Genomic DNA, 106,151 nt, shown 5'->3' on the forward strand with positions numbered 1-106,151 from the left:
CTCGCGATCAGGCGCGCCACGGCGTCGGGATCGGAGGAGATCGACGACGTCGAGGGCTCTTCCCGGCCAGGCTCGAGCACCGCGACAGAGATTGTTTTCTTGTGAACATCCAGACCGAGGTGGATCAGGTCCCGACGCTCCTGCACACTGGACATGACGACCGGCTCCTTCGTATGTGGCACCTTCCGCTCCAGAGTGGATGACCCACGCGAGATGCGAAACGGGCCGGCCGTTCCATGCTGACTGAGCACCTCCCGGGCGCGACAATGGCACGGATGATCGAGCGCAGGCCTGACGACGTGCCGGTCGGCAACTGGGTCGACCAGCTGATCCGCGCCGCCCAGGAACGGGGCGAGTTCGACGACCTGCCGGGCGCCGGCAAGCCGCTGCCGGACACCGGCCCGCTCGACGAGGACTGGTGGGTCAGGCAGAAGATCCGCAGCGAGGACCTGCCCGCCGACGTCCTGCTCCCGCCCGCTCTGCTGCTGCGCAAGGAGGTCGCCGCGCTTCCGGAGACCGTCCGCGACCTGCCCACCGAGGCGGCCGTGCGCGAGGCGGTGCGGGAGGTGAACCTGCGCGTGGCGGCCTGGATCCGCACGCCCACCGGCCCCGTGGTGCCCGTCGTGCCCGCCGACCCCGACGTCGTGGTCGCCGCCTGGCGCGCCGTCCGGGAGGCTCCGCCGTCGCCCGGGCCCGACGACGGGGCGCCTGACGACGGGGCGCCCGACGACGCACGCCTCGACCAACCCGGGAACGACGGCGCGCGCCCCGACGAGCTGGCCTGCACCGGCGGGGCCGCCGCGCCGCCCGGACCGTGGTGGCGGCGCCTGCTGCGCCGGCGCTGGCACGACGCGCCCGGGCGCGACGTTTGAGGGGCACGCCTGCCCCGGTTCCACGGCGATGTCGGTGGCCGGGGATACGTTCGGCACCATGCGGATCCTGCACACCTCGGACTGGCACCTGGGGCGCACCCTCCACGGGGTCGACCTCACGGCGCACCACGCCGCGTTCCTCGACCACCTCGTCGAGGTCGTGCGCGCCGAGCGGGTTGACGCCGTGCTGGTCGCCGGGGACGTCTACGACCGCGCGATCCCCCCGGTCGAGTCGGTCGAGCTGCTGTCGCAGACGCTGGCCCGGCTGACCGAGCACACCCGCGTCGTGCTCACCCCCGGCAACCACGACTCCGCGACGCGCCTCGGTTTCGGCGCCGGGCTCTTCCGGGACCGCCTCGCCGTCCGTTCGCGGGTGGCGGGCATCACCGAGCCGGTCGAGCTGCCCGACCGCGACGGCTCCTCGGGCGCGCTCGTCTACGCCCTGCCCTACCTCGACCCTGACCTCACGCGGGACGCGCTCGCCGAGCCGGACGACGACGGCGCGCCCGTCCGTCCCGCCCGCTCGCACGAGGCGGTGACCGCGGCGGCCCTCCGCCGCGTCCGCGGCGACCTCGTTCGGCGCCGCGCCGACGGCAGCAGCCGGGTCCCGGCCGTCCTGGTCGCTCACGCCTTCGTCACCGGCGGGGCCGCGAGCGAGTCGGAGCGGGACATCCGCGTGGGCGGTGTGGACCAGGTTCCCTCGGGCGTCTTCGGCGCGCCCGACGAGCTGGACTACGTGGCGCTGGGGCACCTGCACGGCCCGCAGCGGGTGGGTCGCGAGGGCCTCGACCCGGTGATGCGCTACGCCGGCTCACCGATCGCCTTCTCCTTCTCCGAGGCCAACCACCGCAAGTCCACCGCCCTGGTCGAGCTGGGGCCCCGGGGCGTGCGCGAGGTCGAGCTGGTCGAGGCCCCGGTGGCGCGTCGCCTCGCCGACGCGACCGGCACGCTGGAGGAGCTGACAGGGCGCGCGTTCGACCACCTCGTCGACCACTGGCTGCGGGTGACGGTGACGGACGACGTCCGGCCCGAGCAGATGTGGGCGCAGGTCGCCCGCCGGTTCCCGCACGCCCTCGTCGTCCAGCACTCCCCCGCGCAGGCCCGTGCCCGGTCCGCGGCGTCCGCCGTCGGGCCGCAGCAGGACCCGCTGGAGGTCGCCGCCCAGTTCCTCGAGGCCGCCGGCGGCCGACCCGCCCGTCCCGACGAGCTCGCGGTGGTCCGCGCGGCCTACGAGTCCGTCCTCGCTGCGGAGAGGAGCGCCTGATGCGCATCCACCGGCTCACCCTGCAGGCCGTCGGGCCGTTCCCGGGGAAGCACACCATCGACGTCGACTCGCTCTCCGCCAACGGGTTGTTCCTCCTCGAGGGGCCCACTGGCGCCGGCAAGTCCACGATCATCGACGCGGTGGTCTTCGCCCTCTACGGAGGCGTCGCCGGCGGGGAGTCCTCGGACGACCGTCTGCACTCCGACCACGCCGCTCCGGACGCCGAGCCCTTCGTCGAGCTGACCTTCTCCACCGGGGCCGGTATCTACCGCGTGTGGCGCTCCCCGAGGTACGAGCGGCTCAAGAAGCGCGGAGGCGGCACCACGACGCAGAACGCGCGCGCCAAGCTGTGGCGCCTCGGCCACGTCGAGGACGAGGGCGAGCCTGTCTCCGCCCACGTGCAGGAGGTCGGCACCGAGCTCGGGCGCATCGTGGTGCTCGACCGTGCCCAGTTCACCCAGACCGTCGTCCTGCCCCAGGGCCAGTTCGCCTCCTTCCTGCGGGCGAGGCCGGAGGACCGCCGTACCGTCCTGCAGGACGTGTTCGGCACCGAGATCTACGACCGGCTCCAGAAACGGCTGGCCGAGATGGCCCGCATCGCCCGCACCGACCTCGACCGCGCGACGACGGAGGTCACGGCAGCCGCCTCCACCTTCGCGGCGTGCCTGGAGCCGGCCGCGCCCGAGGACGTGGACGCCGCCTCGGCGCCGGTCTCCCGGGAGGTGGTGCTCGAGCGGGCCGCCGAGCTGGACGCTGCCGCGCTGACCACCACGGCCGAGGAGGCCTGCGCGCGGGCCGACTCCCGCGCCGAGGAGGCGGCGCACGCGCGGGCGGCCGCCGCCGTGGTCGAGGCGACGGCGCGAGAGCGGCTCGACGCCGAGCGGAACCTCGCCGAACGCCTGCGCCGGCGTGGCGCGCTGCTCGTCGAGCATCGCACGCTGCAGACCGCCGACACGGCGGTGCGGGCCGACGCCGAGCGGCTGGAGCTGGCACGGGTCGCGGCGGGCGTCGTCCCGGTCCTGGAGGCTCACGAGCGTGCGGCCGCCCGCGTCTCCCGGGCCGCCGGTCACCGCGGCCGTCTGATCGAGGAGATCCGCACAGGGCCGCACCAGGACCTGACGGAGCTGCGCGGACCCGACGACCTGCGGGACGGGCACGACGCCGCCACCACGGCGCTCGGCGCCCTCGCCCAGCTCGTCGACCTCGAGGCCGACCTTCCGCGGCGCCGGTCCGAGGTCGAGGCCGCGCACCGTGCGGCCGACCGGGCGAGAGACCGGGCCGGCGAGCTCGAGGCCGCCGTCGCCGCACGCCCTGCCGCCCGCCAGGCCCTCGAGGAGGCGCTGGACCAGTACCGCGACGCCGGGGCAGGCCGTGAGCGGGCGCTCGCCCAGACCCGCCGCGCCCGCGAGTGCCTGACCGCGGCCACCGGCGCCGAGGCCACGGCGAGCCAGGTCGCTGTCGCCGAACGAACCCTCACCGCGGTCGCCGGCCGGGCCGCCGCCGCGCTCGACGCGGAGCACGCCGTCCGGCTCCGTTGGGTCGCCGGGATGGCGGGCGCGCTCGCCGGCCGGCTCGTGCCCGGCCAGCCGTGCGCCGTCTGCGGTGCCACCGACCACCCGCATCCCGCCCGGCCCACGCCCGAGCACGCCACCGACGACGAGGTCGCGGCGGCCACGGCGGCTCGGGAGGACGCCGACGCGGAGCTCACCCGGGCCCGTGCGCTCCTGGCCGCGCTCGCCGAGAAGGCCGCGGCACTGCGCGAGGCCGCGGGCGGCCTCGCCGCTGCCGAGGCGCGGGTCAGGCTCGCGACCGCCGAGTCGGAGCTCGCGGCCGCCGAGGCCGCCATCGTGCGCAACGCGGTGCTCGAGCAGGAGCTCTCCGACCACGAACGCGAGACGGCGTCGCTGCAGGAGCGCCTCGCCGAGCACCGGTCGACGGCAGCTTCGCTGCGCGAACGGTGCGAGCACCTGGTGCATCAGCTCGCCACGGACGAGGCACGGTGCGCGCAGGGCCGGGGCGCCGCCGCGTCGGTGGCCGCGCGCGCGGAGGAGCTGCGCGGCCGTGCCCGTAACGCCCGCGCGTTGCTCGAGGCGACCACGGAGCTCCTCGCCGCACAGGAGGCCCACCGGGAGGCCGAGGACAGGCTGGAGACGGCGCTCGCGGACGCCGGGTTCCCGGACGCCGAGGCCGCACGCGCCGCGGTGCTGCCCGCCGACGAGCAACGCGTGCTGGACCAGCGGGTCCAACGGCACCGCAACGACGTCGCCCGGGTGGCTGCCGGGCTCGCCGAGGAGGAGATCGCCGCGCTCACCGGCGCAGAGGCCGCCGACGTCCCCGGGGCACAGGCCGCCCACGCCGCAGCCATGGCCGCCCTGACCCGGGCCGCCGGCGCCGCGAGCGAGGCGGACCTCCGGTGCCGCCAGACCCGCGAGGCGGCCGACGAGCTGCTCGGCGCGCTCGCCGCCCACGCCGAGGGCGCGCGGCGCGCGGCGCCGGTGCTCCGGGCCGCGGCGCTCGCCACCGCCGGAGAGGGCAACACGATCGACACGACGCTCGCGACCTACGTGCTCCTGCGCCGCTTCGAGGACGTCGTGGCCGCCGCGAACGACCGGCTGTCGCTGATGTCGGACGGGCGGTACACCCTTGAGCGCATCGACGAGCGGGAGGGCGGGCAGCGGTCCCGCAAGGCCGGGCTCGGGCTACGGGTGCGCGACCACGTCACCGACGTCCCCCGCGACCCGCACACGCTCTCCGGCGGCGAGACCTTCTACGTCTCCCTGTGCCTGGCGCTGGGACTGGCCGACGTCGTGCGCTCGGAGGCTGGTGGGGTCGAGCTCGGGACGCTGTTCGTGGACGAGGGATTCGGATCGCTCGACCCCGGCACGCTCGACGCCGTGATGACCGAGCTCGGGCGCCTCCGCGAGGGCGGACGCTCGGTCGGCATCGTGTCGCACGTCGCCGACCTCAAGGACCGCATCCCGGAGCGGATCGAGGTCCGCCGGCTGCCGTCGGGGGCCTCGACACTCACAGTTCGCTGCTGAGCGGCGCGGCCGCAGCTGTCTACCTAGCGCTCGGCCGCCAGCTCGGCGCGCAGGTCGGCCAGCTCCACGACGTCGTACCAGAGCAGGTCCCGCTCGGCCGCGCGCTCGAGCGCGTCGTCGTCGCCGGACGCCGCCGCCCGGACGTCGTCGGCGGCCTCCGGCTCGTCGACGTGGAGCGCGACGACATCGCCCCAGGGCACCGTGCTCACGAGCTCCACGGCCGTGGGCAGCTGTTCCTCACCCAGGACCTCAGGCACCTGGACGGCTGCGTCGGCGACGTCGGCGACCACCACGACGCGACGCGGTACGGACCCGTCGGCGGCGATCAGCCGCACGGACTCGTCCGCGGCGGCGAGCGTGGCGGTCATCTCCAGCCCCTCCTCGTCCTCGTCCGGCAGCTCGGCGCGCAGCGCGGGTGTCACCGCGTGGCCCCAGCGCGGTGCGATCCCGGCGGGATCGTGCAGATCGGTGGCGGTCGCGGGGAGGTAGAGGCGCATGGGGGTCAGTGTGTCAGGCGGTTCAGCGGACGAGGACGGGCAGTGCTATGCCGCGCCGCCTGACACGCCGCGGACGCTCGCTGCTGAGCCGCTGCGCGAGCTGTTCGACCGCCCGCCGCGCCGGTGAGGTCGGCGCGACCTGGGTGAGGGTGCGGCCCTGGAGCACCGCCCTGTCGAGGGCAGGGCGGTCGTCGGGCACGACGAGCGCATCGGCCACACCCGCGAAGCGGGCGAGCGCCTCGTGGACCGACTGCGCCGGGGCGGACCCCGCCGCGGAGGCGCGCACCCGGTTCACCACGACCACCCGGCGGGCGCCGGGGCCCATGACGTCGGCGTCGGTCAGCTCGCCGAGAGCCATCACGAGCCGACGCATCCCCACCGGCTCTCCCGCCCCGACCACCACGACGACGTCGGCGGCGGCCAGCGCCGAGGAGGTCGCCTGGTGCCGACGGGGACCGAACGACCCGTCGTGGTCCTCGTCCAGCGTCGCGCCGGTGTCGACCACCGTCCACGGGGCCGCCGCACGGGCAACGTCCCAGACCACCTCGAGCGCCGACGGCGGCAGCTCGCGCCACCGGTCCGCGCGGGTGAGCCCGGTCATCACATGGATGTTGCCGTCCACGACGGGGCACAGCCGGGTGAGCGTGGCCGTGTCGAGGCGGCCGTTGAGCGCCTGGCGCGACACCGCGGCCACGGCCGAGGAGTCGTCCAGGATGCCCAGAACCTGCGTCACCGACGGGGCTTCGGTGTCGGCGTCGACGAGCACCACGGGGCCGGAGAGGGCGGCAAGCTCGGCGGCCAGCGTGACGGCCAGGGTGGTCCGACCGGGCGCCCCGGGCGGCCCCCAGATCGCGACCAGCCGGCCCGGCGGGCCCGCGCGCCCACCGCCGTCGGCGGCCGCTGCGCCGGGAAGCCCCTCGCCCGCTCCCTCGCCACCCGGGACAGGAGGGGGCTCACCGAGGCTCGCGCCGCCCGGTGGAGGGGCGGCTTCACCGCCCGGGGCGTCGGGCCAGCCGGTGACCGCGGCACCGGCCGTGGCGGCGCGGCGCGCCGCTCGTCGGCCCCTCGCCGCGGGCTCGTCCCGTTCCGTGGGTGGAGCGCTGCCCGGGCTCGCCACCACGTCCTCCTCGGGCGCGGGCGTCCGACGTGCGAGCGCGGTGACCGTGTCCGCCAGCGCCGCAGCACCCGTCGTCGCCGGCTCCACCCGGTCCGGGCCCAGCGCCGTGCACCGCTCCACCTGGTCCGCCGCGGCGACGAGAACCGTGCGCACCCCGGCGTCCCGGAGTCGCGCCACGACCGCCCGGTCCACCCCCGGCATCTCGGCGTCGAGCACGGCGACCGCGCCCAGCCCCGCAGCCGCGGCGGCGAGCACCTCAGGGACGTCGGCGCACCGGCGCACCACTCGCACGCCCGAGCCCGGGGAGTCCAGCAGCCTCACGACCTCGCTCTCCACCTGGCCGTCGAGCGCGAGCAGGACCCCGACGCTCACGTCGCGTCCCCCTTCTCGTCCACGGCGGCCGCCTCCTGGTCCGCCGTGGCTGCGCCGGCTCCGACGAAGGTCGGTACGGCGACCAGCTGCCCGTCGGTGGAGACTGCGGCCAGGACGTCGGGCAGGTCGAGGCGCGGGACCAGGAGCTCGACGGAGGTTCCCGTGGCGCCGCTGAGCACGGAGTCGTCCTCGACGACCTCCGCGACGACCAGCTCGGCCGCGAGGAGCGCCGGCTCGGGCGCTGCCGCGGCGGACTGCCCGACGCCGCCGATCGGGGCGGGAGGGGCGAGCCACAGGTCGACGACGGCGCCCGCAGCCAGATCGGCGGGGACCGCGAGGCCCAGCGGCACGACGACGGGCCGCAGGTCCACCGAGGCGGCGTCACCGACTGCCGACCTGGGCACCAGCTCGCCGGCGCCGACGGTCCTGGTGACCACGGCGCCGTCCGGGACACCGTCCGCGACGAGGTGGTACAGCCCTTCGTCCTCGCCCAGGCGCACCTCGCGGACGCTCAGCACGTCCGCCTCCACGGGGTCGCCCGGCGTCAGGGCCTCGCCGGCGGCGTACACCTGCACGGTGGCGGCGGCGTCCCGGACCGCCCAGGTGCCCAGCGCCACCGCCGCGGCCACGAGCAGGACGCCCACGCCGAGGCGCGGGTCCCGCCAGGTCGGACGACGCAGTCGACGCGCCTGCGGCAGCTCTTCCGTGTTCATCCACGCCCCCTGCTTGCTCACGACCCCATCGTGCCGTCGGCAGCATATTGCCGGAGGAGTCCGTCCACAGGAAGCCTCTGGTGCCACCGCGTCCGGAGCGGGTGGTGCGATGATGGGGCCATGGCGCAGCGATTCCTGACCCTCGCGGACGTGGCCGAGGAGCTGGCGGTCTCCGTCGCCCAGGTCCGGGTCCTCGTGCGCTCCGGGGAGCTGCGGGCCATCCAGGTCGGCGGACGCAACCAGTGGCGGGTCGAGGCCTCCGCGCTGGAGGAGTACATCCAGGAGCAGTACGCACGCACCCGCGCCCGGATCCAGGCCGAGCAGAACGGCTGACGGGTCGCGTCTTCGTTGACGTCCCCTCTCCGTCGGCCTGCGCTCAGACAGGCGCGCCACGGACTGACGGCTCAGCGCACGAACTGACGGCTCAGCGCGCCGCGGACTGACAGCTCAGGCGGTGCTGACGAGCGTCACGGCCGCCAGTGCCACCGTGATCGTCCCCGACCCCGACGCCTCCGGGCGCAGATCCACGTGGTCCGACCCCACCCGGGTGAGCCAGCCGGTGTAGTCCCCGGCGTCGCACGACACCCGGACGGGCGCCCCCTCCCGGGCCAGCGCGCGCAGCACGTGCGTGATGCGCAGCCGACGCTCCACCGTTCCCGCCTCGGGCGCCACGGGTCCGAGCGGCCATGCGGCCTGCACCGCCTCGACGGGGACGAGGAGCCGTCGCTCACGGTCGTCCCCCAGCAGCAGCCACTGCGGCGCCGCGTCCAGGATCCGCCCCGCCAGGTCGGCGCCCGAGCGCAGACGCAGCCGAACGTCCTGCCCGAGCTGCGCCCGCAACCGGTCGGCGAGCACCGTCCCGCCCATCTCCGCCTCGGCGAGCTCGGCGACGAGCATCTCGTCGTCCGCGCGCTCCGCCGCCTCCAGCTGACCCTGCAGGTCCTCGAACAGCGCTTCCCACCGCATGAGCGCACGGTACCGGACGTCCCAGAACGGATATCGCTCGCACCGCCGGGCGCCCGGACGGGAGGCAGCGGCCCCGGCGTCCACAGACGCGCACGACGGGGTTTACAGATCCGGCCGGGCTCCAGTAAACCTACGTCGTGATGCATCAAGCATCATCAAACGACATGATCAAGCAACACTGGGGGCAATCATGCGCGATGACATGCCGGGCACAGGTCTGGGCCCGCTGGTCAGCCTCGTCGCCACCGTCGCACTGAGCTCCTGGCTCGCAGGCCGTGCGCTTGCCGCCGGCGTCGCCCTCGCAGACTCCCCGGGACGCGCGGCGGACGTGCCCGACGCCGTCGCCGTCCTGCTGCTCTGGACCGGGTGCGCGGCAGCGGCCTGGTACGCCCTGACCTGCGGGCTGGCCCTCGTGATCCGTCTGGGACGGGCCGCCGGTGCGACGACGTCGGGCCTGGAGCGCACCGTGCGGCGATGGGGCTTCCCGGTCCTGCGCCGGGCGGTGCTCACGACGGTCGCCGCCGGCGCCGGGCTGAGTCTGTCTGTCGGTGCGGCGGGGGCGTCGACGGCAGGCGCCGAGCCGGGCCTGCCGGAGGATCTCGGCTGGGGCGCCGACGTCGTCTCCGAGCAGCCGGCCGAGGTCGGGGCGCAACTCGGCGAGGCCGCCCGATCGAGCCTTCCGATCGCTGTGGAAGCGGACGGCGGCGCGGGCGCCGTGCCGCCGCTCCGGCGACCGTCCGGCGCTCCAGGCGGTTCAGCCGCCACTGACGACGAGGTCGGCGGCACGGCCCCCGCGCACGACGCCGTGACGACCGCAGAGGCGGCCGGCGAGGCCGCCCGGGTCGCCCTGGAAGCGGCCCGCACCAGTCATGCCACGGGTGCCGTCACCAGTCATGCCACGGGTGCGCCCGGCACAGGCCATCCAGCGGGTGCGCCCGGCACGAGCCTGGGCGAACCGACGCCCCGTGCAAGCTCCGGCCCCGGCATTCCCGAATCCCCTCCCTCACCCGCGGCGGCGGCACGTACCCCCGCGCTCGCCGACGAGCACGACTCACCGAGCGACGCCGGCACCTACCGGGTGCGCCCGGGCGACTCGCTGTGGTCCGTCGCCGCCGCGCATCAGGGCGAGCACGCCACGACGGCGGAGGTGGCGCAGGCGTGGCCCGAGTGGTACCGCGCCAACCGCCTCCAGATCGGCCCGAACCCGCACGTCATCCATCCCGGCCAGCTGCTGCACGTCCCCGACGAGGAGGCATCATGAGCACCACCACCCTGACCCGTCCACCGGTCCCGGGCAGGACGCGAGCCGGCGTCCGGACGCCCACGCACGGTCCGGGCATCGCCGCTGCGCCGCGCACGTCGGTCGCGCACCCCTGGGACCGGGTACGGTTCGCAGGGCCGGCGACGACGTCGAACGCCGCGGACCACGACCACGCGGACGAGCCCGTGGACCTCGACGGCCTGCCCGACCCGGGCCAGTGGGCGGGGGCCCTCGTCCGTTCGGCGGTGGAGGCGTTGTGCGGGCTCCGCCCGTCGGCGCAGCTCGCGCGCTGGCTGTCGGCCGAGCTCTACGAGTCCCTGGCGCGTCGGGCCGGACTGGCGGTCCGGATCCTCGGGCGCCCAGCCGTCGCACGGCGGGCGATGGTCAGGCGCGTGCATGTCTGCCAGATCGTGCCCGGCGTCGTCGAGGCCTCCGTGGTGGTGCACGACGGCAACCACCTCCGCGCGGCGGCGGTCCGCCTCGAGGTTCGGCGCGGCCGCTGGCGTGCCACCGCGCTCGAGATCGGCTGAGCGGGTCGCGTACGGCGGCGTCAGCCGTGGTCCGGGGCAGGCCCGCACGGCTCGGGAAGACCGAAGGCCACACCCCCGCGGGGATGTGGCCTCAGGCACCCGAAGCGGCGATCCGCGTCAGAGCCCCTTGAACATCTGGTCGAAGGACGGGACGTCGTCGTAGAGGTCGGCGAGGCCGGCGTTCTGCCGGGCGGCGACCTTCTCCGCGAGCTCGCGCCCGGCGCGGCGGATGCGCGAGGGCAGCGGGTTGACGGTGTCCGCCTCGCCCGCCCAGTCGTCGGTGGCGGCGAAGACCGAGGTGGTCGCGACGTCGGCGCGCAGGTAGGTGAACAACGGCCGGACGGAGTACTCCAGCGCCAGGGAGTGGCGCGGGGTACCGCCGGTGGCGCCCAGCAGGATCGGCATGTCGGTCAGCGAGTCCTTGTCGAGGATGTCGACGAAGGACTTGAACAGCCCCGAGTAGGTGGTGGTGAACAACGGGGTGACGAGCACCAGCCCGTCCGCCGCGGTCACCTTCTCCAGCACCTCGCGCAGCGCGCCGGTGGGGAACCCGGTGAGCATGGCGTTGACGATCTCGTGGGCCACGTCGCGCAGCTCGACGTTCTCCACGGTGGCGCTGACGCCACGGGCCTGAAGCTCGGCGACGGCGGCCTCGGACAGCCGGTCCGCCAGCAGCCGGGTCGACGACGGCTGGCCCAGCCCCGCCGAGACGGCCACGATGGTGCGCTCGCTCATACGTTCTCCTCGTTACTCAGGTCGGTGTCGTGCACGTCGCGGGGCGGCCGGGCTCAGAGCCCGAACGCCGCTCCCTTGGTCACGGCGTCCGCGGCGGCGGCGTCGTCCTCGGCGGTCTTGCCGGTCCACTTGTCCTCGCCGGCGACGTGGCCGCCGGTCGAGGTGCCCGCCTGGCGGGCCTTGGCGACCCGGTCGGCGTGGCTGGGCGGGTCGGACGGCACGTGCGCGGGGCGCTTGGCGTCGTTCTCCTTGCGCAGCGCGGGGACGATCTCCTCGGCGAGGATGTCGATCTGCTCCAGCACGGTCTTCAGCGGCAGGCCGGCGTGGTCGATGAGGAACAGCTGGCGCTGGTAGTCCCCGACCTCCTCGCGCATCGCGGCGTAGCGGTCGATGATCTCCTGCGGGGAGCCGACCGTCAGCGGCGTCTCGGCGGTGAAGTCCTCCATGGAGGGCCCGTGGCCGTAGACCGGCGCATTGTCGAAGTACGGGCGGAACTCGGCCTTGGCGTCCTGGGAGTTCTTGCGGGCGAAGAACTGCCCGCCCAGGCCGACGATCGCCTGGTCCGCCTGGCCGTGCCCGTAGTGCTCGAAGCGCTGACGGTAGTAGCTCACCATCCGCTTCGTGTGCGACATCGGCCAGAAGATGTTGTTGTGGAAGAACCCGTCGCCGTAGTAGGCCGCCTGCTCGGCGATCTCCGGCGAGCGGATCGAGCCGTGCCAGACGAACGGCGGGACGCCGTCGAGCGGGCGCGGGGTGGCGGTGAAGCCCTGCAGCGGGGTGCGGAACTTGCCCTGCCAGTTCACCACCTCCTCCTCCCACAGCCGGCGCAGGAGCGCGTAGTTCTCGATCGCGAGGTTGATGCCCTGCCGGATGTCCTTGCCGAACCAGGGGTAGACCGGGCCGGTGTTCCCGCGCCCCATCATCAGGTCCATCCGGCCGTCCGAGATCACCTGGAGCATCGCGTAGTCCTCGGCGATCTTCACCGGGTCGTTCGTGGTGATCAGCGTCGTCGCGGTCGACAGGACGATGTTCTGCGTCGTCCCGACGAGGTAGCCCAGCATCGTCGTCGGCGAGGACGCCACGAACGGCGGGTTGTGGTGCTCACCCGTGGCGAAGACGTCCAGCCCTGCCTGGTCCGCGTGCTGCGCGATCCTCAGGATCGCCCGCACCCGCTCGGTGTCGTCGGGCGTGCGCCCGGTCGTCGGGTCAGTCGTGACGTCACTGACCGTGAAGATTCCGAACTGCATGGTGCGACCTCTCGGATGGTTGATGCATTTGCATGTACATCGGTCCCAACAGCAGGACCAAGGTCTCTATTCCGTCTCGGTGGCATCGCGGCGTGGCCTCCGACACAGCTCGCCGCGGACGACGGCGGAGGCCCGCCCTGCGGAGCAGGAGCGGGCCTTCGTCGTGCGTCATGTCGTCACCGTCAGCTCTGCTTCCGCGCCGCCTTCGCGGCGGCCCGCCGGGCCTCGCGGTTCTGCGCGCCGGCGGACTCGCCGTCCTGCTCGGCCGCGACGACGGCCGGGCCGGACGTCGGGTTCCCGTCCAGGGCCGACGCGGAGTAGCTGAGCCTGGTGGGCCGCTCGGGCGCCTCGAGCCCGAGGAGGTCCGGCTCGACAGCTGGCGCGGCGGCCGCCGGGGCGGCCTTGCGAGCCGTGGCACCGACCGCGGCGCCCGCCGCCGTCGTCGCCGCCGAGGACGCCGTGACGACGGGCCCGGCCGGGGCCTCCCGCTCCTCGGGCGGCTTGACCTCGAGGTTGAACAGGTAGCGGACCGACTCCTCCTTGATGGCCTCGTTCATCGCCTGGAACAGCTGGTAGCCCTCGCGCTGGTACTCGACGAGAGGGTCGCGCTGAGCCATCGCCCGCAGCCCGATGCCCTCCTTGAGATAGTCCATCTCGTAGAGGTGCTCACGCCACTTGCGGTCCAGCACCGAGAGCACCACCCGGCGCTCCAGCTGGCGCATGACGTCCTCGCCGAGCTCGCTCTCACGAGCCTCGTAGGACAGGCGCATGTCGGACTGGAGCTCCTCGATCAGCATCTCCGCCGACACACGGGTGGCGTTCCCGGCCTCGGCGACGATGTCCTCCGGGGTGATGGAGACGGGGTAGGTGTTCCGCAGCTCGTTCCACAGCCCGTCGAGGTCCCAGCTCTCGGGCGTGCCCGCGGCGGTGTACTCGCCCACGAGCCCGGTCACGACGTCGTCCATGAAGCTCTTGATCTGGTCCTCGAGGTCCTCGCCCTCGAGGACCCGGCGGCGCTCCTCGTACACGACCGTGCGCTGACGCGAGAGCACGTCGTCGTACTTCAGGACGTTCTTGCGGATCTCGAAGTTGCGGGCCTCGATCTGGCCCTGGGCGCTCTGGATGCCCTTGGAGACGAACTTGTGCTCGAGCGGCATGTCGTCCGGGTAGGAGGCGGAGTCCATGACGCGCATGGCCAGCCCGGAGTTGAACAGCCGCATGAGGTCGTCCTCGAGGGAGAGGTAGAACCGCGACTCCCCCGGGTCCCCCTGACGGCCGGAGCGGCCGCGGAGCTGGTTGTCGATCCGGCGGGACTCGTGCCGCTCGGTCCCCAGGACGTACAGCCCGCCCAGCTCGACGACCTCGTTGTGCTCCGCCGCGACCGCCTCCCTCGCGGCCGTGAGAGCCTCGGGCCACGCGGCCTCGTACTCCTCCGGCGTCTCCGACGGGTCGAGCCCGCGCTCCTTCAGCGCGGCGATCGCGATGAACTCGGCGTTGCCGCCCAGCATGATGTCGGTACCGCGCCCGGCCATGTTGGTCGCGACCGTGACGGCGCCCTTGCGACCGGCCATGGCGACGACGGCGGCCTCCCGCTCGTGCTGCTTGGCGTTGAGCACCTGGTGCGGGACGCCCTTCTTCTTCAGCAGCGAGGAGAGCAGCTCGGACTTCTCGACGCTCGTGGTTCCCACGAGCACCGGCTGGCCCTTCTCGTGCCGCTCGGCGATGTCCTCGACGATGGCGGCGTACTTCTGCTTGACGCCCTTGTAGATGTAGTCCGACTGGTCGATGCGCTGCATCGGCCGGTTCGTCGGGATCGGGACGACGCCGATCTTGTAGGTGCTGGAGAACTCGGCCGCCTCGGTCTCGGCGGTACCGGTCATGCCGGAGAGCTTGTCGTAGAGGCGGAAGTAGTTCTGCAGGGTGATCGTGGCGAGGGTCTGGTTCTCGGCCTTGATGGCCACGCCCTCCTTCGCCTCGATCGCCTGGTGCATGCCCTCGTTGTAGCGACGCCCGGCCAGCACGCGCCCGGTGTGCTCGTCGACGATGAGGACCTCGCCGTTCTTGACGATGTAGTCCTTGTCGCGCTTGAACAGCTCCTTGGCCTTGACGGCGTTGTTCAGGAAGCCGATCAGCGGGGTGTTGAGAGACTCGTAGAGGTTCTCGATCCCGAGGTAGTCCTCCACCTTCTCGATGCCGGGCTCGAGCACGCCGATCGTGCGCTTCTTCTCGTCGACCTCGTAGTCCTCGTCGGGCTGGAGGCGGGTGACGAGGCGCGCGAACTCGGCGTACCACTTGTTCACGTCGCCGGAGGCGGGCCCGGAGATGATCAGCGGCGTGCGGGCCTCGTCGATGAGGATCGAGTCGACCTCGTCGACGATGGCGAAGTGGTGGCCGCGCTGGACCAGCTCCTCGACCGACCACGCCATGTTGTCGCGCAGGTAGTCGAACCCGAACTCGTTGTTCGTGCCGTACGTGATGTCGGCGGCGTACTGGGCGCGGCGCTCGTCCGGCGTCTGCCCGGAGAGCACTGTCCCGGTGGTCATCCCGAGGAAGCGGTACACCCGCCCCATCAGCTCGGCCTGGTAGCCGGCCAGGTAGTCGTTGACGGTGACGACGTGCACGCCCTTGCCCGTCAACGCGTTGAGGTAGCTGGGCAGGGTGGCCACGAGCGTCTTGCCCTCACCGGTCTTCATCTCGGCGATGTTGCCCAGGTGCAGCGCGGCGCCGCCCATCACCTGGACGGTGTAGTGGCGCTGACCCAGGGTCCGCGAGGACGCCTCCCGCACGGTGGCGAACGCCTCGGGGAGCAGGTCGTCGAGCGACTCCCCGTCCGCCAGGCGGGCCCGGTAGCGGTCGGTCTCCTCGCGCAGCTCGGCGTCGGAGAGGGACGAGAAGGAGTCCTCAAGGGCGTCCACCTGGGCCGCCATGGCGGAGAGCTTCTTGAGGACGCGTCCCTCGCCCATCCGGAGGATCTTGTCGAGGATCGCAGGCACGCAGCACTCCTGATCGTTCGTCTCCGCCGCGGCGTCCACCACGGCGGGGGCCACCCACGGCAGGGCGCACCCGGGACCATCGTAGGCGCAGCCGTTCCCGACGTGCGCGCACGGTCCCCGCAAGGGCTGGCCCGGACGGCACAGGCGGGCCTGGACGGCCACGCCGGTCGAGGGGCGGGCGCCGACGACCCCACCGGGGGGAGGCGGGCGCCGAGGGCCCCGCCGCTCGAGGGGCGGGCGTGTGCGGGCGTGCGGGCGTGCGGGCGTGCGGGTCAGGGTGGCGCGCGGCGGGCCAGGTCACCCACCAGGTCCCCGCCGGCGTCGGGGTCGACGACGACGTCGCCCAGCCCGAGCCAGGCCGCCATCTCGCCGAGCTCGGCCGCGAGGTTCACGACGACGACGTCCCGCGCCGGCCAGGCGCCCGCCCCGGTCCGGGGGAGGCCGGGGACGTCGTCGGGGAGCTCGGCGTGCGCCGCGCGGACCCGCAGCACACCCTCGCGGCGCTCGGCCTTGAGGTCGACGCGGGCGACAAGGTGCTCGCCGAGCAGGAACGGCAGCACGTAGTAGCCGTGCGTGCGCCGGGCGGGCGGGGTGTAGATCCCGATCCGGTAGTGCATTCCCCACAGGTCCAGGAGCCGGCGGCGCTCGAAGACCAGCGGGTCGAAGGGAGCGAGGAGGGCGCGCGCCGTCGTGCGGCGCGGGACGCGGGCGCCGGCATGGAGGTAGGCGGCGCGGTTCCAGCCGTTCACCCGCACCGGGAGGAGTTCACCGGTCTCCACCAGCTCGGCCACCGCGCGGGCCGCGCGGTCCGTGCGCAGCCGGAAGTAGTCGGCGAGGCACCGGACGGACCCAACACCGTGGGCGCGGGCGCCGATGCGCACGAGCTCGCGCACGGCGTCGTCCTCGGCGGGCACGGGTGCGGCGAGGACGGCGGACGGCAGCACCCGTTCGGTGAGGTCGTAGGCGCGCTCGAACTGGCTGTTGCGGTGCGCGGTCGTCACCTCGCCGACCTCGAAGAGGTGCTCCAGCGCGTGCTTCGCGGGGGTCCAGTTCCAGCCCCAGTGCTCTTTGGGGCCGGTCTCGTGCCCGAGCAGGGCGTGCAGCTCGCTCGCGGTGACCGGGCCGTGGTCGGCGACGAGGCCGCGCACGGCCTCGACCAGGCCGGGGTGGAGCGCAAGCTCCCGCCCCCAGTGGTTCCGCTCCCGGTGCTGCTCCATCCGCCAGCGCAGCAGCTGGTAGGTGCGCGGCGGCACGTAGGACGCCTCGTGGGCCCAGTACTCCACGAGCCTGCGCGGCGCCCGGCCGCTGGCGCGGTCGAGGAGCGCGGTGTCGTACGGACCGAGCCGGGAGAACACTGGCAGCAGGTGGGCGCGGGCGAGGACGTTGACGGAGTCGATCTGGAGCAGGCCGACCCGGTCGACCACCCGCTGAAGATGGGCCATGGTCGCCGTGCCCGGGGCCGGCCGGGGGCGGTCGAGCCCCTGTGCGGCCACGGCGACGCGCCGGGCCTGGCCGGCGGTCAGGGTGGCGAAGGGCCGGGCGGCGGCGACGTCCTCGGCGGGGCTCACGGCCACCATCCTGCCGTGCCCCACCCACACCGCCGCCCGCCCGCACCGTCGCTCACCAGGCTCACGACCGCGGCCGCCTATCCCGCCGCGGCCCGCAGGTCCTCCACCAGCGCGTCGAAGGCCTCGTCCCAGCCGGGCTTCCCACGCAGGCGGAGCACCGCCGAGGGATGGGTCGTGACGACGACCCGGGCTCCGGCCCCGCCCTCGAGCGCCCGTCCCCGGACCTCCCCGACGCGGACCTCCCGTCCCAGCACCGCGCGGGCGGCGGTCGCGCCGAGGCAGACGATCATGGCCGGGCCCACGGCCGCGAGCTCGGCCTCGAGCCAGGGGCGGCAGGCCTCGACGTGGGCGACGCCCGGGGTCTTGTGGATGCGCCGCCTGCCACGCTCGGTGAACCGGAAGTGCTTGACGGCGTTGGTGAGGTAGACGGCGGTGCGCTCGATGCCGGCGGCGGTTAGTGCGTCAGCGAGGACGTCGCCGGCCGGGCCGACGAACGGCTCGCCGGTCCGGTCCTCCCGGTCCCCGGGCTGCTCCCCCACCAGCACGATCCGTGCCCGCTCGGAGCCGACGGAGAACACCACCTGGGTCGCGCCGGCCCACAGCTCGCAGCCGCGGCAGCCGGGGGCGGCCCGGCGCAACGCGTCGACGTCTCCCGCGGGCGGCACCCACCGCTGCGCGCCCGGCCGCTCGGGTCCGGTGGCCATCACACCTCCGTCCGCTCGAGGTCCGCGAGCCGTCCGGCGAGCGCGATGGCGTCGACGGGCGCCCGGACCTTCACGTCGTTGTCGAAGTACACGTAGACGTCCCGGCCGCCCTCGTGCCAGCGGCGCACGCGCGCCGCCCAGGCGTCGAGGGCGGCGTCGTCGTAGCCGCTGACGTACAGCTCGACGTCCCCGTGGAGCCGCACGTACATGAAGTCCGCGGTGGCCTCCTCGATCAGCGGCCACCGCCCCGCGGTGTCCGCCACGACGACGGCGACGCCGTGCGCGCGCAGCAGCTCGAGGAAGGCGCGGTCGCGGAAGCTCTCGTGCCGGACCTCCACGGCGTGCCGCAGCGGCCGGTCCTCGCCCGGGTCGGTCCAGGCGGGCGCCTTGAGCCGGTCATCGTGCCCCTCGGCGAGGCGGGCGGCCGCCGAGGTGCTGCGGGGCAGCCTGCCGAGGAAGTCGTCGAGCCGCCCGGCCTCGAAGCCGAGGTTGGGCGGCAGCTGCCAGAGCACCGGGCCGAGCTTGTCCCGCAGCGCGAGGACGCCTGAGGCGAAGAAGTTGGCGAGCGCGGTCTCGACGCCGGCGAGCTTCTTCATGTGCGTGATGAAGCGGCCGCCCTTGACGGCGAAGACGAAGTCCGGCGGCGTCTGGTCGTACCAGGCGCGGAAGCTGTCGGGCCGCTGCAGCGAGTAGAACGACCCGTTGATCTCGACCGTGCGCAGGCGCTCGGCGACGTACTCCAGCTCCCGGCGCTGCACCAGACCCTTCGGGTAGAAGGTGCCGCGCCACGGGCGGTACCGCCACCCCGAGATGCCGACCCGGACCGTCATCTGCCGGAGTCTAGGAGCGGTGCTCCCGCGCGGCGAGGCGGGCGGGGAGCGGCGGCCCGGGCCGGGCGCGGACGCGAGCCGGGGCGCGGAACGCGAGCCGGGCGCACGGCGCGAGCCGGGCGCACGGCGCGAGCCGGGCGCACGGCGCGAGCCGGGCGCCGGACGCGAGCCGGGCGCACGGCGCGATCGGTGCCCGGACATGGCGGGGCCCACCGTCGCGCGGCGACGGTGGGCCCCGGTCGGCTCAGCGGTTCGCGCCCGCGGCGATCGGCTCGGTGACGTGGTTCGTGGCCTCGGTCCCGGCGACGACCGTGTCGAGGCGGATGACCCCGTACGTCCAGCCGTGGCGGTGGTAGACCACGCAGGGCTGGCCGGTCTCGTCGTCGATGAAGAGGAAGAAGGGGTGGCCGACGAGCTCCATCTCGTACAGCGCCTGGTCCACGGTCATGGGCCGCGCCTCGTGCAGCTTCTGGCGCACGACGACGGGCGAGTCGCCCAGCTGGGCCTCCACGCTCTGTCCCGGCTCGGTGGGCGGGACCGGGCGCTCCGGCGGCTGGTCCTCGTCCGCCTCCCGCGTCGTCAGGACGGGGGCCTCGACCGGTGCCGGGGTGGCGTAGCGGTGGTGATCCTTCCGTCGGTCGCGCGTGCGGCGCAGGCGCTCGAGCAGCTTGCCCGCGGCGACGTCCAGGGCGCCGTAGAAGTCTGAGGCCTTGGCTTCCGCACGGATCACCGGTCCCTTGTCACGCACGGTGATCTCGATCTTCTCCGCCTGGTCCGCCTGGCGCGGGTTGCGCTCGTGAGTCAGCTCGACCTCGACCCGCTGCGCGCGTGGGGCGAACTGCTCGATCTTCGTGAGCTTGTCCTCCACGTGGGTGCGGAACCGGTCGGTGATCTCGGTGTTGCGGCCCTTGACGACGATCTCCATGGTGGCCTCCCTAGGTCCTGGGGAACACGGGGGCGACAGTCGCCCCCGATCGACTTCGTTGGTGCCCGCACTCAGCCGCGGGCGAAGGAATGAGTGACCACCTCCCCCGGGCCGGACCGGGTCCGCGCCGCTTCGCGCGTGTCCTGCAGTCCGAACGTGTCCTCCATGACCTCACGCTAGTCGCAATTGCCGTGGAGTGACACGTCCAAGGTCCTAGAGCGTCGGAGCCCTGCGGTGGCGTGCGGGCGAGGGGGTGGACGCCAGCGTGAGGGCGCCGACGACGGGGGTGCCCCGGGCCCGCAGGGCGGCCGCGCTGGCGGCCAGCGTGGCGCCCGTGGTGACGACGTCGTCCACGAGGACGGCGACGGTGCGCGGGGGCAGGGAGGCCAGGGCGACGACGGTGCCGTCCCGGTTCGCGACGCGGCCCCGTGCGCCGATGCCGGCCTGGTGGGCGCGTCCGCCGCGCCGCCGCAGCAGGTCCGCGACCACGACCCGGCCGACCCGGAGGCCGGGCGGCGGGCCGTCGCGCCAGCCGGCGGCCAGGCCACGGGCGACGGCGTCGGCGAGGTCGGCCACCACCAGCCGTCGGGCGAGCCTGCGGCGCCACCCGGAGGGAGCCGGGACGACGGCGACCTCGACCTGGTCGTTCCCGGTCGCCGTCGCGCCGGGCGGGGGCTCCCCGGGCCGGAGGAGATCGAGCAGGTCCTCGTCGCCGGACCAGGTGCGTGCCGCCGCGCGGGCCGCGGCCAGGACGGCAGGGGCGACGTCCCGGCGGCGGTGGTTCTTCCAGCCGAGCACGATCGCGCGCAGCGGGCCGCGGTAGGCGCCGAGCGACCAGGTGGGCAGCACGGGCAGCGTGCCACCGCCGGCGAGCAGGGCGGCATCCTCCTCGCAGCGCGCGGGCGGGCGTCGCAGCAGCTCCCCGCACCGGTCGCACAGCACCACGTCCCAACGGCCGCACCCGGCGCACTCCACTGGCAGCACCAGGCCGGCGGCCTCGGCGAGCGCGGCACGAACATCCACACGGGGCATGCTGCCGGACGCCCACCGGGACGCCCGAGAGCGCCGGGCCACGCTGTGGAGGCGCGGCCCAGCGTGTGGACGGTCAGCCGGACGGGACTGTCAGCCGGGAAGTGTGGCGGCCGGGCAGCACGGTCAGCCCGGCAGGGCCGGGTCCGACACCGGGCCGAGCCAGGCCCGCCAGCCGGCGCCGTTGCGCTCGTACAGCCGCCCGTCCTCCGTGGCCACCACCAGGGACCTGTCGCCGCGGCCCGCGGTGAGCGAGACCGCTCCGTCGACCGTCGGCAGCCGCGTGGCCGGCCCGCCCAGCGGCAGCAGGTGCACGCTGGGGACCGGCTCGGCCTGGGTGGTGCCCAGCACCGCGACGGTGCTCTCGTCGATCCAGGCCACGTCCACCGCGTCGGTGAGTCGCTCCCCGAACCGCACCGGCTCGGCGAGCGCGCGCGGCGTGCCGTCCGCGTCGCGCACCACGGCTGCGACGTCCAGCACCGGGGTGCCGGCCACCTCCCACACCACCACCACGCGAGCGGCCTCCCGGGAGAGGCGCAGGGCCCGCACGGTGCCGTTCTGCAGCCACGGTGCGTCGACGTCCACGAACTCGCCGCCCGGGTGCACGGCACGGAACCGCCCGTCCGCGCGCGCGGGGGTGGTCCAGGCCCACCCGTGCCGATCCACGGACGGGGCCACGAGGTCGGTGCCCTCGACCAGGACGAACGGCTGCGCGTCGCCGGCGGGCGCGGAGACGAGACGGTCGGGCCCGTCCAGGAGCACGGTGGTGGGCGCGGTCGTCTCGTAGCCCACCGCCGGGTCGTGCGGCGACAGCTGCGCCAGCTGCTCGCTCCCCGGCCGGGGGACGACCTCGCCGCCGATCACGTCGGCGAGCGTGCCGTCGCTGATCACCGTCATCGGGTTGGGCACGTAGGGGTAGACCGGCAGGTCCGGCACCGGCTCCTCGAGCTCGAACGGCGCGCCCGCCGCGGTGATCTCCACGTCGTGGACGTCCGGGTCGTGCTGGAGGGTCCGCTCCATCTGGGCATACAGCAGCGACCGCGCCTCGGCCTCCGCCGCCAGGAGGTCCGCCGAGAGGTCCACGCGCGCGACGCCCTCCGCGACCTGGACCGACTCCACCGTCATCCGCGTGCCCACCGGGACCGTCGTTCGCACGCCCGGGGCCAGCCACGACGAGGGCCCCTCGAGCAGCGCCCGCACCAGCGACGTCGCAAGGTTCTCCTGGGGGAACCAGCGCACCTCGGGGACGAGGGCGCTGAGGTCGGGGGTCAGGAAGTACACCGAGCTCTGGTTGTAGACGGACTGGAAGTTGGCCGCCGGGAGAAGCACGCCGTCGTCGAGCTCGATGATGCGCCACTCGCCCTCGCCGTCGCGGGCCAGGGTGAAGTCCGCCTGGATCGTCGTCCCGGGGGCGGCCTCGCTGTAGCGGCCCGCGGAGTCCAGGGACGCCTCCGCGGTGACGCTGAGCCTGACCCCGCCGTCGCCGGCACGGCTGTACTGCGGGGCCGGCGCGTCGGAGTAGATGCGGACCTGCTCCAGCGGCTGCCAGGTGCCGACCGCGGGGCCGGCGAGGAACTCGCGGGCGACGACGAAGCCGTCGGAGTATCCGGCCCAGGACGCGGTGAGGAACCCGTCGACGATCTCCTCCGGGGAGGCCCCCGGCTGCGGGCCGCTCGCGAAGAACCCGATGCCCTGGGGGGCGGGGAGGTCGGGGTCCGAGGCGGTGACCGGGCCGGAGCGGGGCAGGGCGGCGCAGCCGGCGAGGGCGAGCGCGAGGACCAGCAGCGCGAGCACGGCGCGGGGCAGGCGAGCGGCGGCGGTGGTCATCGGGCGTCCTCCGTCAGCCTCGGCAGGGCCGCCGGGCCGCCGGAGCCGGTGAGCTCGTGCGTCGTCGTGACGGAGCGGTCCTCCAGCTCGGGGGAGATCGGGACGGGTGACCGACCGGCCACCGCCCCGGCCCGCCGCGGCAGCGCGAGGAGGAACGCGGCACCGACCCCGGGGCGCCCCCAGGCCTGCAGGGTGCCGCCGTGCAACCGGGCGTCCTCCATGGAGATCGCCAGGCCGAGGCCGGTCCCGCCGGTGGTGCGGGCGCGAGCCGGGTCGGCGCGCCAGAACCTGTCGAACACGTGCTCCGCGGCCTCCTCGTCCATGCCGACGCCGTGGTCGAGCACCCGCACGGCGACGGTGGAGGCGTTCATCCCGATGGTGATGTCGATGGGCCGGCCCTCGCCGTGCTCGATCGCGTTGGAGAGGAGGTTACGCAGTACGCGCTCCACCCGCCGCGGGTCGACGTCGGCGGTGCACGGCCGGTCCGGCGCGTGCACCCGCACCTCGGAGCCCTTGGCGTCGGCGAGGATCGCGTTGATCTCGACCACGCGCGTGACCAGGTCGCGCACGTCCCGCTCCTCGACGTCGAGGACGGCGGCGCCGGCGTCGAAGCGGGAGATCTCCAGCAGGTCGGCGAGCATGGACTCGAACCGGTCGAGCTGGGCGTGCAGCAGCTCGGCGGAGCGCCGGACCGCGGGGTCGAAGGAGTCCTTGGCGTCGTGGATCAGCTCGCCCGCCATGCGGATCGTGGTCAGCGGCGTGCGCAGCTCGTGGGAGACGTCGGAGACGAAGCGCTGCTGCAGCCGCGAGAGCTCTTCCATCCGCTCGATCTGGCGCTGCAGCGAGGCGGCCATCTCGTTGAAGGACTGCCCGAGCAGGGCCAGCTCGTCGCGCCCGCGCACGTCCATGCGTTCGTCGAGCATGCCGTCGGCCAGCTTCTCCGCCGTGAACGCGGCCTGCTTGACCGGCCGCAGCACCCAGCGGGTGATCACCCACGTCATGCCGCCGAGGAGCACCACGAGGGCGACGGCGCCGACCGCAAGCACCCGCAGCACCAGGGAGATCGTCTCCTCCTCCGGGCCGAGCGTGTAGACGAGGTACATCTCGTACGCGCCGGCCGCGGGGAGGGTGACCGGGGAGCCGACGACGATGCCGGGGGCGTCCCCGGTCTGGCCGGGCAGCCTGACCGGCTGCCAGTGCTGGCCGCCGTCCGCGGCGACGGCGGCCCGCATCTCGGGGCTGACCAGCGCCCGCAGGTCGATGCCGGTGTTCGTGCCCGGGTCGGCGATGGTCACCGCGGAGGTCTCGCCGGGGGAACGGATCAGCAGGGCGCCCACGGCGCCCGAGCCGGCCGTGTCCACGGAGCGGATCCAGCCGTTCGCCACCGACTGCACCTGCTGGCTGGTGGTCGCCGTCGCGGAGTCGAAGGTCTCCTGGGCGTCCTGACGGCGCAGGGCCGCCTCCTCCAGCATCTGCCCGACGCGCTCGTCGTAGAGGCCGTCGCGGATCTGCAGCGTGAGCACCCCACCGATGACCGCGAGCGCGAGAAGCCCGCCGACCACCGTGCTGGCGACGACGCGGACCGTCAGGGACGAGCGCCACCGGCGGAGCAGCTGAAGGAACTTGCGGCGCAGACGGATCCGCAGCCGCACGCGCGAACGGGGCCGGTACGTCGTCGCCGGCCCCGCGGGGTGCGGCACGGACCCGGCCCCCGGTCCCCCGACGGCCGGCGGCCGACCTCCGACGTCGGCGCTCACCCCTGAGGTGCCCCCGCCCGGTAACCCACGCCACGGACGGTCACGACGACCTCGGGGTGCTCGGGGTCCCGCTCGACCTTGGCGCGCAGACGCTGGACGTGGACGTTGACGAGCCGGGTGTCGGCGGCGTGCCGGTAGCCCCACACCTGCTCGAGCAGCACCTCACGGGTGAACACCTGCCACGGCTTGCGCGCGAGCGCGACGATCAGGTCGAACTCGAGCGGCGTGAGGGCGATGACCTGGCCGTCGCGGGAGACCTCGTGGCCGGCGACGTCGATCTCGAGGTCCCCGATGCGCAGGCGCTCCGGCTCGGTGTCCTCCTGGCGGCGCAGGCGCGCGCGCACCCGGGCGACGAGCTCCTTGGGCTTGAACGGCTTGGCGATGTAGTCGTCGGCCCCCGCCTCGAGCCCGGCGACGACGTCGATCGTGTCGGACTTGGCCGTCAGCATGACGATGGGGACGTCGGACTCGGAGCGGATCATGCGGCAGATCTGGATGCCGTCCAGGCCGGGGAGCATCAGGTCGAGGAGGACGAGGTCGGGCTGCTCGGCACGGAACATCTCCGGCGCCAGCGCGCCGTCGGCGCAGAAGACCGTGTCGAAGCCCTCGGCCTCGAGCACGATGCCGATCATCTCGGCCAGGGCGGTGTCGTCGTCGACCACGAGGAGTCGGGCAGTCATGCCCCTATGTTCCCACCCCCGCGACCAGGAACTGCACAGGCGTGCCGCATCCTGGCCGCGCGCGCACGCGGTCGTGCGACGATGTGCCCGGTTGCAACCACCGGGGGTGGGGCGAGGGTCCCGCAGAGAGGCAGTCCATGTCGAGCGACGAGGGCCGGCAGCCGCGGCCGGACGAGGCCGCCGCTCCCGCCGGAGCGGGACAGCCCGACCCGTGGGGCGACGGTCGGTACGCCGCACCCCCCGGCGGCGACCAGTCAGACCAGTACAACCACTACGGCCAGTACGGCGTCCCGCCGGCCCACGGCCCCGTGCAGCACGGCGAGTACGGGCAGTACGGGCAGTACGGCGGGCACGGGCTGTACGGCCCCCCGTCGCCCCCCGCCCAGGGGCAGTACACAGGGAACGGCCAGCAGGCCCGGCCCGACGGGTGGTCCGCGGGCCAGCAGGCGCCGTGGGGCGGGCAGCCGGGCGGGTGGGGAGCCGCGCCCCCGCCGTCGGCCCCGGTCTACGGGCAGTACGGCTCGGCCGACGCGCAGCGCGTGCCGCGCGGCTTCGGCGGCGCCGCGCAGCCCGGCATCGTCCCGCTGCGCCCGCTCAACGTGGGCGAGATCCTCGACGGCGGCTTCCGCGCCATCCGCGCCAACCCGAAGGTGATGTTCGGGCTGTCCCTGCTGGTCATGGGGGCCACGGCGGTCATCGAGGCCGTCGTCCTCGGCCTGCTGATCGGCGGGGCGCTCCCGCTGCTCGACCCGACGGCCTCGCCGGAGTCCATGGCCGCACTCGGCGCCGGCAGCGTGGTCGGTGGCCTCGCCACCGCGGTGGGCGTCTACATCGCCTCCATCGTCCTCACCGCGATCCTCATCATCTCCGTCAGCCAGTCGGTCATCGGCCGGGTGGCCACGGCCGGGGAGGTGTGGGCGAACGCGAAGGGGCAGGTCTGGCGACTGGTCGGCCTCACGCTGCTGCTCGGCGTCGGCTGGGTGGTGGTCGTCGTCGGGCTGGCCGTGGTCGCGACGCTTCTGGGCGGCGGCGCCGTCGCGGCGTTCGGCGACTCCGCACCCGTCCTGGTCGCGCTGGTGATCTTCGTGCTCGTGGTCGCCGCGCTGGTCGGCATGGCCTTCTTCGCCGTGCGTCTGACGCTGGCCGCACCGGCGCTGATGCTGGAGCGCACGGGCGTGGTCGAGTCCCTGAGACGCTCGTGGTCGCTGACGCGCGGCCACTTCTGGCGCATCTTCGGCTCGCTCGCGCTGGCCCTGATCATCATCAGCGTCATCTCCTACGCGCTGATGATCCCCGTCACCGTGGGCATGGCCTTCATCGGCGACGAGATGACCGCCATCGTGGTCACCCTGGTCGTCTCGACGGTGCTGCAGGTGCTGCTCTCCGCCCTGACGACGCCGTTCCTCGCGGCCGTCCTGGCCCTGGTGTACATCGACGTGCGGATGCGCAAGGAGGGCCTCGACGTCGAGCTCGCCCGCGCGGCGGAGGTCCGCTGAGGTGCTGCTCACGCTCGCGGTGCGCCTCGGCGTGCCGGTCGACCCCGACGCCGCGGAGGCGCAGCGCTGGGCCGAGGAGGAGCTCGCGAAGCCGATCTACTCCGACCAGCCCGGGCTGTTGGAGCGCCTCGGCGAGTGGTTGCTGAGCCTCTTCGAGGGCATCGGCCGCATCGGCGTGGTCACGCCGCCCGCGGTCGTCCCGGTCCTCGTGGTGCTCGCGTTCGTCGGCGTGCTCGTGGTCGCGCTGGTTCTCGGCGGGCGGGTGCGCCGCAGCCGGTCCGTCGAGCCGGTCGGCTCCCACGAGCTCTTCGACGACGAGCGCACGAGCGCCGACCTCGCCGCCGCCGCGGACGCCGCCGCCCGCCGGGGCGACTGGGCGACGGCGGTGCTCGAGCGGTTCCGTGCGCTCGTCCGGCGCCTGGACGAGCGGGCGGTCCTCGAGGACCGCGCGGGGCTCACCGCGCACGAGGCCGCGACGCTCGCGGCGGCCGCGCTGCCCGCGGAGGCGGACGGCCTGCGCTGGGCCGGTCGGCTCTTCGACGACGTCCGTTACGGGCACGTCCGCCCCGGCGAGGCCGAGGACGTCGCGCTGCGCGACCTGGCCGCGCGCGTGGCCGCCGCCCGCCCGGGACGGTCACCGGCCACCGCCGGCGCCGGCTGGGCGGAGCTGTCGTGAACGCCGTCGGTACGCGGAGCGCCACCGGCCCCACCGTGCCCCCCGGCGCACCGGCCGACGGGGAGACGCCGCGACGGCGCTCGTGGTGGCGGCGCCACCGGGCCGCGGTGGTCGTCACGGCCGTGTTCCTCGGTCTCGCGCTGCTCGCCGTCGTGCTCGGCGGACGCACCTCGGAGCGCCCGCTGGCGCCCGACAACCCCGAGCCCGGTGGTGCCCGCGCCGCCGCCGAGATCCTCCGCGGCCAGGGCGTACGGGTGCACGAGGCGTCCACCCTGGCGCAGGTCGGCGGCCTCGCCGGCCCGGGCACGACGGTCCTGGTCACCGACGTCCGGCTGCTCAGCCCCGAGCAGCGCTCCGAGCTCGTGGGGACCGGCGCGGACCTCGTTCTCGCCGGCAGCCCGTTCACGGACCTGGCGGGGCTCGGCGTGCCTCTGGTGCCCGGCGGCGCGGGCTCGCCGGACCCGGTCCTGGCGCGGTGCGACGACCCGGACGCACGGGCGGCGTCGCGGATCTCCTCCTCCTCCGGCTCGGTCACGGCTGAGGCGGGGGCGGCCGGCGTCGTCGTCTGCTTCCCCGTGGACGCCGACGGTGCGGGCGCCTACGCCGTGTGGTCCGACGGCGGACGGACGGTGCGCTACCTCGCCGACCCGCAGCTGATGACGAACCGGCTCCTCGCCGAGCACGGGAACGCCGCCCTGGTGCTGCGCATGCTCGGCCACCACGAGGACCTCGTCTGGTACGTGCCGTCCCTGCTCGACACCTCCGGCAGCGTCGAGGACACGGTCCCGACCCTGCCCGCCGGCGCCACGATGACGCTGTGGACGCTGCTGGCCGCCGCCGTCGTCCTGGCCGTGGGGCAGGCGCGCGGGCTCGGCCGGGTGGTCACCGAGATCATGCCCGTCGTGGTCCGCTCGGCGGAGACCACGCGCGGCCGGGGCCGGCTGTACCGGCGCTCCGGCGCCCACGACCACGCCGCCGCAGCCCTGCGCGCGGGGGCGGCGAGCCGGATGGCCCGCGCCCTCGGTGTGCCCCGCTCGGCCGACGCCGCCACCCTGACCGACGCCGTCGCCCGGGCCACCGGGTGGGAGCCCCGGGAGGTCTCCGACCTCCTCTACGGCCCGCCGCCCGCCGACGACGGCGCCCTGCTCGCCCTGTCCACCATGCTCGACGCCCTGGAAAGCGAGGTTCACCGATCGTGACCCACCCCCCGTACGGCCAGCAGCCGTCCGCCACGCCGGACCAGGAGCGCTTCGCGCCGCGCCCGCCGGCCGCGGCCCCGCACGACGGCCGCGCGCCGGAGGGCCACACCTCGCAGGGCGGCTACGCCGCGCCCGACGGCGGCCCGCAGCCGGCCGGCGCCCCGGGTGGTGCCGTGCCCGCCCACGACGTACCGGCGGGCGGGCACGCGGGAGGCCCGGGGCCGCGCCACGCGCCCGCGCCGGCCGACTCGGCCGCGCGCCGTCGCCTCGGGGCGCTCCGCCCGGAGGTGGGCAAGGCCGTCGTCGGACAGGACGCGGCCGTGACGGGGCTGGTCATCGCGCTGCTGTGCGGCGGCCACGTGCTGCTCGAGGGCGTGCCCGGCGTGGCGAAGACGCTCCTGGTCCGCACGCTCGCGGCCTCGCTGGCCATGGGGACCAAGCGCGTGCAGTTCACCCCGGACCTCATGCCCGGCGACGTGACCGGCTCCCTCGTGTACGACGCCCGCACGGCCGAGTTCTCCTTCCGTGAGGGACCGGTCTTCACCAACCTGCTGCTCGCCGACGAGATCAACCGCACCCCGCCCAAGACGCAGGCCTCCCTGCTGGAGGCCATGGAGGAGCGGCAGGTCTCCGTCGACGGCGTGCCGCGCCCGCTGCCGGACCCGTTCATGGTGGTCGCGACCCAGAACCCCGTCGAGTACGAGGGCACCTACCCCCTGCCCGAGGCGCAGCTCGACCGGTTCCTGCTCAAGCTGATCCTGCCGCTGCCGGAGCGCCGCGACGAGATCGAGGTTCTGCACCGGCACGCGCACGACTTCAACCCCCGCGACCTGGCGTCCGCGGGGGTCGCTGCGGTGGCCGGGCCGCAGGACGTGGCCGCCGCGCGCGCCGAGGTCGCCACGGTCGAGGTGGCGCCCGAGGTGCTCGGCTACATCGTGGACCTGGTGCGCGCCACCCGGACCTCGCCGTCGCTCTCCCTCGGCGTCTCGCCGCGCGGGGCGACGGCGCTGCTCGCCACCTCCCGGGCGTGGGCCTGGCTCTCGGGCCGGGCCTACGTCACCCCCGACGACGTCAAGGCCCTCGCCCACCCGACCCTGCGCCACCGGGTCCAGCTGCGGGCCGAGGCCGAGCTGGAGGGCGTGACGGCCGAGACCGTGCTGGACGGGGTGCTCGGCTCGGTGCCGGTCCCGCGCTGATGATCCCCACCACCCGTGCGGCGCTGCTGACCGCGGCCGGCGTCCTGCCCGTGCTCCTGTGGCCGCGCCCGCTCACGCTGTGGCTCTGGGTGGGCCTGGTGGTGCTGGCGTGCGTGCTCGACACCCTCCTGGCGGCCTCGCCCAGGCGGGTCGAGGTGATCCGGACCGTGCCGGCGTCGGTACGGCTGGGCGAGCCGTCGTCGTCCACGCTCACCGTGACCAATCCCGGGCCACGGACCCTGCGGGCGCTCGTCCGCGACGCGTGGGCGCCGTCGGCCGGGGCGGACCGCAACCGGCACCGGGTGACGGTGCCGGCCGGGGAACGGCGCCGGCTGCGCACGGCGCTGCTGCCCGTGCGCCGCGGGGACCGGCCGGCCGACCTCGTCACGGTGCGGTCCTTCGGGCCGCTGGGGATGGCCGCGCGCCAGGCGTCCCTGCCCGCCCCGGCGACGCTGCGGGTGCTGCCAGCGTTCTCCTCGCGCCGCCACCTGCCCTCCCGCCTGGCCCGCCTGCGGGAGCTGGACGGGCGCGCCGCCGTGCTGGTGCGCGGGCAGGGCACGGAGTTCGACTCCCTGCGCGAGTACGTCATCGGCGACGACGTCCGTGCCATCGACTGGCGCGCCACGGCGCGGCGCGGGGACGTCGTCGTGCGTACCTGGCGCCCCGAGCGTGACCGGCGGGTCCTCGTCGTGCTCGACACCGCCCGGCTCTCCGCCGCCCGGCTGGGCGACGCCCCGCGCCTGGACGCCCAGATCGAGGCGGCGCTGCTGCTGGCGGCGCTCGCCTCCCGGGCCGGGGACCGGGTGGACCTCGTGGCGGTGGACACCCAGGTGCGGGCGCGGGTGAGCGGCGAGCACGGGTCGAGGCTGATGAGCGCGCTGGCCCAGGCGATGGCGCCGCTGGAGCCGTCCCTGGTCGAGATCAGTTGGACGACGGTGACGCAGGTGGTGCGGGACGCCCTGTCGCAGCGCGGACTCGTGGTGCTGCTCAGCGCGCTGGAGCCCTCTGCGGTGACGTCCGGGCTGCTGCCTGTGGCGCAGGCGCTCACCGCCGACCACACGGTGGTCCTGGCCTCCGCGTCCGACCCGGAGGTCGCCGCCCTGCGCGCCGACCGCTCCAGCGCGGACGCCGTCTACGACGCGGCGGCCGCCGAGCGCGGCGAGCTGGAGCGCGACGCCGTCGCCCTGCGGCTGCGGCGCCGCGGGGTCGAGGTGGTCGAGGCGGCGCCGGACGACCTCGCGCCCGCGCTGGCCGACACCTACCTCGCGCTCAAGGCTGCGGGCCGCCTCTAGGCCGGCAGCCGCTGGGCCGGCCTAGGCCGGCCCGGCGCGGGTGGCGGCCGGGGACGGGCTCACGACATCTCCAGCAGCACCTGGAGCGCCTCGCCGCCGGCGGTGTCGAGCATCGCGAAGGCCTCCGCCGCCCGCTCCAGCGGGTAGCGGTGGGAGATGAGCGAGAGCACCTCCGGCTCGCCCGCCAGGAGGTGGTCGACGACGGTGCGCTGGAGGCGGGCGACGTCCCAGCGGGCCCGGAGCATCGAGGGCACCGACCCGATCTGCGAGGCGATGATCTGGACCCGGTTGTGATGGAACTCCTCCCCCAGGCGCAGCGCCCCCTCGCCCTGGTAGAACCCCGCCGCCACCACGACGCCGTCGGGCCCGACGAGCCGCGTCGCGGACTGCAGGCCCGCATAGGTCCCCGACATCTCGACGGCGGCGTCGATGCCCGCGGACCGGGTGATCCTCCGCAGCTCCACGGGCAGCTCCGGGCCGGGCGCGAGCACGTGGTGGGCGCCCATCCGGCGGGCCACCTCCTGCCTGCGGGGGATCCCCTCGACGGCGATGACCGTCGCCCCCGACAGCACCGCGTAGCGGGTGGCGAGCAGCCCGATGACGCCCTGACCGAGGACGGCGACGACGGAGCCGAGGGAGGCGTGTGCCGCGAGGACGGCGTTGAGGGCGATGGCCCCCACCCGCACGAAGCACCCGGTCGCCGGGTCGACGTCCTCGGGCAGGCGGTGCCCCCGCAGCGCCGACGCCTCCACCACGGCCTCGGTACGGTGCCCCCACATCCCCCAGACCACGTCCCCGACCCCGACGTCGTCGGGGTGCGCGGTGCCGGCCACCGGTCCGGCCTCCACCACCCGCCCGACCTCGGAGTAGCCCCACCCGTCCACCGGGTAGCGCGCCGTCGGCCCCCGCGGCCGCTCCCGGAAGAGGCGGAGGTCCGGGTCCCAGTCGAAGGTGAGGTACGGGTTGGTGCCACGGAACGCGGTGAGCTCGGTGCCCGCGGAGACGCCGGAGGCGATCGTGCGCACCCGCACCCGGCCGGGCCCGAGCGGTGGCGGTTCCTCGGGCACCGTCTCGACCTTCCGGGGTGCGGCGAACCGCAGGACCCTGGCCATGGCGTCTCCTCGTCGAGCCACATCCGATCGCGTCAGCCGCACGATACGCACGCCGCGGCCACAGCAGGGCCGATACGCTCCGATCGTCAGGCTGGTGCTCACAGAGGAGCCGTCATGTCCTTGCGCACACGACCCGTCCTGCTCGCCGGAACGCTCGCCTCCGCCCTGGTCCTCGCCGCCTGCGGGTCCGACGGCGACGGCGGTGGTGGTGGCGGTGACGGCGCGACAGCCGGCGGCAGCATCACGGTCTGGACCATGGAGAGCCTGCCCGACCGCTTCGCGGCCCAGCAGCAGATGGCGGCCGACTTCACCGAGGCCACCGGCGTGGAGGTCGAGCTCGTCGGCATCGAGGAGGCTCAGGCGCCGCAGCTGATCCAGTCCAACGCCCTGTCCGGGGACCTCCCCGACGTGATGGCGTCGTTCCCGCTCGCCCTCGTGCACCAGATGGGCGGCCTCGACATGGTCGACACGGAGACCACCCAGGCGGTGATCGAGACCCTCGGCGAGGACACGTTCGACCCGGCAGCCCTCGAGCTGACCAGCGACGGCGAGAACCAGCTGTCCGTGCCCTCGGACGGCTGGAGCCAGATCCTCGTCTACCGCACCGACCTGTTCGAGGAGGCGGGCCTGGAGCCGCCCACCACGTACGAGGCTCTGGAGACCGCGGCGCAGACGTTGACGACCGGCGACCAGTTCGGCATCACGATCGCCACCGACGCCTCCGACGTCTTCACCCAGCAGTCCTTCGAGGCCCTGGCGCTGGGCAACGGCTGCCAGCTCGTCGAGGGCGACGAGATCACCATCGACTCCCCTGCCTGCCAGGAGACGTTCCGCCTGTACCAGGCTCTCGGCTCGGACTACTCCCCGTCCGGCACCCAGTCCGTGGACTCCACCCGGGCCTCCTACTTCGCGGGGCAGTCGGCGATGGTGATGTGGTCCACCTACATCCTCGACGAGCTCGCCGGGCTGCGCGACGACGCGCTCCCCACGTGCGACGAGTGCGCCGACGACGACGCCTGGCTCGCCGAGAACAGCGGGGTGGTGACCACGATCACCGGGCCCGACGGCGACTCCGCCGGCAGCTACGGCGAGATCGCCTCCTTCGTGGCTATCAACGGGGACAACGCCGCCGGGGCCCAGGCGTTCATCGAGTACATGATGTCGGACGCGTACGTCGACTGGCTGGCCATGGCGCCGGAGGGCAAGACCCCCATGCGCACGGGGGACGGCGAGAACGAGGCCGCCTTCTCCGAGGCCTGGGCCGGCCTGGAGACCGGCGTAGACCGGCGCGCACCGCTGGACGAGTTCTACGACGAGGAGGTCATGGGCGTGCTGACCTCCGTGGGCGAGACCATCGACCGCTGGGCGCTCAAGGAGGGCCAGGGCGAGCTGCTCGGCTCCTTCACCGCCGAGCTCCCCCTCGCCACCGCCGTCGCCGACATGACGGGCGGCGGGCTCAGCCCCGAGGAGGCCGCCGGCCAGGTCGCCGAGGCGGCGCAGCAGATGCTGCCGGATCAGTGAGCGGCGCGGCCCCCACCGCACCCAGGAGCCGCAACCGCTTCCGCGGCCAGCAGCGCGAGAACCGGGACGCCTGGATCCTCGTGAGCCCGACGGCGATCATCGTCGTCGCCGTCATCGTGGTCCCGATCCTGTGGAACGTGATCCTGGCGTTCCAGGACAAGTCGTTCACCTCGATCGCCGCCGAGGGCATCTTCGGCGGCGAGCTGACGATGGACAACTTCCTCGCCGTGGTCACCGGCGCCGGGTTCTGGCGCTCGCTCTGGACCACGGTGGTCTACTCGGTGCTGTCCACCCTGGGCTCGATCCTCGTCGGCCTCGTCGCCGCGCTGTCGTTCCGGTCCCCGTTCCGCGGCCGCGGCGCGCTGCGCTCGATGATGCTGCTGCCGTACGTCGCGCCGGTCGTCGCGGTGACCTTCGTCTGGCAGGTCATCCTGAACCCCCAGTACGGCGTGCTCAACCACTACGGCCAGCGGTTCCTCGGGTGGGACCAGGGCATCGACTTCCTCGGCCGTGCCCCGTTCGCGCTCCTCACCGTCATCGTCTTCGAGATCTGGCGCTACTTCCCGTTCGCGTTCCTCTTCCTCACCGCCCGGCTCGTCGCGCTGCCGCGCGACATCGAGGAGGCCGCGCTCGTCGACGGCGTGACGCCGTCGCAGAACTTCCGGCACATCGTGCTGCCGCAGCTGATGTCGACGATCGCGCTGCTGTCGGTGCTGCGGCTGATCATGACGTTCAACAAGTTCGACGACGTCTACCTCCTCACCGGCGGCGCCGCGGGCACCGAGGTCGCCGCGGTGCGGGTCTACAACCAGCTCATGGGCAGCTTCGACATCTCCAGCGCCGCCGCGACCGCCCTGGTGCTCGCGATCGTGCTGGCGATCTTCCTGGCCGTGTACCTGCGGCTCTCGGCACGGGCGGAGGACCGATCGTGAGACGCCTCCAGGTGGAGCAGCGCGCCTTCGCGGTGCTGCGGTGGCTGACGATCGCCGCGCTCGTCGTCGTCACGCTCTTCCCCTTCTACTACATGCTCATGATGAGCTTCGTGCCCATCCAGGAGCTGCTGCGCAACCCGGGCATGCTCTTCCCGGCGACGGCGAACCTGACCCTGGGCACCTACCAGGACGTGCTGCGCCCGCTCGACGAGGGCGGGCAGGGCTTCGCCGGGTTCATGCTCAACTCCTTCGTCGCGGCCACGGCGACGACGATCCTCACGCTCCTGATCGTCATCCCCGGCGCGTACGCCGTCTCCCGGCTGCGCTTCCGCGGGCGCCGGCAGGTCAGCGCGCTCTTCCTCGTCGTGTACCTGTTCCCGGCGATCATCATCGCGATACCGCTGTTCGTCGGGTTCTCCGCGCTCGGCATCCGGCAGTCGCTGATCGGCCTGGTGCTGGTGTACATCGCGCTGACGGTGCCGGTGTCGATCTACCTGCTGCGCTCGTACTTCGACACCATCCCCATGTCCATCGAGGAGTCCGCCCGCATCGACGGCGCGAGCCGCGTGCAGACGATGTGGCACATCACGATCCCCCTCGCCCGCCCGACCATCCTCTCCACCGCGCTGTACATCTGGATGATCGCGTGGAACGAGTTCCTCTTCGCCCTGCTCTTCCTGGTGGCCGAGCGGGACCTGTGGACCGTGTCCCTCGGGCTCTCGCAGCTGGCCGACGGCATCGAGGTGGCCAAGACGACCCTCATGGCCGGGTCCGTGCTCCTCACGGTGCCGGTCGTGGTCCTGTACGCCATCGCGGAGCGGGGGCTCACGGAGGGGCTGACGAGCGGCGCGGAGAAGGGGTGACGCCGTCGCGCTCGGCGTGGGGCCGCCGAGCAGTGCGACCGTGAGCCGTGGCCGTGGCCGTGGCCGACGTACGCTCGGGAGATGACCACCGACGCACCCACCTCGGCCCGGGTTGACGCCTGGCTGTGGGCGGTGCGGCTGTTCAAGAGCCGCTCGCTGGCCACGGCGGCCTGCCGGGCCGGGCACGTGCGTGTCAACGGCGAACGGGCCAAGCCCGCCACCGCGGTCGGGGTCGGCGACGAGGTCGTCGTCCGCGGCGGCGAGCGGGAGCGGGTGGTCGAGGTGCGCCGGGTCCTGGTCAAGCGTGTCGGCGCGCCCGTCGCCGCCGCCGCGATGGTCGACCGCAGCCCCGAGCCGCTGCCGCGCGAGGTGTACGCGGTCCCGCGGCGCGAACGGGGCTCCGGCCGCCCCACCAAGCGGGAGCGGCGCGAGATCGAGCGCCTCCGCGGCTACTGAGCGGGCCGCGAGCACCCGGCTGCCGACCGTACGGGGGCACCTCGTGCACCGTGACCGAACCGGTACCCACATCGCCGGACGCGCGTGCGGGCCGCGCGGAGAATCGGGTCATGGAGGGCGCAGCGGGGCGCCGTGGACCGGCGTACGGGCGGGTGCGGCCGGCGGTCGCCGCCCTCGCCGTGGCGTGCGCGCTGGCCTCCTGCGCGGGCTGGCCCGGCAGCGGGGCCCCGGAGGCCGCCACCACCGTCCCGGCCGAGGTGCGGCCGAGCGGGGCGTCGCCCACGCCCGACGGCGAACGCACCACCGGCGCGAGTCCCGCTCCGGCGGAGCCCGGCGGGCCACCGGCCCCCTCCCCCGCCGAGCCGGGAACCTCCGGGACGCCGGGACAGAGCCCGGCCCCGTCGTCGCCCAGCCCGACGGCGCCCCCGCCCGGTCCGACCTCCGCCCCGACGCCCGGCCCGACACCCGCGCCCGCCCCGACCACGCCGCCGTCGCCGCCGGCCACGAGGCCACCGACCCCTCCGCCGTCGGCCTCCACCGTCCCCGCGTCCTGGCGCGGGCAGGACGTCGAGGTGCTCCCCACGTCCGAGCCGGTCGTCGCGCTCACCTTCGACGGCGGAGCCTCCGGCACCGCGGTCGCGAAGATCCTGGACGTCCTGGCGCGCCACGACGCGCCGGCCACGTTCTTCGTGACGGGTACGTTCGCGCGCAGCTACCCGTCGGCGGTGCGCCAGATCGCTGCCGCCGGCCACCCGGTGGGCAACCACTCGGACAACCACGTGGCGTTCCCGGACCTGACGAACGAGTCGATCCGCGACCAGCTCGAGCGCGCGGAGGAGTCGATCACGGCGCTGACCGGCCGGCCGGCGAAGCCGCTGTTCCGCTTCCCCTACGGCTCGCGCACGCCGCTGGACATCCGCGTGGTCAACGACGCCGGCTACGTGCCGTTCCGGTGGACGGTGGACACGCTCGGGTGGCAGGGCACCTCCGGCGGACGCTCGGTGGCCTCGGTGCGCGAGAGGGTCCTGTCCACAGCCCGGCCGGGCCAGATCGTCCTGATGCACGTGGGGGCGCACCCCACGGACGGCTCGACCCTCGACGCGGACGCACTGCCCTCGGTCATCGAGGGGCTGCGGACGCGGGGGTACCGCTTCGTCAGCCTCGACCGCTACTTCTGACGGTCGGGCCGCTCAGAGGCGCGCCTCAGAAACCGGGCAGCGTCATCGGGTCGATCGTGGCGCCGTTCTTCCACACCTCGAAGTGCACGTGGCAGCCGGTGACGTTGCCGGTGGCACCTGTGTACCCGATGGTCTGGCCCTGCGAGACCTGCTGGCCCTGGGTCACGGCGAAGCCGGAGAGGTGGTTGTACACGGTGATGTAGGAGCTGCCGCCCACGACACCGTGGTTGATGAGCACCTGGTTGCCGTGGGTGCCGTTGCCGTACGCGCCGCGCACGCCCACCACGGTGCCGCCGGCGGAGGCGTACTGCGGGTTGCCGCAGGCCGAACGGAGGTCGACGCCGTTGTGCATGAACCAGCCGCCGGTGATCGGGTAGACCCGGTAGCCGTACGGGGAGGTCACGTACACGCTGGGCACGGGCGGGGCCAGGAAGTTGGTCGACGCGGGGGCCGGGGCGGCGGGCGCCGGCGCGGGGCGGGACTGGTTGCGCGACGCGGCGGCCCGGCGCTCGGCCTCGGCGCGGGCCGCTGCCTCGCGCCTCTTGCGCTCCTCCTCCTTGCGGCGGTTCTCCTCGTCGATCCGGGCGATCTCCCGCGCCAGCTCCGCGCTGTCGGCCTCGAGGTCGGCGAGCTGCCCCGCGTACTGCTTCTTCTGGTCCTCGAGCTGCTGGGACAGGGCCGTCATGTCGGCCTGGATCTTCTCGATCTCGGCCTTGTGCTCGGCGGCCGCGGCGCGGGCCTCGTCCGCCGCGACGACGGCGGCGTCCGCCTCCTCCTTGAGCTCCCCGATGCGCGCGGTCACCGCGGTCTGCCGCTCCCGCTGGTTGCGGGCGACGGCGGAGGCGGTCTCGAGGTCGTCGAGCACCTGGGTCTGGGAGCGCACGGCCGAGCCCATCACGGCGTAGCTCTGGAGGAAGTCGTCGGTGGAGGAGGAGTCGAGCACCACCTCCAGGGTGGTGACCGCGTTGTCGCCGCGGTAGGTGCTGCGGGCGAGCTCTCCCATGGCGGCTCGGGTCGAGTCGATCTCCTCCGCCCCGGCGGCGAGGTCGGCCTCGAGGGCGGCGGACTCGGCCTCGGCGAGGTCGAGGCGGCCGGCGACCTGCTCCTGCTTGCGCTCCGCCGCGGCCAGCGCCTTCTCGGCGGCGGCGAGCTTCTCCTGGGCCACGGGCAGCTTGGCCTTGGCGTCCTCGAGCTTGAGGTAGGTCGCGGCGAGATCGGCGTCGACGCCCTCGAGGGACGACTCGACCTTCTCGCGCTCGGCCTCGTTACGCTCCTGCTCCCGCACCAGGTCGTCGCGGGAGTCCGCGTGCGCCACCGCACCGACGGCGCCGAGGCTCAGCGCCACCAGCGCGGCGGCGACGACGGCGCCGAGCGCCCGCACCGGACGGCGGGCGGCGCGGGGAGCCGGGGCGGGGGAAGGACGGCGCACGGGGTTCACCTCAGACCTTTGTGTATCGACCGAGCGTAACGATCGAGCTGATGCCTGCGAGGAGGATTGCGGCAAGAACGAGGAAGGGCGCGACCGTAAGTACGTCACCGGTGTCGACGAACTGCACCCACGGCGTGGAGCCGGCGAGCCAGTCCTCCACGAGGTAGCGCACGCCGAGGAACAGCCCGCCGACCGAGAGGATGGCGCCGATCAGGGCGGCGATCGCGCCCTCGAGCATGAACGGGAGCTGGATGAAGAGGTTCGAGGCACCGACGAGCCGCATGATGCCCGTCTCGCGGCGGCGGGACATCGCGGAGAGACGGATCGTCGTCGTGATGAGCAGGACGGCGGTGACGATCATGACGCCGGCGAGCCCCACCGAGAGCAGGGTGGTGCGGTTGAGGATCAGGAACAGCGGCTCGAGCTGCTCCCGCTGGTCCACCACCACCTCGACGCCAGGACGGCCCTCGAGCTCGTCGGCGACGATCTGGTACTGCTCGGGGTCGACGAGCTTGACCCGGTAGGAGACCTGCATCTGCTCCACGGTCAGGGACTGCGCCCACACCGTGTCCGCCATCTGCTCCTGGAACGCCTCGAAGGCGTGCTCCTTGGACTCGACGTAGACCTCGTCGACGTAGGGGGCCATGCTCTCGGACCCGAGCAGGTCCCCGATGGCGTCGACCTGCTCCTGGGTGGCCTCGCCGCCCGCGCAGGCCGGGGTCGCGGAGCTGGCCGGGCACATGAAGGCGGAGACCTCGACCTTGTCGTACCAGTCGTTCTTGAGGTTGCCGACCTGGATCTGGAGGAGCGCGGCCGCGCCGACGAAGGTGAGCGAGACGAAGGTGACGAGGATGACCGAGATGGTCATCGCCAGGTTCCGCGAGAGGCCCTGGAAGGTCTGGGACAGGACGAACCGAAGTCGCACGGGTCCGCCCTACCTGCTCGCGCCGTAGACGCCGCGGGACTGGTCGCGCACCATGACGCCGCCCGAGAGCTCGACCACGCGCTTGCGCATCTGGTCGACGATCTCGTCGTCGTGGGTCGCCATGACGATCGTGGTGCCGGTGCGGTTGATGCGGTCGAGCAGGCGCATGATTCCGATCGAGGTGGTGGGGTCGAGGTTCCCGGTGGGCTCGTCCGCGAGGAGGACGGCGGGCCGGTTGACCATCGCGCGGGCGATCGCGACGCGCTGCTGCTCGCCGCCGGAGAGCTCGTGGGGAAGGCGCTTCTCCTTGCCGTCGAGGCCGACCAGCTCGAGCACCTCCGGAACGGCGGTGAGAATGTGGTGCCGGGGCTTGCCGATGACCTGTGGCGCGATCGCGACGTTCTCGAAGACGGTCTTGTTGCTCAGCAGCCGGAAGTCCTGGAAGACCGTGCCGATCTGGCGGCGCAGGTGCGGGACCTTCCAGCGCGAGACCTGCGAGAGCTCCTTGCCGAGGGCGTAGATCTGCCCGGACGTCGGCCGCTCCTGGCGCAGGACGAGGTTGAGGAAGGTGGACTTGCCGGAGCCGGAGGCGCCGACGAGGAAGACGAACTCGCCGCGCTCGATCTCCAGGCTGACCTGGTCCAGCGCGGGGCGTGCGCCCCGGGCGTAGACCTTGGAGACGTTCTCGAATCTGATCACAGGTAGGTAGCGGCCAGTCTCGACAGTGGGGGCGGTACAACCACTGGCCTCCTGGCAGGGTAGGCACGCGGGTGCCGCGACCCGGCGCAGACACGCCGCACCGCCCGCACCTACGTCCGGTTGCCGTCGCATATTCCGACGGCGTGGCCGGGCCCCCGTCAGGCGGGGACGCTCTCCTGCTCCTTGCGCCAGCGGATCCCGGCGTCGATGAAGTCGTCGATCTCGCCGTCGAACACCGCGGAGGGGTTCCCGGACTCGTGCTCGGTGCGCAGGTCCTTGACCATCTGGTACGGCTGGAGCACGTAGGAGCGCATCTGGTCGCCCCACGACGCCTTGACGTCCCCGGCGAGCGCCTTCTTCGCGGCGTTCTCCTCCTCCTGCCGGACCAGCAGCAGGCGGGACTGCAGCACCCGCAGCGCGGCGGCCCGGTTCTGGATCTGGGACTTCTCGTTCTGCATGGAGACGACGATCCCGGTAGGGATGTGCGTCATGCGGACCGCGGAGTCGGTGGTGTTGACGGACTGCCCGCCGGGGCCGGAGGAGCGGAAGACGTCGACCTTGATCTCGTTCTCCGGGATCTCGATGCTGTCGGTCTGCTCGATGAGCGGGATGACCTCGACGGCGGCGAAGGACGTCTGGCGGCGGCCCTGGTTGTCGAACGGGGAGATCCGGACCAGGCGGTGCGTGCCGGCCTCGACCGACAGCGTGCCGAAGGCGTAGGGGGCCTTGACCTCGAAGGTGACCGACTTCAGGCCGGCCTCCTCGGCGTAGGAGGTGTCGAGCACCTGGGTCGGGTAGCCGTGCCGCTCGGCCCAGCGCAGGTACATCCGCAGCAGCATCTCGGCGAAGTCGGCGGCGTCGACGCCGCCGGCGCCGGCGCGGATGGTGACCACCGCCTCGCGGGAGTCGTACTCGCCGGCGAGCAGCGTGCGGACCTCGAGCTCGCCGAGGTCCTTGCGGATGGCGTTGAGCTCGGCCTCGGCATCGACGAGGAAGGCGTCGGCGTCGGCCCCTTCCTCCTCCTGGCCCAGCTCGACCAGGGCGGCGAGGTCCTCGATGCGCTCGCCCATCCTCTCCACCCGGCCGAGCTCGGCCTGGGCGTGGGAGAGCCGGGAGGTGACCACCTGGGCCGCGTCGGGGTCGTCCCACAGGTCGGGGGCGGACGCCTTCTCCGACAGCTCGGCGATCCGGCCGCGCAGGGCGTCCGGGTCCGTCACCGCACGGATGGACTCGAACGTCGCGCGCAGGTGCTGGATCTCGCTGGAGAAGTCGGTGGCCACGAATGGCAAGGTTACGCGATCGCCCGGCGGCGCGTGCGGCTGCCCGTCCGTCGCGCCACCGCCTCAGGCGCGCGGGTCGGCGTCGCCGATGTCGGGCCGCCCCCGCCGGTAGCTGCGGCCCGCGGTGAGAAAGACGACGAGGCTGGCGAGCACGGCGGCGAGGATCACGCCGGCCATCGCGACGTCGTCGCCCCCGAGCAGGCCGACGACGGGCGAGACGGTCCCGGCGACTCCCGCCTGCAGGGCACCGATGAGTGCGGCCGCGGTCCCGGCCCGCTCGCCGTGGAGGGTCAGGGCCAGCGCGGTGGCGTTCGGCAGCACGAGGGAGTTCACGCTCAGCAGGAGCCAGAGCGGCGCGATCAGCCCCCACAGGCCGCCGGTCCCGGTGGCCACGAGAACCAGGAGCATCACCCCGAGCGCGGTGGCGAGCGGGATGGCCACCCGGAGCAGAGCGATCGGATCGAACCGCTTCACGAGGGAGGCGTTGAGCTGCGAACCGAGCACGAGCCCGGCTCCGTTGAGCGCGAACAGCAGGGCGAACTGCGTCTCGCTGAGGCCGTAGCCCTCCTGGAGGACGAAGGGCGAGCCGGCCACATAGCTCATCAGCGCCGCGAGGCCCAGACCGGGGATGAGGGCGAGTGCCATGAACTGCCGGTCCCGCAGGAGATAGCCGTAGCCGGCGAACGTCGCCCCGAGAGGCTCGCGCCGGCGCGCGGCCGGCGGCAGGGTCTCAGGCAGGGCCCGCGCGATGACCGGGATGAGCGCGAGACCCACCAGCGCCAGGACGACGAACGTGGCCCGCCAGCCCCACCACCCGGCGATGAGGCCGCCCGCCGTGGGGGCCAGGAGAGGCGCGACGCCGATGACGAGCATGAGGCGGGACATGAGCACGGACGCCCCGGCACCGCTGTACCGGTCGCGGATGACGGCCATGGCCGTGACCGTGGCGGCGGCGTTGCCGACGCCCTGGATCACCCGCAGCGCGACCAGGGGCCAGATGCCCGGGGTCAGCGCGCACAGCACGGAGGCGACGACGTGGAGACCGATCCCGATCATCGCCGGTCCTCGCCGGCCGTAGCGGTCGGACAGCGGGCCGGTGATGAGCTGGCCGATCGCGCCGCCGATGAGCACCCCGGTGATGGTGGCCTGGACGAGGGCGGGACCGGACCCGAGGTCGTCGGCGACGACGGGCAGTGAGGGCAGGTACAGGTCGGTGGTGACCGCGGGGAGCGCGGCCATCGCACCGAGAAGGAGGACGAACGAGGCGCGGGGTCGGGCACCGGCCGGGAACGTCACGCGCCCATCGTGGCACGCGGAGCTCCGGCCGCCGGCGCGGAAGGGCACACGCGGAGCTCCGGCCGCCGGCGCGGACGGGTCAGAGCGGCTCGAGCGCGGCCGCGACGGCCACCATCTGCTCGAGGACGGCCAGTGTCGCGGCGCGTGGCTCGGTGCGCGTGATGCGGTGGCGCACGAAGAGGCGGCGCGTGCCGAGACCGGGCAGCGCCGCCCAACGCACGTTCTCCGGCAGCTGACGGCGCATGGCGAGCTCCGGCAGGAGGGCGACGCCGAGCCCGCCGGCCACCATGGCGAGGGCGACGTCGAAGTCCAGGTAGCGGTGGGCGGTGCGCGGCGTGAAGGACAGCTCCGACGCCAGCCGCGCGAGCGCCCGGTCGGCGGCACCGCGCGGCTCCGGTGCCAGCCAGGTGCGGCCCACCAGGTCGAGCAGGCCGGCGGGCTCGGGGTCCGTCGCCGGCAGCACCACCACCCACGGCTCGTCGAGGAAGGGCACGTCGCGCGAGCCCTGCGGCGCCGGGGACGGGCTGGAGACGTCGTGCTCGATGACGAGCAGGTCGAGCTCGCCGCGGCGCAGCGCGCGCCGGCCGTGCTCCTCGGCCACCTCGTGCACCACCAGGTCGACACCGGGGAGGGTCTGCTCGAGCTCGGCGAGCAGCGGCACGAGCACCGCGCGGATGGCGGTCTGGAAGGCGCCGACCACGACGACGCCGGAGACGTCACCCTCCAGCGCTGCCAGCGAGCGGCGAGTCTCGCCCAGCTCGGACTCGATGCGCTCGGCCGCGTCGGCGAGGACCTTCCCGGCCGGCGTCAGGGTTGCGCCCGTGGGCTGCCGGTCGAGCACCCGCACGCCGGTCTCGGCCTCGAGACGCGCTATTTGCTGAGACACGGCGGAAGGGCTCAGACGCAAAGCGTCGGCCGCGGCGAGAACGCCTCCGGACCGGCTCACGGCCAAGAGAACGCCAAGCCTGCGTGGGTCGATGTCCATGAAGCAAAACTGTATACCCGATGCGATTTCATTCGATTGCTCTTTATGCGCGACGGCCTCACGATTGTCCTGTGCCTGAGATTGTCGCCTCCGTGATCGTCACCGTCGGCTGGGTCGGTGTCATCGTCCAGCTGGTGGCCTACGCCCTGCTCTCCACCGGTCGTCTTCCGGCAGGTTCCGTCAGCTACCAGGGCCTGAACGTCTTTGGCGCGATCGCGGTCGGCGCCAGCTCTGCGTCGAGCGGCGCGTGGCCCTCCGCCGTCGCCAACGGTATCTGGATCGCGATCGGCGTCGTGGCGATCGTGGCGCTGAAGCGGCACCTCGTCACCCGCCGTCTTCGGGCCGCCGCCCGCACCGCCCAGCAGCTCCGCGACCAGCACGTGGCACGCGCCGCCCGCCGTTCCGTCGTCTCACCCGCGCAGCCCGGCACGACGGCCGAGGCCGGACCGGTCCCCGCGGAGGCCGGGCCCGTCCTCGCCACCCTCGCGGACCGGCCGCTCCACCCGGGGTCCACCCGTCCGGCAGGACGACCCGAGCGCGCCGACCGCCGTCGCCGCCGCACCCGCGAGAAGGTGGCCGCCTGAGGCAGTGCGGTCGTCGTCCGACCGAACACTCGCCGTCCGACCGAACACTCGCCGTCCGACCTGACCGTCGCCGTCCGACCTAACGGACGCCGCGAGTGTCAGCCCCCTTGCCGACGGAGGCGGTCCAGCTGCTCTCGCGCCTCCTCGGCCGCGGCCTGCGCCTCGACGTGGGCGACGGCCGCGTCCTGGCGCGCCTCGGCGGCCTCGTCGAGCCGGTCCTCCACCCCCGCGAGAGTGTGCTCGCGCTCGTCGAGCCGCCGACGGAGCTCCTCGACCTCGGAGCGCAGCTGCAGGGCGCGGGCCTCCAGGCGGTGAGCCTGGTCCTCGGCCGACCGCAGCTCCCGCTCGGCGGTCGCCGCACCCCGTTCCGCCGCGTGCGCCCGCTCCTCGGCCCGGGCGATCTCAGCACGCAGGGCCGCGGCGGCGTCCTCCTTGCCGGTCCGACCGGCCGGCCGAGCGGTCCTCCCGCGCGCGGCCCGCGGCGCCTGGGCACCCAGGGCCTCGGGCACCGCCAGCACCCCGGCGAGCTCGACCGGATCCAGGCCGACGGCGGCCATCGGCTCCACCAGGAGACCGGTGCGCAGGGCGGCCGCGGCCGCCTCGTCCGCCATCGCGGCCTGCAGGGTCGCCGCGGTCTGCTCCGCCGCCGCCTCGCTCACCTTGTGCCCGAGGCGCCCCGCGACCTTGCGGCCCTCCCGGACGACGGCCGCGACGAGCTGGCGCCGCTGCCGGTTGAGGTCGCGCAGCTGGGCCGCGTCGAGGTCCGCCTGGGCCTCGCGCATCGCCTCGCCCAGCTCCAGCACCTGATCCAGCTGGTCGGTGAGGTGCCGCACCATCGTGTTTGCCAGCCAGGCAGCGGCCGCAGGCTTGGGCAGCGCCTTGACCGCCCGAGCGAGGTCGGCGTCGCCGTCGGCCTTGATCCGGCCCGCCCGCTCGTTCCTCGCCGCGACGAACTCGCCGGGCGGCAGCGCGTAGAGCTCCCCGGCGACCGCGACAAGCTCCTCGGTCCTCACGGCGGTCAGCCCGCCCGGGCGGTGGTCGTCACGCGCAGGGCGATGCCGTCGCTCCAGGGCAGGAGCACCCACGGGACCAGCGGCGGGCGTGCCGTCGCGGCGAGCGTGACCTGCGCCGTCGTCCCGTCCGGCGTCCCGGTCGGCTCGGCCACCCGCAGGCCGTCGAACTCGCCTACCAGCGCCGCCGGCGCGGCGCCCAGATACTCGCGCACGGCGGCGTCGACAGACGCGTCCGACAGCGGTACGAGGGTGGCACCGTCGGCCGGGCCCGCGGGCGCGCCGTAGTAGGCCGCGACGTCGATGGCGTCAGCGGCGTCGACCGCGGCCCCGTCCGCGAGGGCGAGGAGGCGTTTGCGTTCGATGTGCACCGCCGAGGCGCTCGCCACCACGAGCACCAGGGCCAGCACCAGCGCCCCGAACGCGAGTGTCAGGAGCATGATCTGACCCTCCTCCCCCGTCCCCGGGGCCGCCATCCGGCGCCGCAGCGTCCTCATCGCGCCGCCCGGAACTCGGGGACGGCGGCGACGTGGGTGGCACTGACCGGCACGGTAGCCGGCACCGCGTCGACGACGACGTCCGGGACGAGGGGCAGGTCGACGCTCGTGGCGACGGTGACCACGACCCGGGCGCCGGGCGTCAGGCACGGCTCCTCCGTGCAGTCGACCTGGAGCGCTCCCGCGCCGTCGACCTCGAGCCCCTGGTCCTCGAAGGCCAGCTCGACGGCGAGACGTGCGGCGGCGACGCCCTCCTCCAGGGTCTCGGCCCGAGCGAGGAGGCGTCCCGCCTCGCGCGCCGCCCCCTCGGCGGCGAACGCGGCGGCCTGGATCTGTGCCAGCGTCAGGACCAGGTAGACGATGGGGACGAGCAGCAGCAGGCTGACACCCAGGAACTCCACGACGGCGCTGCCCCGCTCCCCGTCGCCCATCCCCCGCAGCCGCGCCCGGAGCGCACCGACAGCACAGGCGGCACAGGCAGCGCCAGCAGTGCCAACCCTGCGAGCACGGCCGGCACGGCCAGCACGGGCGCAAGGACGTCCGGGGTCCGACAGCGAGCCCGCCCGCTCCCCGCTCACCCGAGCGCCTCCTCGAGCACCGCGTGCCCGCTCACGTCGAGCACCCCCGACGGGCCGAGCAGACCCAGCACCGGCAGCGGCGCGCTGACCTGGACGCGGACGAGGGTCGTGCCGCCCCGGTCCACCAGAGAGGCGGAGACATCGCGCGCGTACCGGGGCGAGAGGGTCATGCCGATGAGCTCACGCGTGCGCGCGACACCCTGCGCGGGAGTCGAGCCCACGAGCGCGGCGTGCCGGGCGCCCTCGGAGGCCGAGTCGACGAGCGTGTTGCGCACATGGAGCCCCAGCACCAGCTGCAGCAGCGCAGCGACGATCGTCACGACCAGCACCGAGACCAGGACGAACTCGACGACGGCGGAACCGCGGTCACCCTCGGTGATCAGCCCACGCCACCGCGCGCGGACCCCCGTCAGAAGGCCAGGACGCGGTTCATGGCCGTCTCGAACACGGTGGACAGGGCCGGGCCGGCCAGCGCCCAGATCGCGACGACGAGGCCTGCCGTCATCAGGGTGACGAGCACCCAACCGGGCACGTCGCCTCGTTCGGGATCGTCCTGCGCGCACCAGCCGAGACGTGCCGCGATCAGGGTGAGCAGGGTGGTCCACATGTCGTCTACCTCCGGTTGGGTCCTGACGGTCCTGGCCCGGCACGGCCGGGCGGCTGTCCGAACTCACAGCCCCACCTGCAGCACTGCGAGTCCGGGAAAGATGGCGAAGAGCACCGTGACCGGAAGCACCAGGAAGACGACCGGCACCATCATGCCGAGCTCCTTCTTCCCGCCGGTCTCCATCAGTTCTCGCCGTGCGGTCTCCCGCGCGTCCTGGGCCTGCGCGCGCAGCACCTCTGCGAGCGGCGTGCCTCGTTCCAGGGCAACGGCCACGCCCTCCGCGAACCGGGCGACGGCAGGTTCGTCGGTCCGGGCGGCCATGCGCTCGAGGGCGACAGCGAGCGGCACCCCGGACCGGGCCTCGGCGAGCGTGCGGCGCACGTCCAGGGCGAGCTCACCGTTGGTGCTGCGGGCGATCCGCTCGAGCGCGCCGACCGGCCCCTCACCGGCAGCGACCGCGAGGGCGAGGAGCTCCGCGACGTCGGGCAGCTCCATCGCCATACGCTGCTGCCGCCGGCGGACCTGGCTCGTCAGCGACTGGTCGCGCGCCACCGCTCCCCCCACCGCACACAGCAGGACGCCGACGAGGAGCGGGACGAGCGGGGCCCCGCGAAGGACGCCGAGAGTCAGCGCGCCGAGCAGGCCGACAGCGAGACCGACCGCGGCCCACATCAGCTGCTCGGTGCGGAACTGGTCGTGGGTCATCGTCCCGCCCAGCAGCTGGAGGCGGCGGCGGATGCTCACCGACGACGAACCGAGCCGCTCCAGCACTCGGCCGGCGTCGTGGAGCATCGGTGCGAGGAGCCGCTCGAGGGTCGGGAAGGGCGTGTGTACCGGCCGGTCGGCGAGCAGGCGGGACGTGCGCGGCCGCTCGCGCAGGTACGGCGCGATGCGATCGTCCAGGGTGATACGCCGCGCCGCCACGCGCCACAGCACGAGGCACAGACCGACTCCGCCCATCAGCCCGACGAATGCGCCGAGCGCCGTCGCGCTCACCGCAGCACCCGGGCGTCCTCGGGCAGCCGCCCGATACGCACCATGAGCACGTAGGCGAGCAGGCTGCACCCCGCACCGGACGCCAGGACGATCACACCGAGGGCGGAGTTGTAGGCCTCAGCGGTCTCCGTCCGCGTGGAGAGCAGCAGAAGAACCACCCACGGGGCCGCCACGGCCATACGCGCTCCCGCGACCGTCCACGACTGGCGCGCCTCCAGCTCGCCGCGGGTGCGCAGGTCGTCCCGAATCATCTTTGCCAGCGTCCGCAGCAGGCGGCCGAGGTCCGTGCCACCCACCTCCCGGGTGAGCCGCAGGGCCTCGACGATGCGATCCGCGACCGGGTCCGCCAGACGCGCCTTCAACGCCTCCAACGCCTCGGCGAAGCGGCCGGTCGCCCGGTAGTCCTCGGCGAACTGCCGGAACTCCGCCCGGACCTCCTCCGGGCCGCGCTCCCCCAGCGCGATGAGCGCCTCCGGCAGCGAGAGGCCGGCCCGGATCGCGGAGGCGAGGTCGTCGAGGACCTCGGGCCAGACCGTGCGCAGCTCCGTGCGACGTCTGCGGGCCCGCGTGCGCACGGCGACCGAGGGTGCGCCGGCCAGAATGACGGCGAAGCTTGCGGCGATCGGTGGGGAGCCGGTCAGGGCCGCCGCCGTGACGAAGGTGACCAGGCCCAGCAGACCCGAGGTGATCAGCAGCGACGTCGGGGTGACCGACGGGGCGCCCGCCTGGACGAGGAGGTCCTGGGTGCGGTCCGACCATCCCGGCACCGATCGACGTCGTGGCTCGCGCGGGTCGAAGAAGGACAGCCAGATGCTGAGCAGCCCCGCCCCGAGGAGCAGCCCCACGACGACGCCCATGGTCAGCGCCCCGTGCCGGCGAGCAGCACCGACAGGTCGTAGCCGGCCCGGCGGAACCTCTCCTCGCCGTCAGGAAAGCCGGAGGACCGCCGCAGGTGACCGTCCTGCCGGACGAAGAGCTCGGCCGTCTCCACGATGCCGTCCTCGACCCTGCCGGTCACCGCGATGACCTCCCGCACGCTGCGCCTGCCCTCCCGGTCGAGCTCCAGATGCACGACCAGGTCGATGGCGGCGGCCACCGTCGGCACCACGAACGCCGCCGTGACGTTCTCGCCTGCTAGCAGCGGGAGCGTGCAGAGCTTCGTGACGGCCTCCCGTGCGGAGTTGGCGTGCAGGGTGCACATCCCGGGAATACCGGCGTTCAGGGCGACGAGCATGTCGAAGGCCTCCGCCTCCCGGACCTCGCCGATGATGATGCGGTCGGGGCGCATGCGCAGCGCCTCCTTGACCAGCCGGCGCAGCGGGACCTCGCCCGTCCCCTCGAGGTTGGCCTGCCGCGTCTGCATCGCCACGGTGTCCCGGTTGGTCAGCCGGAGCTCGAAGACCTCCTCGGCCGTGATCACCCGTTGCCCGGCGGGGATCGCGCCCGCGAGCGCACCGACCATGGTGGTCTTCCCGGCCTGGGTGGCCCCGGAGACGAGGATGTTCATGCCCGCCACCACGGCTGCGTCGAGGAAGGCCGCCGCCTGGCTCGTGAGCGAGCCGAGCGCGACGAGGTCGCTCAGGCGTCGGGCCCGGGTGATGTACTTACGGATGTTGACCGCCCACGCGGAGCGGGAGCAAGTTCGATAAGTGCCGCCACTCAGTTCAGATAAGTGGCTGCAGCCGGCGGCTCAGGTCGGGGGGAGGACGACACGAGAGAGCACCACCGGCCGACGGCGGCCCAACGGGCGGTCAGGCGCCTAGTTCGCGCTCCTGAGGCGGCATCGTCAGCCGGTCGCCGGGGGTCACCAACGCGATCGATGGCGCGCCTATGGAAGCGGTTGACATGCCGGGTGGTCCGTCTGACCTCTGCACCGAGTTCAGTTGACGTCAGGAGGTGGTGGTCGTCGGCGTCTGCCCCTACGGCGTCTTCGTTTCCGATCCTTCTTGTGCGCCAGCTCAGCGGAACGTAATGCCTCGGCGACGTCTTCAGGTGTGACTTGTGCGACTTCGTTCGTCAGGTTCCGATGGAGCGCCGGGCTGGCATGCTTCTGCCGCCTGCTTGGGGCTCTTGACGTTCGATAGGGGTCGCTGGTGTCGGAGATTTCTGCCAGCCAGGGGTCTCTCATTTCCCTTGCCCAGAACCACTGACGGATCTTCCTGATGTTGATACCGAGGGTCGCGAAGGCTAGAAGCAGCCCTTCCTTGGCCCTGCCTAATACTCGAACGAAGCCGCGCCTGAATCCTGAATGATGGAACTTGGTGTCCGCGTGGAATGACTCGACTAGAGTTCGCCGGCAGTATGAGGCGTACCACTTCGGGCTCTGCCAGGCCACCGGCTGTCTGTCCTTCAGTCGGTGCTCGGGGGATACGGTTATGGTTATTCCACAATGGCATGGCCCGGTCTCAGCGCACCTTGTCTCCGGCTTGCCACGGGAACGCAGCGATGCCGGGAAGTTCGCGCACCGGAGGGTGGCCTGCTCGCCCTTCTGTGCAGGGCCTCGGAACCTTTGCGCTCCGGTCACGGGGTCCGGTGCGTTGAGGGGCCGGAACTCGTAATTCGAACGAGCGGCGTACGCTACCGCGAGCGCGAGCCTGGCCTTGCGTTTCATTCCGAAGTGGGGAGGTGGAAGGTGCCGCAACTTCTCCGGGATGGCGTCGGTGTAGATCCCGCCGTCGATCATCAAGGTTCGATCGGTAGGTCCTGGTCGGACAGTCCGCTGGTCCCCCTTGAGGTCAATAATTTGCTGTATCCCTCTATTGAGCAGTGGCGCCGCCCAGTGTTCTACGTCCGCCTGTGAGTACCCGCGGTCGACGACTACTTCGCGCACGGTGACCGAGCAGGACCTGATGGCGTCGAAGATCTTGAGTCCCGCTTGTGCTGGCTCCTTCGACGCGGGGGCCAGGTAGAAGCCGGCCGCGAGGTTGGGCATCTCAGGCCCACCGAAGCGAGGGACCATTACGCAGGTGTGCGCGTCGTAGCCCGCGAAGTAGGTTGCCGGTGCTCGATTGCGGCCGGGCCTGCGGCCGATCCTTGCATCTGAAGCGACTGTCGGGGGTGCCTCGGCCTCGGCCGGCGACTGACTCGCGCTGTGGCGCCTTTGCTTTTTGCGGCTGCGTCGGGCATTGGTTCCCGCGCCCTCGCGAACCGCGGTCTTGATTTCCCGCGTTCTTGCGGTTCTAGCCTTAATGTCCGGCGCGGCGTCAGTCAGGGCACTTGGCTCGTCGCTCTTCCCGCGGCGCCTTGCCCAGGTCTCGAAGTCTGTCCAGTCAAGCGCGAAAGCAGCCGGTCTCGTCTACCGCGGGCCGCAGGCTCTCGGTAAGCAGCATGCTTGCAAACATGGGTTCCGTGATCACTTCGCTCGGACATCCTTTGGGGCACCGGTCATCCCTAGGATGATTGTGCGGGGTCGAGACCTTCCCGGCCTGAATGGCCTTACTGAGCTTGTCGACGCCGTCGGTGATCTCGTTGTAAGTGACGCCACGTTCGGGAGCGCTGGAGAGTAGTTGCAGTTCCACCAGTTCGTCCGCCGTCTCTTCAACCTGAACCAAATGCATTTCCACGCGGGTGCGCGCCGCGTGAACCGCGAGAATGAGCAGCAAGTCGCTCCACTGCAACTCGCGCGGCCGCCCCGTATCCTTGCGAAGACTTTCCTCGACAGCCCTGGCCAGCTCGCACCTCGTTAGTATCAGACGCATAATGCTCGCGAGTTGCGGGAGCGAGTATGGTCTCGGGCGTTTCGGGCGCACGTCAGGTTTGCCACGTTTCGTCATGATTTCTCCAGGCTCTCGTCACCGTCCGACCCCTCGATGAGCGACAGGACAGTCTCGGCGTCACGCATTTCGACATAAGGCAGAATCGCCGTCAGAGAAGAAGCACTCGTCCATCCGGCGAGATGCATAATTTCCGAAATTCGGAGCCCTGCATGTGCGACTGTCACCAACCACGTCTTTCTGAGCCGGTTGAAGCTAAGCACTGGAGCCGCCGGCGGCAATTCAAGCATCGCCACAAGTTCACCCGCGACCGTTCGGCGATGTCGCTTCTTCTCGGAAACGAGAGCCCCCTCGACCCCCAGATCGAGGAGCTCGCGCACGCACGGCCGCGCCTTCGGCAGAACCGGGACCGTTCGACTGCGAGCCCCAGAAACGTCGACCACATAAGAACGGCCCTGCTGCCGCACATCCGTAGCCGACACCCTGAACATCTCCGCTGTTTGGAGACCAGCACCGTAGATAAGAGTGGCGACAGCCAGCCCCGCCCGTTGCCGGATGTTGTTAGCCTGAATTGAGAGAGAATGTAGGATCAGGTCGAGTTCACCGTCACCGTAAGGGGCTAGCGGACTCCGAAGGCTCAGGTCGACTCGCAGCGGGGGCCAGGGGACACGGCGGGTGACTCGGCGACCCACCTGGTGCAATGCCGCTCGGTAGTTCGCTCGACTTTTTTCGTTGAGATCTTTGATGCCAACCAGAACGAACCTCTCCACCTTGGGCTCCGTAAACATAACTTCCGGCGAGAGTTCGTCGCCCTCGTCCAAGCACCAGGCGACAAATCCGCTCGTCGCACGCAACAGCTCGAATGCGGCTGGCTTCGTTCTCGGGCCCACTGCGCGCACGCAGTCACGCACGAACTCAGCAGTCCTCCACCAATATGCTTTCGCCCGTGGTGACCGCGGCTGGTATCGCTCGATCACCCTGGCGATGACCGCTTCGATCTCAGGCCCGCCGTAGTCCTCGTCGCCCATGCCACCTCCGAACCGATGGCGCCTCACCTAGCAACGCCAGCGCCGCACAGTTACCATTGACCTGCGCTCGCACCGTAGGACAGCCTGCGTCAGGGGCGAAAGCCGCAAAAACCTGTACCACACCGTATAGCGGGAATCGGACGAAACTGATCCTTTTTGTCCGTACAGAATGCCGCAAGGTTAATGTGGGCGGCGCTTCCTTACGTAACACATTGAATTTGATGTGCCGTTTCACCCCAATGGCAACCGCAGCGCCCGAGGGTCACGCGTGCCTGCCAGCGGAGCGGACGAGACGGTGAACGGTTTCGAAATCCCGCATGGTCACGTAAGGGGCTAGCTCGGCAAATTTCTGACTATTCCTGAGGCCAGAGAGCTTAAGGACCTCGGACACTCGAAGGTCGGACGCAAGAATTTCTGCGAGCCATGTTGTCCGCAGCCGGCGAAGATCCAAAGGTGGCGCACCTGGCGGGAGTTCGACTCGTCCGACGACGCCGGAGAACGTCGAACGAGCCTTCGGGTTCCGGTCGGTCAGTAGCGGGCCCTCCGGGAACTGGTCGACCAGCCACTGCAGCAAGGAGTCCACCTTCGCAAGCGCGGGCACTTCACGCGCGTTGTTGCCCCGGACAACCACCACGTAACCGCCACCCCGCGACTCGACGTCAACGGCGCGGCAAGCGATCAACTCCGCGGAGGAGAGCCCGGCTCCGTATGCCAGGGCCAGGAGAGCCGAGCAGGCTCTACGTCGCTCGGGACTCGGTTGCAGCGGAGCAGCGGCCAGGAACCGCGCCATGTCCGTCGGCGAGTACGGTGGCATGGCACCGTGCTTCTTCAGCCGCAGCTCGCGAGGAATGGGCTCCCACAGCGCCCGCCTGGTCGCGGCTCGGCCGATCCGCCTGAGGGCGGAGCGGTAACTCGGGAGGGACGATTTGGCGAGGAACGTGGGCGCTGCCGTGGCGATGAACCACTCCACATTGGCCTCGGTGAACATCCTCTCCGCGGCAACGTCGATGCCCTGGCTTGCGCACCAGTCGGCATACCTGGCTGCGACCCGGAGATAGGTGTAAGCGGTGGCCGGAGACGGGGGCCGGACGGCCGTCACCGCCTGCTGCACCAATTCGCGTATCTCCGCCCACCGGGCGGGGGGAATCTGTCGTGGCGTGTACCCAGCGATCGCGGCAGCCACGTCGACCCCTAGGGCCTCGCTGTGCCGCTTCCCGCTCCCTGCTCCGGTCGTCATCTTCCTCACCACAGTCCCACTCGAGCAACCCTCGCCCCGCGGTCCGCCAACACCCGAGGACAAAGTGGGCGCCGGGCCGTTGGACCGGAAGGCGATTGACGGTCACTGTGACGGTCGCACCGGCCACCGACATGGAGCCCTGGAGGTGTCAGCAGTCGCGTAGGTCGCCCCCCCATTGACGCCCGGGGAACGCCCGCCCATCCGGACCGCGCTAACCACGAACCCCTAATCGGCGCGAACCCTGGGTCTAGGTCTCGGCACGTCGTGGCTCGGGCGCCGGCCTCAGCCCGAGCTGGCCTGACCGGCATCTTCAGGGCGAGGAGTCATATGTACCGCCTCGCCAAACTAAGGCGGCGACGTATGCGGGTGGCGGACTACAGTTCCGCGCTCCTCCAAGCAGTCGTGGGCAAACGGCCAGCCACTCGGCGAGCTCCACCTCGAGCGCGCAAGGCTGCGCCCATCTCGACCTGCCGCGCTTGCTAAACCCCCTACTGAGCGCCTTCGACCTCCGACAGGACTTGAGCATCGCGCCAGGCGCGCAGTCCGGTCTTCCGGCTCACACCTGCGTGGTGCAGAGCCTCGTCCTGCGTCAGCCCGTGGGCGCGTAGAGAACCGAGCTGCTTGGCGAGCGTCAGCCGTTCTGGGAACTCCTGGGGGGCTTCGTAGAACCGTGCGTCAGAGAGCAGGGACTTGACCGTGTCGACGGAACGGTTCAATGCCACAGCGATCTCACTGCGGGCCAGGCCGCTTCGTTGCAGGCGAAGAGCTTCGACAGCGTCAGTGCGTCGGACATCCGTCGACACGCTCCTTCCGGTGCTCGCAGTGGTGACCTTGTCGGGCCCCGCCGCGGGTTCCTTGCAGGCTCGTGCCTTCGGTGTGCGTGGCTGGCGGACCTCCGCCGGCCGCTCCGGGCCAGGCGCTGCAGCGAGGAACTGCGCGACGCTGATCACCGGCTTACCCCACTTTGCGGCGTCCCGTGCCTTCCCCGACTGGGTCCCAAGTTCCGCCACCACCAGCAGGTCGCATTTCGTCTTGGTCACGTTGCCCACCGGCGTAAGGCCGATCTCTTCGGCGTAACGCTCTATCTCGGCTCGAGACATGGAGCGGCCGTCGGCGTCGACGGCATCCCCGGTGAAGCAGACCCGCGCACCCTTGAACACCACGGTCGCCAGGTCGAGCTGCGACGATTGCCCGAGCGTGTCTGCAAGACCAGCACCCAGGAGAGGTTCGAGGATGCTCAGCCGTTCGACGATCGACGGTGACAGCCCCGCAGATTTCCGTACCACGGATGCGAGGCGTGCGGCGACCGCGTCGCGGACGGCGTCGTTGTCGACGCCGCAAGCACGCGAGTGCCGCTCTCCCCTGATGACTGCGCTGCTGATGCTCCGGCTGGCGTCTAGGAGCGCGGTAAGGGCCGGCGTCGTGCGCGGCGGTTTGAAGTTGTCCCGCGACAGCAGGTAGGTCATCGCCTCGTCTGAGTCGGCCGTCCCGAAACTCGTCCCTCCCTCGCCGCCGAGGCGCCGGAACGCCGACAGCGCGGCCTGTGCGCGTCCGAGCGCCGAGCCTGCCGTCAGGCCGGAATGCTCTTCTGCTGACAATTCGTCCGGGTCAAGCTCGATCCCGAGCGGAAGTGATCGGACGAGACCCTGCCGTTTGAGTTCGAAGTCGATTCTCCCGAGCGCCTCGTCGACGCCGACACCGACGGGCGTGACGCCTTCGACGAGGCGGGAGATCACGGCCCACGCTTCGGCGAGTGTCGGGGCAAGGACGATGTCGTCGACCGTGATCCCGTAGGCCTCACGTGCTCCCGACAAGTCTCTCTCCGGGTTGATGAGAGTCGACACACTGGTGCCATCGTCGAAGGCGAGGGCAATCTCGATCGGACGCGGGCGTGAGCGGAAGTCGTCCGCTCCGACCTCGAGCACGCCGAGAGCGACATGACGCTCCGCGGCCTTGTCGCCCGCCGAGTCGGCGAGGAACCTCAGGACGCGTCTGTCCGTCCGGAGGTCCTTGGCAAGCACCTCACGGTGGAGCACGATGCCGTCCATCGACGTAGCTCTGCTCAGCGCCACGTAGACCTGCCCGTAGGCGAAGGTGCCCCCGGTGAGGTCGACGACGAGCCGATCGAGCGTCTGTCCCTGGACCTTGTGGATCGTGATGGCCCAGGCGAGCTTGAAAGGCAGCTGTGTGAAGGTCCCGACTTGGACACGGCGCATCGTGCCGTCACTGAAAATCGGTTCGGTGATCTCCCAGGTATGGGGGGTGACCTCAACGGTCCTCCCGCCGTTGAGGTCGACGGTGACCGTTTCTCCGTCATCACTGGCAGCGACGACTTTCCCGAGGGAACCGTTCACCCACCGCCCGGAAGGGTCGTTGTTGAGCAGCATGACCTGCGCGCCCAACTTGTACGTGACACATTCCTCGACGGGCGAGTCAAAGGTGGAGATATCGCCCGTTGAGGTGGAGTCATGCCGGTACAACTGACCGGGAAGCCGGTCAAGCGCCTGTCGGTTCCGTGCGGTCACGATGCGGTTCGTCGGCGCCACGGTGAGCCAGAACTCGTCCTCGGGCGGGAGGAAGCCATCGATGGTTCGGGTGTTTAGTTCCGCCCTCATCTCCTCGACGAGTACACCTTCGCGCACGGCATTGAGCAGGTTCGTCAGCCGTGCGTCTCCAAGCTGACGGAAGATCTTCGTCAGCTGAACCGTGGGGAACGACTCCCGGCTGTAGGCCTGCGCGGAGAAGAAGTACGGCGTCGCATACCGCTCTTCGAGCCAGGCTTCCTCGCTCTCCTTGACGACCGGCGGAAGCTGGAACAGATCTCCCACCAGGACGACCTGCACCCCGCCAAAGGGACGGCCGGGGCGTGGCCCAAACCGCCGCAAGGCGGCCTCGATCTGGTCGAACATGTCGGCCCTCACCATCGATGCCTCATCGACGATGAGCGTTTCCAAGCTCTTGATCACCTTGGCGAAACGACCCGGACGGTACGGACCATTCTCCACGTCGTCGAGCGTTGTCGCCGGGCCGAAGCTAAACAGCCGATGAATAGTCAGCCCCTCAACGTTGAGCGCCGCAATACCCGTCGGCGCGGCGACCACCACGTCCCTGTCCGTGTTCGCCATAAAGTGACGAATCAGCGTCGACTTACCCGTTCCCGCCTTGCCGGTCAGGAACATATTTCCCCCTCCGTTCAAGATTCTCAGCGCCCGTGAGAACTCTTCAGTCAGTTCAAGCTCCGCGGCTCGGGCAGCCTGTGGCTGAGAAGTCCCTTGCTTTACACTTGTCCCAGTCCAGACAGCGGAGCTGCCGACGACGTCGCCCGAAGTGCTTGAACGGGCAGTAAGTTTGCACTTTTCGTTGATTGCAGCGAACATTGCCCGCGCGTCGGCGGTCGACTTCCGACGGAAGTGCACGGTCGTCACCCCGTTTACACGCGCCAGGACGATGCGACCGTTCGACAAAAGCCCCGCATCGACGATTGACACGTCATCGAGTTCGTCGAACGCGATCCGCACCGCGGAGGCACCTAGGGCGCCTCGACCCAGCAGGCCGGCGGCGACGACCATCACATGATCGGCATGGAGCTCCAGACGAGCGCCGTACAGGTCCACGGCGAGCGCCGCCTCCTCCGATGACGTCGAGTAAGTGCTCACGAAAGACCTCCGAGTGACCTGAAACAGCGACGGCAATTAGCGTCGCGTTCCCTTCCGCGCTGTGCCGCCAACGCGAGTTGTCGCAGCGCTCATCGCACGAGGCTAGAACCCGAAGGGGCCCCATGAAGGCGTTTTGGAAGCGTCGCCGTCCGCATTACTCGCCGCCCTTCATACTCGACGAGGCCACCGAACGCAGAGTCAGTGACAGGCTCCGAAACAGTCCAGCCCGGAACGGCCGTAGGAGCGGTGTGTCATCCATCGGCAGGAAGCGGCACTCGCCACGGCGACCCCCGCCACCCCGCGCACATCGACGGAGTCTCCGTTGCTAGGTCTCCCGGGAGCCCTGAACTACGACGAATCTGCCCTAACCGGACAGGCTCATCCATCCATCACCTGGCCGCGCGTCGGGCATATACCCCGCTCACGGAGGTCCGTAGGACGGATGCGGCTTACCACTGGAGCTCTCCCGATCTCCATGGGCCAGCATGACGTTGCTCGGACCAGGAGCGAGCCGGCCGCTTCGCTGTCGTCTCTGGTGTTCGAGCCCCGGTGAAGTCCCTGTAGCACCGAGAGGCGACCGCGGTCCGTGAGATCCCTGGCATGTCACTCCCCGAAGCCCCCGGTCCGCCGAAGGCGGCCGGGGGCTTCGCCGTGAAAGGCCGTGACGCCCCTGGGCAACCGATGCACAACTGCCCCGACCAGGCGGCTCAGGCTTTCCAGACAGTCTTTAGGTTGCAGAACTCCCGGATTCCCTCCGCCGCGAGTTCTCGGCCGACGCCAGAGTTCTTGATGCCGCCGAACGGCAGTTCCGGATAGGAGACGGTCATGCCGTTGACGAACACGGCACCGGCATCGAGGTTCGCGATGAACCATGCCTCCTCGTCCGGGTCGTTGGTCCACACCGAGCTCGACAGGCCGAACGTCGTCTGGTTCGCGATCCGCAGCGCGTCTGCGTTGTCCTTCGCACGGTAGACCGACGCGACCGGGCCGAAGGCCTCCTCCATGACAAGACGGGCGTCGTCGGGGATGTTCTCGATGACCGTGGGCGCGTAGAAGTAGCCACTGTCCTCCGGGATGAAGCCGCCGGCGAGCACGTTGGCGCCCCTCTCGCGCGCGTCCTCGACAAGGTCGGCGAGCTCGTCGCGGCCCGCACGGGTGGCAAGCGGCCCGACCTCGGTCTCGGGCAGGAGCGGGTTGCCGACGACGAGCCGGGACATCCGGCCGGTGAACTCGGCGACGAACGCGTCGTAGACGTCGGCGTGCACGATGAAGCGCTTGCCGGCGATGCACGACTGACCGTTGTTGCTGATGCGTGCGCGCACCGCGGTTTCCGCGGCGGTCGTGAGGTCGGCGCTGGGCAGGACGATGAACGGGTCCGAGCCGCCGAGCTCGAGCACGGCCTTCTTGATGGACTTGCCGGCGGTGGCGGCTACCGAACGGCCGGCGGGCTCAGACCCGGTCAGCGTCACTGCCTTCACCCGCCGGTCCTCGATCACGGCGGCAACCTCGGCCGAGCCGATGAGGAGCGTGCGGAACGACCCCTTGGGAAAGCCCGCCCGCTCGAACAGCGAGTCCAGGAACATCGCCGCCTGCGGCACGTTCGAGGCGTGCTTGAGCAGACCCGTGTTGCCCGCCATGAGCGCCGGCGCGGCGAAGCGGATGACCTGCCACAGCGGGTAGTTCCACGGCATGATCGCGAGCACCGGACCGAGCGGCTCGTACCGCGTCCAGGCTCGCGAGGCACCCACCTTCGATGGGTCGTCGAGCGGCTGGTCCGCGAGGAACGTCTCGGCGTTCTCGGCGTAGAAGCGCATGGACCTCGCGCTCTTGCGGACCTCGGCGACGGACTGCGCGATGGGCTTGCCCATCTCCACGGTGATGAGTTCGCCGAGCCCCTCGGCCTGGTCGTCCAGGATGTCGGCCGCTGCGCTCATCCACGCCCCGCGCTGGGCGAACGTCGTCGTCCGGAGCGTGCGGGCGGCGGCCGCTGACTGGGCGATGCGTTGCTCAACCTCTTCGGGCGAGTGCGGTTCGATGATCGTCTCCGTCGCCCCGGTGGTCGGGTTCACGGTTGCCAGTGCCATGGGGTTTCTCCTCGTCGAGTGGGGTTGCCGCGACGATGCTATTCGAAACGTAGCGTTTTGCATATCGGATATTCTCGGCTAGTCTCACGGCGACGAGGAGGTCCGATGGGCGAAACGAAGGGCTTGCGCAGCGCGCGCAGGATGACCGATGAGGTGCTCGGCATCCTGCATGCGCGGATCGTCGACAGCATTCTTGCCCCCGGCGAGAAGCTCGACATCGAGGCCATCGCTCGGGAGTTCAGCGTCAGCAGGACCCCGGTTCGCGAGGCGGTGCTCCAGCTCGAGTCGCTCGGGCTCGTCGAACGACTCCCCTACCGGGGCTCGGTCGTCGCGGCGCTCAGCGAGGAGAACCTCGACGAGGTCACGGCGCTGCGGGTGGCTCTCGAAGGTCTCGCCGCCGAGCTGGGCGCGCCCCGGTTGACGCCGCTCGAGCTCGCCCGGATGCGGGCCATCCTAGTCGAGCTCGACGAGGCGACCGACGCGCCCGATTTCTCGCTCGGCCGGTTCAACACCCTCAACCGCGAGTTCCACCGGATCATCTATGCGGCCGCCGGCGCCCCTGTGCTGCTGCGCCTGATCGACCAGCTCGGAGCCGCGGCCGACCGCCTGCGGCTGCACAGCGACGTCCGCGGCAGCGGCGCCGACTCACAGCACCGAGAGATCCTCGACGCCTGCGAGCGCGGCGACTCGGCGTCAGCCGGCGAGGCCACACGGCGCCACGTCGCGCAACTGGTCCAGTCCCGCCACGCGCCCCCCGCGCACGGCCTGCTCGCCCGGACGCTGGCCTCGGTCTCCACCCCCACCTTCGAAGGAGTACTCGCACGATGAGTTCTGACGGCCGACTCCCGGCCAGCCCGCCACTGTTCCTCACCGACAAGGACGTCGAGGCCCTGTCCAGCTGGACCCACGCGATCGACGCGATCCGGGCCGCATACTCCAAGCCCGAGAGCGCCGAGCGCACGCCGGGCCGGATCTTCGCGCAGAGTCCCCGCGAGTGGATTCGCGTCATGCCCTCCGTCCCCGAGGAGGGCAAGGTGTTCGGCACGAAGTCGATCGTCGGGTCCTTCGGGGACGAGCTGCGGGTGAGCTACCTGATTTCCCTGTTCGACAAGGAAACCGCCGACCTGGTCGCCCTCGTCGACGGCAACCGTGTCACCGGCCTGCGCACGGCGGCGACGACGGCGGTGGGCACGGAGGCCATGACGCCGGCACGCCCACTGATCGTGGGCGTGATCGGCTCGGGCTTCGAGGCTCGCTCGCACCTCACCGCCCTGGCGACGCTGCGCGACTTCGCCGAGGTGCGCGTGTTCAGCCCCACGCCGGCGAACCGCGAGGCCTTTGCGCGCGACTTCGACGCTCTGCTCGACGCTCCGGTCACCGCTGTCGCGTCTGCGCAGGCGGCGGCCGAGGGCGCCGACCTGATCCTGTGCGCGGCCCGCTCACGCGACGAGTCGCCGACGGTGCAGGCCAGGTGGATCGGCGCGAACGCCACCGTTGTCTCGATCGGTTCGACCACGCCCGCGCAGCGCGAGCTGCCGGCCGACCTCATCGCGCGCGCGGCGGTCGTCGTCGCTGACGCACCGGAGGAGGTCGTGCACGGCAGCGGCGACCTCATCGCCGCACGCAAAGAGGGCGTCGACGTCGATGCGCTCGTCGTCCCGCTGTCCGCTGTCCTGCTCCACAAGGTCCCCATCGACCTCGACGCGGGCATCCGAATCTACAAGTCGACCGGCTCCGGTCTCCAGGACATCGTCGTCGCCGAGATGCTCTACGACCGCGCCCGCAACGATGGCTACGGCTACGACCTGCCCGTCAGCATCGTCACAACCAAGAAGTGAGGAAGAACAGCACCATGGTGGACTACACGAAGAGCGAGGCCCGCGACTGGGCCAAGCAGAACTGGAACGGCTGCATCGCTGTAACCATGCCCTCCTACACGGCCGACTTCTCGGGCATCAACGAAAAGGCGATCGCGCACGACATCCTCAAGCTCAAGGAGCTCGGTTTCGCCGGTACCCTCCTCGTCACCGAACTGAACGTCACGCCCGAGGAGAACGCGCGGATCACCGCCGTCGCCCGTGAGGTTGGCGGCCCGGACTTCCAGCTGTTCTTCCACTGCTCGTTCAACACGCTCGAGGAGAACCTCGCGGCGCTGAAGCTCGCGGAGAAGGCGGGCGTCGACTCCGTCCTGCTCTCCTACCCCACGTCGTACTGGCCGACGAGCCTGGACGAGGTCTTCGACTACACGAAGACCCTCTGCAACTCGACGGACCTAGGCGTCATGCTCTTCGGCCTGCCCGCCTGGGGCTTCGAGCGAATTCACCCGGCCGGCATGCCGGTCAAGTGGGTGCGCAAGGTGCTCGACGAGATCCCGAATATCGTCGCGATCAAGGCCGAGCAGGGCTACCCCACCATCGGCGGCATCATGGAGATGTACCACCACTTTAACGGCGAGGTGATCATCAGCTGCCCCATCGAGAGCGAGACGATTCCGCTGATGTCGGTGCTCGACTTCCAGTTCTCCGGAACCAGCAACACCAACTGGACCTCCGACTACTTCCCCCGCGCCTTCAACCTCGCCCGGAACGGCAGGTGGGAGGAGGCGATGGAGCTGTGGTGGCAGGTCGCGCCCGCCCGCGCCGCCAACGTCGCCATCCTCACCGGTTCTTCCGTGGGCACGACCGTCATCAACCGCACCGGCTGGAAGTACCAGGAGTGGCTCGCGGGCTTCAACGGCGGCGCGCTGCGGGGCCCGGCCGGGCGCCTGCCGGACCGCCTCATGAAGCAGGCCCGCGCGGCGCTCGTCGCCTCCGGTCTGCCCGTCACCGATTCTCCCGACGAGGAGTTCGTGCGCGGTCGCATCCCCGCCTGACCCACGTCGCGACGGATTGCTCGAGGGGCTGGCCCCAGCTGATGGCACCAGCCCCTCCTCCGTCCAGTCAGCCAGCCTGCCATGCTGAATCTTTGGCCGAGCCTGGTCTAGACCGTGGCCCTGGCATCTTCACGGACGAGGGCTTTCAGTCGCGCGACGGGAACTGCGGTAGTTCATGGCAACGGCGGCCGCCACGCGCCCGTCCCGGGTCCACCGCACGAGGGCGGAGCCGGGCAGGGTCGCCGTCGAGGACCTCGGGTGACCCATTGGCGGGGATCCGACCCGCGATCTTCACCGCGATGCCGAACTGCCCGGTCCAGAAGTAGTAGTGCCTGACGTACGGCGCGGCGGAGGGATGCAGTAGGCCGCGGGCCGCAGCGCGCGCTTGGGCGACGGCGCTGGTCCAGTGCGGTGTGCGTCCGTGCCGGCGTTCCGCGACGCGCCTGACCACGCAGTCCCCCGCCCCCGTGATGTCGGGAAGCACCCGGCAGCCCACGTCGACGAGCACCCCCCTTGACGAGTCCGAGACCGCATCCTGATAGCCACTCGGTGTTCGGGACATCACCTACCGCAGAGATGATCAGGTCCGCCTCGATGCGATTCGATACACCGGTCATGATGGCCTGGACAGTGTTCCCGACGAGCGTTGCGCCAGCAGCAACGGCGTGGACGAATGAGACGCCCTGCTGTTCCGCACGGTCACGCAGGATGCGTGCAATCCATCGTCACAGGAGCGCCTCCTGAGTCGGCTCCTGGTGGACGACAGTCACGGCAAGACCTCGCCGACGCAGTGTCGATGCCACCTCCATGCCGAGGAAGCCCGCCCCTACGACGAGTGCGCTCCGCGCCTCGAGCAGGCGTGCTGCGATGAGCTCGGCGTCCCGCACGGTGGGTGGTACGACGAGCTCTCCCCGTTGCGCCGGCGCCGCGAGTCGTCTGACGCGTGCCCCCGTGGCGATGATCAGACCGTCATAGCTGAGCTCGCGGCCACGCGCGAGCCGCACGGTCCGGTTCACGGGGTCGGGCGCCACCGCGCTCTCCACGCAGCAGCCGGACGTCGTCGGGCAGTGGCGGAAGGGTCGGGCTGTCGACGGACTCCGTGCCGCCGAGGATGCCGTTGGAGAGAATCGGGCAGAGGCCGGCGGGCTACATGATCGCCGTACCTTCGACGGAACCCCGCCGAGCGGGATCTGTCAGCTTGCGACCGTGCTCGGACGGCGGGTGATGAGCTGATGGATCTCAGCCCGAAGCTCCAGATAGTCGGGCCGGGACTTGGTCTCGATCTGGTCGCGGTGACGCCCCATCGGGATCGAGATCTCGCGGGTGACGGACGCCGGCTGACCGGCGAGCACGATCACCTTGTCCCCCAGGTACACCGCCTCCTCGATGTCGTGTGTGACCAGAAGGATGGTGACCTCGAGCCGCTCACGGATTGTCAACATGAGGTCTTCCAGGTCGGCCCTGGTCTGTGCGTCTACCGAGGCGAACGGTTCGTCCATGATCAATACTTCCGGCCGGTAGGCCAGCGAGCGGGCGATCGCAGCGCGTTGCTGCATCCCGCCCGACATCTCCCACGGGTACAGCCGCGCCGCGTGCTCAAGGCCAACGTCACGCAAGGCCTGCATGACCCGCTCCTCGCGTTCCGCGCGCGCCAAGTTGTAGCGTCGCAGCGGCAGCTCGACGTTTTTCCCGACCCGCATCCACGGCATGAGGGAGCGGCTGTAGTCCTGGAATACCACCGACACCGCCGCCGGAGGTTCCGTGACAACCGTGCCGTTGATCCGCACTTCGCCCGTGTCGGCCGGGCCGAGCGCCGCAAGTGCGCGGAGCAAGGTCGTCTTCCCCGTTCCAGACGGCCCGACGATGCAGACGAACTCGCCCTTCTCGGCCGAGAACGACACGTCGGCCAAGACGTGCTTGGTGCCGTAGGACTTGCCGATGCGTACAGCTTCCAGGACCGGTTCAGTCTTGTTGCCAAGCATAAAGATCCCTGCTCTCAGACTCAGGTGCGTGACTTGCGATGCCAGGCGAGCGCGCTCCGCTCGACAAGCATCAGGATGAGGTTGAGGAGGTAGCCGATGATCCCGAGCAGGATCATCCCCGACCACATCTCCGGGAGGGAGAACTGCCGCTGCGCCTGCAGGATGAAGTAGCCGATCCCACGCGAGGCGCCCAGCAGCTCACTCGCGAACATCAAGATGACCGAGACGGCGAGGCTGGCCCGGATGCCCGCGAAGATCTGGGGCGCCGCGCTGGGGATGACGATCCGGAAGATCCAGTCGACGGGCCGGATCCGGTTCGATCGGGCAACGTCGATGGTGGCAGGATCGATACCACGCACCCCGTCGATGGTGTTGAGCAGCACCGGCCACAACGCACCGAGCACGATGGTGACGACGCGCATGTCCTGACCGAGGCCGATCAGCTGGATCGCCAGCGGCAGCAGGGCGACGGCCGGCAGATACCGCAGGAACTGCAGTACCGGGTCCACCGCCGTCGCGACGTACCCGTTGAGGCCGAGGAGGACACCAAGCGCGATGCCGAGCACGATCGAGATCCCTAGCCCCAGTCCGATGGACTGCAGGCTTGGCACCACGTGCTCGCCGACGAGGGCGAACAGCCACAACTCGCGGAACTTCTCAACGATCAGCGCCAGCGGTGGGAAGAAGATCGAGGTGCTGTCGGCGCTGGCGAACCACCAGGCGGCGACGAGCACTGTCGGCACAACGATGGGCAAGATGAACCGCGGGACTCTCGCCATCATGCGGCCGATCGCTTCCGATAGGAGGGGTGCCAGGCCAGCGCGAGGGCCTCGAGCCGACGGAAGCCCGCGTTGACCGCCACGCCCAGGACGCCGCACAGGAAGATGTATGCGTACATCTCAGGAACGGCACCACCCAGTTGACTTGTGAGGATCTGCTCACCCATCCCACCGGCGGGAATCACGAGCTGGGCGCTGATCGTGATGAGCAGGCAGATCGCTGCGGCGAGCCGGATGCCTGTGGCGATATAAGGCAGCGCGGTGGGTACGAGCAACAGCGTGATCGTGTCCCGGCGCCGGGTCCGGAAGGAGCGGAAGGTGTCCCTGGCGACCCTGTCTACGTCGTGTGCGCCGTAGATGGCCTGCATGGTCACCGCCCAGACGGCACCGAAGAACGCCAGGAGGACGGTGCTCTGGAGCCCGGAGCCGTACAGCAGGACGACCAGCGGCACCAGCACCAGCGCCGGGATCGTGCGGAGGAAGTCCAGGGAGAAGACGGACATGCGATAGGCGATGCGATTCATCCCGAGGGGAAAACCGGCGGCGACGCCGACGACGACGGCAAGTACGAGGCTGATCGCCCAGCCTGCCAACGTGATGCCGAGAGGTTCCCACACCGCATCGGATGCGATCACCAAGACGACGGCGCTTCCCACTTCGACGGGCGTCGGCACGGCGCCGAGCCCGCCCAGGCTGGCGCCAAGGTGCCAGAGGACCAGCAGCGCGACCACTACCGCCACCTGCGCCACGCGCGGGGATCGCCTGAGCTGAGCCATGCGCGAAGGGCGCCCGGATTGCGCGAGGGTGTGGCGTCCCTCAGCGGCCGTGTCAGTCGCCACTCGAGGTCCAAAGGAGTCCGGCGGGGTCATAGCCGTCCTCGATGAAGCCTTCGCGAATCATGAGGTCGACGTACGCCTGGAGGTCGGCATCGGTAACGGTCGTGTCGTAGACGGGGAGGATTGACGCTTCGATGGCTTCCGGCGACAGAGCGGTGAACTCGGGAAGCACGGCGCGCACGGCGTCGGGATTGTCGTTCGCGTACTCACCGGCACGCTGGATCGCCGCGGCGAATCGCGCAGCCACCTCCGGATTGGCCTTGACGAATGCGTCGCTCATCACCCACTGCAAGGCGCTCATGCCACCGAGGCCTTCGGTAAAGGGCTTCGAGACGACCTCCAGGCCGTCCGCCTGAGCGGCCGAGAGGAAGGGGTCCACGATGAAAGCCGCATCCACACGGTTCGACTGCAAGGCGGAGACCATGTCGGGGTACGCGATCTCTACGACCTCGACGTCGGCTGGGTTGACGCCTGCCTCTTGTAGAACGACGCGCAGTGCGAGCTCGGGCGCCGACTTGAGTCCGACGAGTGCCACCGTTTTGCCGGTCAGGTCCGCCACGGCGCTCACGCCACTGTCAGGGGCGGCGACCAATGCGGTGGTGTCCTGCGCGCCGTCGGTGGGGTAGCGGTCGCTCCCCGCGACGACACGGATCGGCAGGCTTTTCGAAGCCGCGGTCACGATGGGCACAGATGTCATCAGCGCGACCTGGAGCTCATCATTCAGCAACGACGGAACGGCTGTCGTGGGGGTCTGGATGATGGTGGGGCTGACCTCCAGGTTCTCGTCAGCAAAGAAGCCTTGATCGAGAGCGATGTACACATGCGCAGCATTAGCGATAGGTGTGATGCCCACAGCCAACTCGGCAACCTCAGCCGACGCCTGGTCATCTGCTGTGGACGCCTGGTCACTGGGGGACGAACTGCTCGCAGAGCAGCCGGCAAACGTCAGCGCAGCGGCAGTAATGCCGGCGAGCGTCGCGAGCGTGCGCTTCTTTGTTGACATCGATACTCCATCGTGATCGAGATTCCAATACAGGCCGTACCGTATCGTACGGCCGGCATCGTGACTAGTTCCGCCGGGCGCCTGCCAGGCGGCACGTACCCGGTAAGTGCTCCGCAGAGTGCCAGCCTCGGCGCAGCGCCTCCAATACGATACGCTCCGAGTTGGACGCTCTCTCGACGGTGTCCTGCAAATGAAGGGTGTACGTCGTGGTGAACCTTGATCTCGCGCCGAACGACGCCGTCGTCGTCGCCTACCAGCGCACCCCGATCGGGCGGGCCCGCAAGGGCTCGCTCGTCGGGGAGCGCCCCGAGGACCTCGCGCTCGCGGCTGTCCAGGCGACGCTCGCGCAGGTTCCCGAGCTCGACCCACGCGAGCTCGGCGACTTCTACATGGGCTGCGCGGTGCCCGAGGGGATGCAGGGTGACAACATCGGGCGCCGCGTGGCCGTGCTCGCCGGGATGGACTTCCTGCCGTCCGCATCGGTGAACCGCTTCTGCGCTTCTTCCCTGCAGACGACGGCGATGGCCGCGCAGGCTGTTAAGGCGGGCGACGGCGACGCGTACCTGGTCGGCGGCGTCGAGTCGACGTCGAACCAGCCGCCCATCTCGACCCGCCTGTACCCGGGATCAGAGGAGCTGGCGGCGCGCGCGGACCGCGTCTTCGAGTCGGGCGAGGCGTGGCGCGACCCGCGTGAGGACGGGGAGACACCCGACGCCTACATCGCCATGGGTAAGACGGCGGAGTTCGTGGCCCGCCTGACCGGCACCACCCGCGCCGACCAGGACGAGTGGGCGCTGAAGTCTCAGCGCGCAGCCGCGGCGGCGATCGAGCGGGGATACTTCGCGGGCGAGATCACTCCGTACACCCGCGCCGATGGCACCGTCGTCGCGGCGGACGACGGCCCCCGCCCGTCCACCACGCTCGAGGGACTCGCCCGCCTGGCACCGGTGTTCCGGGCCGACGGCACGGTGACGGCCGGCAACGCCAGCCCCCTAAACGACGGCGCCTCCGCCCTGGTCGTGATGAGCGGGCGACGTGCCCAGGAGCTCGGGGTGACCCCCCTCGCCCGGATCCTCGGCAGCGCCGCGAGCGCCCTGTCCCCCGAGATCATGGGGCTGGGGCCGGTCGAGGCGTCCAGGCGTCTCCTGCGGCGGCTGGGCCTGTCGATCGACGACGTCGACATCGTCGAGCTCAACGAGGCGTTCGCCGCCCAGGTGGTGCCGGTCGTGCGGGAGCTCGGTGCGGATCCCGAGCGAGTCAACCCGCACGGCGGCGCCATCGCGCTCGGCCACCCATTCGGGATGACGGGCGCCCGGCTGGTGGGCACCCTCGCGCGCAGCCTGCAGGTCAACGACAAGACCGTGGGCCTCGCCACGCTGTGCGTCGGCGGCGGTCAGGGCATGGCGCTCGTGCTGGAGCGGCTGTCATGACCATCGCTGCGTTCGCGCAGCGGCTCATAGCGGAGGACACGAGCCTGCGGACCCTCGGCATCACGATCGTCGAGGCGTCCGAGGGCTACGCGGTCGCGTCGCTCACTGTCCGGCCCGAGATGGCCAACGGGCATGGGATCGCTCAGGGTGGCTACGTCTTCACCCTAGCGGACACCGCATTCGCGTTCGCGGCTAATTCCGTGCTCGAGGGGGCAGCGACGACGGATGCGCAGATCACCTACCTCGCGCCGAGCCACGTGGGAGATGGGCTCGTCGCCGATGCCACCGTGTACTTCCAGGACGGCAGGCGCGTGATCGTCGACGTACTTGTTCACGCCGGTGACCGGAAGGTCGCGATCTTCCGCGGCACCGGGCGAGCACTCCGGGCCCCGAGCGTAGGTTGACGACTCAGCCCGCCGAGGATCCCTCCAGGGCATTGGACCGCAGTCCGATGCCGTGCAGCGCGAGCTCGACAATCTCACCGGCGAACTTCGCGTCCAGTGGCCCGTCGTGCAGGAGCAGGCGGAGGTAGATCGGCGCGTAGGCGAGGTTTGCGAGCATCCCGGGCTCGGCGTCCGACCGCACCACGCCCTCGTCGATACCACGCCGGATCAGCGCCTCGACTGCCGCTCGACGACCGAGCCAGAACCTTTCATGGAACTCCTGCATCGCGGCCGGGTCGTACTGGGCCTCGGCGATCAGCTGGGCGACGAGCTTGCCGTCGAGGCCGGCGTACTGGTGCACGACTGCCGCGACATGCTCCCGCAGCGCTACCTCGAACGGCACGTCCTCGCGCACCGGCGTGTGCGTGAGGTACTCGCTGACGAACGCGTCGATCACGACGGCCGCCTTGTTGTCCCACCAGCGGTAGATCGTCGACTTGCTCACGCCGGCTTGCTTGGCGATCGCCTCGATCGTGAGCTTCTGGATCGTCGTGCCGCGCCGGGCGCCGACGCCCAGAAGCTTCAGCGTCGACTTCAGGATTGCTTGACGACTCTCTTCGCTGCGGGCCACCATGCGACACAGCGTATCCGATACGAAACGTCTCACAATGGCGACGCGTCCGTCTCTAGGGTGGTCACGTTAGACGCTCGGCCGGACCAGACGGCGCTGCGCAGACGAGAGCGGGGGTGGCCCAGGCCATGGCGGCCATCGACTACAACCTGATGCGACCGCTGCGGGTCCTCCTCGAGGAGCGGAACGTCACCAGGGCCGCCGAACGCCTGCACATGTCGCAGTCGGCGATGTCGATCGCGCTCGCCAAGTTGCGCAGACACTACGACGACCCGCTACTCGTGCGGCGGGGCAACACGCACCACCTGACCCCGCTCGCCGAGCGACTCCTCGGCGCTCTGCCCCAAGCGATCGCCGAGGCGGAGCAGGTATTTCGACTGCAGTCCCGGTTCGACCCGGTAACGAGCACCCGGTCGTTCGCGATCGCCGGCATTGACTACACGATCGCCCGCATCGCACCCGCACTGACGCACATCGTCGAGCGGGAGGCGCCGAATGTGCGGTTCGAGTTCCCCACCGTCGACGCGGCGCTGGTGAACGGCCTTCCTGATTCGCTCCGGATTCTCGACGGCGTGATCCTGCCGCACGGGTACCTCACCGACCAGCCGCACCTCGACCTGGTCACCGAAGAGTGGGTCTGCCTCGTCGACGGAGCATCCGGTCTCAGCGACAGTCCGACCGCAGACGAGCTGCTGACGCGCCCATGGGTCCACAACCTCGCTCCTCGCGAGGGCATGGGGCCGGCCAGGCAGCAGCTTCAATTCCGGGGCATCGACATCTCGGTCGCCGCGGTCACACCTCACTTCTTCGTCATGCCGTCCCTCATCGTGGGCACCGACCGGGTCGCCCTGGTCCCCGAGGGCTTCGCACGCATGGCAATGCAGCTGGAGCCGCGACTTCAGCTTGTCGTGCCACCCCTGGACCTCGCGCCCGTTCGCGATGCGTTCTGGTGGCACCCCGACCGCGCTGTCGACGCCGAGCACGTCTGGCTGCGTGAACTACTCGGCCGCGTCGTCGAGGTCATTCGGAATCGTCATGATCGCGATACCCAAACCGCGATTCCCTGATAGTTCGTAGTCGTGCATGGTGTGGTGCAGCGAAGATCGTTGCGGTCGTAGCATTCGATACGACACGTACTGAACACGAAGGAGTGTTGGTGGAAACGGACGTCGATGTCGTCGTCATCGGGGGTGGCCCCGTCGGAACGACTGCACTTGCCCTTATGGGCCGCCTGGGCCTGACCGCGCTTGGCCTGGAGAAGTACGAGGAGATGTGGCCGACCGCGCGCGCGGTCCACTTCGACGGCGAGACCATGCGCACGCTGCAGGGCCTCGGCATCGCCGAGAAGTTCGCCGCCGTGACGATCCCGATGAAGCACGTCGAGGTCATCAACGAGTCCGGCGAGGTCCTCGTCCACGCAGCGACCGACCGCTTCGGCGACCAGGCGTGGAACGACCACATCAGCTTCCACCAGCCCGACGTCGAACGACTCATCCGCGAGGTCGTCGACGAGACCCCGGGCGTCGAGCTCCGTTGTGGCGTGAGCGTGACGAACCTTCGTGACGCGGACGGCGGCGTCGATGTCGCCGCGGTGGCGACGGACGGCACGGAGCAAACGGTCCACGCCCGCTGGGTGATCGCCGCGGACGGGGCCCGGTCGGCGATCCGCCGGAGCCTTGGGATCCAGAACGACAAGTACGGCGAGGACGCGCAGTGGCTCGTTGTCGACGGACACCTCGTCGGTGCGCCTGGTTACGCCGCGGACATGATCCAGTTCGGCCGGCACACCCGGCCCGCGCTCTGGCTGCGGCTGCCCGGCACCCGGGTCCGCATGGAGTTCATGCTCATGCCCGACGACGACCCGAACGAGATCGTCACGCCCGCCGCCGTCGAGCGCATCAGCCGCGGCGCCCTGCCGGTGGACAAATTTGTGCCGGACCGGCAGGCGATCTACACCTTCCGGGGGCGGATCGCCCAGCAGTGGCGCAGCGGGAACGTCTTCCTCGCGGGCGACGCGGCCCACCAGGCGCCGCCGCTCTTCGGTCAGGGCCTGTGCGCGGGGCTGCGCGACGTCGCGAACCTCGCCTGGAAACTTGACCTCGTCAAGCGTGGGCTCGCCGGCGATGAGTTGCTCGATACCTACGAGAGCGAGCGCAAGCCGCATGCCACCTTCTGGGTGGAGACCGCCGCGAACCAGGCAGTCATCATCCAGACCACCGACCCCAAGGTCGCCGAGGGGCGCGATGAGTTCATCCGGGCGAACCCCACCGCCAGCGCCGTCCCCACCTCCCCCGCACTCGGCCCCGGCCTGCACGAGGGAGACAGGGACGAACGAGCCGGGAAGCTTGGCATGCAGCCGATCCTCGCGGACGGCACCCGTCTCGACGACATGGTCGGGACGCACTTCCTCGTCGTCGCAGACCGCGGGATCTACAACCAGCTGCCCGACTCGACCAAGGCCATGCTCGACGCTGACGGCGACGTCGTCACGCTGCTCGACCCGCTCAAGGTCGGCCAGATCCTCACGTCAGTCGGAGCCAGGGCCGTTGTCGTCCGGCCCGACCACTACATCCTCGGCGTCGGGGACACCGCGGACGATCTCGAGCGCCTGGTGCACAAGATCCCGTCCCTCGCGCATACCACCACCGTCACCGCTGATTCCCATTAAGGAGCACGACATGTCTTTCAGTCCGATCTCCCACATCCGGCACTTCGACATCGCGGTGCCTGATTTCGACAAGCAGGTCGAGTTCTACAAGAACCACTGGGGCCTGACCGTCCAGCACGACGACGGCGACGTCGTCTACTTCGCGGCCGAGGGGTCCCCGGAGCAGTACGTGACCCGGGTGCGTCGGTCCGCCGACAAGCGGCTCGACCTTGTAGCCTTCGGCGCCGCCGACCGGCAGGCCGTGGACAAGCTCGCCCAGGATCTCGGCACCGCCGGGGTGCAGCTGATCTTCGAGCCCACCGACCTGAAGACCCTGGGCGGCGGCTACGGCTTCCGCTTCTTCGACCTCGAGGGCCGCACGATCGAGGTCTCGACCGACGTCGAGGTGCGCCAGCACCGCAAGATCGAGGAGCGCGAGGCGATCCCGGTCCGGCTCTCGCATGTCGTGCTGAACTCGAACGCGCCGGAGACGATGCGCGCCTGGTACGAGAAGCACCTCGGGTTCCGCCTCTCGGACACCCTCAACCACCCCCACGTGGGCGACCTGTTCTACTTCATGCGCTGCAGCTCCCAGCACCACTCGATGGCCATCGCCCGCGGTCCGCACGCCTCCTTGCAGCACGCCTCCTTCGAGCTGCGCGGCCTCGACGAGTACATGCGCGGCAGCGGGCGAGTGATCCGCGCCGGCTACCGGAAAATCTGGGGCCCCGGTCGGCACGCCGCCGGCGACAACACCTTCACCTACTTCATCGACCCCAACGGGAACACGATGGAGATGACCACCGAGCTCCAGACGATCGACGAGGACACCTGGCACCCGACGATCTTCGACGTGCAGGAGCCGGAGACCTCGGACCAGTGGGGCACGGGCGGCGACATGGACGAATTTATCACCAAGGAGATGTTCAACGACCCGGACACCGGCCTCTTCGTCGCGCCGCCGGTCTGAGCCGACGGTAAGGAGAGGGCAACGGCGATGACGCTGTTCGGGATCGGCACCTTCGTGCTCGACGGTACCGTGATCCCCGGGTTAGTCAACGGGGACGACCTCCACGACGTGCGGTCCGCACTGCCCGCGGTCTCGCTCACGGCGGACCTGTTCGCCGAGTGGGAGGCGAACCTCGACCGGCTCGGGGACTATCTCGCCGCACCGGCGGTCGCCCCGCAGTCGCTCCAGGCGCTCGACGCCGCGGGGCGGCTGCGGGTGCTGCCGCCGGTGCAACCGGTCGGGCCGGTCCTGGCCGCCGGCGCGAACTACCGCGACCACATCATCGAGATGAGCGTCGCGCACCGGCTCGGCAAGGACGGCGCCTCGGACGCACAGCTCCGTGCGGATGCCGCCGCGGAGATCGACGCCCGCATCCGCACGGGCAACCCGTACGTTTGGACCGGGATCCCGTCCGCCGTGAGCGGCGCGTACGACGACGTGCAGCTGCCCGACGTCGGCGCAGACGTCGACTGGGAGCTCGAGCTCGGCGTCGTCATCGGACGGAACGCACACCGCGTGTCCGTCGAAGACGCGCTCGACCACGTGGCCGGCTACACGATGGTCAACGACCTCACGGCCCGCACGCTCGTGCCGCGCGACGACATGGCGAAGATCGGTACGGACTGGTTCCGCGCCAAGAACCAGCGCACGTTCTTCCCGACCGGTCCTGTGCTGGTGCCGTCGCGGTTCGTCCCCGACCCTTCCGACCTGCGCATCCAGCTCCGGCTCAACGGTCAGGTCATGCAGGACGCGACGACGGCGGGCCTCGCCTTCGACGTGCCCAGCCTCATCTCCTACGTGTCCTCGGTCGCGATCCTGCAGCCGGGTGACCTGCTCATCACCGGTTCGCCCGCCGGCAACGGCTCCCACTGGAAACGCTTCCTTCGCGACGGCGACGTCCTGGAGTCCACGATCACCGGCCTGGGCGCGCAGCGGAACGTCGTTCGCGGTCCCAGCGGGACGCTTCCCCCGTGGCAGGCATCACGAGTGAACGCGGTGTCGGAGTGATCCGTCAGCTCTACTTCGTCCCGCCGGTACCCCTGCTCATCGCGGAGGAGCTCGGCCTGCTCGCGACCGCCGGCCTCGACCTCGAGTCCCGGCGAACGCGATCCAGCGCCGAGCAGCTCGACGGGTTGCGGTCGGGCGAGGTCGACGTCGCGGTGACCGCGATGGACACCGTCTTCGTCTGGAACGAGCACGGCGCGGATGTCCGGATTGTCGCGGAGGTCGAGCGGACTACCCCGCTCGGCGTGTACGCGACGCCTGGCCACCGCGCCCTCGCCGACCTCGACGGCGCGCGCTTTGCCGTCGACGCGCTCACCAACGGCTTCGCGATCATCGCCCGCACCCTCGCATCGGCCGGGATCCGGCCGACGTACGTGGAGATCGGCGGAGTGACGGAGCGCCTCGACGCACTCGTCGCCGGCGCCGCCGACGCGACGCTGCTCGGCCCGCCGCTGGACAGGCTCGCGGAGCGGGCCGGCATGGTGCGCCTCGCCTCGGCCAACGATGCCTTCCCCGCACTGCCGGGGCAGGGTCTCGTGGTGCGGGCGAGGTGTGAACCCCAGGAGCAGGCCGCGCTCGACGTCTACCTCGGGGTGCTCGAGGCGGCGGTCCGTGCCACCGAGTCGATGTCGGACCGCGAGGGCGTCACCATCCTCGAGCGCCACGGGTTCCCTGCGCGCGCGGCCGCCGACGTCTGGACCACCCGCCCCCGGTCGACCGTAGTCGACGCCGACGGCCTCGCCCTCCTCGAGGGCCTGCGCGCGGGCCTCGACCTCCTCCCCGAGGGCTACACCGGAATCGGCAGCATCCTCGACGCCGCACGGCTGCCGCCGGCGGACCAAGCCCGCACGACCAGCTCAGTCTCGTGACCGTTCCACAGGCCATCCTCAAAGGAGAAGAAATGGATGTGACCACCGTCCGCGGCGCCCGCGAGGTGCTCGGCTCCCAGTTCACGATCAACAAGCTGCCGATCAAGAACCGGATCGTGCTCGGCCCGATGTCGGTGCTCCGCCCGACCGACGACGGCCGCCCCAGCGGGCAGACCATCGCGTTCTTCAGGCGCCGCGCGGCGGGGGGCGTCGGGCTGATCATCGTCGGCGGCTCGGTGGCGACCGAGCGCGCCTGGCGGGAGTCGCCGTTCTCGCCCAACCTGCGCTTCGACAAGGACGAGTTCGTCGCCGACCTCAAGCGGCTCACGGACGCGGTGCACGAGCACGGCACGCCCGTCTTCGCCCAGCTCTTCCCCAGCTTCGGCAGGATGGGCGTGCCCCGGGACGGCCACCAGATCTCGGCGGCGAGCCCGAAGCCGGTCAGCATCGGGGTGGCCGGGCTCCCCGACCACGTCTACGTCCCGGGCGGTCGCATCACGCCCGCGCCGCACGAGGCCACCGTCGAGGAGATCAAGGGCATCGAGGCCGACGTCGTGGCCGCGGCCCGCCGCGCGAAGGCGGCAGGGTTCGACGGCCTCGAGATCGGCGCACACATGTGTTACTTCTACTCCTCCTTCCTCTCGCCGCTGTCGAACCAGCGCACCGACGAGTACGGGGGCTCGGCCGAGAACCGGGCCCGGGCTCTGCGCGACGCCGTCGCCGCCGTCCGCGCCGAGGTCGGCCCGGACTACCCGATCGGGATCCGGATGAGCGTCAACGACCACATGCCCGGCGGCCAGGGGCCGGAGGGCTGGGCAGAGGTCGCCTCGCACATCGTGCCGGCCGGCGTCGACTTCATTTCGCTCAGCGAGGGGAACTACGAGTCGCTGGGCGAAAACCTGCCGACGCCGTCGGGCAACATGCTCGCGCACGGCGAGCCGCAGGCGTTCCGCAAGGCTCTGGGCGACGGCGTCCGGCTGTTCCTGTCCAGCACGCCCGCCCCGCAGCAGGCGGCCGACGCCATCACTGCCGGGCACGTCGACGCCACGATGCTCGCCCGCCAGCTGCTCGCCGACCCGGACTTCCCCACCAAGGTCATCGACGGGCGCGAGTCGGACGTCGTGTGGTGTGATCAGGCGAATTCGTGCATGCGCAGCCTCATGCTGGGCGTCCCGGTGCACTGCCACAAGAACCGGGAGATGGGCCGCGAGGACCCCGGCGCGGTGCAGGCGAACTTCGGGCAGAACCTGGCCGTCTGGGCGGCGGGCAACCGAGTGCTCATGGGGATGGCGGACAAGGCTGCGCGCCTCGCGCAGAAGCGGAAGCGGAAGCGCTGACATGACCACCATCGCCTACAAGCTCACAATCCTCCTCAAGGCCCGGGACGGGCTGACGCCAGAGGAGTTCACGCTGGCTTGGCTGAACCTCGAGGAGAAGCGGCCGCTCGATGCCGCCGGCCTGGTCCGGCACACCTTCGACCGCCCGCTTCCCGGCCGCCCCCCGGCCAGCGGGGCAGAGACGGCCCCGTTCGACGCCGCCGTCGAGACCTGGTGGCAGCGGAAGAACGACGCCGCCGACTGGGTGGTGTCCCGGCAGTTCGAGGACCGCTGGCTCCCGGACCACCTGGAGCTTCTCGCCGGACCGCCGGCCGCGATCGGCGGGATCCCCGAGCTGATCTGGCAGCGCGAGCTGCCTTGCGATGCGGCGCCCGTCCGGATCCTCGTCCTGCCGGTTGCTCTGCGTCGCTTGCGGTTCGGCGACTTCGTCGACCACTGGACCAACCGGCACGCGCAGCTCACGCTCGACGGCCCGCAGGCGAAGGAACGGCTCGTCAGCCTCGAGCACACCCCGGCACCGATCGCACCGCCGGCACGGTTCGCTCGCACCCGTTACGACGGCGTGGGAGCGATCACGTTCGAGTCCCCCGAAGCGCTCGCCGCAGAGTTCTCGAGCGACCACTACCAGCAAGTGCTTGCACCGGACAAGCCGCGGTTCACCGACCCGACATTCTCCGCAGCGTTGCTCACGGAACCGATCGTCCTGCTCCAGCTCGAGAATGAGGTGAGCTAGCGCGGCGAGGCGGTTCGTTATTAGGCGATCTTCTTGAGTGGGACCTTGAAGCCGAGGTTATCAAGGTCGTGGACGTGGTTGCGATGCGTCGGTTTTGGGTGACAGTCGTAGAAGTCGGGGCCGAGGTCGACGAAGCGTGCTTCGAGGGCGCTAAGCACATGCCAGATGACGATCAGGACTGAGCGACCGACGACGACCCTGGTCTCCTTCTTGCATCGTTGGCGACCGAGACACCGGTAGCGCTCACCGAGGAAGGTGTTCGTGCGCACGGCGATGGTGGCGGCCAAGTACAGCGTTGAGCTGCTGGAGCGGGCGACGCGGATGGCGATTGAGGCCAGGAAGGATCCGGAGACGAGCCGAGCGACCATCGGATCGCGGACCATCGGGATCCGCCCGGAAACGTTGCGGAACCGGGTGAGGCATGCCGAGATTGACTGCGAGTGCGGCCCGGGACCACGACGGACGAGGCGACGCGGATCGCCGAGCTCGAGCGAGGGGTCCGGGAGAGCTGCGCCGGGCGAACGAGATACCCGGCGGGTCGCCGAGACCATGACCGTGTCCTTGCGCGGCAACACCTACGACGTCGAAGCCGGCCTCGTCGGGCGCACCGGTTCGAGCTGGCCTCCGACCCCTTCGACACGACCAACATCGCTGTGCAGTTACGCGGGGCGCGACATGGGCACCGCCGCCCCGCACCGATCGGCCGCCACGTTCACCCCGCCGCAAAGCCGGACATCACCGCCCCGACGCCGGCCACCGGAATCGACTACCTCGCCTATTCGGCGACCGCCACACCATCGCCCTGGCCCACGGTGAACTTCGCCGTTATGAGCAAACAACACCGCGGCTGACGAGACTGGCAATGACGGGGTCGAGCCAACATCGCCTCCTTCGCCGCCTACGGCGACCAGGTTGCTCACGCCGGCGCCGCCGCGGAGGTTCTGCCCGGGCAGACGGACCTCCTGGACGTGCTTGTCCCAGCAAGGACGCCTATACCGTCACGGGTCCGACGTGCGCGGTGCTCCAGGGGGGCGGGTTCAGACCGAACCCTTGCTTTCCGGCTCTTCGGAGTTTCGGGTGGGCTGAGGGTTTAGCGCGACGCCTCGTGTAGAGGCGCTGCTGGCAGATAGGGTCGCCCGGAGCCAGGTCGAGCAGGCGGGCGCGGGTATGGCCCCTTCTCGTTGCGAAGCGGACTCATCGGCGGCGAGGTCCTTCAGCACCGGCTCGACGGCCTTCCACAGGGTGCCAGTTCACCCCGAATTGGCGGCGACGCCGGCGACGGAGGCATGCTCGCGGCGCCGCTGATTGATCGCCCACCAGATCGCTCGGGTCGTCAGCTTCGTCACGCCGTCCACCAACTCAAATACGTCTCGGCAGGCGTTCCGGCCGGGCAGCTCTGTGCGGGCCACGCCACCGGCGCCGTCGCCACCCCACGACCATCGGCGCTCCGAAGGCCGGGCGTCGTGCAGGCGTCGAACCCGCCGGCCATGCCCGACGGCACCAACCCGCGCTTGCGGCAGCCTTCGACCCGCGGGCCGTCTCGACGGTGACAAGTTGTCTGCCGCGATCGCACCGGGTGCCGGCCACGTGCCTGCGATGCCGAACGGCTCGTCCGGTCCCAGGATCAGTAGTGACCAAGCAAAATGATTGACCGAGCGGCCGAGGAAGGTCTACCAGACCTGGCTCAAGGACCGAGGCGATGAGTCCAAGGCGGGCGTGAAGGTTGCAACCTTGGCTCCTTCCGCGGGTACCAGAACGCAAACGATGCCGAGGCTCGAAGACGCCGCCGCGGTCCTGGACGCCTTCCATGTGACGAGCGTCGACGTGATCGACGAGGTCCGCCGCCGCGTCCAGTAGGACACCACCGCCTACCGCGGCCGCAAGGATGACCCGCTCTACAAGATCCACAACGTGCCGCGCGCCGGGCCGACCGCCTCACCGAACGGCAACGGGACCGCCTTGAGCGCCACCTGCCCGCCGCGGCGCACGGGGAGGTCTTCCTCGCCTGGCACTGCTACCAGCGCCTGCGCTCGATCTACCACCACGTCGACCTCGCCGCCGCGAAGACGACCGCGGAGCAGATCGTCGGGACCCCTCCTCCACACCTCCCCTCCCCAGTCCCGAGGTCGCCCGACTCGGGCAGCACCGTGCGCCAGTGGAAGGAGCAGCTCATCGGCTACTTCACCACCAACCGCACCAGCAACGGCGCCACCGAGGCCCTCAACGGAGACATCGAGCCGCACCGACGCATCGCCCGCAGCTTGAAGAACAGGGAAAATACCGACTACGCATGCCCTCGCCGGAGGAAAACTCACCGAGCCCGAAACTTCGAAGAGGCCGTTTCCATGCACCTTTCGAGCGAGCGGCTCCTCAGAACCCATCCGGGGAGCCGCCCACTCTGAATGCCGCGGCCGATCTTCGTTATCAGAAGCCAGGCATACGCTCAGTTCCTGGATCGGGCCGATAGGCGTCCCAGTGCTCCTGCAACTTGCCGTCCTTCACTCGGAAAATGTCAATGAGCACGCCGCTGTACTTGTGCGCCCGTACTTCCTTGCGAATGACGAAGTCGCCATCGGCAAACAGAGCGACGTCACGAGGTTCGTTCCTGTAGGGAAGGGGAATGATCCTCTTGAAGTAGCGCTTCAAATCCTGAAGCCCTTGTCCTGCGCTATGGTTGTGCTGGACATAATCCTCAGCAACCAACTCATCCAGCAATTCGATGTTATCGCCCGCGCCGTAGAGGATTTCGAATAACTTCTCGACCAGGCGCTCATTCTGCTTCAGCTTGTCGGACACCATTGGTGGACTGACTCCTTCTCTGCGGATACTGCGGTTTTTTGCATCAGGGGTGCGTTTTGTGACCTTGCCTCCACCCATCCAGCTGACGACGGTTTGAACGGAAAGCGCAATCGGAAGCAAGTGGAGCAGTGCCCTCAATGACTATTCGTCTAGGTACTTCCCGCAACAACTCTGCCACTTTCCCGGGGATCTCGTTGAGTTGGGGTGCAATCAGCACGGCTGCCCTCGCCAACTACCGGCCAACGGGACATCATGTAGGCGCGATCGGCGATCTTAAGCCCCAGTGCACACGGCGACGGACAGCGCCGCCGAAGGCAAACCCAATCGGTATGAGCGTTCATTCATTACGCACCCCAATCTTCGTTGATCTACTCAATTGAACGATCGAGACCAGTCGGCCGTCAAATCGTGGGTGGACGCGCAGAACGGACCGCTTCTCAATTATATCTCCGTGACCCCTCAGACCTACTCGTCCCGCGGCGGACAGGCAGGCTAATGCACGTTCTCTATTGGCCCAGGCGCGTACAGCGGGGCCACCGGCAGCGCCTCGGACGGCTCAACCGCCGGGTCCGCTACACGCTGAGGATGCTTCGACAACTCCGAAGGAGAACGCACATGCACGCCGCGCGTGCATGTGCCCGTCCTCCAGAATCACGGACGCTCGAACGAGAGGTCACTCAGAACGACGGAGGCCGCTCATAGCCAGCCGCAGGGCGCCACGCATCCCAATGCTCGGCCAGTTTTCCGTCCTCGATGCGGAAGATGTCGATCAACATTCCGTTGTGGCGCACCTCCTGGCGCACCACCATGTCGCCCTCGGCGATGAGGGTGACATCCTGTTCACCAGCTAGATCACCCGTGAGCGGCACAGGAATGACGTTGGTGAAGAAGTGCTTGACTCCTTCTCGGCCCTGGCCGGCTTCGGGGTTGTGCTGCTTATAGTCCTCTGCCAAGAGTTCGTCGATGACGTCAAGATTTCCTCCAGGCCCGTAGGGCACCTCGCGGTAAAAGCGCCTGACAAGTTCCTTGTTGGCCTCGATTTTTTCAGTGCTCATGACGCCTCTCCTTTGTGCGCATCGCATGTCTCTGTGTCGTTTGACACAATACGAACCGTATCGCATCGTCGTCGAGGCTTCAAGGTGCCGGGACCACGGGCTTTTCCCGGTTCTTTCCCGGTTCCTCCGCGCCTGGTACACGGCTTCAACCACAGCGGTCAGGCCGGTGGGAGTCACTGATGACGGGCTTCAACCCGCTCAGGCCAAGGCCCTTCAAGGAAGATCGTCCAGAAACACAGCAGTCTGTGGAAGCGAGGCGGCCAGCCCCAGCCCAGGCACTTCTAGCGACAAACATCGCCCGAGGGGGGCAGTGCGCGAACGGGCCGTTCTTCAGACTAGCGATAACCTGCTCGACAATCGCCTGGTCGCGTCACTGCATCCGATTCTAGTGTTTCGCCAGCGAGACGCTCGGACCGCCAGGCCCGTCAGCGCCAAGAGGCGACCGCACCGAGCTGAAACTTGTACCCGCGCAGGTCGGTACACGCAGGAGCACCGTTACTCGGGAGGGCCGACCGAGCCGCCGCGCCGAAGCACGTCGATGTCGCAGACGTTGTCCACGCTGGCGACCATCCCCGCCACCCGCGCCGGGAACTCCACCGCGCGGCGTTAGCGCCCGCGCTGACGGCAACCGTGACCAACTCAGCAACTATGTCCGACTCCCTTGCGGGACGCCGCCAGCAGCATCACCGGTATCAGACCGGCAGCAGCGGTACTGTAGTCGTCGTCGAGTGCGGCGACGAGGTCGTGGGAACTCGCATTTCCCGTGGATCTGTAACTTATCGCTATGAACCTTCGAAAGTCCCGTCCTCGCTAGTCACAGGAGCATTCGGCTGTACACGACCCACCAGTCCCGTCGGCGAATCCGGGCTTACTCGGGCGACCAAGCTTCCGATTAAGCCCCGCCCGGGGGTCATGCGGCATTCTTGATCGGCGAATGATGGGCGCGTGATGGCCGCAGGGTGCCTGCGGTCGTCCCAAATCTGGGGGTCCGGGATCATGGTGGTCTGGCCGGGGCGCCCAGGGTGACATTACGTCTGCGAAGTCCACATCCGTGGGCGGGGTGAGTCTTGCCGTTTTCCGCGTTCTCTCGAGGCAGGCGCAGAGCGGTTACTCACAGTATGAGGTGTCGCTACGCCGTTCGTCGATCAGCTCACACCTTGGCCGAGATACTGCCCACGTATTTCGTCGAGCTGAGAGCCGATCTCGGCCGCGGAACCTTCATTGATGACCTGGCCACGTACCATGACATACGCTCGATCTGCGATCTCGAGCGCGAGGTGGACATGCTGCTCGACAAGCAGAAGCCCACAACCCGTCGTATCGACAACCTGCCGGAGGATCGGGAGGAGGCGCGAGACGACAATTGGCGCAAGGCCGAGGCTCATCTCGTCGACCACAAGCATCCTCGGCCTAAGGATCAGTGCACGAGCAAGCGTGAGCATCTGTTGCTCACCACCTGACAGAACGGCCGCACGTCGGCCGAGTATCGGCCGTAGCTGTGGAAAAAAGTTAAGCACCTCCTCGTGTGCCTGTTGGTCAGGCGATGCAACAGCAAGGTTCTCCTTGACGGTCAGGCTCCGAAATAGCGCGCGATCCTCCGGCACTTGAATGAGTCCAGCTCTGGAAATTTGATCAGGCCTATGCCCTAGCACCGACTGTCCCTCGTATCGGATGTCGCCGTTACGTGGGGGGACGAGACCAGAAACCGCAGAAAGCGTAGTCGTCTTTCCCGCTCCGTTTGGACCAAGGAGACAGACCACCTCGCCCCCATCGACATTGAGGGAGACGTCGTTGACGACACTGGCCCCCCGATATCCAAGCGTAACCGAGTCGATCTCGAGCAACGGAGAGCGTTTAACCGGCTCATTCATTCGTGCCTCCCGCCACATCATTCCCAGACAGTGGATCCGCCACTGTCCCGAGGTACGCCGCGATGACTCCGGGTTCTCTCATCACCGCTGCTGGCTCACCGACGGCAACCGTCCTACCGAAGTCGAGGACATGAAGCATGTCGCTTACGCCCATCACCAAACTCATATCGTGATCAATAAGAACGATGCCCACACCGCCATCTGACACCTCACGCAAGAGCGTCTGAAGTGCTATTCCTTCATTGTCATCCAGCCCGGCCGCGGGTTCATCGAAGAGCAGGACTCGCGGAGAACCAACGAGCGCTCGGGCGACGCCGACAAGGACTCGCTGGCCATGGGATAGTTCAGTCGGCAATAACTCTGCCATCTCTGTGAGGCCGACCATGCGCAGCTTCTCCAGCGCCTCAGCACGCGGATGGAAAGCCTTACCCCCCCGGCGTACGGCGATGCTTACATTCTCAAGCACCGTGAGGTCATCGAAGAGGGCGACCGACTGCCAGGTCCGGCTGAGACCGAGTCGACGACGGCGATAGGCTGATATACCAGCCATCCGATTCCCGAGGAACTCCAGACGTCCAGTCATACGTGTAAACCCGGAGAAGCCATCAACGAGTGAAGTCTTGCCCGCGCCGTTTGGGCCGATTAAGCCGACGATCTGGCCCGCTCTCACCTCGAAGTCTACCTCAGAGACTGCACGCAGACCGCCGTAGGCGACCGTAAGATTAGTTCCACTGAGCAACACCTCGCTCATTGAGTGATCCTTACTTTGTTGCCTGCGGACGCCCTTACACCGTTACCGCCGAAGGATGGGAACCGATGAACGAGATCACGGAAGAAGCCAGCAATACCAGATGGGTTGGCAACAACCGTGACCAGTACCGCGAGGCCCGCGAACAATAATTGGAAGTCGCTGCTTATGCCGAAGAGGGAGGTAACCGCGTGCATCAGGATTCCTTGGCTAACTAGGAGCCCGGCGATCACAGCACCAGTAACCGTTGTGATCCCGCCGAGGAAAGCCACTGCGAGCATAGAGATAGCCATCAGCTCGGTGAATCTCATGGGTGACACCAGCCCGAAGTTGTAGCCGTACAGGATTCCGGACACACCAGCAAGGAGCCCACCAATAGCGAATGCCACCAACTTCACGAGTGTCAGATTGATCCCTGCCGATGCAGCAGCAGACTCACTTCCTCGCACGGCCAGGAGTTTCGCGCCGAGATTGCTTCGCCGGAGCAAGACGACACCCGCGGCACACAGGACTGTTACAACAAGGAGGAACACGGCAAAGCCTGGACTCGGCACTTGGCCGTCGCCTTCCCAGAAGGATTCTGTCGGACCCAGCGGGATGCCGAAGACTTCAGGTGCGTCCACCGTTGCCGCGAGCTGACCCCCACCCCAATAGGGGTTGTTGAACCAGACAGCCTGGATAGCAACCGCCCCGGCTAAGGTGATGATCGCGAACTGCATCCCTCGAAGTCGCATCGCGGGAAGCGCCACAACCAGACTGACTATAACCGCAGCTGTGATCGCGACAAGGACTCCCAGCCATCCCGGAAGCCCCCAGTCCTGCGTTGCTTTTGAGAGCACAAAGCCCGCTACGCCGGCGACAGCCATTTGAGCAAGGTTGACCGCCCCGAGGTACCCGGTAACGACAACGATGGACAGGATTGCTACTATTCCAATCAAGCTGTTCACGAGCGCTTGTCGATAGTCGTATGGAGCGAACGCGATAACGCCAAGCGCAAGAACAATACCAATTGCGAATCGAATCAGCAGATACTGCGGACGAGGTGCACCAGGCAGCCGTGGAGCGTCCTCACTCGCCCTACCCGGGAGTGAATGACCGCGTACCAGCAGGATAATCGCGATAATCACGAAGGGCAGCGCTTCCTTGATGCCCGGCGTTGGCGCATTGTCCGTGCGCGGGAACCAATCCATCCCCTGAGACCAGGTGACGAGTGCTTGTAGCGACCCGATGAGCAACCCTGCGACTGCTGCCACCCAAAACGACACGAATTTGGCGACAAGCGCGGCGCCCAGCACAGGCACGATATAAAGCGTGAGCGCGGTCGGCTGGAGGCCGATCATGGGGGTGACCAGCACTCCGACGATGCCCATCAGAACCGATGCGATCGTCCAGTTGACGGCTTCAAGGCGATCAGGATCCACTCCGATGAAAAGGGCGCCCGTGCGATTGTCAGCTGCAGCTCGAGTCTGAACGCCGAATCGCGTCTTCTGGTAGAGGACCGTCAACGTTATTACCGCGCAGAGAGTGAAGGAGAGTGCCACAACTACGTCGTAGCCGATGGATGCGACGCCGAGCTCGAGTTGCCCGCGAAGGAGCGGCGCGACTACTCGCGTGTCGGTGTCGAAACTTAGGATCATCGAAGCTTGGAGCACGAGTAGCACTCCAGACGACGCGACGATGCGTGCGAGTGCGCTCGCGGTTCGGAGGAACCGGTACACCAACACGTACTGAAGCAGACCCAGGATTGCAGCAACCACCACGCTAACAGCTAGCGCCGCCCCCGGTGCCATCCCCTCACCTTCGGGAAGGATACGGATGGGGAATCCCAGAAAGAGGACCCCCTGACTTGTCAGCGCCCAGAAAACATACGCAACGAATCCCGCATTGGCCCCAGCGGCGAAGTTGATCACTCCAGATGATCGGTAAGTGACAACTACACCAAGCGACAGCGCTGCAATTAGTGTGCTACCTGCAAGACCAAGCAGTAAAAACGTCAGGATTTCGAGCATGGCACCTCCCATACTGTCAACGAAAACTATAGGCCGAGAGTTTTCGTTTCGATTTCGAGCGGCGCCGTCCACTCGCCGTCACCTTCATAGGTGGAGACGAAGGCATTCGTGGTGCACAGTGACGGCGCGCCCTCCGCGGCGTAGGCACCGCAGGCAAGGGAGTCCACACCCAGGAACACCGGCCCAGTAAACGCCTTCATCTCAGCGTCCAAAGTCTCGCTGGTAAGGTTATCCACGCCGACTGCATTCATGGCCCGCACCTGGCTCAGTACAATGCCGAAAGTGGAAGAGGCCGTCCCTCCGAGGTTCGCGTCGGCGGGAGCGTAGCGGTCCATCGCGGCGAGATAAGCCACCATGTCTTCGGCTGTATTACCTTCGACTGCTGGCTGAGGTCCGACGAAGGTCCACTCCGGATAGTCCCCGAGTTCCTGCACGGTGGTCTGTTTCATGCAGAAGTCATAGGCGAGAATGGGTACGTCTATGCCGAGTTGGTCTGTTGCCTTGGTGGCAGGAATGCAGGTGGCGGGGCCTCCGACCACCGCTACAGCTTCCGCCGTCTGGGCGCCGGCTGCCGTAAGCGCGCTAGTCCATTCTGAAGCGTTTGCAACTGGGACCGCCGTCACTTCAATACCCAGCTCAGGGCCTTTGCTCGACAACATCTGCACGTTGGCGCCAGCACCTGGGTCTGTGGCGTCGTACGCAACGGCGAGTGTTTCTGCGCCAAGGTTGTCTCGCGCGTGGACAAGCAGACCAGGAGCGGAGGCGAAAGCCGCAGCCGTGTAGAAGACGATGTCTTCTGATTCGAGATCCTGAGGCCCGAACGGCCCGAATCCGATTAACGCCCTCGTGTCCTTAATGGTCTGGTATATCGGGCCGGTACCGAACGGTGTCGCGCCGAGTTGTACGCTCACGATCGAGTCGTCATTAGCGAACTCTTGAGCGCACTTGAGTGCATCCTCGTCACCTTGAACGATCGCACAGGTGCTGATCTCCAGCGGATGTCCCTGCACCCCTCCGAGATACTCGTTGACGTATTCGACAGCCGCGGTTGCCGCCACGGTGGCTTCCGGGAAGGAGGGCACACCACCTTCGACGTTGATGAACCCGATCCGCACCGGCTCAAGCGAGGCGTCAGCCGACGTTGCTTCGCCTCCTACATAGTCGAGTGCAACTTGGTACTGATCAGTCGATAGGCCGTCTCCGTTTGTGGGACTGGCGCCATCGGCTCCCCCCACGCTCGTGGTGCAGCTAGCGACAACTACCGCCCCCACCCCGCAGAGCGCGAGAGCGGACGATCGTTTCAGGTTCAGCATCGTTGTTCTCCCTAGTCTTCGTTGACTCTCGACTGCAACCTCCGGGACCACCGCAGGGAGCGATACCGAACGTTTCGTATTGGAGGCTATAGATCCGCTGCTGAGTTCGCAAGTCTCTGCGACTCGAGATCGGGGGAATGCTCGGATCGTTCTAGGAGCGCCCGCGATCTACCTCATCCGGGAGTCCTGGTCGGCGCCCGGCGTGCCAACTTGCTACGTGCAGTTCACTTGGAGGCCTGCTCTTGGTCGACTGGGTCGCGCCCTCAGGTCTGGCTACGAGGAAGCGGTAGGTGGAACCCAAAGCTACGACAGTGACAATCCCACCGAGCACGTCCGCGCTGCTGCGGGGTCTGCTGGTCGTACAGCTCGTCCTGGCGGCCGTGCTCACTTGGAGGACGACCCGGATGGACGGCTTTGCCTCCGCCGCCTCCCTCACGGCGATGTCGGTCGTCGCCCATCTGCTGGCCGTCGCCTCGATCGGACAGACCCGCGTCATCATCGGCGGGCTCGACCTAGCCATCCCTGATACATCACGGTCGGCGCTGTGGCAGCCGTCGTGCTCGGGGACAACCACGGATGGCCGCTGTGGCTGGCCGCTCTGTCCGTCGCCGTCGTCAGCGGCGCTGCCGGCGCGCTGAGCGGCGCAATCTGCACTCCCTCGAGGTGCAGTTGCTCGTAATCACCCCTGAGATGTCGGCAGTGCTCACCGGCGAGGTGATCATCGCCATGAAGGCGAACACCCTGGGCATGCCGCCCGCGTGCCGTGGCACCTTGACAGCCGCGATGGAAACGACATTCGAGCTGCCCTTGCCGCCCGTGGTGGCGCTGACCGTCCTCGCGGTCGTGGGAACGTCTCTTCCTGGGGCGCACACCGGCGGGGCGATGCCTGTACGCCACGGGGGCGGGACTCGCGTGCCGCCGAGGGCGTCGGGTGCGCACCGCCCGGGTTTGGATCGGCACCTTCGCCTTGGGGGTCGGCCCGCACCGGGCTTACCGGGATGCTCGTCGTGGGGTTCAGCTTCGGCACCTCGCTCCCGACCCGAGACGCGTACTTCTACTCGGGGCTCGCGGCCGTACCGGTCGGTGGGACGGCGCTGGGGAGCACTCAAGGAGACTTCCTGCGCACCGTGCTGGAGCCCTGACTCGCACCGAACTCACGACGCTCCCCGCCGGCCTCGGCCGGGGCCTCGGCCTCGGCGAACGTGACACTATCCTCTACGGCATCGCGATCATCCTCGTGGTGCTCACCGACGGCCGCGCCCGGCGGCTGCGGGACCAGCTATGACTTGGCCGGTGCACCAGTGGGACGCGCCCGAGTACATCGGACCCGCCTTACGGTATTGGCAGGACCAGACACCTAGGCGTGTGAACAATGACTATTCTGCTCGACACCCGGACGGTGACCCCTTCGCGCCGCCCGGAGTACTGGTCGGCGGGCATCGCAGAGCACTTCTTCCCGATGTCCCTCCAACCTCCGGACGACCACCCCTTCGCGGCCCGGCTCACCGGCGGCGACGTCGGGCCGGTCGCGGTGCGCTTGATCCGCGGCGTGCCGCACCGGGTCACGCGGAGCTCTCGGATGATCGCCGACGCGGACCCGGCCTGCCTCCTGCTCTACCTAATCCGTCAAGGCGCGTGCCGGATACAGCAGGACGACCGGGCCTGCGTGCTCCAGCCCGGCGACGTCGCGTTCCAGGACACCTCGCGTCCTTCGTCGTTCGAGGCGCGCGACGGACTCGACGTCGCCGTGTTTTCGATCCCGAAATGGTTTCTCGGGGAGGGTGCGGACGGCTTCGCCGCCAGGACCGCGGCGGCGATGTCACTACGAACCACGCCCATTCTCCGCATGGCCGTGCCGTTCCTCGCCGGTCTCGCCCAGACGGCTGAGACCGGGGCACTTTCGGCGCAGGAGGGTGAAGTGCTCTCGGGCATGCTTGGCACGATGCTGCGCATGCTGCGAAGCGATGCCGTCGAAGCGACCCAAGAACGCAGCCCCGACGCCGAGGTACTGCTGACCAGGATGCGACGCTATGCGCTAGTGCACCTGCACGATCCGGAGCTCGGTCCCGACCGGATCGCCCGGGCGCACCACGTCTCCACGCGGTACGTGCACAAACTGTTCGCCGAAGCCGGCACCGGAGTGTCGGCCTGGATCCGCGAGCAGCGCATGGAGCGTGCCGCGCAGGAGCTGCGTGAGTCGGGCGAGTGCTCGATCGCACATCTCGCCGCCCGCTGGGGCTACCGGGACGCCGCCAGCTTCAGCCGTGCCTTCCGGCGAGCCCACGGCCGGTCGCCGCGGGAAGTCCGTGCCGGAAATGCCTAACCTCAGGTCGCACCAGACACAGGGAGGCCCTCGCCCTGACCTACGGGGCGGGGGCCTCCTGTGGGGACGGCGCTAGTCGAGCGGGAAGCCCTCCTCCACGATCGGGAAGCCCTCCTGGCGCAGCCGGGTGCCCCAGATGCCCGACTTGCCGGGGGCGATGATCCCGTTCGGGTCGAGTGTGTCCTTGAGCGTCTCGTTGAACCGGCGCTGCGCGTGGTCGTTGAAACCGAACTGGTGGGCGGCAAGGTCCATGAACGACAGGTGCGCGCGATACTCGCCGTAGCCCATCTTGCCCGCCTTGGCGACCATCCGCTTCGCCGCCGCGTACGCCTTCTCCACCTGCTCGGGGTTTTTCGTGTCGAAGGGGATCACGTTGATGAACGTGGTCGCCCGGGCGTTGATCGGGAGCATGCCACCGAGATAGTCGAGCCCGGCCTCGGCGCACATCTCGCTCATCAGCTTCTGCGCGGCCTGTGCGTGCTGAGCCGTCAGCGGGATCACCGGCGAGAAGTCGACATGGCCGCCCTCGTCGCCACCGGACCACGCGGCCATCTTGTACAGGTCCAGGCTCGGAACGCCGATCTGGACCCGCTCGTGCGGGTTGGGAAGCTTCTCCCACTCGTCGGCACCGTGCTTCTCACCCGTGAGATCGACGCCGGGGATCCGCAGGAAGCGCTTCCTCAGCTTGGCGTAGTTGTGGTCGACCACGGCCTCGTCGCCGTACAGCGCGAACCGCATCATCCAGCGCCCGAGCCCGAGCTCCTTGGCGATCTTCTCGATGACCTCTTCGGGCATCGGGCCTGGACCGTCGTACCACTCGGCGCGCGTGGAGAGCATCGACGCCATGATCAGCGTGTTCGACAGCTGCGGGCGCATGTCGATCGTCCCGGCGAGCATCAGCTCGCGCAGCGCGTCGATCACTGCCGGCAGCTGCGTGTCATCCCACAGACGCAGCCACAGCGGCATGTAAATCTCGGGCTTCGGCATCAGCCAGTAGCCCATCTTCGTGACGATGCCGTAATTGGACTGCATGAACAGCTCGGTGGACGTCGGGCCGAGACCGCGCTTGTACAGCGGCCACGTCGGGTTGTTGTCCATGGCACCGGAGCCGGTGCGAAGCAGGTCGCCGTCCGGCAGGACCACCTCGAAGCCGCAGTGGGACGCCTGGTCGATGCTGTACGGCATGTAGGTGAGGCCGTGCTCGAGGGTGTTGGAGACGACGCCGCCCCAGCCGATGTCGACGATGGAGGCGACTAGGTCGTGGCCGCCGGCCTTGATCGCGTCGTGCAGGTCGAACCAGCTCACGCCCGGCTCGACGATCGCGTAGCCGAGCTCCTCGTTGATCTCGAGCACCTTGTTCATGTTTTTGAACGACACCATCACCGAGCCGCGCACCTGCGGGGCGGCACCGCCGTAGCCGTTGTTCTTGCCCCGGCCGATGGGCCACAGCGGGACGCAGTACTCGTTCGCGAGTCGCACAATCGCCTGCACCTCCTCGACGGACGTGGGGCTGACGACGCCGGACGGCACGTTCGTGGCCGTGCCGGGGACCTGGTACGGGTCCTGGAAGTCCTGCAGCGTCTCGGCATCGGTGGCCACCTTTTCAGCACCGATCGCCGCGGCGAACGCCGCGAGTGCTCGGTCGAGCTCGGCCTCGGTGATGCCGGGCGGGACCGGTCGGGTGGTCTGGGTGACGTCAGTCATCGTTCTCCTCATCTCTCCGTCGAACCTGGGAGTCGTGCTGCCTGTTGTACGCGGGCTGTTCGACCGGCGTGGCCGGTCGTGCAGCCCCTGCACAGGGTCGTGCAGGCCCTGCACGACGGGACGGCGACAGGCACCACCGTGATTCGATGCACGCGTCATCGCGGACGAGATCGAGGGGAAACCGAAAGTCATGGCACAGGGTCGACTTGCTGGAAAGGTCGTGCTGCTCACCGGCACCGCCGGCGGGATGGGGCGCGTGACCGCTCAGCTCTTCGCGAGCGAGGGTGCGGTCGTGGTCGGGTGTGACGTCGACGTGGAGGGCGCGGCCGAGACCGTGCGTCTCGTCGAGGCCGCCGGCGGCGTCATCGACTCGAGCGCTCCGGTGGACCTCGGGCGTCACGAGGACGTCGAGCGTTGGATCACCGAGGCCACGGAGAAGCACGGGCGAATCGACGTGCTCTACAACAACGCGAGCATGCCCCGATTTGGGCCGTTCGCATCGCAGAGCGACGAGGACTACCTCTTCACCGTCGACAACGAGCTGCACCTCGTGTGGCGCGCGTGCCATCTCGCGTGGCCGCACCTGGCGAAGGTGCGCGGCGCGATCGTCAACATCGGCTCCGTGGCCGGCATCCAGGGCGCCCGGGCCCTGCCCCAAGCGGCGCACGCCGCCGCCAAGGGTGCCGTGCTGGCCCTGACGCGTCAGCTCGCGGCCGAGGGCGTCGCCGACGGGATCCGCGTGAACTCGGTGAGCCCCGGCGTCATGGGAACCCCTCCGATCCTCGCGATGTACGAGGCGCTGGGCAAGAACGCGCCGGTGGCTCCCATCGTCGAGCGGACGATCACTGGGAAGCCGGGCGACCCGATCGCCGTCGCCTACGCCGGCCTCTACCTCGCCTCCGACGAGGCGGCCTGGGTCACAGGCACGAACATCGTGGTCGACGGCGGGGCGCACGCGTACATGTGACCGCAGAGACGCGTACTTGTGACGCGAAGTCAGTGGCGACGTGAGGAGCCGTGGGCCGAGGCCCACGGCTCCCTGGCGTCTGCCCGCAGATCCAGAGCAACTCCTAAAACGCCGTGCCCGGGGACGACCCCCGTCGCCGTGCCGCGAGTCGACACTTCCATTCGATACTGTGCGTATCGTATGCTTCCGTAGCAGGTGGGACGGGAACCGGGCAGAGGCGCCGCACTGCGCCTCACGAAAGCACGGCTGGTCCCGCACATGTCGCAAGCAGAACTGGCAACCAAGGAGAGTCCACCAATGAAGCTGGGACGCATCGCCGTCAACGGTCCGGACGGCGAGGAGATCCGTGTGATCGCCGCCGAGCCGGAGAACGGACGGGTCATCGACCTCAAGAAGGCATACGCCCTTGCGCTGCAGAAGGGCGGCGCCACCGTCGAGGGCTCTCGCCACCTCGCCCACGCGACCTTCCGGGACCTGACCCAGGGCGTCTCGAGCGGAGACTTCTTCCTCGAGGCCGCGCACCGGGCGCTCGACGCGGCGGACGACGCCTCGATCCCGCTCGGCGACGCGGACTTCCGTGCGGCGATCAAGCCGCCGGTGCTCCGCGACAGCCTGACGTTCAACGGTCACATCAAGAACTTCTTCGGCAACGTCATGAAGACGAAGCCCACGCGCGCCGTGTACGAGCGCCCGGGCTTCTTCAAGGGCTCGACGGCGACCCTGTACGGCACGAACGAGACGATCCCCTACCCGAGCATCACCGAGAAGCTCGACTACGAGCTCGAGATCGGCTACATCATCGGCAAGCCCGGGCGCAACCTGACTCCCGACAACGCGTTCGACCACGTCTTCGGCATCACGATCTTCAACGACTGGTCCCTTCGGGACGTCCAGGTCCACGAGAGCCCGATCGGCATGGGCGCTCAGCACTCCAAGGACTTCGCGTACGGAATCGGCCCGTGGATCGTGACGCTCGACGAGATCGACTCGATCATCGGCCTCACCGGCCAGGTGCGGGTCAACGGCGAGGTCTGGTCGGACACGAAGGTCGAGGACTTCATCTGGACGCCGGAGGAGACGGTCGCCTACGTCTCCGCTCTCAACGGCCTCCAGCCTGGAGACCTCATCGGCTCCGGGACGATGGCGTTCGGCGCCGGCGCCGAGCTCCAGAAGTTCCTCCAGCCCGGTGACGTCCTCGAGCTCGAGCTCGAGAAGGTCGGGGTGCTGCGCAACCCGATCGCCACGGAGAAGGAAGAGCCCGGCTGGTGGCCCACCCCGCAGCCCTTCCCCTTCGAGGAGAACTGATCATGACTCTGCGCAAGCCTGTCCGCCGGGTCGTGACCGGTCACGACGACGCCGGCCGCGCCGTCGTCCTGTTCGACGACGCCGACGCCCCGAACACCTTCAGCTCCGAGACGATCCCCGGCTTCGGCGCCAGCGTCGTGTGGTTCACCCCCTCGGGCACCGTCGACCACGTAACGGACGAGGACCCCGCGCCCGCGGGCCGGCAGTTCAACTTCCCCGGCGTGGGCGAGACCATCGTGCGTATCGCGGACTTCCCCCCGGACGCGGCCTACCCGCAGAATGCCGGCGACGCCGTCTTCGAGGAGATCCAGGGCCAGGAGGAGCGCGAGGCCGGCGGCGAGCACAGCGACGGCAAGCACTTCTGGTTTCACCGCACCGAGTCGATCGACTACGCCGTCGTCCTCGAGGGCGAGATCACGCTCCTCGTCGATGAGGGCGAGGTGACGATGCGCGCCGGGGACGTCGCGATCCAGCGCGCCACCGCCCACGCCTGGTCGAACCGCACCGACAAGGTCGCCCGCATGATGTTCGTCCTGGTCGGGACCGAGCCGATAAGTCCCGCCCAGATCGCCGCGCGCCGGTCGGGCGCCAGGACTCCGGAGCCGGCGTGATCGTCGATCTCTCGGCCGCGGACGGCGAGGTCATCTGGCGGCCGGACCCCGAGACGGCCGGAGATACTCAGACCGAACGGTTCGCCGCGTTCGTCCGTGCGCGCGGCGTGCCGCTCGGTGAGGGATACCAGGCCCTCTGGGAGTGGAGCGTCGAGGACTCCGATGGCTTCTGGTCGTCGTTCGTCGAGTTCGCCGGCATCCGGCTGGGCGGCGAGCCCGGTCCTGTCCGCAACGGGGAGCCGATGCCGGCGACGCGGTGGTTCCCGGGCCGCACGCTCAACTTTGCGCGGCACATGCTGGATGGTCGCGACGGTACGGCTCTCATTGCGATCTCCGAGGACGGCAACACCGACGAGATCTCCTTCGAGGACCTGCGGGCGCAGGTGGGTGCCCTCGCGGCCCACCTCCGCTCCCTCGGTGTCGGCGCGGGCGACCGCGTGGTCGCCGTCCTGCCCAACGTCCCCGAGGCCATCGTCGGGCTCCTCGCCACGGCGTCGCTCGGGGCGGTCTGGTCGGTCTGCTCCCCGGAGTTCGGCCCCGGCGCGATTGTCTCGCGCTTCGCCCAGCTCGAGCCGAAGGCGGTGCTCGCCTCCCCGGGCTACCGGCTGGCCGGCAAGGACCGCGACCGGTGCGCGGAGCTCACCGAGATATTGGAGCAGCTCCCCACCGTCGAACAGGTCGTCTGGGTGACCCGGCATGCCCCCTCGGTCCCTGCGCCGGAGACGGCGGTCCCTGCCGTCGCCTGGGCGGATGTCGTCGCAGCGTCGGCCGAGCCGCAGTTCGTTGACGTCGAGTTCAGTCATCCGCTGTGGGTGCTCTTCTCCTCCGGGACGACCGGGGTGCCCAAGGGCATCGTCCACGGCCACGGCGGCGCCCTACTCGAGGAGTTGCAAATGCTCCTCTTCGGCGGCGACTTGCGCGCCGGAGACCGGTTCTTCTCCGTCGCCTCGACGAGCTGGGTCGTATGGAACTCCCTCGTCAGCGCCATGGGCGTCGGCGCCACGCCCGTTCTCGTCGACGGGAACCCCACGTTCCCCTCGCTCGACCGCGTCTGGGAGGTCGCGGCCCGCACGCGCACCGCGGTGCTCGGCCTCGGGGCGGGGTTCGTTCACGCCTGCGCGAAGTCCGAACTGGTGCCGCACCATGACCATGACCTGCGGGCGCTGCGCGAGATCCAGGTGACCGGTTCCCCCCTCTCTGCGGACGGGTTCCGGTGGGTCTACCGCAACGTCGGTGACGTGTGGCTGGTCTCGATGAGCGGCGGCACCGACATCGCCGGCTGCTTCGTCGGCGGCGCGCCCACGGAACCTGTGCGGGTCGGGTATATCCAGGCCCCAGCGCTGGGCGCCAAGGTCGAGTCCTGGGACGAGGCGGGGCACCCAACGACCAGCAAGGGTGAACTTGTCGTCACGGCTCCGATGCCCTCGATGCCGTTGTACCTCTGGGGCGACGCCGACGGGTCCCGGTACCGCGCCAGCTACTTCGAGACGTTTCCCGGCGTCTGGCGGCACGGCGATTTCATCGAGATCTCCGACAAGGGCATCCTCATCCTCGGCCGTTCGGACTCGACGCTGAACCGCAACGGCATCCGGCTTGGCTCGGCGGACATCTACGCCGTGGTCGAGGCCCTGCCCGAGGTCGCCGAGGCGATGGTCGTCGGCGCGGAGATCGGCGAGGAGGACTACTACATGCCGCTGTTCGTCGCTCTGCCCGACGGCGTAAGCGAGGAGATCGCGAAGGCAGCTATCGAGCGTGCAATCCGGACCAACCTCTCGGCCCGGTACTTGCCGGACGACATCGTCGTGATGCGCGCCATCCCGCACACCAAGACCGGCAAGAAGCTCGAGGTTCCCGTCAAGCGGCTCATCCAAGGCGCGGCCCTAGCCGACGTCGTTGACCTCGGCGCCGTCGACGACCCACCGCTGCTCCACGAGTACGCGGCGCTCGCGGCGTCCCAACCCGCCGTCGCGTGATCAAAAGAAGGGAGCTCGCCAGCGTCGGCACCGTGCCCACGGCACTCGTCCTCGACGTCGACCTCGAGGCGCCGCTCGGTTGGGCGCCTGATGCGCCGTTGCTGCGTATCCCGGGCGCAAGCTTTCACCGATTTGGCAGCAACCAGTCGTGGACGCGGGCCATCTGACGCACTGTCAACCCTAGGCGGTCGTCAGGGGCTAGTAGCAGCGCCTCTGGGTGGTCTGCCCGGATGCGCCGCGCCACGGTGGACGGCATGTGATCATCGCACCACGCCCACCGGACCGGTTGCCGCTCCTCTACGAGAGCCAGAGCGGTCCGGGTCTTCCACCCGTTCCACCACGCCGGCGACCCCGGCCCTTCCACACGGTAGGGCGGTACCTCGAACGGTGGCAGGCCGAGGTCCTCCCCTAGTCGCTGGACGGCTGCGTCGGGCCAGGTGGTGAGCCAGACAACCTCGCCCCCTGCCTCGACCAGACGAGTCAGGGTGGCGAGCACCTCGGGCAGGTACGGCATGGCGAAGCTTCCGTACTGCACGACGGAGCCACCCTCGACGGGTTCGTAGCCGCAGAGTGTGCCGTCGACGTCGAGCAGGAGCAGCGGACTACCGGTGGTCACAGCTGGCCGCGCAGTTCGATCAGTCGCGGCTCGGACCGGACGGGATTCACACGTCGACCGCGTAGGACAGCGGCGATGGCATCTAGGCCGTCGGCGACATCGTCCTCATCGGCGCCGTACGCGCGTCCGGCCTCGGCGTTCCTCCGGTCGAGGAGATGGGCGATAACCTGCTCGACGGTCGCATCGACAGGGTGCACACCGTGCTCACCGCACCACGTCAGCCACTTGCTCCACGCGGCCTCGAACCGGTCGCGGACGTGGTCCGGCATCGCGGAGAAAAACATCGACGGCAGCGAGTCCCTCATCGCTTCTCCTCATCATCGCCGTAGGTGGGGTCGGCGAGGCGCTGGAGGAGGTCGGCGTACCGGGCGATGACCTCCTGGGCGGCATGCTCGACGCTCTCGCGGTGGAGTGCCCGCACAAGCGGAGACTCCTCGATCACGCGCCTGGCCTCGTCCTCGTCATCGGCCGGGAGCAGCAGCGCGGCCTCGAACGCGTCGCGATCACGGTCGCGTCCCGCCCGGTACAGCGCAGTTCGTTGTGCCTCGTCCGCCAGTCCGGCCGGGTCCTTCAGCAGACGCTCGATCGCATCCCGGCGCTGGGCACTGGTCATCTCCTCCACGCGCACCATGCCCACCTCGAAGTCACGGAACCAGACGTCCTGGCCCAAGGCCTCCCACAACTCGTAGTAGTCCGGGGCCGTAGGATCGTGCTCGCCGCACCGCCCCCCCCCCCACCCGTCGCCCACGGGTACGGGACGGCCGAGCCCGCCGCAGCGGTCGCACGTCAGCGTCATCGCCGCGCCGATCGTGGCCACCGCGACCCTCACACCGGCAGGTGTTCGTGGTGCCGACGTAGTGATGAGGAACCACGGGGGGTCGTCGATCATCCAGATCCCGTGGACGGGATGCCTCCCAGCCATGTCGCGCAGGGTACGCAGCAGGGGGCGCCACCCGGGGTATGCCTCGTCAGCCCCCTGATTGAGCATGTCGAGGAAGTAGTTGCGCTCACTCACCCAAGTCCTCCCGTGCCTTGGTGTCGTCGCGCAGCGTGATGACGTCGTCTTCTCCCTCGCCGATCATGGCCAGTCGGTCCAGGACTCGACCCCACCGATAGATCACCGCATCGGTCGCCCGATCGACTTCGCCGCGGCGCAGAACCCGCATCAGCGGGGACTCCTCCACCATCCGGCGCGCCTCGTCCTCGTCATCGGTCGGAATCTGCAGAGCCTCATCGAACGCCGCCCAGTCACGGCGACGTGCCGCCTGGAACAGGGCATGCCGTTCCACCTGATCCGCCACGGCCACGGGGTCTTCCGAGAGGCGAGCGATGGCGTCCTGCCGCTGCGCTGCGGTCATCTCCGCAACCCTGACCATCCCCACCTCGGCGTCGTTGAACCACTCCCCTTGGTTCAGCCCCTCCCACAACTCGCTGTAGAAGGGGGCCGCCGGGTCGTGGCCGCCGCACCGCACCCGCCACACCCCCTCGACTCCTACGGGGCGTCCCAGCCCTCCGCACTGGTCGCAGGTACGGTTCATCGTCGCCCCGATGACCGCCAGCGCGGCTCCTACCGTGGGGGGCGCCACAGGTGGCGGCACCGCGAGCTTGACCGTGGGGCCATCGTCGACCTTCCAGGTGGCCCGAACCAGATGGTGTTCAGCGATGTCGCGGACGGTGCGCAGCAGGGGTCGCCAGCCCGGCAGTTCGTCTTCGGCGGCGGGGTCGGTAAGGAGCACGCCACGAACGTAGAGCCCAAGCCGGGGGCCGTGTAATGGCACGTATAGGCGTTGCAGCACAGCGCCCCCCGGCAGGTGAGGCGTTCGCGGGAGCGACCTCTGGCGTTGGTCCGGGCAATGCGTCGGCAAGTGCGTGTGGCCACGACTTCCCCCGCCCGCTCACTGAAATGCTGAACGGCATCCCGGTCGGTGCCTTGAACAGTTCCCGCGAGGGCGAGCGGACGAGCGCCCGCGCACACGGTCGCAAGTGCAACGGAGATCCGGTGAGCCCCTTGAGTTGAGCCGGCGCGTTGTCTGGACCATTGCCTCCGAACGCCTTCAGAGTCCTGACATGCGAGAACCGCCCCGCACACGGGCGTGCGGGGCGGTTCAGTCCGGTGACGTTACCGAGAGAGAGCGGCGTCAATCTCCGTGGAATCCGGGGAGGTGGCGGGGCCGCGCCGTGTGACGGCGATGCCGGCGGCGACGTTTGCCCTCCTGACCGATTCGACGAGGTCTCGGCCGAGGCACATGTTCGCGCAGAGCACGCCGGTGTGCGCATCCCCGGCACCGTTGGTGTCGACGGCCTTCACGTCGATGCCTGGCACGAGGACGGGTTCGCTGCCGGCCTGGGCCACCCAACACCCCTTGGCCCCGACGCGCACGAGAACGAGTGCGTCCAGCGCCGCCGCCAGCCGGGACGCGACCTTGTCGGCCGTCAGGTCGGCTGCTGCCGTGCTGGGGTCGACACGTTCGAGAAGGATCCGGGCCTCTCGCTCGTTCACCGTCCAGACTGTGGCCGCCTGGACGACGAGGTCGAGCGTGGCCGTTGGCACGTCGCCGATCACCGGGGACGCGTCGACGACGACGGGGGCCGTGCCGCCGACTCTGGTGAGGAACCGGGCCAGGGCCGCTGCGTTGGCGGGGTGGTGGAGTGAGTACCCGGTCACGTAGACGACGTCAACCTTATCGACCTGCACGGTGTCGTGCGCATCGGCCGGGAGAGCGCCCTCGGCGCCGACGGTGGAGATGAAGGTGCGTTCCGCCGTGTCGTCGATGAGGGCCACGCAGAATCCTGAGTCCAGTTCGGGGTGCGGGGGGTGGAACATCTCGATGCCCTCGGCCTCGAGCTTGTGCCGGATCAGGTCTCCGAGCGGGCCGCTTCCGTGGCCGCCGGCGTACACGACGTGGGCGCCTTCGCGCCGTGCGGCGGCCATGACGTTGTAACCGCCGCCGACCTCCGTCGCGGCGTTCCGCGCGAAGACGTCAGCACCGGGCTGCGGGACGGCAGCGACGTCCATCACGAGGTCGACGATGGCCTGCCCGGTGTGGATGACTTTCCCGCTCATGGCGCTCAGCCCCTGCTCACACGGCTGCCGGCGCGGGCGCCACCCAGGACGGCATACAGGACGCCGGCCACGAGGAGTGTGGCGACCCATGCCAGTCCGTTGCTGCCGATCCAGGTGTCGGCCAGGGCGCCGGTGAACCACACCTCGTGATCGCTGACACGGGCGGTGCTGAAGAGGAAGCCGACGACGATGGCCACCGCCCAGGACAGCGTGCTGCGCCACTCGACGCCGCCGCGGTAGAAGTAGCCGGACGAGCTGGACAGGTCCATGAGCGAGTCGGCGTCGTAGTGGCGGCGGCCGATCATGTCGACGATGAACACGCCGACCCACGCCGTGATGGGCACGGCGAGCAGCGAGATGAAGGTGATGAAGGGCCCGTAGAAGCTGTCCGAGATGAGGATGAAGTAGATCGCACCGAGGGTGGTGACGACGACGTCAAGAACCACCGCGTACACGCGCTTGATGCGGAAGCCGAGCGTCAGGGTGGTCAGACCGGCCGAGTAGACGGAGAGGTGGTTGGACAGGAGCAGCCCACCGAAGGCGGTGATGAGGTACGGGATCGCCACCCACGCGGGGAGCAGCGACCGGACCGCGGCTACCGGGTCGCCGGCGGAGGCAAGGCTGCTGTCGCCAGCGGCGAGGAGGCTGCCCAGGCCGATGATGAAGACCAGCGGGATGCCCGCCCCTGCCGCGGCGGAGGCGACGAGTGAGGACGCCTTGACGTGGCCGGCTTGGTATCGCGACATGTCGGCGCCGGCGTTGGCCCAGCCGATGCCGGTGCCGGCGGCGATGGTGCCGATGCCGATGATGACGGCGGACGTCGGGCCGGCGGTGGTGGCGGCGACGGCGCTCCAGTCGATCGTGGTGACGAGGTAGGCGCCGACGAGCACGTTCAGCGCACCGAAGATCCAGGTGGCCCACTTCTGGACGGTTACGAGGAAGGCGTGCCCCATCCCGGAGACGGCCACGGTGCAGCCCACGAAGATGAGGATGCAGACGAGCGCCAGCACCGGGGTCTGCTTGGCCTCGGGGTTCGTGCCGAGGATGAGTGCGGACAGCGACAGGAGCGCGAACGCACCGGTCGCGGTGTTGACCGTCTCCCAGCCCAGGCGTGAGCCCAGAGAGACAAGCGTGGGCCCGATGTTGCCGCGCACGCCGAACGTCGCCCGGGAGAGGGTCAGGCTCGGGGCGCCGCCGCGTCGTCCCGCGATGGAGATGACCCCGACGAGGGCGAAGGATCCGAACGCGCCGAGGGCAGCGGCGAGGAGGGCCTGCCACACGTTCATGCCGAGGGCGACGAGGGTGACACCGAGCGGGATGCCGAGGATGGAGAGGTTGGCGGCGAACCACACCCAGAAGAGGTCCAGGGGGTTGCCGTTGCGCTCGTCCTGGGGCACCGGTTCGATGCCGCGCTGCTCGTACTTCGAGAGCACCACGGTCTCTGGGGACTCGGCTGGGGAACGCGTTTCTTGGGCGCGCGTAGGCATGGCGATGCATCCTCCTTGATGTGCTGCTGATGATCTGATGAGGCGAGGTGGGGGTTCTTCGCCTAGCTGTGGGTCGCGCCCGTACGGGCGAGGACAGGGTTGCGGCGTAGGTGCAGCAGGCGTGCGACCACGGGTTCGATCTCGATGCCGGAGACGGTGAGGGTCTGCGCGACCGCTCCGGCGGGGAACGCTCCGGTCCCGGTCGTCGCCCCGAGGATCGCGCCCGCCATGGCTGCGACCGTGTCAGTGTCGCCGCCGATGCTCGCTGCGAAGCACAGGCCTTCGAACGGTGCATCGCGGAAGTAGCTCGCGATGACCAGGGCGCTCGGGACCGACTCCTGCGACTGCACAGACGTGCCGACGACGCCGCTGAGGAAGTCCGCCAGCTCGTTCTCGTCCATGCCGCCGGAAGCCTGGAGCGCGAACCTCGTCCGGTCGGGGATCGACGCTCCCGCGATCCACCGGCCGAGTCTCTCCGCGCTGCGGCTGAGCTCGAGCCCGTAGGCGATGGCCTCGTCGATGCCGGCGCCGTCGACACCGGCGGAGACGGCACCTCCGACGGCTGCCGCCGCGGACAGGCCCAGGTTGGTGTTGTGGGTGACGAAGCTCAGGTCGTGGACAGCCCTCAGCAACAGCTCGGGCTGGGTGGATGGCACGGCGACGGCCACCGGGGTGATGCGCATGGCGGCACCGTTCGTCGTCCCGGCCGAGCCCGCACTGGCAGGGTCCGTGCCGCCGGCGATCGCGGCCACCGCGGCCGAGGTCGAAGGCCCGAGCAGGTCCAGCGAGCCCTTCTCCCGCATACCGTGCTCCCACGCGATGAGGGCGTCGGCGAACTCCCTGGGCGAAACGCGGCCGTCACCGGCGACGAGCAGGTCGGCGACGAGCAGCGCCTGCTCCGTGTCGTCCGTGACCGAGCCCGCTGGCATCCCGGCGGCGATGGGCTGGTTGGCGGGCGCGTCGACCAGGCCGCTGATGTGACCGAACTGTTGCACGATCTGCTCGCGCGACATCGACTGTGTGGGCATTCCCAGCGCGTCCCCGAGCGCAAGGCCGGTCATCGCACCGATCGCGCGGTCCTCGAGCGTCATCGCGCCGTGACCTCGTCACCGAACGTGAGGTGCAGGCTGAAGTGGGCCGGGTCGAGGTAGGACTCGACACGCTCGACGAACTGACCGGAACGGTCGAAGGAGATGCGGACCGTCCGCAGGAACGAGCTTCCGGGCTCGCGGCCGAGGATCTCTGCCACCTCGGCCCCGATCGTCGCTACCGAGACGTCCTGGGTGCCGTGGTCAGCCACCAGGCCGGCGCTCCGCAGGGTCTCTGTCAAGGAGTGGTTCACCAGGCCGGTGTCCGGTAGTGACGCCAGGCCTTCGCGCGCCGGCACGACCGCCTGCTCGTACGAGACGCCGGTTCCGCCGAGAAGCCGTCGGCGTCGCACCACGACGCAGCCGTCCGCGCCGAGCTGCGGGACATCGCTGATCTCGGAGCCTGACATGAGTTCGATGCCGAGTTCCTCGGTGGTGATGTCGGCGCCCGTCGCAGAAAGTGCGCGCGCCCAGCCACCCTTGGCGTCCAGCGGCGTGCCCTCGAAGGTGACGAACGATCCGACCCCGGCGCGCGTGGCGATCAGGTCCTGCTCCTGCAGGTCGCGGAGCGCTTGGCGCACGGTTCCGCGGGAGACGGCGAACTCGGCGGCGATCTCCGCCTCGCTGCCGAGCCTGTCCCCGGACTGGAGCTCACCGCCCCGGATGCGCCGGGCGAGCGCATCAACAATCTGTTCCCGTCGCGTCCTCGCGATCACCTGCGATGCCATGCTGTACATGTTCATACCTGTACAGCGCAGTTGTCAAGGACCCACCTGCGTTGTCGTCGGGCAGACGGGGGTCCGGCGCGCCCGCCCGGCCGGATTCCGATCAGGTCGGGCCCACACGCTGGAGCCATCTCCGCTGTGCCGGGTTGCCGGCAGAGTTTTGAAGAACCTGAGGAAACGAGCAACGAAGGGATACGGCGATCGCAACTGTCCGTGGCCGCGCACTTGCGCGACGCCTGACTCAGGCGGTCGCTGACAAGCCGTTTCGGTGAGTCCGATATCTTTGGAGCACAATGAGGGATCAACTTAGGCGCACGTCGACGCGCGGAGGAGACGAATAGCCGCATGACCCGGGGAGTTACTAACAACGAGAACCGCGCTTCCGCCGAGAACGAGCGGCTATGAGCAATCCGTGGCTAGTCGGCCGGTTGTTCAAGGTACTTCGTGTGGATGTGGAGGACGCGACTATCCACTTCCAGACTCAGAACGGTGACGTCGGGCGGGTGTCAGGTCTCCCGGACACGGAGCAAGTGGAGGTCGGCGACGTCTTGTTGGTCGGCCAGAACGACTGGGAGTTTGCACCGGACGACCTCTGGCATCAGTCGAACCAGATCACTACGGTCAGGCGAGTGCTTGATGACGGCTCGGTGCTCGTGGACAGCGGCGTCGGTTTTCAGAGGGTCACGAATCCGAACGCGCTGGAGCTGGCCCCCGGCAACATGGTGGAGTACAACGACGCCCAAGGCGTGCTTTCGGTCGTGTCCGAGCGACCTCTCAGAAGCGGCATCTTCGGCAATGAGAACGAAAACGTCGAAGCCGAGTACCTTATCGACAAAGCAGGCGAAGGACCGACATTCGAAGACTTCGGCGGCTATCCCGACGTCATCGCGCGCGCCAAGGAACTTATTGAGACCCAGCTTGAGCATCGTGACGAACTAGACGCCATCGGTGCGAGGCCGGTCAAGGGCATTCTGTTCACGGGCGCCCCGGGCACAGGCAAGACGCATCTCGCTCGAATCATAGCGCGCGAGTCGAAGGCCGATTTCTACCTAATCAGCGGACCATCGATCGTCAGCAAGTTCGTCGGAGACACCGAGGACACGCTGCGACGGATTTTCGATGCAGCCACGAACGCGAAGAATGGCAGGGCAATCATCTTCTTCGACGAGATCGACAGCATCGCTGAGAAGCGGACAGGCGAGTCGCACGAAGCTTCGAAACGTCTCGTGGCGCAGCTTCTGACGCTCATGGACGGCTTCGACGACAAGGGCAAGAGCGTGGTCGTCATCGCGGCAACCAACCGAGTCGACGCCCTCGACCCGGCCTTGACTCGACCTGGTCGGTTTGACTGGGAGATCGAGTTCGGACTGCCGAACGTCACAGACCGCTACGAGATCCTTAGGGTTCGCGCCAGCCAACTGAAGACGTTGGGTGAGCTACCGCTCGAGGACATCGCGGCACTGTCCGAAGGGTGGTCGGCAGCGGAACTCACCTCAGTCTGGACCGAGGCGGCCCTCTTGGCCGCCGGCGACTCAAGAGATGTCCTTGCGGCCGAGGACGTTGCCCAAGCATTCGAACGCGTGGCTCAGAGGCCACGACGTTCCAATGGATCTCAGGTTGTCGCATGAGTGCGCCGAAGTGGTGGCGGCGACTCCGGAATCAGCCGGTGGCGGCCGAGCCAGGACGCAGCGCGGTTGACGAAGACAAGCCGGACCTGCGCGAGTTTGTCTACCTCGATGAGGTGAGCCTTCGCAGTTTGCTTTCGTCACAGAAGGGCGGGGTTACCGATTCAACTTCGGAACAGGCCACTGACGCGAGCGAAGCGGCCCTCGCGGGCACGGTAAGCGCAAGCTCGCCCCTCATCGGGAAAGCGGGCGTTGAATCTCGGTACCAGACCAGCAACAGCAGCACGATTCAGACGTCACGTAAAGCTACCGTCCAATCCTGGTTCCGAGAGTTCCATGAGATCAAGGGCTTACGTCTCATCGAGTTGGTGAAGCCGTCGAATCCCGCTAGAGACTTGGCGGAGTTGAATGGCGTCGGAGAAGCGTCCCTACGCGCCAGGACTGACCAACTACAGCGCGGCACGCTCGTCGAATACCGCGTGCGACTATCTGCCGACCCTGTCTTTCACCTGGGCACGATGGTCTCCGAGTTCACTGGGATGGCCGAGGACTATCCGGACATGTTCGCGGGAGGGAACGGGCTTGGTTCGCTGAAGGAGGTTCAGCCAATCAACAAGATCCTCCAGAGGTTGCTCGCTGGACTTATCCCGATCCGCGCGACATCGGTCGACTACGTCGTGGTTGAACTCGACGGGATCGAGTACGTCGTTCATCGGGGGCTGATCGACGGGCTTAATCTGGCAACTAAGCCGCTCCAGGTCGTGGGGGTCACTGAGCATCTCGCCTACTGGAAGGACATCCGCCGAGTCCTGTTCTCCGATGCCGAGTTCACCATGCTATGCCGTGTCTCGCGGCCCGGGCTGCATGACAGCTGGACACCCGTGAAATTAGCGGACCTATTCCGCACGGTTACGCCCAACCTGGTCGAGCAGATCAACGCGGCTGGGAAAGTACCGTTCGGTTCAGTAGGTGCGGGCCGTGCCGGGAACGTCAACGAAACGCGGCTTGCGGCGGCTCTTCAGGCGTATACCGACTCAGTTCAAGCCGACATCGGAAAGAATCTGACGGATGACCAGGCAGCTGAGGTCGACTTACTCATCGCGAGACTGAAGCCGGACGCCACAACGGTATCCGGGCAGCGAGCCGCATTCGGCACGCTAACCGACACACTAGAGAAGTTGCTCGGGAGCCGGCCCGAGGCAGCCCGGGCTCTAGAACTACGCGACGAGGCCCGGCAGAAGGCAGGCTTGTCCCTGTTTCCGGCTGTGACGGCAGCCGCACTTACTACAGTTTCGGCTCAGGCACCCGACAATCCTGCCGATGCAGCGCGCCTTCTCGACGTCGATGTAATCGCCATCTACTGGTAGGTCGAGGACATCGAGGGTCCTTTCCTGCTCCTTCCGTGCATTTGTCCAACGACAACCAGGTGAGCCAGTCGCAGCCGCGTGGAGCAACGGCCGACGTGATGCCGGACGGTCCGCGACGCGTGATGTGCTCGCGCCGTGCCCGATACAGGTTATGGGCGGTGTTTTCGCTGCCCGTCGACGAACTCTGGATCGATGTAGACCAGGCAATCATCGGTCTCCCGGGCCACCCAGTCGGGTAAGTAGAAATGCCCTTCCGGTTCGTCATCTTCCCTGCGCCGTTCCGGCTTGAACCCATACCCCAGAGCGAGGTTCAACTGGACGGCCGCCATCGCGAGGTTCTGGGCCGCCTGGTACCCAGCTTCAGGCGATTTCTCCCAGAAGAACCGAGGGCCCAGGAGGTAATGGGGCTCTTCGCAGTTGAGGGTGTAGTGCGGGTCGGCGCGTCGGTCGCCGGATAGGGGTCGAGGTCTTCCGAAGATGGAGGTTCTCACGCCACCCATCCGGAAGACCTCGACGTGCCCGACGCTACCTT

The 106,151-nt window shown here is 69.9% G+C and carries 97 protein-coding genes and 2 pseudogenes; 40 read left to right on the forward strand and 59 right to left on the reverse strand.

The genetic code is table 11. The features are described from left to right. Positions 1-275: 275 nt before the first annotated feature. The 3 genes from KZX45_RS16000 to KZX45_RS16010 are packed head-to-tail and all read left to right on the forward strand — an operon-like array spanning position 276 to position 5,177. Positions 276-872 carry a DUF1992 domain-containing protein gene (locus KZX45_RS16000; protein WP_248258753.1) on the forward strand — a complete coding sequence of 199 codons (597 nt, stop codon included), beginning with the start codon at positions 276-278 and terminating at the stop codon, positions 870-872. A gap of 58 nt (positions 873-930) precedes the next feature. Continuing rightward, entirely contained in the window at positions 931-2,136 is a 1,206-nt protein-coding gene (locus tag KZX45_RS16005; RefSeq protein WP_248258754.1) for an exonuclease SbcCD subunit D C-terminal domain-containing protein, read from the forward strand. Beyond that, positions 2,136-5,177 (forward strand): AAA family ATPase, encoded by a 3,042-nt coding sequence (locus tag KZX45_RS16010; protein WP_248258755.1) that lies wholly within the window; start codon positions 2,136-2,138, stop codon positions 5,175-5,177. Before KZX45_RS16005 ends, KZX45_RS16010 begins: the two co-directional genes overlap by 1 nt. Positions 5,178-5,200: 23 nt before the next feature. Here the strand turns inward: KZX45_RS16010 and KZX45_RS16015 are convergent, their stop codons facing one another. The 3 genes from KZX45_RS16015 to KZX45_RS16025 are packed head-to-tail and all read right to left on the reverse strand — an operon-like array spanning position 5,201 to position 7,897. Then, on the reverse strand, positions 5,201-5,674 hold the full coding sequence (locus tag KZX45_RS16015; protein WP_248258756.1) for a hypothetical protein: 474 nt from the start codon (positions 5,672-5,674) through the stop codon (positions 5,201-5,203). A gap of 22 nt (positions 5,675-5,696) precedes the next feature. Then, positions 5,697-7,163, reverse strand: a complete 1,467-nt coding sequence (locus KZX45_RS16020) for a hypothetical protein (RefSeq protein ID WP_248258757.1) — start codon at positions 7,161-7,163, stop codon at positions 5,697-5,699. After that, entirely contained in the window at positions 7,160-7,897 is a 738-nt protein-coding gene (locus KZX45_RS16025; RefSeq protein WP_248258758.1) for a hypothetical protein, read from the reverse strand. The genes KZX45_RS16020 and KZX45_RS16025 overlap by 4 nt, the downstream gene beginning before the upstream one ends. 99 nt (positions 7,898-7,996) lie before the next feature. Here KZX45_RS16025 and KZX45_RS16030 point away from each other — a divergent pair, with 99 nt between their 5' ends. Then, positions 7,997-8,209, forward strand: coding sequence for a helix-turn-helix domain-containing protein (locus KZX45_RS16030; RefSeq protein ID WP_248258759.1), 213 nt, complete (start codon positions 7,997-7,999; stop codon positions 8,207-8,209). Positions 8,210-8,323: 114 nt separating this feature from the next. Here KZX45_RS16030 and KZX45_RS16035 read toward each other — a convergent pair whose 3' ends face one another. Continuing rightward, positions 8,324-8,842, reverse strand: coding sequence for a hypothetical protein (locus KZX45_RS16035; RefSeq protein ID WP_248258760.1), 519 nt, complete (start codon positions 8,840-8,842; stop codon positions 8,324-8,326). 190 nt (positions 8,843-9,032) lie between these two features. Here KZX45_RS16035 and KZX45_RS16040 point away from each other — a divergent pair, with 190 nt between their 5' ends. Then, complete coding sequence (locus tag KZX45_RS16040) at positions 9,033-10,103, forward strand: LysM peptidoglycan-binding domain-containing protein (RefSeq protein ID WP_248258761.1); 1,071 nt, start codon at positions 9,033-9,035, stop codon at positions 10,101-10,103. Beyond that, a complete protein-coding gene (locus tag KZX45_RS16045; protein ID WP_248258762.1) occupies positions 10,100-10,633 on the forward strand; it encodes an Rv3235 family protein in 534 nt (177 codons plus the stop codon). The genes KZX45_RS16040 and KZX45_RS16045 overlap by 4 nt, the downstream gene beginning before the upstream one ends. A 117-nt stretch (positions 10,634-10,750) precedes the next feature. On the opposite strand, the gene KZX45_RS16050 is transcribed toward KZX45_RS16045, so the two are convergent. The 11 genes from KZX45_RS16050 to mtrA form a co-directional block, all read right to left on the reverse strand. Further along, entirely contained in the window at positions 10,751-11,368 is a 618-nt protein-coding gene (locus KZX45_RS16050) for an FMN reductase (RefSeq protein ID WP_248258763.1), read from the reverse strand. Positions 11,369-11,421: 53 nt separating this feature from the next. Further along, positions 11,422-12,615, reverse strand: coding sequence for an LLM class flavin-dependent oxidoreductase (locus tag KZX45_RS16055; protein WP_248258764.1), 1,194 nt, complete (start codon positions 12,613-12,615; stop codon positions 11,422-11,424). A 182-nt stretch (positions 12,616-12,797) separates the two neighbouring features. After that, positions 12,798-15,608, reverse strand: a complete 2,811-nt coding sequence (secA, locus tag KZX45_RS16060; RefSeq protein ID WP_248258765.1) for a preprotein translocase subunit SecA — start codon at positions 15,606-15,608, stop codon at positions 12,798-12,800. A gap of 272 nt (positions 15,609-15,880) precedes the next feature. Further along, the gene (locus KZX45_RS16065; RefSeq protein ID WP_248258766.1) at positions 15,881-17,176 is read right to left on the reverse strand and encodes a winged helix-turn-helix domain-containing protein; all 1,296 of its coding nucleotides are present in this window, start codon (positions 17,174-17,176) and stop codon (positions 15,881-15,883) included. Between the two features lie 77 nt (positions 17,177-17,253). Beyond that, a complete protein-coding gene (locus KZX45_RS16070; RefSeq protein ID WP_248258767.1) occupies positions 17,254-17,880 on the reverse strand; it encodes a UdgX family uracil-DNA binding protein in 627 nt (208 codons plus the stop codon). Next, on the reverse strand, positions 17,880-18,710 hold the full coding sequence (locus tag KZX45_RS16075) for a DUF72 domain-containing protein (RefSeq protein WP_248258768.1): 831 nt from the start codon (positions 18,708-18,710) through the stop codon (positions 17,880-17,882). The genes KZX45_RS16070 and KZX45_RS16075 overlap by 1 nt, the downstream gene beginning before the upstream one ends. A gap of 244 nt (positions 18,711-18,954) precedes the next feature. After that, complete coding sequence (hpf, locus tag KZX45_RS16080; protein ID WP_248258769.1) at positions 18,955-19,635, reverse strand: ribosome hibernation-promoting factor, HPF/YfiA family; 681 nt, start codon at positions 19,633-19,635, stop codon at positions 18,955-18,957. 213 nt (positions 19,636-19,848) lie between these two features. Next, a complete protein-coding gene (locus KZX45_RS16085) occupies positions 19,849-20,658 on the reverse strand; it encodes a phosphoribosyltransferase family protein (RefSeq protein ID WP_248258770.1) in 810 nt (269 codons plus the stop codon). A gap of 132 nt (positions 20,659-20,790) precedes the next feature. Further along, entirely contained in the window at positions 20,791-22,491 is a 1,701-nt protein-coding gene (locus KZX45_RS16090) for an LpqB family beta-propeller domain-containing protein (RefSeq protein ID WP_248258771.1), read from the reverse strand. Continuing rightward, entirely contained in the window at positions 22,488-24,143 is a 1,656-nt protein-coding gene (mtrB, locus tag KZX45_RS16095; protein ID WP_248258772.1) for an MtrAB system histidine kinase MtrB, read from the reverse strand. Before mtrB ends, KZX45_RS16090 begins: the two co-directional genes overlap by 4 nt. Before the next feature lie 101 nt (positions 24,144-24,244). Next, positions 24,245-24,928 carry an MtrAB system response regulator MtrA gene (mtrA, locus tag KZX45_RS16100; RefSeq protein ID WP_248258773.1) on the reverse strand — a complete coding sequence of 228 codons (684 nt, stop codon included), beginning with the start codon at positions 24,926-24,928 and terminating at the stop codon, positions 24,245-24,247. Between the two features lie 137 nt (positions 24,929-25,065). On the opposite strand from mtrA, the gene KZX45_RS16105 reads away from it, so the two are divergent. From KZX45_RS16105 to KZX45_RS16125, 5 genes are read left to right on the forward strand one after another with little or no spacing between them, the layout of a single operon-like run. After that, complete coding sequence (locus KZX45_RS16105) at positions 25,066-26,424, forward strand: glycerophosphoryl diester phosphodiesterase membrane domain-containing protein (protein ID WP_248258774.1); 1,359 nt, start codon at positions 25,066-25,068, stop codon at positions 26,422-26,424. 1 nt (position 26,425) lies between these two features. Then, positions 26,426-27,100, forward strand: a complete 675-nt coding sequence (locus KZX45_RS16110) for a DUF4129 domain-containing protein (protein ID WP_248258775.1) — start codon at positions 26,426-26,428, stop codon at positions 27,098-27,100. Next, on the forward strand, positions 27,097-28,299 hold the full coding sequence (locus KZX45_RS16115; RefSeq protein ID WP_248258776.1) for a DUF4350 domain-containing protein: 1,203 nt from the start codon (positions 27,097-27,099) through the stop codon (positions 28,297-28,299). Before KZX45_RS16110 ends, KZX45_RS16115 begins: the two co-directional genes overlap by 4 nt. Beyond that, positions 28,296-29,495, forward strand: coding sequence for an AAA family ATPase (locus KZX45_RS16120; RefSeq protein WP_374112603.1), 1,200 nt, complete (start codon positions 28,296-28,298; stop codon positions 29,493-29,495). The genes KZX45_RS16115 and KZX45_RS16120 overlap by 4 nt, the downstream gene beginning before the upstream one ends. Beyond that, positions 29,495-30,787, forward strand: coding sequence for a DUF58 domain-containing protein (locus KZX45_RS16125; protein WP_248258777.1), 1,293 nt, complete (start codon positions 29,495-29,497; stop codon positions 30,785-30,787). The genes KZX45_RS16120 and KZX45_RS16125 overlap by 1 nt, the downstream gene beginning before the upstream one ends. A 59-nt stretch (positions 30,788-30,846) precedes the next feature. On the opposite strand, the gene KZX45_RS16130 is transcribed toward KZX45_RS16125, so the two are convergent. After that, positions 30,847-31,899, reverse strand: coding sequence for a zinc-binding alcohol dehydrogenase (locus tag KZX45_RS16130; RefSeq protein WP_248258778.1), 1,053 nt, complete (start codon positions 31,897-31,899; stop codon positions 30,847-30,849). A 114-nt stretch (positions 31,900-32,013) separates the two neighbouring features. On the opposite strand from KZX45_RS16130, the gene KZX45_RS16135 reads away from it, so the two are divergent. The 5 genes from KZX45_RS16135 to KZX45_RS16155 all read left to right on the forward strand — a co-directional run bounded on the left by KZX45_RS16135 (position 32,014) and on the right by KZX45_RS16155 (position 36,849). Then, positions 32,014-33,420, forward strand: coding sequence for an ABC transporter substrate-binding protein (locus KZX45_RS16135; protein WP_248258779.1), 1,407 nt, complete (start codon positions 32,014-32,016; stop codon positions 33,418-33,420). After that, entirely contained in the window at positions 33,417-34,352 is a 936-nt protein-coding gene (locus KZX45_RS16140) for a carbohydrate ABC transporter permease (protein WP_248258780.1), read from the forward strand. The genes KZX45_RS16135 and KZX45_RS16140 overlap by 4 nt, the downstream gene beginning before the upstream one ends. Then, positions 34,349-35,215 (forward strand): carbohydrate ABC transporter permease, encoded by an 867-nt coding sequence (locus tag KZX45_RS16145; RefSeq protein WP_248258781.1) that lies wholly within the window; start codon positions 34,349-34,351, stop codon positions 35,213-35,215. The genes KZX45_RS16140 and KZX45_RS16145 overlap by 4 nt, the downstream gene beginning before the upstream one ends. Before the next feature lie 81 nt (positions 35,216-35,296). Beyond that, positions 35,297-35,671: an RNA-binding S4 domain-containing protein gene (locus KZX45_RS16150; protein ID WP_248258782.1), complete on the forward strand. Its 375-nt coding sequence runs from the start codon at positions 35,297-35,299 to the stop codon at positions 35,669-35,671. 110 nt (positions 35,672-35,781) lie between these two features. Then, positions 35,782-36,849, forward strand: a complete 1,068-nt coding sequence (locus KZX45_RS16155; RefSeq protein WP_248258783.1) for a polysaccharide deacetylase family protein — start codon at positions 35,782-35,784, stop codon at positions 36,847-36,849. 25 nt (positions 36,850-36,874) lie between these two features. On the opposite strand, the gene KZX45_RS20390 is transcribed toward KZX45_RS16155, so the two are convergent. The 6 genes from KZX45_RS20390 to KZX45_RS16185 all read right to left on the reverse strand — a co-directional run bounded on the left by KZX45_RS20390 (position 36,875) and on the right by KZX45_RS16185 (position 43,463). Then, positions 36,875-38,278, reverse strand: a complete 1,404-nt coding sequence (locus tag KZX45_RS20390) for a peptidoglycan DD-metalloendopeptidase family protein (protein ID WP_248258784.1) — start codon at positions 38,276-38,278, stop codon at positions 36,875-36,877. Positions 38,279-38,288: 10 nt separating this feature from the next. Next, positions 38,289-39,203 (reverse strand): permease-like cell division protein FtsX, encoded by a 915-nt coding sequence (ftsX, locus tag KZX45_RS16165; protein ID WP_248258785.1) that lies wholly within the window; start codon positions 39,201-39,203, stop codon positions 38,289-38,291. 9 nt (positions 39,204-39,212) lie between these two features. Then, complete coding sequence (ftsE, locus tag KZX45_RS16170; protein WP_248258786.1) at positions 39,213-39,902, reverse strand: cell division ATP-binding protein FtsE; 690 nt, start codon at positions 39,900-39,902, stop codon at positions 39,213-39,215. 158 nt (positions 39,903-40,060) lie between these two features. Continuing rightward, entirely contained in the window at positions 40,061-41,182 is a 1,122-nt protein-coding gene (prfB, locus tag KZX45_RS16175; protein WP_248258787.1) for a peptide chain release factor 2, read from the reverse strand. Between the two features lie 63 nt (positions 41,183-41,245). Next, entirely contained in the window at positions 41,246-42,478 is a 1,233-nt protein-coding gene (locus tag KZX45_RS16180) for a multidrug effflux MFS transporter (protein WP_308221754.1), read from the reverse strand. Between the two features lie 79 nt (positions 42,479-42,557). Next, positions 42,558-43,463: a LysR family transcriptional regulator gene (locus KZX45_RS16185; RefSeq protein ID WP_248258788.1), complete on the reverse strand. Its 906-nt coding sequence runs from the start codon at positions 43,461-43,463 to the stop codon at positions 42,558-42,560. A 71-nt stretch (positions 43,464-43,534) separates the two neighbouring features. Here KZX45_RS16185 and KZX45_RS16190 point away from each other — a divergent pair, with 71 nt between their 5' ends. Beyond that, positions 43,535-44,047, forward strand: a complete 513-nt coding sequence (locus KZX45_RS16190) for a hypothetical protein (RefSeq protein ID WP_248258789.1) — start codon at positions 43,535-43,537, stop codon at positions 44,045-44,047. Between the two features lie 98 nt (positions 44,048-44,145). Here KZX45_RS16190 and KZX45_RS16195 read toward each other — a convergent pair whose 3' ends face one another. The 14 genes and pseudogenes from KZX45_RS16195 to KZX45_RS16260 form a co-directional block, all read right to left on the reverse strand. Next, positions 44,146-45,060 carry a transposase gene (locus tag KZX45_RS16195; RefSeq protein ID WP_248258790.1) on the reverse strand — a complete coding sequence of 305 codons (915 nt, stop codon included), beginning with the start codon at positions 45,058-45,060 and terminating at the stop codon, positions 44,146-44,148. A gap of 5 nt (positions 45,061-45,065) precedes the next feature. Continuing rightward, complete coding sequence (locus KZX45_RS16200; RefSeq protein WP_248258791.1) at positions 45,066-45,497, reverse strand: hypothetical protein; 432 nt, start codon at positions 45,495-45,497, stop codon at positions 45,066-45,068. A gap of 53 nt (positions 45,498-45,550) precedes the next feature. Further along, positions 45,551-45,985, reverse strand: coding sequence for a pilus assembly protein (locus KZX45_RS16205; protein ID WP_248258792.1), 435 nt, complete (start codon positions 45,983-45,985; stop codon positions 45,551-45,553). 143 nt (positions 45,986-46,128) lie between these two features. After that, positions 46,129-46,545: a pilus assembly protein gene (locus KZX45_RS16210; protein ID WP_308221756.1), complete on the reverse strand. Its 417-nt coding sequence runs from the start codon at positions 46,543-46,545 to the stop codon at positions 46,129-46,131. Continuing rightward, positions 46,542-46,739, reverse strand: coding sequence for a hypothetical protein (locus KZX45_RS16215; RefSeq protein ID WP_248258793.1), 198 nt, complete (start codon positions 46,737-46,739; stop codon positions 46,542-46,544). The genes KZX45_RS16210 and KZX45_RS16215 overlap by 4 nt, the downstream gene beginning before the upstream one ends. Before the next feature lie 63 nt (positions 46,740-46,802). Continuing rightward, complete coding sequence (locus tag KZX45_RS16220; protein ID WP_248258794.1) at positions 46,803-47,735, reverse strand: type II secretion system F family protein; 933 nt, start codon at positions 47,733-47,735, stop codon at positions 46,803-46,805. After that, a complete protein-coding gene (locus KZX45_RS16225) occupies positions 47,732-48,592 on the reverse strand; it encodes a type II secretion system F family protein (RefSeq protein ID WP_248258795.1) in 861 nt (286 codons plus the stop codon). Before KZX45_RS16225 ends, KZX45_RS16220 begins: the two co-directional genes overlap by 4 nt. 2 nt (positions 48,593-48,594) lie before the next feature. Beyond that, a pseudogene (locus KZX45_RS16230) lies at positions 48,595-49,371 on the reverse strand (CpaF family protein); the annotation flags it as partial. A 243-nt stretch (positions 49,372-49,614) separates the two neighbouring features. After that, positions 49,615-50,667, reverse strand: a complete 1,053-nt coding sequence (locus KZX45_RS16235) for a hypothetical protein (protein ID WP_248258796.1) — start codon at positions 50,665-50,667, stop codon at positions 49,615-49,617. Between the two features lie 337 nt (positions 50,668-51,004). Next, a complete protein-coding gene (locus tag KZX45_RS16240; protein WP_248258797.1) occupies positions 51,005-51,337 on the reverse strand; it encodes a hypothetical protein in 333 nt (110 codons plus the stop codon). A gap of 167 nt (positions 51,338-51,504) precedes the next feature. Further along, positions 51,505-52,476: a tyrosine-type recombinase/integrase gene (locus KZX45_RS16245; protein WP_248258798.1), complete on the reverse strand. Its 972-nt coding sequence runs from the start codon at positions 52,474-52,476 to the stop codon at positions 51,505-51,507. 262 nt (positions 52,477-52,738) lie between these two features. After that, positions 52,739-53,722: a hypothetical protein gene (locus KZX45_RS16250; protein ID WP_248258799.1), complete on the reverse strand. Its 984-nt coding sequence runs from the start codon at positions 53,720-53,722 to the stop codon at positions 52,739-52,741. Between the two features lie 479 nt (positions 53,723-54,201). Next, complete coding sequence (locus tag KZX45_RS16255) at positions 54,202-57,369, reverse strand: AAA family ATPase (protein ID WP_248258800.1); 3,168 nt, start codon at positions 57,367-57,369, stop codon at positions 54,202-54,204. Between the two features lie 707 nt (positions 57,370-58,076). Further along, a complete protein-coding gene (locus tag KZX45_RS16260) occupies positions 58,077-59,453 on the reverse strand; it encodes an aldehyde dehydrogenase family protein (RefSeq protein WP_248258801.1) in 1,377 nt (458 codons plus the stop codon). 105 nt (positions 59,454-59,558) lie between these two features. Between KZX45_RS16260 and KZX45_RS16265 the strand changes: the two genes are divergently transcribed. Genes KZX45_RS16265 through KZX45_RS16275 form a run of 3 tightly spaced genes read left to right on the forward strand, consistent with a single transcriptional unit; the run spans position 59,559 to position 62,325 of the window. After that, positions 59,559-60,281, forward strand: coding sequence for a GntR family transcriptional regulator (locus tag KZX45_RS16265; protein ID WP_248258802.1), 723 nt, complete (start codon positions 59,559-59,561; stop codon positions 60,279-60,281). Further along, positions 60,278-61,291 carry an ornithine cyclodeaminase family protein gene (locus KZX45_RS16270; RefSeq protein WP_248258803.1) on the forward strand — a complete coding sequence of 338 codons (1,014 nt, stop codon included), beginning with the start codon at positions 60,278-60,280 and terminating at the stop codon, positions 61,289-61,291. The genes KZX45_RS16265 and KZX45_RS16270 overlap by 4 nt, the downstream gene beginning before the upstream one ends. After that, the gene (locus tag KZX45_RS16275) at positions 61,288-62,325 is read left to right on the forward strand and encodes a dihydrodipicolinate synthase family protein (protein WP_248258804.1); all 1,038 of its coding nucleotides are present in this window, start codon (positions 61,288-61,290) and stop codon (positions 62,323-62,325) included. The genes KZX45_RS16270 and KZX45_RS16275 overlap by 4 nt, the downstream gene beginning before the upstream one ends. Positions 62,326-63,050: 725 nt before the next feature. Here the strand turns inward: KZX45_RS16275 and KZX45_RS16280 are convergent. The 5 genes from KZX45_RS16280 to KZX45_RS16300 form a co-directional block, all read right to left on the reverse strand. Beyond that, positions 63,051-63,356 carry an FAD-dependent oxidoreductase gene (locus KZX45_RS16280; protein ID WP_248258805.1) on the reverse strand — a complete coding sequence of 102 codons (306 nt, stop codon included), beginning with the start codon at positions 63,354-63,356 and terminating at the stop codon, positions 63,051-63,053. A gap of 162 nt (positions 63,357-63,518) precedes the next feature. Further along, positions 63,519-64,307, reverse strand: a complete 789-nt coding sequence (locus KZX45_RS16285; protein ID WP_248258806.1) for an ABC transporter ATP-binding protein — start codon at positions 64,305-64,307, stop codon at positions 63,519-63,521. A gap of 20 nt (positions 64,308-64,327) precedes the next feature. Beyond that, positions 64,328-65,041 carry an ABC transporter permease gene (locus KZX45_RS16290; protein WP_248258807.1) on the reverse strand — a complete coding sequence of 238 codons (714 nt, stop codon included), beginning with the start codon at positions 65,039-65,041 and terminating at the stop codon, positions 64,328-64,330. 44 nt (positions 65,042-65,085) lie between these two features. After that, on the reverse strand, positions 65,086-65,817 hold the full coding sequence (locus KZX45_RS16295; RefSeq protein ID WP_248258808.1) for an ABC transporter permease subunit: 732 nt from the start codon (positions 65,815-65,817) through the stop codon (positions 65,086-65,088). 97 nt (positions 65,818-65,914) lie between these two features. After that, positions 65,915-66,925: an ABC transporter substrate-binding protein gene (locus KZX45_RS16300; protein WP_248258809.1), complete on the reverse strand. Its 1,011-nt coding sequence runs from the start codon at positions 66,923-66,925 to the stop codon at positions 65,915-65,917. A 206-nt stretch (positions 66,926-67,131) separates the two neighbouring features. Between KZX45_RS16300 and KZX45_RS16305 the strand changes: the two genes are divergently transcribed. Both KZX45_RS16305 and KZX45_RS16310 read left to right on the forward strand, forming a co-directional pair. Continuing rightward, positions 67,132-68,355 (forward strand): acetyl-CoA C-acyltransferase, encoded by a 1,224-nt coding sequence (locus tag KZX45_RS16305; protein ID WP_248258810.1) that lies wholly within the window; start codon positions 67,132-67,134, stop codon positions 68,353-68,355. Then, positions 68,352-68,759, forward strand: coding sequence for a PaaI family thioesterase (locus tag KZX45_RS16310; RefSeq protein WP_248258811.1), 408 nt, complete (start codon positions 68,352-68,354; stop codon positions 68,757-68,759). The genes KZX45_RS16305 and KZX45_RS16310 overlap by 4 nt, the downstream gene beginning before the upstream one ends. 4 nt (positions 68,760-68,763) lie before the next feature. On the opposite strand, the gene KZX45_RS16315 is transcribed toward KZX45_RS16310, so the two are convergent. Further along, positions 68,764-69,372: a TetR/AcrR family transcriptional regulator gene (locus tag KZX45_RS16315; protein ID WP_248258812.1), complete on the reverse strand. Its 609-nt coding sequence runs from the start codon at positions 69,370-69,372 to the stop codon at positions 68,764-68,766. Positions 69,373-69,485: 113 nt separating this feature from the next. Here KZX45_RS16315 and KZX45_RS16320 point away from each other — a divergent pair, with 113 nt between their 5' ends. From KZX45_RS16320 to KZX45_RS16350, 7 genes are all read left to right on the forward strand, one after another. Beyond that, a complete protein-coding gene (locus KZX45_RS16320) occupies positions 69,486-70,436 on the forward strand; it encodes a LysR family transcriptional regulator (protein WP_248258813.1) in 951 nt (316 codons plus the stop codon). 89 nt (positions 70,437-70,525) lie between these two features. Next, a complete protein-coding gene (locus tag KZX45_RS16325) occupies positions 70,526-72,037 on the forward strand; it encodes a bifunctional 3-(3-hydroxy-phenyl)propionate/3-hydroxycinnamic acid hydroxylase (RefSeq protein ID WP_248258814.1) in 1,512 nt (503 codons plus the stop codon). A gap of 10 nt (positions 72,038-72,047) precedes the next feature. Continuing rightward, positions 72,048-72,986, forward strand: a complete 939-nt coding sequence (locus KZX45_RS16330) for a VOC family protein (protein WP_248258815.1) — start codon at positions 72,048-72,050, stop codon at positions 72,984-72,986. A 27-nt stretch (positions 72,987-73,013) separates the two neighbouring features. Then, complete coding sequence (locus KZX45_RS16335; protein WP_248258816.1) at positions 73,014-74,033, forward strand: fumarylacetoacetate hydrolase family protein; 1,020 nt, start codon at positions 73,014-73,016, stop codon at positions 74,031-74,033. Continuing rightward, a complete protein-coding gene (locus tag KZX45_RS16340) occupies positions 74,030-74,899 on the forward strand; it encodes an ABC transporter substrate-binding protein (RefSeq protein ID WP_248258817.1) in 870 nt (289 codons plus the stop codon). The genes KZX45_RS16335 and KZX45_RS16340 overlap by 4 nt, the downstream gene beginning before the upstream one ends. A 32-nt stretch (positions 74,900-74,931) precedes the next feature. Next, positions 74,932-76,236 carry an NADH:flavin oxidoreductase gene (locus KZX45_RS16345; protein ID WP_248258818.1) on the forward strand — a complete coding sequence of 435 codons (1,305 nt, stop codon included), beginning with the start codon at positions 74,932-74,934 and terminating at the stop codon, positions 76,234-76,236. Between the two features lies 1 nt (position 76,237). Beyond that, the gene (locus KZX45_RS16350) at positions 76,238-76,969 is read left to right on the forward strand and encodes an EthD domain-containing protein (protein ID WP_248258819.1); all 732 of its coding nucleotides are present in this window, start codon (positions 76,238-76,240) and stop codon (positions 76,967-76,969) included. 20 nt (positions 76,970-76,989) lie between these two features. Here the strand turns inward: KZX45_RS16350 and KZX45_RS16355 are convergent, their stop codons facing one another. Continuing rightward, a complete protein-coding gene (locus KZX45_RS16355; protein ID WP_248258820.1) occupies positions 76,990-77,520 on the reverse strand; it encodes a hypothetical protein in 531 nt (176 codons plus the stop codon). A 1,096-nt stretch (positions 77,521-78,616) separates the two neighbouring features. Between KZX45_RS16355 and KZX45_RS20090 the strand changes: the two genes are divergently transcribed. Both KZX45_RS20090 and KZX45_RS20510 read left to right on the forward strand, forming a co-directional pair. Beyond that, the gene (locus tag KZX45_RS20090; RefSeq protein ID WP_282453805.1) at positions 78,617-78,826 is read left to right on the forward strand and encodes a transposase; all 210 of its coding nucleotides are present in this window, start codon (positions 78,617-78,619) and stop codon (positions 78,824-78,826) included. 74 nt (positions 78,827-78,900) lie between these two features. Then, positions 78,901-79,371 (forward strand): annotated as a pseudogene (locus tag KZX45_RS20510) (transposase); the annotation flags it as partial. A gap of 22 nt (positions 79,372-79,393) precedes the next feature. On the opposite strand, the gene KZX45_RS16365 reads toward KZX45_RS20510, so the two are convergent. From KZX45_RS16365 to KZX45_RS16390, 6 genes are all read right to left on the reverse strand, one after another. Beyond that, entirely contained in the window at positions 79,394-79,765 is a 372-nt protein-coding gene (locus KZX45_RS16365) for a nuclear transport factor 2 family protein (protein WP_248258821.1), read from the reverse strand. Between the two features lie 680 nt (positions 79,766-80,445). Beyond that, the gene (locus KZX45_RS16370; RefSeq protein WP_248258822.1) at positions 80,446-80,823 is read right to left on the reverse strand and encodes a nuclear transport factor 2 family protein; all 378 of its coding nucleotides are present in this window, start codon (positions 80,821-80,823) and stop codon (positions 80,446-80,448) included. Between the two features lie 1,145 nt (positions 80,824-81,968). Beyond that, positions 81,969-82,715 carry an ABC transporter ATP-binding protein gene (locus tag KZX45_RS20515; protein ID WP_374112604.1) on the reverse strand — a complete coding sequence of 249 codons (747 nt, stop codon included), beginning with the start codon at positions 82,713-82,715 and terminating at the stop codon, positions 81,969-81,971. Further along, on the reverse strand, positions 82,687-83,445 hold the full coding sequence (locus KZX45_RS16380) for an ABC transporter ATP-binding protein (RefSeq protein ID WP_248258824.1): 759 nt from the start codon (positions 83,443-83,445) through the stop codon (positions 82,687-82,689). Before KZX45_RS16380 ends, KZX45_RS20515 begins: the two co-directional genes overlap by 29 nt. Next, positions 83,442-85,451 (reverse strand): ABC transporter permease, encoded by a 2,010-nt coding sequence (locus tag KZX45_RS16385; protein WP_248258825.1) that lies wholly within the window; start codon positions 85,449-85,451, stop codon positions 83,442-83,444. Before KZX45_RS16385 ends, KZX45_RS16380 begins: the two co-directional genes overlap by 4 nt. Before the next feature lie 26 nt (positions 85,452-85,477). Continuing rightward, the gene (locus KZX45_RS16390) at positions 85,478-86,764 is read right to left on the reverse strand and encodes an ABC transporter substrate-binding protein (protein ID WP_248258826.1); all 1,287 of its coding nucleotides are present in this window, start codon (positions 86,762-86,764) and stop codon (positions 85,478-85,480) included. A 404-nt stretch (positions 86,765-87,168) separates the two neighbouring features. Between KZX45_RS16390 and KZX45_RS16395 the strand changes: the two genes are divergently transcribed. The 3 genes from KZX45_RS16395 (at position 87,169) to KZX45_RS16405 (ending at position 89,087) form a co-directional block, all read left to right on the forward strand. Beyond that, positions 87,169-87,402, forward strand: coding sequence for a hypothetical protein (locus KZX45_RS16395; protein WP_248258827.1), 234 nt, complete (start codon positions 87,169-87,171; stop codon positions 87,400-87,402). A gap of 360 nt (positions 87,403-87,762) precedes the next feature. Further along, positions 87,763-87,906 carry a hypothetical protein gene (locus KZX45_RS16400; RefSeq protein WP_248258828.1) on the forward strand — a complete coding sequence of 48 codons (144 nt, stop codon included), beginning with the start codon at positions 87,763-87,765 and terminating at the stop codon, positions 87,904-87,906. A 230-nt stretch (positions 87,907-88,136) separates the two neighbouring features. After that, positions 88,137-89,087, forward strand: a complete 951-nt coding sequence (locus KZX45_RS16405) for a helix-turn-helix domain-containing protein (protein WP_248258829.1) — start codon at positions 88,137-88,139, stop codon at positions 89,085-89,087. A gap of 72 nt (positions 89,088-89,159) precedes the next feature. Here KZX45_RS16405 and KZX45_RS16410 read toward each other — a convergent pair whose 3' ends face one another. After that, positions 89,160-90,791, reverse strand: a complete 1,632-nt coding sequence (locus KZX45_RS16410) for an FAD-binding oxidoreductase (RefSeq protein WP_248258830.1) — start codon at positions 90,789-90,791, stop codon at positions 89,160-89,162. Between the two features lie 190 nt (positions 90,792-90,981). Here KZX45_RS16410 and KZX45_RS16415 point away from each other — a divergent pair, with 190 nt between their 5' ends. The 4 genes from KZX45_RS16415 to KZX45_RS16430 all read left to right on the forward strand — a co-directional run bounded on the left by KZX45_RS16415 (position 90,982) and on the right by KZX45_RS16430 (position 95,647). Further along, positions 90,982-91,758, forward strand: coding sequence for an SDR family NAD(P)-dependent oxidoreductase (locus KZX45_RS16415; protein ID WP_248258831.1), 777 nt, complete (start codon positions 90,982-90,984; stop codon positions 91,756-91,758). A gap of 297 nt (positions 91,759-92,055) precedes the next feature. After that, the gene (locus tag KZX45_RS16420; RefSeq protein ID WP_248258832.1) at positions 92,056-93,063 is read left to right on the forward strand and encodes a fumarylacetoacetate hydrolase family protein; all 1,008 of its coding nucleotides are present in this window, start codon (positions 92,056-92,058) and stop codon (positions 93,061-93,063) included. Between the two features lie 2 nt (positions 93,064-93,065). Continuing rightward, the gene (locus tag KZX45_RS16425; protein WP_248258833.1) at positions 93,066-93,674 is read left to right on the forward strand and encodes a cupin domain-containing protein; all 609 of its coding nucleotides are present in this window, start codon (positions 93,066-93,068) and stop codon (positions 93,672-93,674) included. Further along, positions 93,671-95,647 carry an acetoacetate--CoA ligase gene (locus KZX45_RS16430; protein ID WP_248258834.1) on the forward strand — a complete coding sequence of 659 codons (1,977 nt, stop codon included), beginning with the start codon at positions 93,671-93,673 and terminating at the stop codon, positions 95,645-95,647. The genes KZX45_RS16425 and KZX45_RS16430 overlap by 4 nt, the downstream gene beginning before the upstream one ends. A gap of 124 nt (positions 95,648-95,771) precedes the next feature. Here the strand turns inward: KZX45_RS16430 and KZX45_RS16435 are convergent, their stop codons facing one another. From KZX45_RS16435 to KZX45_RS16470, 8 genes are all read right to left on the reverse strand, one after another. After that, positions 95,772-96,263, reverse strand: a complete 492-nt coding sequence (locus KZX45_RS16435; protein ID WP_248258835.1) for an HAD domain-containing protein — start codon at positions 96,261-96,263, stop codon at positions 95,772-95,774. Continuing rightward, positions 96,260-96,568 (reverse strand): hypothetical protein, encoded by a 309-nt coding sequence (locus KZX45_RS16440; protein ID WP_248258836.1) that lies wholly within the window; start codon positions 96,566-96,568, stop codon positions 96,260-96,262. Before KZX45_RS16440 ends, KZX45_RS16435 begins: the two co-directional genes overlap by 4 nt. Further along, positions 96,565-97,278: a hypothetical protein gene (locus KZX45_RS16445; protein ID WP_248258837.1), complete on the reverse strand. Its 714-nt coding sequence runs from the start codon at positions 97,276-97,278 to the stop codon at positions 96,565-96,567. The genes KZX45_RS16440 and KZX45_RS16445 overlap by 4 nt, the downstream gene beginning before the upstream one ends. Then, the gene (locus KZX45_RS16450) at positions 97,271-97,999 is read right to left on the reverse strand and encodes a hypothetical protein (protein WP_248258838.1); all 729 of its coding nucleotides are present in this window, start codon (positions 97,997-97,999) and stop codon (positions 97,271-97,273) included. The genes KZX45_RS16445 and KZX45_RS16450 overlap by 8 nt, the downstream gene beginning before the upstream one ends. 383 nt (positions 98,000-98,382) lie before the next feature. Beyond that, complete coding sequence (locus KZX45_RS16455; RefSeq protein ID WP_308221755.1) at positions 98,383-99,417, reverse strand: PfkB family carbohydrate kinase; 1,035 nt, start codon at positions 99,415-99,417, stop codon at positions 98,383-98,385. Next, positions 99,333-100,763 carry a cytosine permease gene (locus KZX45_RS16460; protein WP_248258839.1) on the reverse strand — a complete coding sequence of 477 codons (1,431 nt, stop codon included), beginning with the start codon at positions 100,761-100,763 and terminating at the stop codon, positions 99,333-99,335. The genes KZX45_RS16455 and KZX45_RS16460 overlap by 85 nt, the downstream gene beginning before the upstream one ends. Positions 100,764-100,876: 113 nt before the next feature. Continuing rightward, positions 100,877-101,905: an ADP-ribosylglycohydrolase family protein gene (locus KZX45_RS16465; RefSeq protein WP_248258840.1), complete on the reverse strand. Its 1,029-nt coding sequence runs from the start codon at positions 101,903-101,905 to the stop codon at positions 100,877-100,879. After that, on the reverse strand, positions 101,902-102,630 hold the full coding sequence (locus tag KZX45_RS16470) for a GntR family transcriptional regulator (RefSeq protein WP_248258841.1): 729 nt from the start codon (positions 102,628-102,630) through the stop codon (positions 101,902-101,904). Before KZX45_RS16470 ends, KZX45_RS16465 begins: the two co-directional genes overlap by 4 nt. Before the next feature lie 398 nt (positions 102,631-103,028). Between KZX45_RS16470 and KZX45_RS16475 the strand changes: the two genes are divergently transcribed. Beyond that, on the forward strand, positions 103,029-104,255 hold the full coding sequence (locus KZX45_RS16475; RefSeq protein ID WP_248258842.1) for an AAA family ATPase: 1,227 nt from the start codon (positions 103,029-103,031) through the stop codon (positions 104,253-104,255). Next, entirely contained in the window at positions 104,252-105,619 is a 1,368-nt protein-coding gene (locus KZX45_RS16480; RefSeq protein WP_248258843.1) for a hypothetical protein, read from the forward strand. Before KZX45_RS16475 ends, KZX45_RS16480 begins: the two co-directional genes overlap by 4 nt. Positions 105,620-105,768: 149 nt before the next feature. Here KZX45_RS16480 and KZX45_RS16485 read toward each other — a convergent pair. Beyond that, positions 105,769-106,151, reverse strand: a 383-nt coding sequence (locus KZX45_RS16485) for a hypothetical protein (RefSeq protein WP_248258844.1), incomplete at its 5' end; no start/stop codon positions are given.

Source organism: Georgenia sp. EYE_87, assembly GCF_023148685.1.
Taxonomy (GTDB): Bacteria; Actinomycetota; Actinomycetes; order Actinomycetales; family Actinomycetaceae; genus Georgenia.

What these genes read in the sequence shown, in the direction of transcription:
- KZX45_RS16000 (WP_248258753.1), top strand. Translation starts at nt 276, where the DNA reads ATGATCGAGCGCAGGCCTGACGACGTGCCGGTCGGCAACTGGGTCGAC.
- KZX45_RS16005 (WP_248258754.1), top strand. Translation starts at nt 931, where the DNA reads ATGCGGATCCTGCACACCTCGGACTGGCACCTGGGGCGCACCCTCCAC.
- KZX45_RS16010 (WP_248258755.1), top strand. Translation starts at nt 2,136, where the DNA reads ATGCGCATCCACCGGCTCACCCTGCAGGCCGTCGGGCCGTTCCCGGGG.
- KZX45_RS16015 (WP_248258756.1), bottom strand. Translation starts at nt 5,674, where the DNA reads ATGCGCCTCTACCTCCCCGCGACCGCCACCGATCTGCACGATCCCGCC.
- KZX45_RS16030 (WP_248258759.1), top strand. Translation starts at nt 7,997, where the DNA reads ATGGCGCAGCGATTCCTGACCCTCGCGGACGTGGCCGAGGAGCTGGCG.
- KZX45_RS16035 (WP_248258760.1), bottom strand. Translation starts at nt 8,842, where the DNA reads ATGCGGTGGGAAGCGCTGTTCGAGGACCTGCAGGGTCAGCTGGAGGCG.
- KZX45_RS16040 (WP_248258761.1), top strand. Translation starts at nt 9,033, where the DNA reads ATGCGCGATGACATGCCGGGCACAGGTCTGGGCCCGCTGGTCAGCCTC.
- KZX45_RS16045 (WP_248258762.1), top strand. Translation starts at nt 10,100, where the DNA reads ATGAGCACCACCACCCTGACCCGTCCACCGGTCCCGGGCAGGACGCGA.
- KZX45_RS16050 (WP_248258763.1), bottom strand. Translation starts at nt 11,368, where the DNA reads ATGAGCGAGCGCACCATCGTGGCCGTCTCGGCGGGGCTGGGCCAGCCG.
- KZX45_RS16055 (WP_248258764.1), bottom strand. Translation starts at nt 12,615, where the DNA reads ATGCAGTTCGGAATCTTCACGGTCAGTGACGTCACGACTGACCCGACG.
- KZX45_RS16070 (WP_248258767.1), bottom strand. Translation starts at nt 17,880, where the DNA reads ATGGCCACCGGACCCGAGCGGCCGGGCGCGCAGCGGTGGGTGCCGCCC.
- KZX45_RS16075 (WP_248258768.1), bottom strand. Translation starts at nt 18,710, where the DNA reads ATGACGGTCCGGGTCGGCATCTCGGGGTGGCGGTACCGCCCGTGGCGC.
- hpf (WP_248258769.1), bottom strand. Translation starts at nt 19,635, where the DNA reads ATGGAGATCGTCGTCAAGGGCCGCAACACCGAGATCACCGACCGGTTC.
- KZX45_RS16090 (WP_248258771.1), bottom strand. Translation starts at nt 22,491, where the DNA reads ATGACCACCGCCGCCGCTCGCCTGCCCCGCGCCGTGCTCGCGCTGCTG.
- mtrA (WP_248258773.1), bottom strand. Translation starts at nt 24,928, where the DNA reads ATGACTGCCCGACTCCTCGTGGTCGACGACGACACCGCCCTGGCCGAG.
- KZX45_RS16105 (WP_248258774.1), top strand. Translation starts at nt 25,066, where the DNA reads ATGTCGAGCGACGAGGGCCGGCAGCCGCGGCCGGACGAGGCCGCCGCT.
- KZX45_RS16125 (WP_248258777.1), top strand. Translation starts at nt 29,495, where the DNA reads ATGATCCCCACCACCCGTGCGGCGCTGCTGACCGCGGCCGGCGTCCTG.
- KZX45_RS16130 (WP_248258778.1), bottom strand. Translation starts at nt 31,899, where the DNA reads ATGGCCAGGGTCCTGCGGTTCGCCGCACCCCGGAAGGTCGAGACGGTG.
- KZX45_RS16135 (WP_248258779.1), top strand. Translation starts at nt 32,014, where the DNA reads ATGTCCTTGCGCACACGACCCGTCCTGCTCGCCGGAACGCTCGCCTCC.
- KZX45_RS16150 (WP_248258782.1), top strand. Translation starts at nt 35,297, where the DNA reads ATGACCACCGACGCACCCACCTCGGCCCGGGTTGACGCCTGGCTGTGG.
- KZX45_RS16155 (WP_248258783.1), top strand. Translation starts at nt 35,782, where the DNA reads ATGGAGGGCGCAGCGGGGCGCCGTGGACCGGCGTACGGGCGGGTGCGG.
- KZX45_RS16185 (WP_248258788.1), bottom strand. Translation starts at nt 43,463, where the DNA reads ATGGACATCGACCCACGCAGGCTTGGCGTTCTCTTGGCCGTGAGCCGG.
- KZX45_RS16200 (WP_248258791.1), bottom strand. Translation starts at nt 45,497, where the DNA reads ATGCTCCTGACACTCGCGTTCGGGGCGCTGGTGCTGGCCCTGGTGCTC.
- KZX45_RS16205 (WP_248258792.1), bottom strand. Translation starts at nt 45,985, where the DNA reads ATGGGCGACGGGGAGCGGGGCAGCGCCGTCGTGGAGTTCCTGGGTGTC.
- KZX45_RS16215 (WP_248258793.1), bottom strand. Translation starts at nt 46,739, where the DNA reads ATGTGGACCACCCTGCTCACCCTGATCGCGGCACGTCTCGGCTGGTGC.
- KZX45_RS16225 (WP_248258795.1), bottom strand. Translation starts at nt 48,592, where the DNA reads ATGGGCGTCGTCGTGGGGCTGCTCCTCGGGGCGGGGCTGCTCAGCATC.
- KZX45_RS16235 (WP_248258796.1), bottom strand. Translation starts at nt 50,667, where the DNA reads ATGCCCAACCTCGCGGCCGGCTTCTACCTGGCCCCCGCGTCGAAGGAG.
- KZX45_RS16245 (WP_248258798.1), bottom strand. Translation starts at nt 52,476, where the DNA reads ATGGGCGACGAGGACTACGGCGGGCCTGAGATCGAAGCGGTCATCGCC.
- KZX45_RS16260 (WP_248258801.1), bottom strand. Translation starts at nt 59,453, where the DNA reads ATGGCACTGGCAACCGTGAACCCGACCACCGGGGCGACGGAGACGATC.
- KZX45_RS16265 (WP_248258802.1), top strand. Translation starts at nt 59,559, where the DNA reads ATGGGCGAAACGAAGGGCTTGCGCAGCGCGCGCAGGATGACCGATGAG.
- KZX45_RS16270 (WP_248258803.1), top strand. Translation starts at nt 60,278, where the DNA reads ATGAGTTCTGACGGCCGACTCCCGGCCAGCCCGCCACTGTTCCTCACC.
- KZX45_RS16285 (WP_248258806.1), bottom strand. Translation starts at nt 64,307, where the DNA reads ATGCTTGGCAACAAGACTGAACCGGTCCTGGAAGCTGTACGCATCGGC.
- KZX45_RS16300 (WP_248258809.1), bottom strand. Translation starts at nt 66,925, where the DNA reads ATGTCAACAAAGAAGCGCACGCTCGCGACGCTCGCCGGCATTACTGCC.
- KZX45_RS16310 (WP_248258811.1), top strand. Translation starts at nt 68,352, where the DNA reads ATGACCATCGCTGCGTTCGCGCAGCGGCTCATAGCGGAGGACACGAGC.
- KZX45_RS16315 (WP_248258812.1), bottom strand. Translation starts at nt 69,372, where the DNA reads ATGGTGGCCCGCAGCGAAGAGAGTCGTCAAGCAATCCTGAAGTCGACG.
- KZX45_RS16330 (WP_248258815.1), top strand. Translation starts at nt 72,048, where the DNA reads ATGTCTTTCAGTCCGATCTCCCACATCCGGCACTTCGACATCGCGGTG.
- KZX45_RS16335 (WP_248258816.1), top strand. Translation starts at nt 73,014, where the DNA reads ATGACGCTGTTCGGGATCGGCACCTTCGTGCTCGACGGTACCGTGATC.
- KZX45_RS16345 (WP_248258818.1), top strand. Translation starts at nt 74,932, where the DNA reads ATGGATGTGACCACCGTCCGCGGCGCCCGCGAGGTGCTCGGCTCCCAG.
- KZX45_RS16350 (WP_248258819.1), top strand. Translation starts at nt 76,238, where the DNA reads ATGACCACCATCGCCTACAAGCTCACAATCCTCCTCAAGGCCCGGGAC.
- KZX45_RS16355 (WP_248258820.1), bottom strand. Translation starts at nt 77,520, where the DNA reads ATGGTCTCGGCGACCCGCCGGGTATCTCGTTCGCCCGGCGCAGCTCTC.
- KZX45_RS16370 (WP_248258822.1), bottom strand. Translation starts at nt 80,823, where the DNA reads ATGAGCACTGAAAAAATCGAGGCCAACAAGGAACTTGTCAGGCGCTTT.
- KZX45_RS20515 (WP_374112604.1), bottom strand. Translation starts at nt 82,715, where the DNA reads ATGATGTGGCGGGAGGCACGAATGAATGAGCCGGTTAAACGCTCTCCG.
- KZX45_RS16380 (WP_248258824.1), bottom strand. Translation starts at nt 83,445, where the DNA reads ATGAGCGAGGTGTTGCTCAGTGGAACTAATCTTACGGTCGCCTACGGC.
- KZX45_RS16385 (WP_248258825.1), bottom strand. Translation starts at nt 85,451, where the DNA reads ATGCTCGAAATCCTGACGTTTTTACTGCTTGGTCTTGCAGGTAGCACA.
- KZX45_RS16390 (WP_248258826.1), bottom strand. Translation starts at nt 86,764, where the DNA reads ATGCTGAACCTGAAACGATCGTCCGCTCTCGCGCTCTGCGGGGTGGGG.
- KZX45_RS16395 (WP_248258827.1), top strand. Translation starts at nt 87,169, where the DNA reads ATGGACGGCTTTGCCTCCGCCGCCTCCCTCACGGCGATGTCGGTCGTC.
- KZX45_RS16400 (WP_248258828.1), top strand. Translation starts at nt 87,763, where the DNA reads ATGCTCGTCGTGGGGTTCAGCTTCGGCACCTCGCTCCCGACCCGAGAC.
- KZX45_RS16405 (WP_248258829.1), top strand. Translation starts at nt 88,137, where the DNA reads ATGACTATTCTGCTCGACACCCGGACGGTGACCCCTTCGCGCCGCCCG.
- KZX45_RS16410 (WP_248258830.1), bottom strand. Translation starts at nt 90,791, where the DNA reads ATGACTGACGTCACCCAGACCACCCGACCGGTCCCGCCCGGCATCACC.
- KZX45_RS16415 (WP_248258831.1), top strand. Translation starts at nt 90,982, where the DNA reads ATGGCACAGGGTCGACTTGCTGGAAAGGTCGTGCTGCTCACCGGCACC.
- KZX45_RS16420 (WP_248258832.1), top strand. Translation starts at nt 92,056, where the DNA reads ATGAAGCTGGGACGCATCGCCGTCAACGGTCCGGACGGCGAGGAGATC.
- KZX45_RS16425 (WP_248258833.1), top strand. Translation starts at nt 93,066, where the DNA reads ATGACTCTGCGCAAGCCTGTCCGCCGGGTCGTGACCGGTCACGACGAC.
- KZX45_RS16440 (WP_248258836.1), bottom strand. Translation starts at nt 96,568, where the DNA reads ATGAGGGACTCGCTGCCGTCGATGTTTTTCTCCGCGATGCCGGACCAC.
- KZX45_RS16455 (WP_308221755.1), bottom strand. Translation starts at nt 99,417, where the DNA reads ATGGGTCGCCACACTCCTCGTGGCCGGCGTCCTGTATGCCGTCCTGGG.
- KZX45_RS16465 (WP_248258840.1), bottom strand. Translation starts at nt 101,905, where the DNA reads ATGACGCTCGAGGACCGCGCGATCGGTGCGATGACCGGCCTTGCGCTC.
- KZX45_RS16470 (WP_248258841.1), bottom strand. Translation starts at nt 102,630, where the DNA reads ATGGCATCGCAGGTGATCGCGAGGACGCGACGGGAACAGATTGTTGAT.
- KZX45_RS16475 (WP_248258842.1), top strand. Translation starts at nt 103,029, where the DNA reads ATGAGCAATCCGTGGCTAGTCGGCCGGTTGTTCAAGGTACTTCGTGTG.
- KZX45_RS16480 (WP_248258843.1), top strand. Translation starts at nt 104,252, where the DNA reads ATGAGTGCGCCGAAGTGGTGGCGGCGACTCCGGAATCAGCCGGTGGCG.